Consider the following 112,892-nt stretch of genomic DNA (forward strand, 5'->3'; position numbering starts at 1 on the left):
GTGCGCTGCTCGCGCTGATCGCGTTCGGCGACACCGTGAAGCCCGGCGCGCGCGACGCGGTCGCGGCCCTGTCGGCACGGGGCGTCGCGAGCGTGCTCGTGACGGGCGACAACCGCGGCAGCGCCACGGCCGTCGCGGCGACGCTCGGGATCGGCGAAGTGCATGCGCAGGTGCTGCCCGACGACAAGGCACGCGTGGTGGCCGAACTGAAGCGGACGCACGGCGGAATCGTCGCGATGGTCGGCGACGGGATCAACGACGCGCCCGCGCTCGCCGCGGCCGATGTCGGCATCGCGATGGCCACCGGCACCGACGTCGCGATGCACACGGCCGGCATCACGCTGATGCGCGGCGACCCGGCGCTCGTCGCCGATGCGATCGACATCTCGAAGCGGACGTACCGGAAGATCCAGCAGAACCTGTTCTGGGCGTTCGTCTACAACCTGATCGGCGTGCCGCTCGCGGCGCTCGGCTGGTTGAATCCGGTGATCGCGGGGGCAGCGATGGCGTTTTCCAGCGTCAGCGTCGTGACGAATGCGTTGCTGCTGAGGAGATGGAAAGGGCGGGCGCGATGAGCCGGCGCGGCGCGAAAACGGGCGGGACTGCAACCCGCACGCTCGCCGCCGCGCGCAGGATTCAACGGCTTCGACGAATCCAGAAACAATACGCGCCGATCGCGACCAGCATTGCGCCATCGACAATACCCAGCAACGGGAGCGGATTCGTCCACTTGTCCATATTGGTCGTCCGCGCGTAGTAGGGTGGTCCGTCGCCGTATGCCTCTTCGAGATTGATCGCGTTGAACGCAAAAACGAGCAGGATCGAAATCAGCAGCGCCACACCAATCAAGATATGCAACGGGCGTTTTCGCATGTCAGTATTGAATCGTCAGTGGAACGTAGCACTCGGGCGCGTCCTTCGTCGCCGCCTCGATGTCTCGATGTCTCGATGTCTCGAACGACATTTTCCATTCCGGAATGAAGATTGATGCATCCGGCGGATCCCGCGTTCGTGCCGCCATGGATGAAGAATCCACCGCGACCGAACGCTCGGGTTCCGGGCATGACATGAATGGTCAGTCGGTGATCGCCCCATGCTGCGTATGAGTACGCCAAACTGTTGGCCCGCTCATCATAGGATCCACACTGGATTTCGGTTGCCATGCAGGTTGGGCGCCCCGCGTTCAAAAGACCAAATCGGGCTCGCGGGCCCGTCCAGAGCGCGCCACGGCCCACGCGTGTGCTTACGTCAAATCGTGTCGAAACGAAAACGTTGCGCCTGCGGTGTCGAATCTTCGTCGTTAGCCAGAGACGACCGGCTTGATCAGCGTCGTCGTGATCGGCGCGAAGCCGCACGCCCGATACAGCGCACGGGCAGCCGTGTTGTGATTGAACACCGACAGCCCGATCTCGGTGACGCCATGGCGGCGTGCCTCGGCCTCCAGCGCATCGAGCGCGCGTGTGGCCCAGCCCTGGCGGCGCCGTGACGGGACGATGTCGAGGTCGTAGATGAACAGCGTGCGGTTCGGCCCTTCGGGCACGATCGCGTACCAGAGATCGCCGACCGTGTCGCCGCTGGCAGCGTCGATCAGTTGGACGAGTGTCTGGCCGGAAGTGAGCAGGCCGTCGGGCAGCAGCGTATCGAAGCAGGCGCGGGCGCGGCTCGCCGCGTCGTCGGCCGCATTCTGCCCGGACGACACGAGATCGCGCGCGTAGCCGTCGATGGCGCGCGTGCGGTATGCGTGGAATTCACCGGCCGTCATCGGCCGCATCTGCAGCATGGCCCGGGTGTCGCGAGGGAAGTCGGACTTCCAGTGTAGCGGGACGGTCACACCGGCGCGCGATGCGACGGCGGAAAGCGGGCAGGCAGTTGCAGCGAGCGCTGCGCCGGATCAGCGAATCAGCGAATCAGCGAATCAGCGACGATACAGGACGATCGGCACGAGATTCGCACGACGCACGCGCTCGGCTTCGGCGCGACGCGCAGCGTACGAATATTCCGCGTCGAGCGGCAGGTGCGGGGAGACGAACAGGTCGTCGATCTTTTGCAGCAGGGCAAGAATGAAGCTCATGTGAGACTCCTGACAGATGGCTCTAGGGTTTTCCCTTAGATCGACTTCATTCTAAGGGTTTTCCCTGAACTCTGCCAGCGCGCCGCATCAGTTTGCCGCACCCGTGCAACCGCCAACGGTCGGTCTCCCGCGACGCGCCTTGCCAGGCCGGGGTTTGCAGGTAGGGTCGGACGATTTAGTGCGTTCGACGCACGCGCTTCGCGGCCGCCGCCTCGCGGTTCGCATTGCGTTGCAGCCGGTCGACCTGTGACAGCATCGCTTCGTGGTGTTCCGCGAGCGTCATCAGCGTTGCCTGCTGCGTCGACAGATCGGCAGCCAGCCGGTCGATCCGCTGTTGCCGGGCATCCAGTTCCTGCTTCAGGTGCGCAATCTGCCGTGTTTGCAGCACCAGCGCGGTGAGCCCCGCGAACACGACGATCGCCAGTGCCAGCAGCAGCCGGTTGACGCGACGCATCTCGCGATCGGCCGCCTGCTTCATGCCGGCCGTGTCGGCCTGCAGGGTGGCGAGCCGATCCGACAGCGGGCGCAGATGCGTGTCGGGATCGAAGGCTGGCCCGCTCGACGCGGCCGGTTGCGCGCGATCCGCCGACGGCTTCGTCACGAACGACGCCGCGGACGCCACCGGCTGCACGACCGGCGAGGCCGGCGCTGCGGCTGCTCGCGCAGCATCACGGGTACTCGCGGCAATCGCGGCAGCGACCGGCCCGGCCGGTTCGGCGGTCGCTTGCGGTTCGGCGGACGGCGGAGTGTGCTGCGCCGGAGGCACCTCCGCCCCGGCGCCGACAGCCGCTGCTTCCGGCACACTACGCACCGCTGGCGCTGCCGCTTCGCGCGTGCCGGCAGTCGCACGTCGCTTGCCGCCGGAGGATGCGCGACGCCCCTTCGTGGTCTCACCGGGCGCCCGCGCCGCGTCATCGCGTGTGACCGGCACGGCGGCACCTTCGGCCTCCCCGCCCGCTTTCACGAGACGATCGGCGATGGCCGCATCGACCGCACCACCCACCGCATCGGCATTCGCGGTCGAACGATCGGCGCTCGTCCCGGCCGCGCCGCCGGCTTCCGACACGCTGCCGGCCTTCATCTGGCCGCCGCCCGTTGCCGGCTCACCAGCTGCGCGCGCGCCGCCACCATCGGACAGCCGCGCCCCGCCGGGCTTCGTCGTGTCGGCAGCGGGCGCGGGCACGACATCGGCACCGACCGCATCGCCGTTTCCACGCGTCGAAGCAGGCTCCGTCGTCGTCGCGACGTCGGGAGCCGGATCGACCGCATCGGCAGCGGCGCCCGACGTGGCGAATCCATCCAGCGTCGCCTGCCGAGCGGCGTCCTCGCCGTCCACAACGGCGGCCACCGTCTCGGCGTCCGCCACCGCGTCATCACGCGAGACGGCCGGCGCACGCGCAGCCGGCTCGCGCACCGGATCGCCGAACAGGTCGAGCGTGTGTTCGTCCCGCGGCGCATCGCCGCCCGCGTTGCCGGACCGCGCGGTTGCCTTGGCGGCGGTGTCTGCCGCGGCCGCGACGGAACGCGGGCGCGAACGGGCCGATGAACGGTCGGAGCGGGAATGGGAACGGGAGCGAGGCACGGAAACGGATTCGGTCATGGAGTCGGATTGCAGGCCCGCGAGCGCGGAACCGAAGGTCGAACGGAATCAGTGACCGGCCATTGTCGCATGACCGATCGCCGATCCGGCCGATCGGATGCCGTCTATTCGTCGCCCGGCACGCCGCCGCCTTGCTCGAATCGCGTCACGCACGACAGCCCGCGCAGCTTGTCGCAGATCGCGCGGTATTCGAGATCCGACACGCGCCCGAGCGCGATGCGCACCTCATCGTGCTCGCCCGTGTCGTCGGCGCGCTGCACGATGAATTGCTTCACGCGCGCGCTGTCGGGGCCGAGCGCCGCGTGCAGCGAATCGAACGTCAGCGCGCCGCTCACCACCGTCAGCGCGAGCTGGCGCCGCTGCCGCACCGTGAAGTAGCGCCGCTCGAGCGGCTTGATGCCGGCCAGGATGATCAGGATGATGAGCGTCGCGGCAATCGCCGCGACGTACAGGCCACCGCCCACCGCGAGGCCGATCGCGGCGACCGACCACAGGCTCGCGGCCGTCGTCAGCCCGCGCACGATCTCGCCGCGCAGCAGGATCGAGCCCGCGCCGAGAAAACCGATCCCCGATACCACCTGCGCGGCGATCCGCGACGGATCGAGCACGACGTGGTCGCTGCTGCCCAGCACATCGGCGAAACCGAATGCCGATACGATCATGATGAGCGTCGAGCCGACACAGACCAGCATGTGCGTGCGCAGGCCGGCCGCCCAGGAAAGGCGCTCGCGCTCGATGCCGATGACGCTGCCGAGCGCAGCCGCGAGAACCAGCCGCATCACGAGTTCCAGGTTGCCGAGCATCCGATTTCTCTCCTTTTTTGGCGTCGGCCGCGCGGAATGTTTTATCCTTGGCCCCGGCCGCGCCGATCCTCCGGGCCGCGCCGACACGTTTCGATCCAAGCGCATAACCCCGTCATGTCCGTTTCCGACTCCGCTTCCGCCCAGGCCGCCCAGCTGCGCCGTCATTTCGCGCACGTCGTCTTGCCGATCTGGCAGGGTTCAGGGTTCGACCACACGCTGCGGCTACCGTTCGAGGCCGTCGACCCGGCCAGCCATGCACCGCTGCCCGTCACCCGTTATCGCGCCATGGCCTGCGCGCGGCAGCTGTTCGTGTTCGCGCAGGCCGGCAACATCGCGCACGCGGCCACGCTGTTCGATTCGCTGTGCGGCCGCTTCCGCGACCCGCGCCACGGCGGCTGGTTCTACAGCGTCGACGCGCAAGGCGCGCCGCTCGACACGACCAAGGACCTCTATACGCACGCGTTCGTCGTGTTCGCGTGTGCCGCGTGGCATGCGGCGTCGGGCGACGCCGCGGCACGCGCGGCCGCCGAGGACACCGCCGCGCTGATCCAGGACCGCTTCGCGCCGCAGCCGGGCGACGCGCTGCTCGACGCCGCGCGTCACGCCGATTTCTCGTCGTCGGGCAGCGGCGCGCTGCAAAACCCGCTGATGCACCTGACCGAAGCGTGGCTCGCGGCCGCCGATGCGTTCGGCGACGCGGCGTTCGACGATGCGCTCGCGCGCACCGCGCAGGCCGTCGAACGCACGTTCGTCGATACCGCGACCGGCTGCGTCGCCGAGCTGCCGCTCGGGGCGGCCGACAACCGCTTCGAGCCCGGCCATCAGTTCGAGTGGTTCTATCTGGTCGACGCGGCCGGCGCGCGCCTCGCGCAAACCGGGCTGCCCGGCGCACTCGCGCGCGCGTTCGCGTTCGCCGAGCAGCACGGGGTCGATCCGCAGACGGGCGCCGTGTGCGCGGCGGTCGACGCACGAGGCGCATGCCTCGACGGCACGCAGCGGATCTGGGCGCAGACCGAATACCTGCGCGCACTCGCGACGCACGGCGGCACGCCGGCGTCCGCGCCGCTCGCGCGGCAGATCGAGTGCTTCGCCGCGCGCTTCCTGCATCCGCGCGGCTGGTTCGAGTGCAAGACGGCCGACGGGCAGGTGTCGCGCGCCGACATGCCGTCGACGACGCCCTACCACCTCGCGACCGCTTACGCGGCGCTGCCCGCCGTTTCGTAACCGGCGTCGGCCGGCGACGGCGACCCGCGCTCGTGGCGAACCCCGCGAGCCGCGCGCGCGTCGCCCAGTTCGAACACCGACACCGCCTGCATCAGGTGCGCGGTCTGGTCGTTCAGCGACGCGGCCGCCGCCGCGACTTCCTCCACCAGTGCCGCGTTCTGCTGTGTCAGCTGGTCCATTTGCGTGACGGCCTGGTTGACCTGCTCGATGCCGACGGTCTGCTCGACCGACGCGGCCGTGATCTCCGACATCGTCTGCACGACCCGCGTGATCGACGCCGAAACCGTCCGCATCGCGTCGCCGGCCCGTTCGACGAGTTCCGAGCCGCCGTCGATCTGCGCGACCGACTCCTCGATCAGCGCCTTGATCTCCTTCGCCGATTGCGCGCTGCGCTGCGCGAGCGAGCGCACTTCGCCCGCGACCACCGCGAAGCCGCGGCCCTGCTCGCCGGCCCGCGCGGCTTCGACCGCCGCGTTCAGCGCGAGGATGTTGGTCTGGAAGGCGATGCCGTCGATCACCGAAATGATCTCCGCGATCCGCCCGGAGCTCTGGGCGATGCCGCGCATCCGGTCGATCACGCTGTCGACCACGCCGCCGCCGTGGCGCGTCGCGTCGAGCGCCGCGTCGGCCAGCGCGCTGGCCGCACGTGCGCTGTCGGTGTTCTGGCGCACCGTCGCGGTCAGTTCCTCCATGCTCGCGGCGGTTTCCTCGAGCGACGCAGCCTGCGTGCCCGTGCGCGCGGACAGGTCCGCGTTGCCGCCGGCGATCTCGCCCGCGCCGAGGTGGATCGCGTCGGACGCGTGACGCACGGTGCGCACGGTGTCCGCGATGCTCGCCTGCATCGCGGCGAGGCCGCGCAGCATCCGGTCGATCTCGAACACGCCACCCGCCCGCACGGCTTCGTCGAGCCGGCCCTGCGCGATCCGCTCGAAATGGCGGCCGGCTTCGTCCAGCGGCGCGACCACCGCGCGCCGCGCGGCCGCGTAAATGGCCGCGCTCGCCGCGAGCATCGCCACGAGCAGCACGATGCCGACCCACTTGAACCACTGCATCCCGCTGTCGATCGTGGCGAGCGCGTCGCGGCTCGACGCGCCGCCGTAGTCGGCGAAGCGGTGCAGTTCGGCGAGGTACGCGTCCTGGAAGCCTTGGGTCGGCTGGTCGAGGAACGCCTGGATGTTGTCGGCATCGAGGAACTGCACGAGTTCGCCCAGCGCGCCGCGCAGCGCGCGATAGCGCTCGGCGAGCGCGGCGACGCGCGCGCGGTTCGTCGCGTCGACGGCCTGTGCGGCCGTCAGCGCGGCGAACGCCTTGTCCGCTTCGCCGAGCGAAGCGCTGGCATGACGGATGATCTCGTCGGGCTTCGGGCCGCCGCGCACCATCCGCGTGCCGGCGCGCGACAGGTTCACGCGGGCGTCGAGCAGGCGCTCGGTCGCCTGGCTGGCCGCGTCGACCTGCGCGATCGCGACGTTCGACAGATCGTCGACGCCGCTGCGCGTCGACGCGAGCGCCCAGAAGCCGAGCGCCTCGATCGCGAACAGAAAGAGGCAAAACACGGTCAACACGCCGAGCAGACCCGACGCGAGCTTGATTTTTCCGAACATGGGGGAGATTCCTGGAGAGCCGACGATGGAGCAATGCCCCGGCATTAGCGGCATTTCTTCGTCGGACTTTAGGAACATCCGGCGAGAGGCGCCCGGCCAGTGCCCGCCATTCCCGTCGAATCGCCGGCAAACGAGGACAACGCGCGCGTTCGACGCAATCATCACGTCGCATCGCGCCGGCATCTGCGCGAAATGCGGACGAATTTCCTTGCTTATCCGCGGCCCCCTTCCTAGAGTTCAGCGCAAGCGGACACGCATTGGGGAAGTCGATGACGGACATCACGGACCACGCGCGCGGCGCATTGCGCGCGCAACCGTTCAGCATGCTGCTGGGCACGGAGCTGATGCATATCGGCGACAACGAAGTGTCGCTGTGCCTGCCCGTGCGGGAAGAACTGCGGCAGCAGCACGGCTTCGTGCACGGCGGCGTGATCGGCTATCTCGCCGACAACGCGCTGACGTTCGCCGGCGCGCTGGTGCTCGGCCCGCGCGTCATCACCGCCGAATACAAGATCAACTACCTGCGGCCGGCCGTGAACGGCACGCTCGTTGCGCGCGCGAAGGTCGTCTACGCGGGCCGGCACCAGGCGACCTGCCAGTGTCATGTGTTCGTCATCGACGGCGATCACGAACGGCTCGTCGCAATCGCGCAAGGCACGATCAACCGCGTCGGCGACGGCAAGATGCCGGATGCGCGGGAGGAAACGGCGTAAGGCAGATTCGTCGGCGAATCGTTCGGCTGTCTTATTGCTCGCCCTGAACCGAAAATTGAAATGGAATCTCGGGACGCGTAAATCGAAGCCGCACCTCGTTCAGGGCCGGAACAAAGCGCCGCTTTTCAAACGTGTAGTACGAAATTAATAGGCCGAGACGGGTCTCTTGTGCATCATCGAACAGATAGCTGTTCTTCGGAAATGCAAGCAATCCGGCCTTTGTTGCCAATACGGCCCGACAGGACGAAAGCAGACTCGGCAAATGAAGAAATGCCGCGCTTTTTCTAAACTCGAACGGGTTGGTCAGCAAGTAGATTTGGCGATGGCGGCCAGATTCACCAGACCCGCTGCTGTTTCCCTCCACACAGAGAGCCGACGGACGATGGTCCGCGGCTCCAGTAAAAAATATGCTCGCGCTTCCGGGGTAGATATCCACCGGATGTTCACCAGGGAAAGTCGTTGCGTTCGAAAAGCGATAGATCCTGCCGCCAATCGATATCTGGCGCTCCGCTACTGTGACGTGTACCGTCTTCCCGTCCAAGTCGATTTGAAAATCCTGGTATACGCCTCCATTGCCGCGATCGGAATATAGAAAGCTTGCGCGTTGCTGGACTGGACTGCCAAACAATGCACTCGATTGGGCCGCATAGAACTCGTCATAGCTGTCGTAGATCGTAGCGCCATGAGCGCTCCTTGCGAAGGCAACCAGGATTGCCACCAAGGTCATTGCGGGTTTCATCGGTATGCTTTTCCTCCGCTCGCCTTCAGATAGTCGGGATTGTGCTTCCAAAATACCGTATCCCCGTGCGCGGCTGTCGAAACCCACACCGAATCGTAACGCCCGCGCTCACCCCCATCGACGATCTTCCCGGTCCTTTTATTGCGGATTTTCCATCGAACGATGACCTCGCGCCGCTTCTCCGGCACGCCAAAAATGTTGTCCGATTGCGAACCCCATTTGAAGCCATCACGAACCTTGGGATGGTTTCCGTAATTGGTTTTGAAGTCCAGGCCGTCCCACCAAAATGCCCCATTCGAGGGGTCCAATCCTTCCGTAATGCTCGCACTGCCACCCTGATCGCCCTTCGCAAGGAAATAGCGGATCACGCGACGTCTCCTGGGCGTGCCGTAGTCGAACGCTTCACCAGCGTGAAGGTAAAGGCGGATACGAGACCCTCGCGCTCCGGGCTGTCCGTAATGATGTCGCCGTTATCGAGTTCGCTTCCGACAAAAGCCAGCGGCTCGAAGTCACGGTTATCCGCCAGGGCAAGACCGCTTACGATTCGCGCGGTCGAACCGTCCGCATAGTGGACCTGATTACCCACGATACCAGCCTTGCCAAGCCGGACACCGGTGTTCCAGGCACAGGTAGCGTTGCGCAGCACGCCACCTCGCGCAGTCGTTGCGCCTCGCACCGCGAGCCGGTGGCGCGGCGGCTCAGGCGAAGGCACATAAGCCGCATCGAACAAGCCTTCGACCGTCTCACCCGCCGGAACATGAATGCCCCATAACCGCTGAAGTGTTTCGACGATACGATCGCCATTGCTCAATCGGCTACCTACCAGTGCAAATGGCCTTTCTCGGCAAACCGCATAATTGCCCGCACCGTCGGTAATGACTGCCTCACTGCCATCCTCGTACGTGACGACATCGCCAACCCGGGCAACAGCAAGCCCAGCGACAGCAAGGCCGCTGCTAGCTTGGGTCACACGACCACCGCGCTCAGTGAGCGCTCCGATGGTGGCGAAAAGATAAGTCGGCGCGCTCTGCTCGTTCTTCATCTGGATCTCCTTTCTCGACGAATGGATAAGGATTGTTCGACGCAAAAATTTGCGTGATCGAGAAAGGAAAAACAATCAGACGAATTCGAAACTCCTACCGACAACGAGGATTATTTTTTTCTGTCTCAATACCTCGATGCGGTCGGCATTATCCGAGATATATCCGACTTGGGATGCGCTTAAGCTTCATCGCCCGTCAACGGCAGAAAACGTGGCGCCACGCGCGCCCGAACGTTGCCGCTCGCATCGGTACGATAGATCCCGCGCGCCGCATTGTGCGGATGCTCCAGCGCGTCGGCCACGCTCAGCACCGGCGCAAAGCATGCGTCCGTCCCTTCGAGCAGCGCGCGCCAGTGCGCGGACGGCTGCTGTGCGAACACCTCCGCGAAACGCACCTTCAGCGCCGGCCAGCGCGCGCGATCGTACTGCGACGCCGGATCGACATCGCTCAAACCGAGCCGCTCGACCAGCAACGCATAGAACGGCGGCTCGAGCGCGCCGATCGTCACGCATTCGCCGTCCTCGCAGCGATACACGTCGTAGAACGGCGCATCGTGGAAGAGGCTCGGCTGCGCGCCATCGAGCTGCCCGTTCGCGCGTGCCCACAACGCGAGCGAGCCGAGCATCGACACGATGTCGACGATCGCGCCGTCGACCACGCGCCCCGGGCCGCCGCCGCGCACGTCGAACAGCGCGCAGACGATCCCGAACGCGAGCCCGAGCGCGCCGCCCGCATCGCCGACGACGGTCGGCGGCACGCCGGGCCGGCCGTCGCGCGGTGCCGACAGCGACAGCAGCCCCGTCAGCGCGACGTAGTTCAGGTCGTGCCCGGCGGCCGTCGCGAGCGGTCCGTCCTGGCCCCAGCCCGTCATGCGTCCATACACGAGCTTCGGGTTGTGGCGCGCGCAATCGTCGGGCCCGAGGCCGAGGCGTTCCATCACGCCGGGACGCAGGCCCTCGATCAGCGCGTCGGCCTGCGCGATCAGCGCGAGCGCCGCGTCGCGGCCCGCCGGCGTCTTCAGATCGAGTTCGACGATCGTCTTGCCTTCGCGCAGCAGGTCGCCGTCGCGGCCCTGCAGCGCGTCCGGTGCGCTGGTGCGGCCGGCCGGACGCGCGATCAGCGTGATGCGCGCGCCCATCCCGGCGAGCATCCAGCCCGCGAGCGGGCCGGGGCCGAGGCCTTCGAATTCGACGATGTGGACGCCGGAAAGCGGCGCATCAAGCGACATGCGATTCTCCTGTCGATCCACGTTAGCGCTTTAGCGCTTACGTGGATCCCATGCTTCGCGGTCGATCCACGTTAGCGCTTTAGCGCTTACGTGGTCCCATGCTTCGCGGTCGATCCGCGTTAGCGCTTTAGTGCTCACGTGGGTCCCACGCTTTGGGATCGATCTGCGATGACTCACGCCAGCTCGGATCCGTGCATCACGACCGGAGTGCGCTTCCGCGCACCGGTACGGTCACCGATCCCACGCGTTGAATAGCGAATTGCCTTCGTCACGCATGCGCCAAACGAAAAAATCCCTGCGCAGCGGGCCCGCTTCGCAGGGATCGGTCCGGTTCAGCGCTGCAGGGTTGCACGCACGAACCGCGGCATGCTCAGAACGCATCCCCCGGCACCCGCACCCAGCCTTCCATCAGCACGCGCGCGCTGCGGCTCATGATCGCCTTCGTGACGGTCCATTCGCCGTTCTCGAGCTGCGCTTCCGCGCCGACGCGCAGCGTGCCCGACGGATGCCCGAAGCGCACCGCATTACGCTCACCGCCGCCCGCCGCAAGGTTGACGAGCGTGCCGGGGATCGCCGCGGCCGTGCCGATCGCGACCGCCGCCGTGCCCATCATCGCGTGGTGCAGCTTGCCCATCGACATCGCCCGCACCAGCAGGTCGACGTCGCCCGCATTCACGCGCTTGCCGCTCGACGCGACATAGTCGGCCGGCTTCGCGACGAACGCGACCTTCGGCGTGTGCTGCCGCGTCGCGATCTCGTCGAGCGTATCGATCAGGCCCATGCGCAGCGCGCCGTGCGCGCGGATCGTCTCGAACTTCTCGAGCGCCTTCGGGTTGCCGTTGATCGCGTCCTGCAGCTCGGTGCCCGTATAGCCGATCGCCTCTGCGTCGACGAAGATGGTCGGAATCCCCGCGTTGATCATCGTCGCCTTCAGCGTGCCGATGCCCGGCACGGCGAGGTCGTCGACGAGGTTGCCGGTCGGGAACATCGAGCCGCCCGCGCCCTCTTCGTCGGCGGCCGGGTCCATGAACTCGAGCTGCACTTCGGCGGCCGGGAACGTGACGCCGTCCAGCTCGAAGTCGCCCGTCTCCTGCACCGCGCCGTTCGTGACCGGCACGTGCGCGACGATCGTCTTGCCGATGTTCGCCTGCCAGATCCGCACTGTCGCGACGCCGTCGCGCGGCACGCGCGACGCATCGACGAGGCCGCCGCTGATCGCGAACGGGCCGACCGCCGCCGACAGGTTGCCGCAGTTGCCGGTCCAGTCGACGAACGCGCGGTCGATCGCGACCTGCCCGAACAGGTAGTCGACATCATGCCCCGGCCGCGTGCTCTTCGACACGATCACCGTCTTGCTGGTGGACGACGTCGCGCCGCCCATCCCGTCGATCTGCTTGCCGTACGGATCGGGGCTGCCGATCACGCGCAAGAGCAGCGCGTCGCGCGCGGCGCCCGGCGCCTGCGCGGCGTCCGGCAGGTCCTGCAGCCGGAAGAACACGCCCTTGCTGGTGCCGCCGCGCATGTAGGTCGCGGGAATCCTGATTTGAGGAATGTGAGCCATGTTTGCGTTGTCCCTGTATGACCCGGTCAAGCCGCCTGCGACGATTCGAGGAAGTCCTGCGCGAAACGCTGCAGCACGCCGCCCGCGTCGTAGATCGACACTTCCTCGGCCGTATCGAGCCGGCACGTCACCGGCACCTCGACGCGCTCGCCGTTCTTGCGGTGAATCACCAGCGTGAGATCGGCACGCGGCGTACGCTCGCCGATCACGTCGAAGGTCTCGGTGCCGTCGATGCCGAGCGTCGTGCGGTTCGTGCCCGGCTTGAACTCGAGCGGCAGCACGCCCATCCCGATCAGGTTCGTGCGGTGGATCCGCTCGAAGCCTTCGGCGACGATCGCCTCGACGCCCGCGAGCCGCACGCCCTTCGCGGCCCAGTCGCGCGACGAGCCCTGGCCGTAGTCGGCGCCCGCGATCACGATCAGCGGCTGCTTGCGATTCATGTACGTCTCGATCGCTTCCCACATCCGCATGACCTTGCCTTCCGGCTCGACGCGCGCGAGCGAGCCCTTCTTCACCGCGCCGTCGACGACCGCCATCTCGTTGATCAGCGTCGGGTTCGCGAAGGTCGCGCGCTGCGCGGTCAGGTGGTCTCCCCGGTGCGTCGCGTACGAGTTGAAGTCTTCTTCGGGCAGGCCCATCTTCGCGAGGTATTCGCCGGCCGCGCTGTTCGCGAGGATCGCGTTCGACGGCGACAGGTGATCGGTCGTGATATTGTCGCCGAGCACCGCGAGCGGGCGCATGCCCTTGAGCGTGCGCTCGCCGGCCAGCGCGCCTTCCCAGTACGGCGGGCGGCGGATGTACGTGCTCTGCGCGCGCCAGTCGTACAGCGGCGCCGCGCGCTCGCCCGCATCGGCCGCGCGCGCGAACATCGGTTCGTAGACCTTGCGGAACTGCTCGGGTTTCACGCTCGACGCGACGATCGCGTCGATTTCCTCGTCGGTCGGCCAGATGTCCTTCAGCGTGACGGGCTTGCCGTCCTGGTCGTGGCCCAGCACGTCCTTCTCGATGTCGAACCGGATCGTGCCGGCGATCGCATACGCGACGACGAGCGGCGGCGACGCGAGGAACGCCTGCTTCGCATACGGATGGATGCGGCCGTCGAAGTTGCGGTTGCCGGACAGCACGGCCGTCGCGTACAGGTCGCGATCGACGATCTCCTGCTGGATCTTCGGGTCGAGCGCGCCCGACATCCCGTTGCAGGTCGTGCACGCGAACGCGACGATGCCGAAGCCGAGCTTCTCGAGTTCGGGCAGCAGGTTCGCTTCTTCGAGGTACAGCTCGACCGCCTTCGAGCCCGGCGCGAGCGAGCTCTTCACCCACGGCTTGCGCGTGAGGCCCTTCGCGTTCGCGTTGCGGGCGAGCAAGGCCGCGGCGATCACGTTGCGCGGGTTGCTGGTGTTCGTGCAGCTCGTGATCGCGGCGATGATCACCGCGCCGTCGGGCATCTCGCCCGCCTTTTCTTCCCATTGGCCGGCGATCCCGCGCGCGGCGAGATCGGACGTCGGCAGCCGCTTGTGCGGGTTCGACGGGCCGGCCATGTTGCGCACGACGCTCGACAAGTCGAACGTCAGCGTGCGCTCGTATTGCGCGTTGGCGAGCGTATCGGCCCACAGGCCGGCTGCCTTCGCGTAGGTCTCGACCAGCTTCACCTGCTCGTCGCTGCGTCCGGTGAGGCGCAGGTAGTCGGTCGTCTGGCCGTCGATGAAGAACATCGCGGCCGTCGCGCCATATTCGGGCGCCATGTTCGAGATCGTCGCGCGGTCGCCGAGCGTGAGGCTCGCGGCGCCTTCGCCACGAAATTCCAGATACGCACCGACCACCTTTTCCTTGCGCAGAAACTCGGTCAGCGCGAGCACCACGTCGGTCGCGGTGATGCCGGGCTGGCGCTTGCCGGTCAGCTCGACGCCGACGATGTCGGGCAGGCGCATCCACGATGCGCGGCCGAGCATCACGTTCTCGGCCTCCAGCCCGCCCACGCCGATCGCGATCACGCCGAGCGCGTCGACGTGCGGCGTGTGGCTGTCGGTGCCGACGCAGGTGTCCGGGAACGCGACGCCGTCCTGCGCCTGGATCACCGGCGACATCTTCTCGAGGTTGATCTGGTGCATGATGCCGTTGCCCGGCGGGATCACGTCGACGTTCTCGAACGACCGCTTGGTCCATTCGATGAAGTGGAAGCGATCCTCGTTGCGGCGATCCTCGATCGCGCGGTTCTTCGCGAACGCGTCCGGATCGAAGCCGCCGCACTCGACGGCGAGCGAGTGGTCGACGATCAGCTGCACGGGCACGACCGGGTTCACCTTGGCCGGGTCGCCGCCGCGCTCGGCGATCGCGTCGCGCAGGCCCGCGAGGTCGACGAGCGCCGTCTGGCCGAGGATGTCGTGGCACACCACGCGCGCCGGGAACCACGGGAAGTCGCGTTCGCGCTTGCGCTCGATGATCTGCTTCAGCGAATCGGCGAGGATCGCCGGATCGCAGCGGCGCACGAGGTTTTCGGCGAGCACGCGCGACGTGTACGGCAGCGTGTCGTATGCGCCGGGAGCGATCGCTTCGACCGCGGCACGCGCGTCGAAGTAGTCCAGCGACGTGCCGGGCAGGGGTTTGCGGTTGGCGGTATTCATGATGTGGGGCGGAATTCGGGGTAAGACGTTGCGCGCGCGCCGGCGGCCCGCATCACGGGCGCCGGCGCGCGCGGCCGAAGATCAGCGCTTCTCGATCGGCACGAACTGCAGGTCTTCCGGACCCGTGTAGTTCGCGCTCGGGCGGATGATCTTGTTGTCGACGCGCTGCTCGATGATGTGCGCGCTCCAGCCGGACGTGCGCGAGATCACGAACAGCGGCGTGAACATCGCGGTCGGCACGCCCATCATGTGATACGACACCGCGCTGAACCAGTCGAGGTTCGGGAACATCTTCTTCGCGTCCCACATCACCGATTCCAGGCGCTCGGCGATGCTGTACAGCTTCAGGTCGCCCGCTTCCTTCGACAGCTTGTGCGCGACGCCCTTGATCACCTTGTTGCGCGGATCGGAGATCGTGTAGACCGGGTGGCCGAAACCGATCACGACTTCCTTGTTCTCGACGCGGCGGCGGATGTCGGCTTCGGCGTCGTCCGGCGAGCTGTAGCGGCTCTGGATTTCGTACGCGACTTCGTTCGCGCCACCGTGCTTCGGACCGCGCAGCGCGCCGATCGCGCCGGTGATCGCCGAGTAGATGTCCGAACCCGTGCCCGCGATCACGCGGCCGGTGAACGTCGACGCGTTGAACTCGTGCTCCGCGTACAGGATCAGCGACGTGTGCATCGCGTCGACCCACGACTTCGACGGCGTCTTGCCGTGCAGCAGGTGCAGGAAGTGGCCGCCGATCGAGTCGTCGTCGGTTTCCGTCTCGATGCGCTTGCCGTTGTGCGAGAAGTGATACCAGTAAAGCAGCATCGAGCCGAGCGACGCCATCAGGCGGTCGGCGATGTCGCGCGCGCCCGGCAGGTTGTGATCGTCCTTCTCCGGCAGCACGGTGCCGAGCACCGACACGCCGGTGCGCATCACGTCCATCGGATGAGCCGACGCCGGGATCTGCTCGAGCGCGGCCTTCAGCGCGCTCGGCAGGCCGCGCAGCGCGCGCAGCTTGGTCTTGTATGCGGCGAGTTCGGTCAGGTTCGGCAGCGTGCCGTGCACGAGCAGGTGCGCGATTTCCTCGAATTCGCACGATTCGGCGACGTCGAGAATGTCGTAGCCGCGATAGTGCAGGTCGTTGCCGGTCTTGCCGACCGTGCACAGCGCCGTGTTGCCGGCCGTCACGCCCGACAGCGCCACCGACTTCTTCGGCTTGAATGCGCCTGCGGCGGCCGGTGCTGCTGCGTCTTTCGTCTCGCTCATGTTTCCGTTCTCCAATGGGTATCTGGGGTGTCACGTCGGCCGGGCGCGGCGCTCGTGCGCGCGGCCCGGCTTCATGCAAAAGCGTTCCGGGAACCGTGTCCCGGCGCGCGGGCCGCGTTACTTCTTGCCCTGCGCGAACAGTTCGTCGAGCTTCTGCTCGTACGCGTGATAGCCGAGGAAGTCGTACAGCTCGGCGCGGGTCTGCATGGTCGGCACCGCCGCCTTCTGCGTGCCGTCGCGGCGCAGCGTCTCGTAGAAATTCAGCGCGGCCTTGTTCATCGCGCGATACGCGCCGCAGCAGTACAGCGCGATGTCGACGTTCGCCTCGCGCAGCTCGTCGAGTGTGAACAGCGGCGTCGAGCCGAACTCGGTCAGGTTCGCGAGGATCGGCACCTTCACCGCGGCCTTGAAGCGGCGATAGTCGTCGAGCGTCTTCATCGCTTCCGGGAAGATCATGTCCGCGCCGGCTTCCACGTAGGCGATCGCGCGCTCGATCGCGGCGTCGATCCCTTCTGCAGCGGCCGCGTCGGTGCGGGCCATGATCACGAACTGGTCGTCGGTGCGCGCGTCGACCGCGGCCTTCACGCGATCGACCATTTCGTCGGTCGGCACGACTTCCTTGCCCGGACGGTGGCCGCAACGCTTCTGGCCGACCTGGTCCTCGAGGTGCACGGCTGCGACACCGGCCTTGATGAACGAACGGACCGTGCGCGCGATGTTGAACGCGCCGCCCCAGCCCGTATCGATGTCGACGAGCAGCGGCAGGTCGGTCGCGTTGGTGATCCGGTTCGCGTCGATGAGCACGTCTTCCATCGTGCTGATGCCGAGATCGGGAATGCCGAGCGAATTCGCGGCGACGCCGCCGCCCGACAGGTACACGGCCTTGAAGCCGACGGCCTGCGCCATCTTGGCTGCGTACGCGGTGATCGCGCCGACCACCTGCAGCGGCTGCTCGGCCGCGACTGCCGCGCGGAATTTCGCGCCGGCGCTCTGAAGATGCGTGTTGCTCATGAACGGCCTCCTGAAGGAATGACCATGAACAGCAAGGACCGGGCCAGCTCGTGAATCGGGGCTAACCCACTGATTCTTAAGCAACCGGCACGGGCGAGGCAGCGCCCGATGATTTCATTTCAGCAATTTCATGTTTCAAAAATGAAATCGCGCGCGCATAATCGGTCGCCATGGACCTCTCCTCGACCAAGCCCGTCGGCCCGGCCGACCGCACGGTGCGTCCGCGCATCTGGGCGATGGGCATCAGCCGCCTGCGCGACCTGTTTCGCGAGATCGCCGGCGAATTCGACGAACGCGCCGACGTGCGCATCGTCACGCGGGCGTACGAAGACGCATTGAGCGCGATCGCGGAGGCCGGCACCGCGCGCCCCGACGTGATCGTCGCGGCCGGCTCGAACGGCGGCTTCCTGAAAACGCGGGCGCAGGTGCCGGTCGTGGTCGTGTCGCCGACCGGCTTCGACGTGATGCAGGCGCTCGCGCGCGCGCGGCGCGACGCGTCGCGGATCGCGCTCGTCAGCGCCGGCGAGACGCCGCCCGAAGTGCGCCGCTTCGTCGCCGCCTACGGCCTCGACGTGCAGTTTGCGTCATATCAGTCCGCGCAGGAAGCGGAAGCCTGCGTGCACGACCTGCACGACCGCGGCATCGAGACGATCGTCGGCCCCGGCCTCGTCACCGATCTCGCGGCGAGCGCCGGCATGGGCGCGGTGTTCCTGTATTCGCACGCGTCGGTGCGCAAGGCGGTCGAGACGGCGCTCGAGGTCGCGTACGCGACGCACGCCGAGGCGTTTCGCCGCCAGCGGCTCGACAACCTGCTGCAGCACCTGCGCGACGGCGTGGTCGCGCTCGACGCGCGCGGCCGCGTCGAAGCCATCAACGAGCGGCTCGCGTCGGCGCTCGGGGTCGAACCCGCGGCGGCCGTCGGCCGCGCGCTCGTCGACCTGCGTCCGGAACTGCGCACGCTGCGCGGCGAGGACGGCGACGCGCTCGCGACCGTGCGCGGCGTGCGCTACGTCGTGCATCGCGGGCCGCTCGTCGATCGCGGCGTCACGTCGGGCAGCGTGCTGACGTTCCAGGAATCGCGCGCGGTCGAACGGCTCGACCGCGCGCTGCGTTCGCAGCCGAACACGCAGCAGTTCGCGGCGCGCTACACGCTCGACGACGTGGTCGGCGCGTCCGCGCCGATGGCGCGCGTGCGCGATCTCGTGCGCCGCTACGCGAAATCCGATGCGACCGTGCTCGTGCTCGGCGAAAGCGGCACCGGCAAGGAAATGATCGCGCAGAGCCTGCACGCGCTGTCGGTGCGGCGCAGCTATCCGTTCGTCGCGATCAACTGCGGCGCGTTTCCGGAGGCGCTGCTCGAGAGCGAGCTGTTCGGTTACGAGGAAGGCGCGTTCACCGGCGCGCGGCGCGGTGGCAAGACCGGGCTGTTCGAGGCCGCGCACCGCGGCACGCTGTTTCTCGACGAGATCGGCGAGATGCCGCCGTCGCTGCAAAGCCGGCTGCTGCGCGTGCTGCAGGAGCGCGAGGTGATCCGTCTCGGCTCGACCGAGCCGATCCGCATCGACGTGCGCGTGATCGCCGCGACGCACCGGCCGCTGCTCGCGGCCGTCGAGGCCGGCACGTTCCGCGCGGACCTGTATTACCGGCTCAACATCCTGAACGTCGGCCTGCCGCCGCTGCGCGAGCGCGCCGCCGACATTCCGGCGCTCGCGGCCACGCTGCTCGTGCAGGCCGCGCGGCGCGAGCCGCGGCTGGCCGAACGCGTGCGCGAGGCCGACGATGCGATGCGCGTGCTCGGCGCGACGCAGGCGACGCTCGCGCGCTACCGCTGGCCCGGCAACGTGCGGGAACTGCAGAACGTGATCGAGCGGATCGCGGTGGAACTGGCCGAGGAGGTCGACGAGCACGATCCGGGCGCCGCGTGCGCGGCACTCGCGCCCGATGCGCTGCAGGCGATCGCACCCGAGCTGTTCGCGGCGCCGCCCGATGCGGCCGATGCCGACGCCACCGACGCGCAGACGCTCCACGCGCGCCGCCGTCGCGCAGAAGCCGACGAGATCCGCGCGGCGCTCGATGCGTGCGGCGGCGATCGCGATCGCGCGTGCGCGATGCTCGGCATCAGCAAGACGACGCTGTGGCGGAAGCTGTCGGCGAAATAGGTTCGGGCGGGATGGGCGCGATCGACGGGTGACGCACCGGGACGCGCGCCGCCGTCAATCGGCCTTGTGATAGTGGCGGTACGCCTTCGCGCGATTGCCGCAGGACGACATCGAGCACCAGCGGCGGCTGCCGTTCTTGCTGTCGTCGATGAACAGCCACTGGCATACGTCGTTCGCGCAGCGCTTGACCTTCGCGAGGCGCGCGCCGCCCAGCAGGTCGGTCGCCGACCACAGCACCGGGCTCAGCAGCCCCGCGAGCGTCGCGCCCGCTGCCCCGATCCGCCACGCGTAACCACCATCGATCCGCGCGAGCGCGACGCGCGGCGCCGCTTCCGCCAGAAAACCGCCCAGCAGCGCGAGATCGTCGGCTTGCGGCTCGCGCCGCTCGGCCTGCGCGTGAAAGAGCCGGTACAACGCCTCGCGCAGCGCGAGCGCGCGCGTCAGCATCGCCGGCGCGTCCTCCTTCTCGTTCTCTTGTGCTTGTGCGCGACACGCGTCGGCCAGGCCGGCCGGCACGCCAGCCTGCTCGCGGCACCACGTGAACAGGTCGTCCAGCGTGCCGAAGGTTTCGGTCGGCACGTCGGCGCCACGCCAGTACAGCGTGTTCGCGAAATCGATGCTCAGCGTTTCCGACGGCGCCGGAACCAGGCAGTCCGTCGTGACGGAAGGTTGCGTTTTGCTCATGACGCGATCGTATCTAACCACCATGCCGGTTGACAAGCATCCGGACGCTTCCTAATATAACCAGCATGGTGGTTAAAAACCGGTTTGCTGCTGTGATGTCCCCTCTTTAGTTCAAGGAGCCACAGATGATCGATCGTTTTTCGCACGACGTTGTCCACACCGGCCGCAGCCGCGCGTTCCACGACAGCATGCTCGGCGCGCTTCGTCACAAGCGGATGGCCTGGTGGTTGTAAACAGGTTTGCTGCACTGATGCCCCCCTTCAGTTCAAGGAGCCACAGATGATCGATCACCTTTCGTTCGGCGTTGCCCACATCGACCGCAGCCGCGCGTTCTACGACAGCACGCTCGGCGCGCTCGGCTACAAGCGGCTGTACAGCGACGACGGATCCCTCGGCTACGGCACCAGCGAACCGGTGCTGTGGTTGCAGCACGCGGCACGTCCGGTCGTCGCCGATCCCGATTCAGGGTTGCACCTGTCGTTTCGCGCGGCGTCGCCGGTGGAAGTCGATGCGTTCTACCGCGCCGCGCTGCAGCACGGCGGACAGGACAACGGCGGGCCGGGCAAACGCGAGCACTACGGCCCCGGCTATTACGCGGCGTTCGTCGTCGATCCCGACGGGTATCGCCTCGAAGCCCATTGCGAGCTGGGCAACGTCGTCTGATCCGCCGAGTCCCAACGCGGATGAACGACAAGGGCCCGGTTCCGCGTCATGCGGAGCCGGGCCCTTGTCTTTGTTGCACCGGGGTCGGCGTTCGACTCGCGTCGGTCGCCGCCGGCGATCCGGCGACGGGTCCGGCGGCGCTGGCGGATAGCCAGCCGGTTACGTCCGCCAGCCTCGCCCGCGCCGCGCGAGCGCTTACTGCGCGTTGCGCGTGCTCTGTAACTGCTCGCCGAGCCCCGCGATCCCGAGGCGCACCGTCTGACCGGCCTTCAGGAACACCGGCGACGGCTTGATGCCCATCCCGACGCCCGGCGGCGTACCGGTCGTGATCACGTCGCCCGGTTGCAGCGTCATGCAGGTCGACAGGTAGGCGATCAGTTGCGCGACGGTGAACACCATCGTGCGCGTGTTGCCGTTCTGATAGCGGTGGCCGTCGATCTCGAGCCACAGGTCGAGGCGCTGCGGATCGGGCACCTCGTCGCGCGTGACGAGCCACGGGCCGATCGGGCCGAACGTGTCGAAGCCCTTGCCCTTGTCCCACTGGCCGCCGCGCTCGATCTGCCACTCGCGCTCGGACACGTCGTTGACGACGCAGTAGCCGGCGACGTAATCCAGCGCGCGCGCTTCGTCGACGTCCTTGCACGTCGCGCCGATCACGACGCCCAGTTCGACTTCCCAGTCCGTCTTCACGGAGCCCTTCGGGATGTCGATGCCGTCGTTCGGGCCGCAGATCGAACTGGTCCACTTGCCGAACACCACGGGTTCCTTCGGCACCGGCATGCCGGCTTCGGCTGCGTGATCGGCATAGTTGAGACCAATGCCGATGAACTTGCCGACGCGCCCGACGCAGGCGCCGATGCGCGGCTCGCCGGAGACGAGCGGCAGCGTGGCCGGGTCGATCGCGCGCAGGCGCGCGAGACCGGCGTCGGACAGCGCGTCGCCGGCAAGATCCGGCACGTGCGCGGACAGGTCGCGAATCCGGCCGTCCGCGTCGAGAATACCGGGCTTTTCCTGGCCCGACGGGCCATAGCGAAGCAGTTTCATCGTGCTCAACCTCTGTTGTCGAATGTGACAGGATACCGGCCGACGCGGCCGCTGACGGCCACGCGCCGGACTGAATGCCGATCGTCGATGACGCGCGTCGGGCCCCGAATCCGGCAGGCCAATCGACACGCGAGGCTCGCGCAGGCGCAGCGATCGCGGCGCCGCACCGGGTGCGGCGCGCATCGAACGGGCGGCCGCCGGTCTGCGCATCGGCGACGACGGCCCGGCCTCCGCGCCATGTGCCGGCCGGTGCCGGTCGGCTTCACGCGCGGCCGCACCGTCGCTGGCCCGCCGCTCTTTGTACCATCGGCGGCCCGCCGTGAAATGGCGCGCGACGGATACCGACTATTGGTGCGCCTGCGGAGATTGCACAGCAGCATCGGGGCCGCCGAACCATCCGGCTTTACGCCCAATGCCGCGGTCCTTCGATACCGAAAGATGAATGTCGAATATTTCTTACGACCCTGTCATCGGGAACGGCACGTGATCCGTTCTTGCTGGACAACGATCGGCAAAAAGACGCCGCATTGCACACTGAACGTTTATTGTCAGGCTCGTCCGGACGGCAGTCACATCCGCATGCGGCTTCGCGAATCTGCGTGCAAACCGGCCAGCGTGCGTCGCCAACCGATTGGCCATTCCCGGACTTCCTACCATGACGCAAACGACCAATAACCCGCTCCCCGGCAGCGACGCACGGGCGTCGATGGGCGCAGCCGACCGCTATCGCGCACCCGCCCTCGACAAGGGGCTCGACATTCTCGAACTCCTGTCGGAACAAAAGGAAGGGCTCACCCGCACCGAAATCACGAAGGAGCTCGGCCGCAACGCGAGCGAGATCTACCGGATGCTCGAACGTCTCGTCGCGCGCCGCTACGTGATGCGCTCGAGCGGCGGCGACCGTTACACGCTCAGCCTGAAACTGTTCGCGCTCGCGCACCGCCATCCGCCGATGAACCGGCTGATCGCCGAGGCCTTGCCGCTGATGCAGCGCTTCGCCGATGCGGCCGAACAGTCGTGCCATCTGACCGTCTACGATCGCGGCAACCTGCTCGTGATCGCACAGGTGGACGGCCCCGGCCCGTGGGGCGTGTCGGTGCGGCTCGGCTCGCGCGTCGGGCTTGCCGATACGGCGTCGGGACGCGTGATGCTGTCGTTCCAGGGTACCGAGCAGCGCGCGCACATGCTGGTCGAGCATCGCAAGGTCAAGGGTGAAACGCCGATGAACGAGCAGGAACTCGCGCACGCGTGCCAGTCCATTCGCCAGTCCGGCTACGTGCGCCAGGACAGCCGCCAGGCATACGGCGTCACCGACCTGAGCGCGCCGATCCTCGGCCCGGCCGGCCATGCGATCGCGGTGCTGACCTGCCCATACATGCGCCGGATCGACGCGCACATGGCGCCGTCCGTGGAGGTGGTCGTCGCAAGGCTGCGCGATACGGCAGGCCAGTTGTCGATGTGCCGCGCGGAGACTTGCTGATTGTTGTCGAGCGGGCGACCGGGTTGAAATTGGTCGGGCGAGCGGGCGGGCGCGGCGGGCGGTCGTTCGGTCAGCGGGTCGGGCAGGCCGGTGCGACGCCGCCCACGCGGTATGCGATGTGCGCCGGTCGCGCAGGCGTTCGTACCGGCATTCCGCAGACCGTTTCCGGATGCGCGGACGCCGCGCTACGCTAGAATAGCGGCCCTCTCAAAAACTACGGCGGCCGGCTGTCGCGGCCGTCGTATCCGATGGATGTCATGGCCAAACTTCTGAACGATCAAGAATTCCAGCGTTTCTCCGAACTTCAGCAGAAGCAGGCGAGCTTCACGATCACGTCCGAGGAAGCGGACGAGCTGCGCGACATCGTCGCGCGCGCGCAGAAGAAGCGCGACGATCGCGCCGCAGCGATGCGGGCGATCGAGAACTACATCGAGCAGTTCGACATCACGCCCGACGAACTCTTTTCGCCCGAGCAGATCGGCGACGCCGCACGTACCTACGGCCTCATCACGGCCACCAAGAAGGAACGCACGCTGCCGCCGTCGATCACGTTCAACGGCAAGCCGTACCAATGGACCAAGACGCTTCCGGACGACGTGCGCGGCGCGCTGTTCGATGCATTCACGGCCGGCGAATCGGTCAAGCGCTTCATCGCGATGCCGAAGGACATCGCGCGTTGCGCGCTGACGATCGCCCGCCTCGAGCGCGAAACCGGCGGCATCTATGCCGACGCGCACCTCGAAGAACTCGCGATTTCGCGTGAGCAGGTGAACGACGCGGCATCGAAACTCGCTGCATAAACGCTGCCGCGGGCACGGTTCATGCGTGCCCGCACCGGTGCGGACGCCGGCAACAGCCGGCGCCGCGCCAGCCGGAGCACTGCGTTCGCAAGCTCCCGAAAAGTCTCACCGAAGCGTCCCGTAAACGCTCACCCAGACATCCCGGAAAAGCTCACCTGAAGCCCCCGGAGATGCTCACCAACCCCTTCCCGAACGTTCTCACCGACGCCTCCCGGAGATGCTCACCGGGCCCTCCCGGAAAGGCTCACCAGGGCTTCCCGCAAGGGCTCACCGGCAGATCCCCGGAAAGGCTCACCGAGCGCTCCCGTATCGGCTCACTCGACAGCTCCCGGAAAAGCTCACTCGTGGCTCCCGAAAAGTCTCACCTTTGCTCTGTTTCCGATCCTGCGCATGCGAAATGCCGGCGTTCATGCGCTCGACCATGACACCCCGGAACCGGTGATACGCGGAGGTCATCGGCACACGCAACGCGCCCGCCGCGGATGCCGTGACTCGACGCGTTCGCCGTTTCCCGCCGGTCACCGAGCGACTGTCGTACCGATCCGCGCAATCGAGCGAACCAGTCGAACGATCGGCATGCCGAACGTCGACGAATTCGCTCGGCAGTGCCTGTACACCATCGACATCATGCATGCCGTACCGACTCTGCACGATGCCGCCGGACGTGCGAGCATGCTCACCCACGCGATTACGGTTGCAGCTTCATCCTGAACCCCACCACGCCGGGTTCCTCCGTCGTCGACACGGCGAAGCCGCACGCCTTCGCCAGCGAGATCATCGCGGTGTTCTCGCGCAGCGCCTCGCCGATCATCCATCCGGTGCCGCGCGAGCGTGCATAGTCGATGATGCGGGTCATCATCAGCCGCCCGAGCCCCTTGCCCTTCTGATCGGGCCGCACGGCGATCGCGAACTCCGCCGTCTCGTTGTCGGGATCGGTAACCGCACGCGCCACCGCGAGCGTGTGCGACCGGCCCGACACGTCGGTGAACGACACGATGAAAGCCATCTCGCGGTCGTAGTCGATCTGCGTCATGCGCGCGACTTGCGAATGATCGAAGCTGCGCACCGCGCCGAAGAACCGCATCCGCAGATCGTCCGGCGTCATCGCGCCGAGCAGTTCGTTGTGTGCTTCCTCGTCTTCCGGACGGATCGGACGGATCGTCACGGTCTCGCCGCGCCATTCGAGCGTCTGCTCGAGATGGCGCGGATACGGCATGATCGCGAGCCGGCTGCGCCCGGCCGCCACCGTGATGCGCGGCGCGACCACGTATGCCCGATCGGACAGCACGCGCAGCGTGACCGACATCGCGACGACTTCGCGCACGTCGCAAACGACTTGCGACAGTGCCGTCAGCGCATCGAGCGTGGGTTCGACGGGCGTGCGGCGCGCATATGGCGAACGCTCCATCACCGCGCGGGCGAGCACCGTATTCAACGGCGGCAGCCCGTACACGACGAACGGCGCCGATACGCCATCCGCCGGCGGCACGGCATAACGGAACACCGGGCCGAAGTTCGAATCGTCGTACATGTCGACCGTGACGTCGACGATTCTGGCGCCGGCCGATTCGTCGGCCGATTCGTCGGCCGGTGAATCGGCCGGCTCGCCGTGCAGGCCGAAGTGGGAGAGCCAATGCAACGCCGCTTCGCCGGCCAGTTCATGCTCGCCGGCCTCGACCATCCGTCGCGCCTCGGCCTGCGCGGACGCAACGCATTCAGCCGGCTGCGGCGGCGTGCCCTCGGGCGTCTGCATCAGCAACTGCCGCCCGAGGTTGTAGTCGACGAGCCGTGCGTATGCGCGCGCAAGCCGCTGCGGCGTGGTGTGCACGGGAATGCCGTTCGCGTGCAGCGCGTCGCGCGTCGCCGCGTCGACCGCGCCGAAGAAACACGCGAGGATGCCGCGGTACGCGTACTGCCGCGACTCGATCAGCGTACGCGCGACCGCGTCGGCCGGCGCGCTGTGAGACGTCGAATGCACGACGAACAGCGTGCCCGTTTGCGGAAACGGCGCGAGCGCCTTGATGGCGGCGCCGAAATGTTCGGGACGCGCATCGTCGCCGAGCGTCAGCGGATTGCCGGGCGCGGCCAGATGCGGCAGCGCGGCCGCGACCGCCGACGTGGCCGCCGCGGGCCAGTCGGCCAGCACGTCGCGCACCTCCGCGACCGCATCGACCGCGAGTTTCGCGACGCCTGCGTCGCTCGTCACGAGCGTCGCCGCGCCACGCGCGGTGACGCGCCCGACGCCGAGCGTCTCGATCTCGTCGAGCAGATCGTCGAGCGCATCGACACGCACCAACCCCGCGCGCTGGAACGCCGCCGTGTAAAGCGCGTCGCCGGGATCGGCGCGCCCGGTGCGCAGCGCGAGCACCGGCTTGTTGCGCGCCGCTGCCCGCGCAGCCGACATGAACTTGCGCGCGGCGCACACGGTGTCGAGTTCCAGCAGGATCGCGCGCGTGCCGGGATCGCTGGCGAGGTAGTCGAGCACGTCGCCCGCGTCGACGTCGGCTTCACGGCCCAGCGCGACGACATGCGAAAAACCGAGGCCTCGCGCATCGGCCCAGCCGAGTACCGCGTTCGTCAGCGCGTTCGATTGCGACACCCACGCGACGCCGCCCGATCGTGCCGTATAGGCCGGCGCGCCGAAATGCGCATGCCGCGCGGGCGACAGCACGCCGAGACTGCCGGGCCCGACGATTCGGAGCACGAATGGCTTCGCGGCCTTGAGCGTGCGATCGAGCGCGGCGCGATCGGCGTCGGTGCGCGCCTCGCCGACGATCACCGCGACGCGCGTGCCGATCTCGCCGAGCTTGCGCACGATGCCGGCCCACGTGACAGGCGGCGTGCAGATCACGGCGACCGACGGCGGCGCTGGCAGCCGGTCGACGTCGGCCACGACCGAGTGCCCGTTCAGCTCGCGATGCTTCGGATTGACGGGCCACACGGGCCCCTCGAACGCACCGTCGAGCACGCGCGCCCACACCATCGCGCCGATACTGCCCGCGCGCGACGATGCACCGACGACCGCGACGGACCTGGGCTGGAACAAGGCATCGAGATGGCGGACGGTCACATCGGCTCCATACGGTAACGAAAGACGACCCGACCGGCACACGGGCACGGATGGCCGTGCACCGGTCGACGCGAACTCCAAGCATAGGCGAACCCGATGCGGCTGCCTATATGCCGAACGGCCGACTGTGCGACGCGCATCAATGCCCGCAACATGGGCCGGTCGCCGACGCCTTCGCACGACGGAATGGGCGAAGGCGACACGATGCGGTCATTCGGCCGTCACTTCAAAGGTGAGGATTTACAGGAACCATGGTGAGCAAGTTCGGGAATTGCACGGCGCAATGCGCCAATGCGCGAGAGGTGAAGGCAATCGGCGATACATCAGCACCGCGGCGATCGACAACACCAATGCACGCATGCCGCGTAATTGCAGGGTTGTTTACCGGAATTCGCGGCGATATCCGGTCGAATCGCGGTGAATTCGCAAAACGGGATCCGTCAATCGCGCGGCATTGGCGTTCAATTCGCGGTTTCAAGTCGTGCTGTCGCCACCCAAAAACAAAACGGTGCGACGGCCGCATGGCCGTTCGCACCGTCAGTCAGCGCACGAAAGGTGAGGATTTTCGGGAGTCAGTCCTTGATCAGGAAACGCGCGCGGTTCTTGCCGAGCCATGCCGGCGCACGCCCGCGGCCACTCCACGTTTCGCCCGTCTTCGGATTCAGGTACTTCGGCGGCAACGGACGCTTCGGTTTCGCGGCGGCAGCAGTGCCGATCGGCCGGAAACCGAGCTCTTCCGCGGTAATGTCGAACTCCTCGATTTTCGCCCGAATGGCGGCAATCGCATCGGCAATCGCCTTTTCGCGTTCCTTGTCGATCTTTTGCTGAAGTCTTTCGAGCTGCGCTGTCAGTTGCCTGTAGGTCGCCATATTGGATGGGACTCCGTGAGTGTTATTCATGAAAAATAGCCGACTCCAAGCGAATGGAAAAGCGCTTCACCCGATTATGGTCTCCTTATCCAGGCATATCAGGATCAATAGCCGCTTTTCCTCTTGCATGCGAAGAGAAGATTTCGCACGGCGTCATCGGTCGATTGCTGGAGGACGTCGTATTCCCCATTGCAGATGGCGCGGGCATTGTCCGTGCAATTGCTCCAGTCGCTGCCGGTGCACTGCACCTGCGTAGTCGGGCGCCCGTCAGAAGTGAACAGCGGCGCCCCACCGCCGCAGCCGCCGAGCCCCGCAACCAGGGCCAACAATCCGGCCCGACGCCAATGCGTTCGAGGCCACCGACAGACCGACGCAAGCATGTGATTCATTGTTCTTTCCGTCAACCGATTTTTGAATGCCGCGAGTATGCCACGCACCGTCGTCACACGTTCAGTCCCGCGCTCGGTCCGGCGTCCGGTCCGGGCGTCCTCGCGTCTTGTACGGCACGGCCCGGTGCGGATCGTCGGTGATGCGAACGAACACCTGCTCGACGTCGGGGAGCGCGCCGAGTTCGCGCGCCAGCGCCTCCCGATCGAATGCCGGATCGGCGCACCCTTCGACATAGATGAAGCGCCGCTGCACGGTGATCCACAGGCTCGTGCCCTGCAGACGATCGGTGCCCGCGAAATGCGCTTTCGCCGCCTCGGCGATCGGCGCGTCATACATATAGGAATTCGGTTTCGTGCAGCGGTGAGCGAGCCAGCAGGTGGTCCCGCGCTCGGCGCGGTAATGCGCGTCGTCCGTCATCTCGGCACGCGTCATCCACGGGCCGAGCGGCAGCGGGCATTCCGCGAAGCCCCGCGACAACGCGACGAACGGATCGTTGTACCAGTTGCGCCGCACCGCAGGCGAATCCTCGTCGGCCGCCTGAGCGAACGAGGACGTCGCCGCCAGTATGGCCAGCCATCCGGCCATGCCGATTCGCTTCATCGTTGTCTCCTGTCAGGCACATCACCGGTGCCGTTCGTCATGTCCGGGCGCATCGGCCACCGCTTGCTACCGCTCGATCCCGAGCGCCGCGAGTTTCTTGTAGAGCGTCGCCCGGCCAATGCCGATGCGGGCGGCCGCTTCCACGACCTTCCCGTCACAGGCCGCGAGCGCGTCGATCAGGAACTGGCGCTCCCACGCGGCCAATGCATCGGCATACGAAACGACCGGCACACCGGCGGCACCCGATGCGTCGCCCGCGTCTCGGCCGAGCGGCAACGGAACAGCCCGCATGCCCGCCGGCACGCTGTCCGGCGCCACGCGCACCGGCCCGAGGAACGGCGCGAGCGCACCCGCATCGATCACCGAGCGATCCGACAGCATCAGCGCGCGCTCGAGCGTGTTGCGCAACTCGCGCACATTGCCGGGCCACGGGTACGCGCACAGCATCCGCAGCGCATCGTCGGTCAGTTCGCAGTGCGCGGCACGGCCGTGCTGCGCGGCGAGTTCCTCGAGCGTCGCATAGACGAGCGCCGCGATGTCGGACGCGCGCTCGCGCAAGGGCGGCGCGTGAATCGTCAGCACGTTGAGCCGGTAATAGAGATCCGCGCGAAAGCGGCCGGCCTCGACCAGCGCGGGCAGGTCGGCCGACGTCGCGGCGATGATCCGCACGTCGGCGCGCACGATCCGGTTCGAGCCGACCGGTTCGAACTCCTTGTCCTGCAGCACGCGCAGCAGCTTGCCCTGCAGCGGCAACGGCATGTCGCCGATCTCGTCGAGAAACAGCGTGCCGCGATCGGCCAGTTCGAACTTGCCGACGCGTCCCTTGCGGTCGGCGCCGGTATACGCGCCCGGCGCCGCGCCGAAGAATTCGGTTTCGAGCAGCGTGTCGGGAATCGCCGCGACGTTGACAGTCACGAGCGGCTGGAGCGCGCGCGCCGACGCCGCGTGGATCGCATGCGCGAGCAGTTCCTTGCCGGTCCCCGTCTCGCCGAGCAGCAGCACCGGCGAATCGACCTGTGCCGCGCGCCGCGCCTGCCGCTTGGTTTCGAGGCTTGCGGCGCTCGTGCCGACGAAGCTCGCGAACGTGTATTTCGCGCGGCGCGCCTGCGCGAGCGAACGCTGTGTCGCGATCAGTTGCTGCTGAAGCTGCGCGTAACGGGAAAAGATCGGCGTGAGCGTCTTCAACTGGTCGAACAGCGCGAAGCCGATCGCGCCGACCGTCTCGCCCGCCTCGTTCTTCAACGGCAGGCGCGTGACGACGAGCGGCTCGCGGCCCGTCTCCATGATGTCGAGCAGGATCGGCTGTCCGGTCGACACGACCTCGCGCATCAGGCTGTTCGGAATCACCGCCTCGCAGTCGAGGCCGACTGCCTGCTGCGGATCGGCGAACCCGAAGCGCGCCGCATAACGCTCGTTCATCCACACGACGCGCGCGTCGCGATCGACGACCACCGTGCCCGCACTCGAATCCTCGAAGGTCCGAAACAGCGACTCGGCGGCGCGCAGCAGCACGTCGCCGTAATTGACGGGCAGGCGCGCCCAGTCGTTCATCATCGTGTCGTCGTCTCCGCATATGCTTGGCCGGATGTCTCCGGAACGGGACGCAGTATCTCATTTTGGAGACACGCCGGAATGCCTTGTCCGGGAAAGCCCTGCCCGATTCGATGGGCTGTCCCGACGGCCAAAGCGTCTCCGGATGGAGACGATTTATGTAGAATCTTCAGACATTGGCCGGCGCGGGCCCGCCGGCCTGCCCCGGACCCATGTCCGGCGGCGCAATGCGGCCGATGGCACGAAATCTGCAGGAACCTGGGCCGGTCCGCGGCGCGCTCCGCGATCGAACAACAACCAAAGCCATTCCAAGCTATTAGGAGACTCCCTTGTCTTTCGTGATCGTCCTCGCCGCGCTGGCGTTCCTGATGTTCGCCGCGTATCGCGGCTACAGCGTGATCCTGTTCGCGCCGATCGCCGCGCTCGGCGCAGTCCTGCTGATCGAACCCGCCGCCGTCGCACCGGTCTTCTCCGGCATCTTCATGGAGAAGATGGTCGGCTTCGTCAAACTGTATTTCCCGGTATTCATGCTCGGCGCCGTGTTCGGCAAGGTGATCGAACTGTCCGGGTTCTCCGAGTCGATCGTGCACGCCGCGATCCGCTACATCGGCCGCTCGCGCGCGAATGCGGTGATCGTCGCGGTGTGCGCGCTGCTCACCTATGGCGGCGTGTCGCTGTTCGTCGTGGTGTTCGCGGTGTACCCGTTCGCGGCCGAGCTCTATCGCCAGAGCAACATTCCGAAGCGGCTGATGCCCGGCGCGATCGCGCTCGGCGCGTTCTCGTTCACGATGGATTCGCTGCCCGGCACGCCGCAGATCCAGAACATCATCCCGACCACGTTCTTCAAGACGACCGCCTGGGCCGCACCCGCACTCGGCACGATCGGCTCGCTGTTCATCATCGTCGTCGGCCTCGCGTACCTGGAATGGCGCCGCCGTTCGGCGATGGCGAAGGGCGAAGGCTACGGCACGTCGCTCGTCAACGAGCCGGAGCGCGTCGAAGCGACGGCACTGCCGAATCCGGCGCTGGCGATCCTGCCGCTGCTCCTCGTCGGCGCGTCGAACTTCACGTTCACGAAGCTGATTCCGCAGTGGTACGGCGCTGCGTCGTACACGGTCGCGCCGGACGTGCTGCCCGGCGTGCACACGCCGGTCACGACGTCGATCAAGACCGTCGTCGCGATCTGGTCGGTCGAGGCCGCGCTGCTGCTCGGCATCGTGCTGGTCGTCCTGACCGCGTTCAAGCGCGTCAGCGACCGCTTCGCGGCCGGTTCGAAGGCCGCCGTCGGCGGTGCGCTGCTCGCCGCGATGAATACCGCGTCGGAATACGGTTTCGGTGGCGTGATCGCCGCGCTGCCGGGCTTCCTCGTCGTCAGCGACGCGCTGAAGAGCATTCCGAACCCGCTCGTGAACGCGGCCGTGTCGGTCAGCTCGCTCGCAGGCATCACCGGGTCGGCGTCGGGCGGCATGAGCATCGCGCTCGCCGCGATGTCGGACCTGTTCATCAAGGGCGCGCAGGCCGCCAACATTCCGATGGAGGTGCTGCACCGGGTCGTCGCGATGGCCAGCGGCGGCATGGACACGCTGCCGCACAACGGCGCCGTCATCACGCTGCTCGCGGTCACGGGCCTCACGCACCGCGAGTCGTATCGCGACATCTTCGCGGTCACCGTGATCAAGACGCTCGCGGTGTTCTTCGTGATCGCCGTGTACTACACGACGGGCCTCGTGTAAGCCGCCGCATCGGGCGGCGTTCCGAGCGCCGCCCAACCCTGCCGGCCGCATCGACGCGGCCGGCGCGCCTTCCTCCCTCCGCGTGTTCCCGGCTGTTCGACCGGCCGGCATTGCCGCAGCGGCACCACGGCGCGATGCTTGTCGCGACGCGCCGCACCTTCCCGATACCTCCGCTTGCAAACCAGCACGGATCGCCGGGATTCCCATCCGACACTTCGTCCCCGACCGACCGGAATCGCTCGACGCCACATTGCGGTGCAGACCGGACGGCCTGTCGCCCGTCACGTGCCGCCATCCGGGCCGTCCGCTCCACCGTTCATTGTTTCCGGCAGCAGAACACTGCGTTGGGAGCGATCGCATTTTTCCCGCGCGTGGTCGGGCCTACACTGCTTTCAACCGCCGCCGCTTCGTCAAACGAAGTCCGGCCGCCCAGCTGGAAACATGGAGGTCACGATCATGAAGCGCCTGATTCACGCAGTTGCCGTTGCCCTGGCTATATCCGCCCCGCTCGCCGCGCAAGCGCAGTCGAACCCGCCGCTCACGCGCGCGCAGGTCCGCGCCGAAGTGAAGGCGCTCAAGCAGGCCGGCTTCCAGCCGAGCGACTGGTTCTATCCGGCCAGCATCGTTTCCGCCGAAGCGAAGATCGCCCGCCAGCAAGGTGCCGGATATGACAACGACCGCGGTGCATCACCGGAGTCGGCCCGGTAATCGCCGCAACGACGCGGCCGCCCCGCCCGACCGCTCCGTCGCGAGCCGTCACGCCTTCACCGGCTCGATCAGTTTCGCGCATGGCGCTGCCTGCGGGTCGCCCGCCGGCAGCTTCGCGCACACTCCGTCGAACTGCTTCACGACCGACCTGACCGACGCATCGTGCGCGCCGCCGCCGCGCCAGCGATTCAGCTGCGTGACGACCTTGGTCAGCGCACGCAGGTTCGCCCCATAAAACGCATCCTTGGTCTTGCCGGCCTGCGCGAGCACGCTCGCGGCGATCGCTTCGATCCGTGCAGAATCGTCCGGCGCCAGCGCGACCGCATTCGCGAAATAGGTCGCGCCCCAGCGCAGCTTGGTCGCCGGTCCGCTCGCCGAGTCGTATGCCTTGCGGTACCAGTCGAGCGCCGCGGCCTTGTCGCCGCGCGCCTTCGCATTCGCGGCCAACCCCGACATGAAGTAGTACGGCGTCGCCGAACGCGGCAACTCGGCCTTCAGCAAGACGTCGGATTCGTCGTACAGCCCAGCGTCGGTCAGCGTGTCCGCCGCTTCGCTGACGAGCGCCTGCCGCTCGTACGCGTTCGCGGCGCCCTGCACCGATGCGGCAATCTGCTTGCGCGCGGTATCGACCAGCGCCGGCGCGGCGAGCGGCGCGCCGGCGTGCGCGTCGTTGCGCGCGAGCAGCACGCGGCCGTGCAGCGCCATCAGCCGGTCGATCGACGACAGCGTCGAATCGGTCGACAGGCGGGCGAGCGCCGTGTCGTACGCGTCGCGCAGCGTCGTGCGCTGCGCGGCGTCGCCGCCGAGGTATGCGACCACGCGCGCGGGCGCCGCGACCAGCACGTCCGAATCCGCCCGCGCCAGCGCCGGTTCGCGCAGCACCGCGCGCAGCGCGTCGGCGAGCGCCGCCTTGTCGAGCGCGCCGGCCTGTGCGGGATCGTCAGATGCCGCCACCACCGCCGACTTCAGCGCGAAGCGCGCGGCGTCCGCCTTCGCGCCGGCGGCACGCGCACGTTGCGACAGCGTCTGCAGCGTCAGCGCGACACGATCGGCCGGCACCGGCAGCGCGCCGTCGGTGTCCCAGGAATAGTCGGCCAGCAGATGCCATTCGGCCCGCGTCAGCGCCGCGCCGTTGTTCAGCGCGGTCGAGAGCGTCTGCCGCACCGGATGCGCGGCCGTCATCCCGAGCGACAGCGCCTGCATGTAGCGCTCGAGATCGGCCTCGCCCGGCAGCCGCGTCACTTCGGTGCCGTCCGGACGGAACAGGATCATCGTCGGATAGCCGTGCACCTTGAAGCGCTCGCCGAGCTTCTGCGCGCTTTCGGTATCGCCGTCGAGATACACGGGCACGAAGAACGACGAGCGAGCCTTGAATGCCTGCTGGCTGAAGATCGTCGACTTCACCTGGTTGCACGACGGGCACCATACGGCACCCCAGTACAGCAGCAGCGGCTTGCCGGTGCGCTTCGCGAGCGCGAACGCGGCATCGACGTCGCCCTGCTGCCAAGCGATGCCGGGCGGCAGATGCGCGCCGCCGCTCGACGGGCCCGATACGGGAGCGCCCTGCGGCGCGTTGGTGGCAAACGCCGCACCCGCGGCGGCGAACAGGCAGGCTGCAGTCAGGTTACGGAGGACGGTTTTCATCAAGGCGGGTTCCGTTGAAAGAGACGGTTGCGGATAGCGGCGTCGCGCGACGGCGGAACCGGTACGCTGCGATGGCCGGCCCTTGCGCACGAAACGGCGAAGCGAAAACACGACGAAGCGATGCAACAACGAAGGGCATCGACGGATGGCACGACGCATGCCGGCATCGGCCGTGGGCATCGCGTAGGGATCACGCAGGCATCGATGCGAAAGGCCCAGACCGGCCGCTGCATGCGCACACCGCGCAGCCGTACCAACCGCGACAACCACGGCGACCGGCAAATCATTTGACGATACGATTCTCGCCGCCGGTTGAAAACGAACGAATTCTCGAATGGATATGAAGCGTGACGTCGCCGACGTGCGCGCCTGGGCGGTCGACGCGACCACTCACTGCGCTGCATGCGGCGCTGCATTGACTGCCGTCGGTCGCTGCACGCGATCGGGTACACGGAGGCAGGCACGACAAGGCGCACGGCATGGCCAATACATGCACATGCCGCGGCCGATGCAACGACGCGCCGGCCCGCACGCGCTTCAGCACGCGTCCATCACTGCCGCCCCTTGATCCGCGCCATCTGAAACACCGATGCATACGCACCGTCGCGCAGCGCATAGTCCGGCGCCTCGCCTTCTATCCGGAAGCCGTGCTTTTCGTACAGTGCGATCGCCGCCGGATTGTCGATGAAACCGACAGCGACGCCAGCTTCTCCCGCCGCATGGCCGGCCGCGTCGAAACGGGCCGCCACTCGGTCAGCGACCCGGCGATGGGCCTCGCCGACCGCTTCTGACGGCACCCGCGCCTCCCGGCCGCGCACCGGCCGGGCGCCGGGCGCGGATCGGTCCGATCCGGCCAAAACGCCCGCCCGGCGCGGCTCAAACATCAGAAGGATGGCCGGTGCAGCCCTCATTCAGGGACCACGAAAATGCTCCGTGTTGTGGCCCATTCGCGTTAAACTTCGTCAAGCTGCATTCAACAACGACATCTTCGCCAACCTGGCACACACGATACGAGGATAGGTTCGATGCGCACTACCGGCTCATCCGGGGCAATGACCCTGCTCACCGAACATGACCCGGCCGACGGCCGCGAACTGCGCTCGCTCCGGCTCGAATCGACCGACGACGGCAAGAGCGTGCTGCTGATCGACATCGACGAGCGCAAGCCCGGCATTCACCGCGAGGTTCGCTACGAGATCACGCCGGCCGAGCTGATCGCGGCGATCCGCTCGCACGGCGCCGAACTGCCTGGCGAAAACCACGGCGCCGCCTCGCTCGTCCGCACCCCTACCCCTTCGTGATGTCGACCGGTGAGCCGCGCACAACGCACCGGCTCACCGATCCGCCCGCATCACCCTGCCGCCGTCAGGCGCTTTGCGTCATTCCCCGCCGTCCGCTTGAAAATGGCCGATAATCGGCCCATCTTCGTACCTTCCACACGCGCTTCCTTTTCGGCCAGCCGTCATGCTCCGTGACCTCGTCGCCCAATACGGGCCGCTTCTCGTCTTCGCCAACGTGCTCGCGGCGGCCATCGGCCTGCCCGTACCGGCGATGCCGACGCTCGTGCTGTTCGGCGCGATGGCCGCGATGAATCCGGCGATGATCGGCTCGCAGCTCCTGACGGTGCTGGCGCTGTCGGTGCTCGGCGCGCTGATCGGCGACACCGTGTGGTACGTCGCCGGGCGGCGCTACGGCGGCACGACGCTGAAGACGATCTGCCGGCTGTCGCTGTCGCGCGACACCTGCGTGAAGAAGACCGAACGATTCTTCGGCCGCTACGGCGTGCGCGTGCTCGCGGTCGCCCGCTTCATTCCCGGGCTGTCGCTCGTGTCGGTGCCGATGGCCGGCGCACTCGGCACGCGCTATCGCACGTTCGCCGGCTACGACGCGCTCGGCGCCGCGCTGTGGACGATCGTCGGCCTCCTCGCGGGGCTCGTGTTCTATCGGCAGATCGACTGGCTGTTCGCCGGCGCGAGCCGGCTCGGCCGCGCGGTACTGCTGGTGATCGTCGCACTGCTGGCCGTCTACGCGGCCGTGCGCTGGATGCGCCGCCGCGCGCTGATCCGCCAGCTCGCGACTGCGCGGATCGGCGTCGACGAGCTCGAAGAACTGCTGCGCGATGCGGCCGCGCCGGTGGTGCTCGACGTGCGTTCGCCCGAACACCGCAAGCTCGACCCGTTCACGATTCCCGGCGCGCAGTTCGCGGACGAACGGCACATCGAGGACATCGTCGCGCGCTATCCGTTCTCACAGAAGTTCGTCGTGTATTGCTCGTGCCCGAACGAAGTGACGGCCGCGCTGATGGCCAAGCGCCTGCTCGACGCAGGCTTCACCGATGCGCTGCCGCTGCGCGGCGGCCTCGACGCCTGGCGCGACACGGGCCGCCAGCTCACGTCGCTGGTGGAGGACATGCCCGCCGCGAACGATCCGGTGGCGGGGTTGCACAAGCCGGCCTGATCGAACGGGTCGCAGGCCGGCCGCGCGAGACGAAAACGACTGAAGGGGACGTTGCGTCCCCCCTTCGATCAGAACGCGTGCAGCGGCACGTTCACGACCAGGCGGTACTCCTTGTTGGTCGCGTCCGCGGTGTGCGTGGAACCGGTGTGCCACATCGCGATGAACGTGACCTTCGTGTCCTTCAGCTTGCCGCTCTGGAACGTGTACGACGGGATGAAGCCGAACTCGTGGTGACGGCCCTGCACCGGCGCGCCGTTGCTCCAGTAGATGCTCGACTTGCTCGGATCGTTCGCAGCCCCTGCGCTGCCGTCCGCGCCCCAGCCCGTCACGCCCCAGACCATCGCCTTGAAGCCCGGCAGGCCCGCTTCCTTGCCGTAGAACGTGTAACGCAGCTGCAGCGACTTTTCGTGCGGCGCGTTGTAGTCGACGTCCATCGAGTTGGTCAGGAAGATGCCGTTCGTTTCGTTCAGGTAGTCGAAGAACTGGTCGCCGAGCACCTGCTGATAACCGAGCAGCAGTTCGTGCGGGCCGTGCTGCGCAGCCACCGACAGGCTGTACGCGTTGTTGTTGATCTTGCCCTGCAGCGCGTCGCCCGTGTCGTGCGTCGAGTAAACGTTACCAAAGCCGGTCCACTTGATCGACTTCGTATCGCCGATGCTGTGCTTCACCGACGCGTAGTACTGGTGCCACACGTCGTCGGCCTGGTTGGCGTACAGCGCGACTTCGCCGTCCGGCGAATAGTCCCACGTGCCGCCGACGTAGGTCAGGCGATTGATGCGCGTGCCACCGTATTGCGTCGTGAGGTTGGTGAGCGTCGTGTGGCCGCGCGCATCGGTCTTCGTGAAGCTGCCGGCCTCGAGCATCACGTTCTTGAATTCGTTGCTGACGATCGTCGCGCCGAGGAACGTCGGCGGCAGCGCGCGGTTGTCGTGCTGTTCCATGAACGGGTTGTCGACGGCCTGCAGCCCGTACTTGACCACCGTGTTCGAGATGCGCGCCTTCACGTCGTAGATGCCCGGATAGGCCCATGCGAGCTGGTTCGAACCGCCGCCGCCCTTCGCGATGTGCACCATGCTGCCCGCGCCGGCACCGCCGTCGAGCTTCAGCGCCGCATACAACGACGCGTCGAAGCCGATGCCGATCAGGCCGGTCGTGTAGCCCGACTCGAAGTTCGCCATCGCGCCCTGGACCCACGCGTGACGGTGCGGGCCGCCCTTGTTGTCGAGCGTGTCCGCATAGTTGCGGAACAGGAAATTCAGGTGGCTGTCGGCAATGAAGCCGTTCGACTTCGACTGTGCCGAAGGCTCGTCGGGCGGCGTGACGGCCTGGGTCGCCTCGGCGTTGATAATGGCGTTCGGGGTCGTTGCCTGCGCAACCGACGTGCCTGCGCCGGCGGACGGCGCCGCCTGCGCGACCGTCAGCGGTGCGGGGGCCGCGTCGTCGGCGTACGCCACGCCGCTCAGCGATACGCCGGCAAGCGCCGGCAAGCCCCATGCAAGCAGCATCTTCGATGCCGTCCCGATCGTCTTTTGCTTGTTCATCGTCATTCTCGTCTTGTGTTGATGTCGTCCACGCCGGTTGCGATCCGCTTCCAGCCCCCCGGCGAGCCCGGTTAAGGACGCGCCTTTACCCGCGGCGCGAAGATCATTCGCGCCGCACCCTACCCCTGTTGACCTGCCTGGTTATGTTTGCTGCGTCACTTCACGCCGCCACGCCCGCCCGGATGCACGCGACACGCGCCGGCGAGCCCTGCCGCACTTCCGGCAACGGAACGTCCTGCGCGCACGCGTCGATCGCGACCGGGCAGCGCGTGCGGAACGCGCAGCCGGACGGCGGGTTGAGCGGCGACGGCATCTCGCCCGCCAGCAGCATCGGACGGCGAGCACGCTCGCGCGCCGGCTCCGGCGTCGGCGCCGCATCGAGCAGCGCCTTCGTGTACGGGTGCTGCGGCACGCCGTACACGTCATGCCGCGTGCCGAACTCCATCACGCGGCCGAGATACATCACGAGCACTCGCTGGCTGATGGCCTTCACCACCGCCAGGTCGTGCGCGACGAAAAGATAGGACAACGACAGTTCGCGTTGCAGGTCGCGCAGCAGGTTCACGATCTGCGCCTGGATCGATACGTCGAGTGCCGATACGGGCTCGTCGCAGATCACGAGCTTCGGCTCGCCGATCAGCGCGCGCGCGATGCCGACGCGCTGGCACTGTCCGCCGGAAAACTCGTGCGGATAGCGCAGCAGGTGATGCGCGTTCAGGCCGACACGTTCGAGCATCGTGACCACGCGGCGCCGCACTTCGGCGCGGCCGAGGCCCGCGTGGTGCGTGACGAGCGGCTCCGCGACGATTTGTTCGATCGTCATGCGCGGATCGAGCGACGCGAGCGGATCCTGGAAGATCATCTGCACTTCGCGGCGCATCGCGGTGCCGCGCAGGTGATCGGGCGCGACGGCTTCGCCGCGCCAGCGCACCGTGCCGGCCGTCATCGGCACGAGGCCGATCAGCGCGCGCGCAAGCGTCGACTTCCCGCAGCCCGACTCGCCGACGAGTCCGACCGTCTCGCCGCGCTTCACGTCGAACGACACGCCGTCGACCGCGCGCAGCGTGCCCTTCGGCGACCACGGATAGCCGCCGAGCGGCACGCGGAAATGCACCTTCAGATCGTCGACGGACAGCAGCGTATCGCTCGTCGTGCCCGTCGCGCCGGCATTGCGGCGTTCATCGACGCTCATCGCAGACCTCCCGTCAGATCGGCCAGCGGCCGGTGGCACGCGCGCACCGCGCCCGCCGCGCCATAGGTTTCGAGCGCGGGGCGTGCGGTACCGCAGCGCGCCTCCGCATACGTGCAGCGTTTCGCGAACGCGCAGCCGGCCGGCGCGGTGCCGGGCATCGGCGGATTGCCGGGAATCGCGACGAGCGGCGCGTCGTCGGCGTCGGTCAGGCGCGGCAGCGCGTTGAGCAGGCCGATCGTGTACGGATGCGACGGCGCCGCGAAGATCGAGTCGGCCGGCGCGTATTCGACGGTGCGGCCCGCATACATGACCATCACGTCGTCCGCGAGGCCCGCGACCACGCCCATGTCGTGCGTGATCAGCACGATCGCGGTGCCGCGCTCGCGGTTCAGCTCGCGCAGCAGGTCGATGATCTGCGCCTGCACGGTCACGTCGAGCGCGGTGGTCGGCTCGTCGGCGATCAGGATTTCCGGCTCGGACAGGAGCGCCATCGCGATCATCACGCGCTGGCGCATGCCGCCGGAAAACTCGTGCGGATACATGCGGATGCGGCGCGCGGCGTCGGGAATGCGCACCGACTCGAGCGCCTCGATCGCGCGCTTCGTCGCTTCCTTGCGCGACAGCTTGCGATGCAGCTGCAGCGTCTCGGTCATCTGCCGCTCGATCGTCAGGAACGGATTGAGCGACGTCATCGGATCCTGGAAGATCATCGCGATCCGGTCGCCGCGCACCGCGTTCAGCGCGCGCGTATCCATCTCGAGCAGGTTGTCGCCGCGATAGCGCGCGGCGCCCGTCGTCGCGCCGTTGCCGGCCAGCAGGCCGAGCAGCGCCATCACGGTCTGGCTCTTGCCCGAGCCCGATTCGCCGACGATGCCGAGCGTCTTGCCGGCTTCGAGCGAGAACGACACGCCGCTCACGGCGTCGATCGGCGGCGCGTCCTTGCGCGAGAAGCGCACGCCGAGGTTTTCTACTTCCAACAGAACAGCCATCTTCAGCGATCCTTCGGGTCGAGCGCGTCACGCAGGCCGTCGCCAACGAAGTTCACGCAGTAGAGCGTCACGCACAGCATGACGGCCGGTGCCAGCAGCAGCCACGGCATCGATTCCAGTTTCTGCGCGCCGTCCTGGATCAGCACGCCCCAGCTCGTCATCGGTTCCTGCACGCCGAGGCCGAGGAACGACAGCACCGATTCGGTCAGCACGATGTTCGGCACCGACACGGTCGCGTACACGACGACCACGCCGAGCAGGTTCGGCACGACGTGGCGCAGCACGATCGACGCCGGCGACACGCCGATCGCGCGCGCCGCGTCGACGAACTCGCGATTGCGCAGCGACAGCGTCTGGCCGCGCACGACGCGCGCCATGTCGATCCACGAGAACGCGCTGATGGTCAGCACGACCAGCATGAACGAGCGGCCGAACAGGGTCATCATCAGGATCGCGATCAGCAGGTACGGGATCGCGTACATCATGTCGACGACGCGCATCATCGCGGAGTCGACCCGCCCGCCCGCGAAGCCGGCGGTCGCGCCCCACGCCACGCCGAACAGGCCGGACACCAGCGTGCCGAGCAGGCCGACCTCGATCGACACGCGGCCGCCGATCAGCGTGCGCACGAGCAGGTCGCGGCCGAGCTCGTCGGTGCCGAACCAGTGCTGGTTCGCGAGCGTCGGTGCGAGGCTGATCGAGCCCCAGTCGCTCGCGGCGGGATCGGCCGCGAGCAGCCACGGACCGACGAAACATGCGAGCGTGATCAGCGCGAGCAGCACGAGGCTGAACACGGCCGCGCGGTTGTGAAGGAAGCGCGCGAACGCTAGCGCGAGCGGCGAGCGCGAACGCGGCGGCGAGTCGGTCTGCACAGGCAGACTGACGACGGGAGTAGTCGGAGTCATCGCAGTGCCTCGCTCAATAACGGATGCGCGGATCGAGCCATGCGTACGCGAGGTCGACCAGCAGGTTGAACAGCACGGCACAGACGGTCGTCAGCACGACGAGGCCGAGCACCAGCGTGTAGTCGCGGTTGATCGCGCCGTTCACGACGAGCTGCCCGAGCCCCGGCAGCGCGAACACCGATTCGGTGACGACGGCCGCCGTGATCGACGTGATGCAGACCGTGCCGAACAGCGACACGACCGGCATCAGCGCGGGCTTGAGCGCGTGGCGCAGCACGATCGTCGAGCCCGGCAGGCCCTTCGCGCGCGCGGTGCGGATGAAGTTGCTCGACAGCGTCTCGATCATCGAGCCGCGCATCACGCGCGCGAGCAGCGATACGTTGATGAAGGTCAGCAGCACGATCGGCAGCAGCCTGTACTGCCAGCCGCCGTCGCCCCAGCCGCCGGCCGGCAGCCAGCCGTTGCCGGCCGAGGTCTTCAGCAGGATCGCGAAGATCCACACCAGCACCGGGCCGAGCACGAACGGCGGCACGACGTTGCCGAAGTTGCCGATCAGCATCACGAAGCGGTCGATCACGCTGTCGCGGCGCACGGCCGCGACGGTGCCGAGCAGCACGCCGAACCCGATCGAGAGCGGGATCGAGATGCCGCCCACGCCGAGACTCACGGGCAGCGCCTTCTTCACGAGATCGTTCACCGACCAGTCGACGTAGCGGAACGACGGGCCGAGATCGCCGTGCAGCAGCGAACCGAGATACAGCAGGTACTGCTTCCACAGCGGCTCGTCGAGGTGGTACTTCGCGTTCAGGTTCGCGAGCGTCGCCGCGGACAGCTGCTTCTCCGTATCGAACGGACCGCCGGGCGTGAAGTGCAGCAGCAGGTAGCAGACGGTGATGACGGCGAGAATCGTCGGCACCGCCCACAACGTGCGTCTCAATGCGTAGGCCAGCATGATCGCTCCGCTCAGTGCTTGATCAGGTACATGTCCTGCGAAGCACGCATGTCGATCACGTTCTTCAGCGAGTAGCCGCCCACGTAGGGCTTCACGAGACGGTCGGCCGAGTACTGGAACAGCGGCACCATCGGCGTGTCGTTCATCGCCGCGTCGTGCGCCTGCGTGAGCAGCGTGGCGCGCGCCTTGTCGTCGAGCTTCTGGTTGCCTTCGTCGACGAGCGTGTCGGCCTGCTTGTTGCAGTAGCCGACGGTATTCTGCGAGCTGCCGCAGCGGATCAGGTCGAAGAAGGTCATCGCGTCGTTGTAGTCGGCGAACCAGCCGTCGCGCGCGATCTGCACCTTGCCGTCATGCCGCTCCTTCATCAGCACCTTGAACTCGACGTTCTCGAGCTTCGTGTCGATGCCGAGCTTCGTGCGCCATTCCGATGCGGTGAACAGCGCGACCTTCTTGTGCAGGTCGTTGGTGTTGTACGTGAGCGTGAACGACAGCGGCTTCGCATCGGAGAAGCCGGCCTGCTTCAGCAGGTCCTTCGCGGTCGCGACGCGCTTGGCCATCGGCCACGACGCCCATTCCGGCGTGAACGGGTGCACGCCCTTCGTGCCGTTCGGCATCAGGCCGTACATCGGCTTCTCGCCGGCCTGCGTGAGCTTCGACGTCAGCACGTCGCGATCGATCACCATCGACAGCGCCTGGCGCACGCGCTTGTCCTTCAGCGCCGCGTCGCTGTTGTTCAGGTAGTAGTAGTAGGTCGCGAGCTGCAGGCCCGGGCGCAGTTCGCCGCCGAACTGCTTGCTGACCTGCTGGAAGATGCCCGACGGGATCGAGTAGCTGTAGTCGATCTGGCCGGCCTGGTACATGCGCATCGCCGTTTCGTCGCTTTCGATCGGCAGGTACGTGACCTTGTTGATCACGACCTTCGGCGCGTTCCAGTACTTCGCGTCCTTCGAGATCACGATGCGGTTGTTCGGCTGCCAGTCGACGAGCTGGTACGCGCCGTTGCTGACGATGTTGCCGGGACGCGTCCATGCGTCGCCGAACTTCGCGACGGTGTCCTTGTTCACCGGCGCGAGCGGCACCATCGCGGTCAGTTCGGGGAAGAACGCGACCGGCACGTCGGTCGTCACTTCCAGCGTGTACGGGTCGACTGCGCGCACGCCGAGCGTCGTCGGCGCGGCCTTGCCGGCGATGATGTCCTTCGAGTTCTTCACGAACTCGACGAGGATCGTGTACTTCGAGCCCGTCTTCGGGTCGACGAGGCGCTGCCACGAGTAGACGAAATCGGCGGCCGTCACGGGCTGGCCGTTGCTCCACTTCGCATCGTGGCGCAGCTTGAAGATCCAGGTCTGCGGCGTCTTGCGCTCCCACGACTGCGCGACACCCGGCACGACCTGGCCGGCCGCGTCGATGCGGGCAAGCCCTTCGAACAGGTCGAGGCCGATCGTGTTGCCGGTCCACGATTCGATGTGCGCCGGGTCGAGCGACTCGACTTCGGCGGGCACCTGGCGCGTCAGGTCCTGTTGAGGAGCGAGCGTGACGTTCGACGGAACGGTAACGGCGTGGGCGACGGGCGTCGTCAGGGCGAGCGCGGCCAGCACGGCCGACATGGCATGCAAGGATTTCATCGTGGCAGTCTTGAGAAAGTTGTTCGGCGAGCGATGCGCGGCGGATGCCGCGGTTACGCGTGAGACGCTGACGGGTACAGCGATTGAGGAGGCCCGTGATTCTCGTATTGCATCTTAGTATTCCTTACGTTTCTTTCGACAGGCATTCCGTCTTGGAAACGAAGGAATACCTGTGCGTTAGAACAGCCGCGGCGTACCGACCCAGACCACCACCGACTCGACCTTCGCGGTGTTGACCCAGCTGTGCGGGACCGTCGACTGATAGTGCGAACTGTCACCGGCCTGCAGGACGAACGTCTTGCCTTCCAGCGTCAGCGACACTTCCCCTTCAATCACATACAGGAATTCCTCTCCTGCATGGGTCGTCACCTCCGACCGCTTCTGCCCCGGCGGCATCCGCACGAGGATCGCCTCGAGCTGACGCCCTTCGGTCACGTTGGTCAGCCTCGCGAACAGGTTCGCCGAATCGGCGAATCCGAAGAAGCGCAACTGATCGCCTCTGCAGACCGAGCGTTCCTCGCTCGGCGTATCCACGAAGTACTGCACCGTCACGCCGAGCGCTTGTGCGATACCGGCCAGCGACGTCAGTGACGGCGACGCGAGCCCGCGTTCGACTTGAGACAGAAACGGCTTCGAAATCCCCGCGGCGGTAGCGGTGTCGTCGAGCGTGCGCTTGAGTCGTTGGCGCAACGCGCGAATCTTGCTGCCGAGTGCGGCAGCGTCTGCCGCTCGCGAGTTTTCAGTGGGGGGAACCATAGCAGGCCGAAAAGTGGTCGTCAAAAAATGTTTGATGGAAAGTAACTAAGTTAATACGAGATAGCTTAATCTTCGGGTTCGCACACGTCTTCGGTGTTGAGCCCGGTGCACTAAACAGGGCACGAAGCGGGCGAAACGACGCGCTATCTTGCCAGACTCGCCGGCTTCACAGGCAAGCTGCAAGCGGCTCTCCGGGAATTTTCGGAGAACGGGCGCGAAGCTTACAAATAGATGATGAGACAAATTTTCCTGAAAGCTGCTGCCATATCGGGAGTTTCCCTGAGTGGCGCGGACCTGACGCACCGGACCGGCAAACGTTACCACTCGCGTGCCGGTCGGGGCCTCGCACCGCCTTATCGGGCGGAGTCCGACCCCGGCCCGGGCTAACCCGCCCGACTGCTCCATCGCCGACGCAAAGCCTACCCGGCCACCGTGCTCCGGCGCCAGTTCGACCCCAAGGCGACGCGCGATCCGCGCCGTCCGTTTCAAACGAGATTGATGATGCACGCACCTGTTTCACAGACCCGTTCGTTTACGACGGTCTTCCTCATCGAAATGTGGGAGCGCTTCGGCTACTACGGTATGGCCGCGCTCCTGGTCCTCTTCATGGTCGACCGGCTCGGTTTCACCGACAGCCATGCGAACCTGACCTGGGGCGCGTTCACCGCGCTCGTCTACGCGTCGCCGTCGATCGGCGGCTGGATCGGCGACAAGGTGCTCGGCGCACGTCGCACGATGATCATCGGCGCGGCCGTGCTGTGCGCCGGCTACCTGATGCTGGCGATCCCGAACGACGCGCTGGCGTACATGTACGCATCGCTCGGCGTGATCGTCGTCGGCAACGGCCTGTTCAAGGCCAACGCGGCGAACCTCGTGCGCCGCATCTACGAAGGCGACGATGCGCGCATCGACAGCGCGTTCACGATCTACTACATGGCGGTCAACATCGGCTCGACCGTGTCGATGCTCGCGACGCCGTGGATCAAGGATCACTGGGGCTGGCACACCGCGTTCGCGGTCTGCTGCGCCGGCATGCTGCTCGCGATCCTGAACTTCATGCTGATGCACCGCACGCTCGCGCACATCGGCTCGCAGCCCGACGACGAACCGATCCGCTGGAAGCGCCTCGGCGGCGTGGCGGCAGGCGGCGTTGCGCTCGCGCTGGTCACGCTGTACGTGCTGCAGCACAAGCAGCTCGCAGTCGCGAGCGTATGGACGGCGGCGTTCGCGATCCTCGCGATCTTCGCGTACATGATCGCGAAGTCGGAGCGTTCGGAACGCGCGGGCCTGATCGCGGCGCTCGTGCTGATCGGCCAGGTGATCCTGTTCTTCATCTTCTACGTGCAGATGTCGACGTCGCTCACGCTGTTCGCGCTGCGCAACGTCGATCCGCGCTTCATCCTGTTCGGCACGACGCTGTTCACGTGGAGCGCCGCGCAGTTCCAGGCGCTGAACCCGATCTGGATCATGATGCTGAGCCCGGTGCTCGTGTGGGTCTACAACGCGTTCTCGAAGAGCGGCCGTGACCTGCCGGTCGCCGCGAAGTATGCGTTCGGCTTCGGCGCGGTAGCCGCCGGCTACCTGGTGTTCACGATCAGCGGCCGCTACGCGGTGGACGGCCGCGTGTCGTCGTGGTTCATGGTGTGGGGCTACGGCCTCTACTCGCTCGGCGAACTGCTGGTGAGCGGCCTCGGCCTCGCGATGATCGCCCGCTACGTGCCGGCGCGCATGAGCGGCTTCATGATGGGCGCGTATTTCGTCGCGACGGGTGTGTCGCAGTATCTGGGCAGCGTCGTCGCGAACTTCGCGCAGATGCCGTCGCACGACCTGCCGGCCACCGAATCGCTGCCGCTGTACCTGTCGCTGTTCGAGAAGCTCGGCTGGCTCGCCGCGATCGGCATGCTGCTCGCCCTGCTGCTGCTGCCGATGATGAACCGCCTGTCGCGCCAGCATCAGCGCTGCGCGGAAGAGCGCCGCGAGGAAGAAGCGGTGCAGGCGCAGGCGATGGCCTCGGCGCAGTAAGTACTATCCCTCGGCGTGCGGCGTGCACGCCACATTCTCCCGCCAGCGCGGCCAGCACGTCCTACACTGGTTGCAACGGCGCATCCGCTCCGTCGTGATGCGCACTGGCGGGAGAAGATCATGAAAAACAAGACGACTCGGCTCTTGAGGATACTGTCGGACATCCGGCACGCGCAGCGCTGCACTACATTGCGCGCCGCCCGGGCCGCGGCCGAAGCCGATGCGGTGCTCGCGCAGCAGGACGATCCGAAGTCCGACGAACGCGACGACGCCGAATCCGACGACGCGACCGTCGTCCCCCGCTCCCGTATCGGCTCACCTCACTGAGCGCACAGCGCGGCACGTTGCGTGCCGCCTGCGCGTTTTCCCGCACCGTTCACGCGGCCGCGCCGCGCCGGCGTGCGAACCACGTTCCCGAACCGGCCACCGCCATCATCAGCCCGACCGCGCATGCGTCGGCCGCGAGGCCCACGCCGATATGCCGCAGCTCGGCGCCGTTCGCGACCGGATGCAGCAGCGAATCGATGACGAGCGAGATCGCCGCGCCCGCGACGAAGCAGATCAGGCCGCGCCGGCCGACCGCGACGACCGGCTGCACGGCCCGCGCAATGCGCGCGATCCAGCCGTAGCGCACGCAGTCGGCCATCAGCCAGGCAATCGCCGCGAAGCTCACGATGCGCGGCAGCGCGAGATCGCGCTTGAGAATACCTTCCGGCAACGGCAGCCCCGAGAACAGCTTGTAGCTCGCACAACCGAGCACGATCGCGCACGCGACGCCGGTCGCCGCGGCGCTCCAGCGCCCGAGCGCGACGTACCGGTAGAAAGGCTGGCAGCGGGCGAGCACGCCGGCGACGAACATCAGCTGCCACGCGAACGGGTTGAAGTTCCAGCGGAACGCATCGGTGTCCAGCAGCTCGGGGCCGAGCCAGCCCGCCGCGAGCCACGACGTCGCGCCGAACGCGACGAGGAGCCACGGATGGCGGCGCGCGAACGGCACGATCACCGGCGACGCGAGCGCGAACAGCACGTACATCGGCAGCACCGACGCGAGATACGGCTGGCGCTGGAACGTGAGCAGTTCGGCGAGCCCCGTGAGCGGCGACGCGAGCATCACACTGACGTCGTCGAGCGCGAGGTTCGGCGTGTCGATCCCGTAATGGTCGAGCACGGCGGACACGACGAGCATCAGCGTCGACGTCGCGAGAAACGCGCGGTAGATCTGCATCGCGCGGCGCACGAACCGCCGCTGCGCCGCGCGCGCGCCGTGCCGGTCGGCGATCGCGCCGTACGCGCTCGCGGTCGCGAAGCCGCCGAGGAACACGAACACCTCGGCTGCATCGCACAGCGCGAATGCATGGAGCGTCACGCGCGACAGCACGCTCGCGCCGATGTGATCGACGACGATCATCAGCAGCACGATGCCGCGGAAGAAATCGACTTCGATCAGGCGCGCGCTACGGGTCGGCGGCATCGGGACGGCAGGCGGCGTGTTCAACGACATGGCCGCACCTGCACGACGACGGTGCGGCATGCACCGAAGGAGGATTCGGAAGGGAGAAGGCGAACGCGATCGGCGGCGCTACGCGTATGCTCGTATCGCGCCAACCCGGCCGGCCCGGCACGAAAATGACCGTTCATGGAAAAGCCGCATACGAAGAGGAGGCGGTCAGATCAGTCTAGCGGCCGGTCGGGAGATACCCTAAGTAACAAAGTGCAACGGAATCTTCTGTTCGATTACAGGCGTGACATCGGCGATGCAACGCTGGCGAGGCCGCCAGCCAGACGTCAGCTGCACATCAGCGCGATGCCGGTTCGACGCCGGCATCGCGTGACGCGACGCAAGCAATGCGCACTGCGCGGCACGTTCGTTGCCGCCGTCGCACGGCCGGGCGGCGATGCTCAGCCGCGCGCGGGCAAGCGCCGCATCAGCATCGCGCTGTGCCACGCGGTCAATGCAACGGCCGCCCAGATCGGCCCGTACGTCGCGAGCTGCGCGACGCTCAGCGTCTCGCCGAGCAGCAGCAGCGACACCGCGACGAGCAGCACCGGTTCGACGTAGCCGAGGATCCCGAACAGCGCCATCGGCAGCATCCGGCTCGCCTTCAGGTAGCTCGCGAGCGCGAGCGTGCTGAGCACGCCGAGCCCCGGCAGCAGCACGGCCCACAGCCGCGGATGGCTGGCGACCGGCGTCGCGCTCGCCGACACCATCGCGAACGCGACCGGACACAGCAGCACGATCTCGAGCGCGAACGCGGCCAGCGAATCGGCGTTGATCCGGCGGCGCAGCACGAAATACGGCGGATAGCCGAGCGCGACGACGAGCGTCGGCCACGCGAACGCGCGCGTCGCCCATACCTCGTGCGCGACGCCGAGCGCCGCGCATGCGACCGCCGCCCATTGCAGCGGATCGAGCCGTTCGTGATAGTAGAAGCGGCCGACGAGCACCATCGTCAGCGGCAGCAGGAAATAGCCGAGCGACACTTCGAGCATGCGTCCGTGCAGCGGCGCCCACAGGAACAGCCACAGCTGCAGGCCGAGCAGCGCCGCGCTCGCGGGCAGCGCGACCAGCAGGCGCCAGTCGCGCACGCCGCGCCGCACGAGTTCGACGAGCGCCGGCCAGCGGCCGCGCAGCGCGATCAGGGCGAGCGCGCCCGGCGCGGTCCACAGGATGCGCCACGCGAAGATGTCGAGCCCCGTGAGCGGCGCGAGCAGTTTCGCGTAGGCGGACATCAGCGCGAACAGCGTCGACGCCATCACCGACAGCGCGATGCCGCGCCCGGCCTCCGGATACCCCGTCATGTTCTTTTAGCCTTGCGCGTTACTGCTGCTGGAAGCGCTCGAAGCGCTTTTCGACGTGGCGCTCCTCGAACGTCACCTCGGTCACGCGCGCGGACGGCGGCCCGTGGCGCAGCCACGCGAGCATCCGGTCGATCTGCGCGCCCGGGCCCTGGATCATCGCCTCGACGCTGCCGTCCTCGAGATTCGCGACCCAGCCGCGCAGCTTCAGCGCATGCGCCTCGCGCACCGTCGCGTGACGGAAACCGACGCCCTGCACGACGCCGCGCACCCGCACGTAGTAGGTCTCGATCCGTTCGTCCAGTTCATTGCGGCTCATCGCGTCGCCCTCCCGTCGTGCAATCCATTCAAGCCCGGCATTGTAGTCGCGTCGGCCGCTTCGCACACGGGCCCGGCGGGCCGGCTCGGCGCCGTCGCCAGTGCAGCCGCCCGCGCGAGCACGCAACTGCGGGTTTGCTGCCCGGCGATGCGTGCGTGCCGGAGGACGGCGCTCGCGTCGCCGGGCGCGCCGACCACGTACAATCTCGCCGACGCACAACCGCCGCGCCGCCCGCGCGCGGCCCTGAAGGAAACGCATGACTGATACTTCCCGCGATCTCGTTCTCGTCACCGGCGCGTCCGGTTTCGTCGGCTCGGCCGTCGCACGCATCGCGCAGCAGAAAGGCTATGCGGTGCGCGTGCTGGTGCGCCCGACCAGCCCGCGCACGAACGTCGCGGATCTCGACGCCGAGATCGTCACCGGCGACATGCGCGACGAGACGTCGATGCGCGCCGCGCTGCGCGGTGTGCGCTACCTGCTGCACGTGGCGGCCGACTACCGGCTGTGGGCGCCGGACCCGCACGAGATCGAGCGCGCGAACCTCGAAGGCGCAGTCGCGACGATGCGCGCGGCGCGCGCCGAAGGCGTCGAACGGATCGTCTACACGAGCAGCGTCGCGACGCTGAAGGTCACGAGCGCCGGCGATCCGTCCGACGAGAACCGGCCGCTGACCGCCGAGCAGGCGATCGGCGTGTACAAGCGCAGCAAGGTGCTGGCCGAGCGCGCGGTCGAGCGGATGATCGCCGACGAAGGGCTGCCGGCCGTGATCGTCAACCCGTCGACGCCGATCGGCCCGCGCGACGTAAAGCCGACGCCGACCGGCCGCATCATCGTCGAGGCCGCGCTCGGCAAGATTCCCGCGTTCGTCGATACCGGGCTGAACCTGGTGCACGTCGACGACGTCGCGCACGGCCACTTCCTCGCGCTCGAGCGCGGCCGGATCGGCGAGCGCTACATCCTCGGCGGCGAGAACCTGCCGCTGCAGCAGATGCTGGCCGACATCGCACAGATGACGGGCCGCAAGGCGCCGACGATCGCGCTGCCGCGCTGGCCGCTCTACCCGCTCGCCGTCGGTGCGGAGGCCGTCGCGAAGTTCACGAAGAAGGAGCCGTTCGTGACCGTCGACGGGCTGCGGATGTCGAAGAACAAGATGTATTTCACGTCCGCGAAGGCCGAGCGCGAGCTCGGCTACCGTGCGCGTCCGTACCGCGAAGGACTGCGCGATGCGCTCGACTGGTTCGGCTCGGCGGGCTACCTGAAGTAACACAAAGCGGCGTATTTCACGCCGCTTTGCGCACTTTGTTACACGTCGCTGACGGACCGGCACCGGCGCAGCGGTTAAAATCGCGGGTCTTACGCAGAGAAGACACGCATGAACCTGAACGAACAGATCGATTCGCTCAACGCGGGCGTCGATCAGCTCCTCCACGATCACCACGCCGCGCAGCAGGCGGCACGCAGCGCGGAAGCGTTCGCGCGCGCCGCCGCGGCGGAAGCCCAGGCCGCCGCCGCACGTCACGCCGCCGCGGAAGCCGAAGCACAGGCCGCCGCGCAGCGCCACACGGCCGCAGCCGCCGACGCCGATGCCGCGCAGCAGCGCCACGCCGACGCCACCGCCGCGGCCGAAGCCGCCGCCCAACGCCACACCGAAGCCGCCGCGCAGGCCGAGGCCGCCGTCCAGCGGCACGCCGAAGCGACCGCGCTGACCGAGGCGCTCGCGCAGCGCCACGCGGATGCCGAAGCCGCGTCGCAGCGTCATGCGGCCGCGATCGCCGAAGCCGAGGCCGCCGCGCAGCGTCATCACGCCGCCGCGACCGAAGCGGACGCGGCCGCGCAGCGTCATGCGGCGGCCGCCGCGGAAGCCGAAGCCGCCGCGAAGCGCCATGCGGAGGCGACCGCCGCAGCCGAGGCCGCGACGCAGCGCCACGCGGCCGCGATCGCCGAGGCCGAGGCACTCGCGCAGCGTCACACGCAGGCGATCGCCGAAGCGGAAGCGGCTGCGCAACGCCATGTCGAGGCAACCGCCGAAGCCGAAGCGATCACGCAGCGTCACGCCGAAGCGATCGCGCAAGCCGACGCGGCCGCGCAACGCCATGCGGAGGCGACCGCCGAGGCCGAGGCCGTCGCGCAGCGCCATACCGAAGCGATCGCGCAGGCCGAAGCGGCCGCCGAGCGTCACGCGAAGGCGATCGCCGACGCGGAAGCGCTGGTCGAAGCCGTCGTGAAGGACGCCGCGACGAACGCGGCAGCTTTGGCCATCGAGCCGGCCGTCGCGGCTGAGGCGGTCGAACCGGCCGTCGGGTCCGCCGTTGAGCCGATGACGAACGCCACCGCGCCGGCTGCCGCCGATGAAGTCGCCGCTGCGGCGGCCGACGCGATCACCGACGTCGTCGCGACCACCGTCGCCGACGCCGCGATCGAAGTCGCACCCGCGGCCGAAGCAGGCGCCGACGCCCCCGCGGACAAGGCGACGCTGCACGTCGCGCGCCCGTCGCAGAACGAACTGACGCTGACCGTCAACGGCCAGTCGATCACGTTGCACCCGGAACAACTGGGCCAGCTGATCGAGGAACTCGCGCATGCGCGCGCGTCGATGCAGCCGGAACCGCCGCCGGGCATCCCGGCCGGCTGGCGCTTCGTGACGACGAAGAACCCGATGATGGCCGTGCAGAAGCAGTCGAACGGCGATCGTCTGCTGGTCGCGCGCCACACCGGCTACGGCTGGGTGCCGTTCACGTTCTCGCCGGACGTCGTGATCCAGATGTACATGATGCTGACGCAGCGGTAAGCACGCGCGCAGCGGCGACCGGACGTCGGCCGGAAAGCAAACAGCCCGAATCGGCTCACGTCGATTCGGGCTGTCTGTTTTCAGCAATCCGGTGGTCCTGACGGCCGGCATCCGCCGGCCCGCTTCAGCGCTCCACCGGCGCCTGCACCCGCGCCTTCCACTGACCACCCTTGCCGCGCCAGTAGCGCCACGCGGACGCGAACGTCGCGCCGACGTAGAACAGCGCCACGAGCGGCAGCGCGGGCGCCCACAGCGGCGAGCGCCGGTAATAGCGCAGCATCGGCGCATACGCGGTGCACATCGACGCCCATGCCAGCCACGCCGGCCAGGCCCGCGCGCCGTATGCGAGCGCGGCCACAGGCGGCACGAGATAGATGATCGTCATCCCGAGCAGCGTGCCGGCGAGCAGCAGCGGCGAATAATGGAGCTGCGTGAACGCGGTGCGCGCGATCATGTTCCAGATGTCGCGCCAGCTGTCGTACGGACGCAGCGACACGCTGCGCTCGGCAAGGTCGAGCCGGATCGGATGCCGGCCGCTGCCGCGATGCTTGATCTGCGCGGCGAGGCTGCAGTCGTCGATCAGCGCGCCGCGGATCGATTCGATGCCGCCGGCCTCTTCCAGCGCGCTGCGCTTGACCAGCATGCAGCCGCCCGCGGCGCCGGCCGTCCGTTTGCGCGGATTGTTGATCCACGAGAACGGATAGAGCTTCGCGAAGAAGAACACGAACGCCGGGATCAGCGCCTTTTCCCAGAACGAATCGCAGCGCAGCCGCACCATCAGCGACACGAGATCGCGCTGTTCGGCCTGCGCGCGCGTGACGAGCTGGGCCACCGCGTCGGGCGGATGGCCGATGTCGGCATCCGTCAGCAGCAGATAGTCGGCCGGCAGCCCGAGCGTGCGCACCGCGGCGATGCCCTGCGACTGCGCCCACACCTTGCCCGACCAGCCGGCCGGCAGCGGCTTCGCGGCCAGCACGGTCAGGCGGTCGGCGCGGTTGATCGCGAGCGCCGCCGCGCGGGCCGCGGCGGCGGTGCCGTCGTCGCTGTGGTCGTCGACAATGATCAGATGAAAGTCGCCCGGATAATCCTGCTCGAGCAGCGACGTCGCCGCTTGCGCGATCACGTCGACCTCGTTGCGCGCCGGCACGACCGCGACGACCGCCGGCCAGCCGGCCTCGGCCGCGGCGCCGCGCGCTTCCGGCGGCAGGGCCCGCGCGGGTCGCGCGCGCCAGAAGCCGCCGCGCGCGACCAGCAGCACGATCCAGATCACCAGCGACAGGCCGGACACCAGGAAGGTAATCGCCAGCATCATCGGCACGCCTCCTGCCGGACGCCGGCGCCAGCAGCCCCGGATCGTTCGATCTCAATCGGGGTCGGAGTGAAAACACCCTTGACCGCACCAGCGGCAGGGCAATACGCGTAAGAATCGACGGTCATCGAATGGCCTTGAAATGAGCGCGACGCCGGGCAGCCGGACGGGCTGCCCGCGAAACCGCGCAGTTTACCGGGTTCCGCACGCACGAGCGCCGACGCGGCGCTGCGGCGGATGCAACACGGCCGATACAGCACCAGAGCAAGGACGGCCCGATAGGGTTAAAATGCGCGATTAATTCGGGGTTCCGGGGCCTGGCCTGGCCGGTTCGTTCCTGCCTTCATAACATCAAGCCGGGGCGAGCGAGCGGTGCCAGCTCTTCGAACCCGGCGTCTGTCGTCGGAGTTCGCTCACTTATGCGAGTCATCCTTGCCCAGCCCCGCGGCTTTTGTGCGGGGGTTGTCCGCGCGATCGAGATCGTCGATCGCGCGCTGCAACAGCACGGCGCGCCGGTCTATGTGCGTCATGAGATCGTGCATAACCGGCACGTCGTCGAAAACCTGCGTAATAAAGGGGCTCGATTCGTCGAGGAGCTCGACGAGGTGCCGCACGGCGCCGTGGCGATCTTCAGCGCGCACGGGGTCGCCCAGACGGTCGAACGCGACGCGGAAACGCGCGGGCTCGACGTGCTGGACGCCACCTGCCCGCTCGTCACGAAAGTGCACGTGCAGGGCCGCCAGTACGTCGCGGCGGGCCGCCGGCTGATCCTGATCGGCCATGCGGGCCATCCGGAAGTCGAGGGCACGATCGGCCAGATCCCGGCCGAGGTGATCCTCGTGCAGAGCGAGGCCGAAGTCGATACGCTGACGCTGCCGGTCGACACGCCGGTCGCGTACGTCACGCAGACGACGCTGTCGGTCGACGACACGCGCGGCATCATCGAAGCGCTGCAGCGCCGGTTTACCGACATCGTCGGCCCGGACACGCGCGACATCTGCTACGCGACGCAAAACCGCCAGGCCGCCGTGCGCGAGCTGAGCGGCCAGGTCGACGTGCTGCTGGTCGTCGGTGCGACGAACAGCTCGAACTCGAACCGCCTGCGCGAGATCGGCACCGAAAGCGGTGTACCGAGCTATCTCGTCGCCGACGGCTCGGAAGTGAAGGCCGAATGGTTCGCGGGCGTGCAGACGGTCGGCCTGACCGCCGGCGCGTCGGCACCCGAGGAAATGGTCGAGGATGTAATCGGCGCGCTGCGCGCGCTGGGGCCCGTCGATGTCACGACGATGGCGGGCCGTGAGGAAAAAGTCGAATTCAAGTTGCCGGCGAAGCTTACGCAAGCTGTCGCCCGCGAAGTTTAAGGAGGACATCTCTTGTCTATTCCGCTGCTCCAGCAAGTCCGCGTCGGCGCATACATCATGCGCCAACACCTGTCCGGCAACAAACGCTATCCGCTCGCGCTGATGCTCGAGCCGCTGTTCCGCTGCAACCTCGCCTGCAACGGCTGCGGCAAGATCGATTATCCGGACCCGATCCTGAACCAGCGCCTGTCCGTCGAGGAATGCCTGGAAGCCGTCGACGAGTGCGGCGCGCCCATCGTGTCGATCGCCGGCGGCGAGCCGCTGCTCCACAAGGAGATGCCGGAGATCGTCAAGGGCATCATGAAGCGCAAGAAGTTCGTGTACCTGTGCACGAACGCGCTCCTGATGGAAAAGAAGATGGACGACTACGAGCCGAATCCGTACTTCGTCTGGTCGGTCCACCTCGACGGCGACAAGGAAATGCACGACCATTCCGTGTCGCAGGAAGGCGTATACGACAAGGCGGTCGCGGCCATCAAGGAAGCGAAGCGCCGCGGCTTCCGCGTGAACATCAACTGCACGCTGTTCAACGATGCGATCCCCGAGCGCGTCGCGAAGTTCTTCGATACGCTGGGGCCGATCGGCGTCGACGGCATCACCGTGTCGCCGGGCTATGCGTACGAGCGCGCGCCGGATCAGCAGCACTTCCTGAACCGCGACAAGACGAAGAACCTGTTCCGCGAAATCCTGAAGCGCGGCGAAGGCGGCAAGCGCTGGTCGTTCAGCCAGTCGTCGCTGTTCCTCGACTTCCTGGCCGGCAACCAGACGTACAAGTGCACGCCGTGGGGCAACCCGGCGCGTACCGTGTTCGGCTGGCAGAAGCCGTGCTATCTGGTCGGCGAAGGTTACGTGAAGACCTTCAAGGAACTGATGGAAGACACGAACTGGGACAACTACGGCGTCGGCAACTACGAGAAGTGCGCGGACTGCATGGTCCACTGCGGCTTCGAAGCCACCGCCGTGATGGACACGATCGCGCATCCGCTGAAGGCGTTCGCCGTGAGCCGGAAGGGCATCAAGACCGAAGGCGCGTTCGCGCCGGACATCTCGATCGCGAAGCAGCGTCCGGCCGAGTACGTGTTCTCGCGCCACGTCGAGATCAAGCTCGAGGAAATCCAGCGCGCCGGCAAGGGCAAGCTGCAGAAGCCGGCCAAGCCGGCAACGGCGGCTTAAGCGCGTGTCGCCATGCGGAGGTTCGCGCCTCCGCATCGGCCGGCATCGAAGAAGCGCCACGGAGTTCGCTCCGTGGCGCTTTTGTTTTGTCGGGCTTGGGTTGTGTCGGCGTTCGTGCGGGGAGCGGCGCGCATCCGCGCACACATGAGCAGGCGAACGCCGCTCGCCTAGTGTCTCGACTCCGCGGCCGCGATCAATTGCCATGCCGTCGGGCCGGGGTCGAGCAGCGGGTCGGACGGCGGATCGAGATCGTGCCGATGCTCGTCGTCGGACGGCAGCGTCTGCCGCTTCGCAATGCCGATCTCGTCGCCGCATACGGTGCATCGATAGATGCCCGCGATCGTCACTTCGCTGCCCGGCGGCAGGTTCTCGCTGAATGCGCGGCCGCTTCCGCACGTGAAGTAGCCGCCGATCCTGTATAGCGCCATCGCTCCTCCTGATCGAAACGGATGCGTTCACGCCGACACGTACGATCATCGCCCACGCGACGATGGATCGTCATCGACCGAACCCGTCCGGTTCCCGTCATGACATTAGACGGCGAGCGTCGGCGCCGGGGAATGGGACAGGTATGAAACATCGCGCGGCGCCGGTCGCGTCGACGATGCTCAATGCAGAACGGCCGGTTCCCGCATCTTCGCCGCGGCTTGCGCGACGAGGGCCGGCTGGTCGGCCGACGCGAACGCACTGACGTGACGCCACAGCTCGGCGAGCCGGTGCCGCGTGAGCGTCGCGACGCACGCATCGTTCGCGGCGAGGATGCGCTCGAGCACCGCGCATTCGTCGTCGTGCAGCGTCCATGCGCCGCTTTCCGCCGCGCGCGCGACGCTCGCATCGAGCATGCGCTCCGCATCGACGCACAGGTCGATGCTCGCGTCCGCCGATACCGCGTCGTCGAGCGCGAGGAACACCAGGTAGACGCTCGTGCGCAACCGCATCAGCAACGTTTCGCTGCCGTGCTCGCCACGCAGCGCGACGAGCGCCATGTGGCATTTCAGCGAGATGTCGCGCACATGCGCGGGCGGCAACGGCAGCAGCCATTCGCGCGTCAGCGGCGGATGGCGACGGCTTTTCCGGACGGCCTTCATGATCCGCTCTCGCTGGCGGCAACGTCGTCCGCGTCGAAGCGCGGCAACCCGGTGCGGCACGCGACTGCGCCGGGGCGCGCGGCGCGATGGCCGTTCGCGCGGCGCCGCGCGGCGTACGGATCGTCACGCCGCCGCGTCGCGCACGCGCGCGGCAGCCGGCGGATCGTCGACGCGCGCCACGCGTCGGCGAGTCGGTTCGCGCATGCCATGCTCGTCTCCCGCATCAGAACGTGTTCTCGCCTTTCAGGTAGTACGCGGTCTTCACGAAGAACGCCTTTACCGGATGGCCGCTCTGCGCGGCGCTGGCCGCACGCGCTTCCATCGCGGCCTTCTCGTCGCGCGAGCGGTCGGGCACCGGGTTCCGTACGCGTTCGAGCGCACGCTGCATCGCGAGCGGATAGTTCTGGTTGCCGGCCGTCGTCGCGCGATAGCCGGCGCGCGTCATCTGCATCAGTTGCGCGTCGGTTTCGGCACGCGCCGCGGACCAGGTCAACGGCGCGACGTTCGACTGCCGCTCGGTGTCGACGGACTGCGCGAAGCTCGCGGCGGGCAGCGCGGCAAGCGCGCCGGACAGCACTGCAAGGGAAACAACGGATCGCATCATGGCCTCCAGATGGTTGCGTCCGCATCGATCTTCGACGTCGATGCGGTGAAACCATCGTATGTCGCGCGGCCGCGCGCTTGAATAGCCGATTCCGCAATTGATATTTTCGGCACTGACGGCCGGCGCGTGACGCGCGCGACTCGCCAATGCCGCCCGAGTGGAATTTCTTTATTTCATTCAACGACCTGATCGCGTTTTTGCAGACGATTCGATGCAGTGCGCGAATCGCTTTTGCCATTTTCGAAATGACGTATTGCCGAAGCGATTTCGCTCGGAGCCCGCGCCGGCCGGGCTTGCGGCACGATGCCGCGCATGCCGGCCCGCGCGGGAAATACCTCAACGAACCCGCCGGTTTCTTTGACGCGCAACCATTCTTCACGCCGATTTATCGCTTCGCGACAAGACGTGTCCGACAAGGACGCGCGATAATTGCCCATCGCGCCGCAAGTGACGGCGCTCATGCCTTCCCTATTCCTCTCACGAGTCCCGTCATGGCTGATATCGATTCCACCGCGATCAACAGTTGGCACGCACACGTCTACTTCGACGCCGCCAGCCGCGACGCGGCCTGGGCGTTTCGCCTCGTCGTCGAAGAGCGGTTCGGCGCGATCATCGAGCTCGGCCGCTTTCACGAACGCCTCGTCGGCCCGCATCCGGCCTGGTCGTACCAGATCGCATTCGACGCCACGCGGTTCGACACCATCGTGCCGTGGCTCGTGCTGAATCACGGCGCGCTCGACATCTTCCTGCATCCGAATACCAACGACGAACTGCGCGACCATCGCGACAGCGCGGTGTGGATCGGCAAGTCGCATGAACTGAATCTCGGCGCGCTGGGGGGCTGACGCGAACGGCGGAACGCGGTTGCGGTTGCGGTTGCGGTTGCGGTTGCGGTTGCGCTCGGCGCACGCACCATCCACGTTTCGGCCTGCGGTGAAACGTCCGACAGCGTTGCATCAATACAGTGGTGCCGTTATCCACGCTTGCCGGAACGCACCATGACCCACGCCGACACCGATGCGCACCGCATCCATCGAGACTGGCACGCCGCCGTCGTCGCACGCGACCTCGATGCGCTGATGTCGCTGTACGCGGACGACGCGATCCTCGAAACGCCGCTGATCGTCGCCACGCTGCCCGATCACGGCTCGGGCGTGCTGCACGGCAAGCCCGCGATCGGCGCGTTCTTCGCGGCAGGGCTGCGCAATCCGGGCAACCGGCTCGGACGCTGGTACCGCACGGGCCTGTTCTTTTCGAACGGCAAGCAACTCACCTGGGAATATCCGCGCGAAACGCCGGACGGCGATCAGGTCGATCTCGTCGAGGTGATGGATCTGCGCGACGGGCTGATCGCGCATCATCGCGTCTACTGGGGGTGGGTCGGGTTCAACACGCTGCGCAACGTCGCGCCAGCGGCCGGTCGCACCTGACGCCGACGACCACGAAGAACGCACGGCGCGCCTGCTCCGGCTGACACGGCCGCAGCCGCATGCGGCTGCGCCTTCGTCTGCGTCCCGCGTCGCTCACGCCACATACATCGCGACACTGACGAACTGGCACAGGCTGCCGGCCAGCACGAAAAGGTGCCAGATACCGTGCCCGTGGCGGATGCGTTCGTCGTTGATGAAGAAGTAGATCCCGGCGCTGTAGATGACGCCGCCGGCCACGAGCCATGCGGTACCCACCGGCGGCAACGCATGGATCAGCGGGCGGATCGCGACGAGCGCGAGCCAGCCCATCAGCACGTACAGGATCATCGACACGATGCGCGTGCGCCGTCCGAGCGTGAGCTCCTGCACGATCCCGAACGCGGCGAGCCCCCAGCTCACGCCGAACAGCGACCAGCCCCACGGGCCGCGCAGCGTGACGAGCGTGAACGGCGTGTAGCTGCCCGCGATCAGCAGATAGATCGCCGAATGGTCACACTTCTGCAGGATCGCCTTGAGCCGCGGGTTGCGCACGCTGTGATACGCGGTCGAGATCCCGTACAACAGGATCAGCATCGCGCCGTACACGCTGAAGCTCACGATCTTGTAAGGATCGCGGTCGAGCGCACCCATCGTCACCAGCGCGACCAGCCCTGCCACCGACAATACCGCGCCGACGAGATGGGAAATGCTGTTGAAACGCTCACCGACATGCACGACGGGTTCTCCTGCGCGGATTCATCGGAAAAAAGTAGAGCCCTATGATACCGGCGGCCGGATCAAGCCGCGCTGAAGCGGGCCAACCGCCGCAACCACGACAGGCAGCAAACATGCCCGCCCCGGCCCGCCAAATAAAAAGCGCCGCGAATGCCTTCGCGGCGCTTCCTGGTCCGTCACCGGACTGCCCTTGGTGGTGCCCTTACCGGCCGGCTTTGCCGGCCCGCTTCAGCAACACTTCCCTGCCCCCGACCCGTACCGCGCATTCTGACGCTCGCGGAAGAATTCCTCATACGTCATCGGCTCGCGGTCCGGATGGGTGTCGCGCATGTGCGCGACGTAGGTGTCGTAGTCGGGCAGGCCGACCATCAGCCGCAACGCCTGCCCGAGGTAACGCCCCGCGCTGCGCAGGTCGCTGCCCAGATCGCTGAACATCGCGGCCTCCCTTTAACGTCCGCTGCCAAGCGCCTGCGCGGCCGGCATCGCTTCGTACGGCGTCTCGCGCACGGTCGGCTTCGACTCGCGGCGCGCGCGCAGCACGGCGAGCAGCCCGTACCCCGCGATCGCCACGACGACGAAGATGAACAGGCCGGCCAGCGCCGCATCGATGTAGTCGTTGAAGATGATCCGCTGCATCTGCGCGATCGACTTCGCCGGCGCGAGCACCTTGCCTTCGTCCACCGCGGCCTGCAGCTTCGCCGCGTGCGCGAGGAAGCTGACCTTCGGGTTCGCATCGAAGATCTTCTGCCAGCCGGCCGTCAGCGTGCAGATCAACAGCCATGCGGTCGGCACGATCGTCACCCACGCGTAGCGCTCGCGCTTCATCTTGAACAGCACGACGGTGCCGAGCACCAGCGCGATCGCGGCGAGCATCTGGTTCGAGATGCCGAACAGCGGCCACAGCGTGTTGATGCCGCCGAGCGGATCGACCACGCCCTGGTACAGGAAGTAGCCCCACGCGGCCACGCACAGCGCGGTGGCGACCAGGTTCGCGGGCAGCGACTCGGTGCGCTTGAGCGCCGGGTGGAACGTGCCGAGCAGGTCCTGCAGCATGAAGCGGCCCGCGCGCGTGCCGGCGTCGACCGCCGTCAGGATGAACAGCGCCTCGAACAGGATCGCGAAGTGATACCAGAACGCCATCATCGCTTCGCCGCCGATCACCTGGTGCAGGATGTGCGCCATGCCGACGGCCAGCGTCGGCGCGCCGCCCGCACGCGCGATGATCGTCGTTTCGCCGACGGCCTTCGCGGTCTGCGTCAGCATGTCGGGCGTCAGCACGAAGCCCCATTGCGTGACCGTGTTCGCGACGGCTTCCGGCGTGGAGCCGAGCACGGCGGCCGGCGCGTTCATCGCGAAGTAGATGCCCGGCTCGATCACGCACGCGGCGACCAGCGCCATGATCGCGACGAACGATTCCATCAGCATCGCGCCGTAACCGATGAAGCGTGCGTTGGTTTCGTTGTCGATCAGCTTCGGCGTCGTGCCCGACGAGATCAGCGCGTGGAAGCCCGACACCGCGCCGCACGCGATCGTGATGAACAGGAACGGGAACAGGTTGCCCGACCATACCGGGCCCGTGCCGTCGACGAACTTCGTCAACGCGGGCATCTTCAGTTCCGGCGCGACGACCAGGATGCCGATCGCAAGGCCGAGGATCGTGCCGATCTTCAGGAACGTCGACAGGTAGTCGCGCGGCGCGAGCAGCAGCCACACCGGCAGCACCGATGCGACGAAACCGTAGCCGATCAGGATCCACGTGAGCTGCGTGCCGCTGAACGTGAACCAGGCGGCGAGCGCCGGCGAATCGTGCACGGTCTGGCCGAACGCGATCGACGCCATCAGCAGCACGAAGCCGATGATCGACACTTCGCCGATGCGGCCCGGACGGATGTAGCGCGTGTAGACGCCCATGAACAGGGCGATCGGAATCGTCGCGGCGACGGTGAACGTGCCCCACGGCGAATTCGTCAGCGCCTTCACGACGATCAGCGCGAGCACCGCGAGGATGATCACCATGATCAGGAACGCGCCGAACAGCGCGATCACGCCGGGCACCGTGCCGAGCTCCATCTTGACGAGGTCGCCAAGCGAGCGGCCGTCGCGGCGCGTCGAGATGAACAGCACGATGAAGTCCTGCACCGCGCCGGCGAACACGACGCCGGCCAGGATCCACAGCATGCCGGGCGTGTAGCCCATCTGCGCGGCGAGCACGGGGCCGACGAGCGGCCCGGCGCCGGCGATCGCGGCGAAGTGATGGCCGAACAGCACGTACTTGTTGGTCGGTACGTAGTCGAGGCCGTCGTTGTGCCGGACGGCCGGCGTCATCCGCAGCCCGTCGAGCTGCATGACCTTGCTGGCGATGAAACGGCTGTAGAAGCGATATGCGATCAGATATACGCAGACTGCGGCGATCACGATCCACAGCGCGCTGACGCGTTCGCCGTGCGCGAGTGCGATCGTCCCGAACGCGAATGCGCCGAGCAGCGCGACGGCGATCCATAGCAGGGTACTGGAAGCCCGATTCATGGCGTCTCCTGGTCTCCAATGTGGTTTTGAGTGGATCCGGCCAGGCGCCGAACCCGCGTGACGTCGATGCGTCGTGCCGCGTCTCGTGGATGCCGCGGCGATGGGCCGTAGTATTCCGCGCGACAGGGGCAGCTTACAAGCGCACAACTACGTATGCGGGGCTACGTAGAATTACGTAGACCGAGCGCGGGCGCGCACTGCGCCCGTAATGGATCGGCGCGCGACGCGACGTGGCGCGGCCCGGCGCGCGGCCGGCCGGGCATGGCAGGTCGCGCGCCGGGCCGCGTGGATCAGTGCTTGTCGTCGGCCTTCTTCGGCTTCGGCGGCGACGGCACCTTCGCGTACTGGAATGCCGGCGTGGCCTTCAGCGCGTCCTTCGTCGCGCCCGGCAGGTAGATGTTGCCGTTGCGCACGTCGAGCGACGCGATCGGCACCGCGACGTCATGCGCGGCCACGCCGAGGAAGCCGCCCGCCGACACGATCGCCGCCGACACCGAGCCGTCCGGCGCGACGATCAGGTCGCGCACCGTGCCGACTTTCTGGTTCGCGTCGTTGTACACGGCCTTGCCGAGCACGCTCTTCTTCACGCTCCAGCCTTCGAGCAGCGCCTGCGATTGCTCGACGGTCACGCTGAGCGGCTGCGCGCCGGCGATCTGCGCGTGCGCGCTGACGCTCGATGCGAGGACGGTTGCCGCGATGAGGGTCTTGTAGAACTTCATGTATTGCACTCCGGTTCGGTTGTTGTTGATTCCGGGAGCGAAGCGACGCGGGCGCAACGGCTGATCGGTGAGCGCCCCGCGCTTCGTCGGTCGCGTGGCGGCCAGCCGCGCCGCCACTGCGTGTGTGCATGACGGACCGGCGTGGCCGGACCGCAGCGTGCAACACGGCTTCATGGTAGCGGCATTCGCCGGATCGTGCGTTCGGAGTGCGACGTGACAGGCGGGGCGACACGGATGAAGATCAATGTCCGTGCGGACAGGATGTGCGCGCCGCGGCATGTCGATCGGGAGAACGTCGGAGACGGGCATCCGGTCGTCACCGGCGCACGGACCGTGCGGCGGACGTCCCCGGCCCCGCCACGCAGTCACACCGCCTCACGCGTTGCGCGAATACACCCTGCGATGCCGCACCGCCTCCGCCAGCACGTCGAGCACCGGCTCCGTCTGCGTCCAGCTCAGGCACGCATCGGTGATCGACACGCCGTACTGCAGCGGCACGCCCGGCTTCAGATCCTGGCGCCCGGCCTCGAGATGGCTCTCGACCATCACGCCGACGATCCGGTGCTCGCCCTGCGACAGCTGCCGCGCGAGATCCTGCGCGACCTCGATCTGCCGCTCGTGCGACTTGTTGGAATTCGCATGCGAGCAATCGACCATCACCTGCTCGCGCAACCCGCTCTTGCGCAGCACCGCGCAGCTCGCCTCGACGTGTTCGGCGTCGTAGTTCGGCCCGTTCTTGCCGCCGCGCAGGATCACGTGCGCGTCGTCGTTGCCGCGCGTCTCGAAGATCGCGGCCATGCCCATCTTCGTCATCCCCATGAACGCATGGCTCGCGCGCGCGGCGACGATCGCGTCGGATGCGACCTGCACGCCGCCGTCGGTGCCGTTCTTGAAACCGATCGGACAGCTCAGCCCCGATGCCAGCTGACGATGGCTCTGGCTCTCGGTCGTGCGCGCCCCGATCGCGCCCCACGCGATCAGGTCCGCGATGTACTGCGGGCTCAGCAGGTCGAGGAATTCGGTCGACGCAGGCAGGCCGAGCGCGTTGATGTCGAGCAGCAGTTGCCGCGCCGCGCGCAGCCCTTCGTTGATGCGGAAGCTGCCGTCGAGGCGCGGATCGTTGATGTAGCCCTTCCAGCCGACCGTCGTGCGCGGCTTCTCGAAGTACACGCGCATCGTGATCAGCAGGTCGTCCTTCAGCGCATCGGCGGCGGCCTTCAGGCGGCGGGCGTACTCGAGCGCCTGGTCGTGATCGTGGATCGAGCACGGGCCGACGACGAGCAGCAGCCGGTCGTCGCGGCCGTGCAGGATGTCGCCGATCGCGCGGCGCGTGTCCTCGACGAGCGTCTGCGTGGCGGCCGGCACCGGCAGTTCGTCCTGCAGCAGCGCCGGCGAGATCAGCGGACGCACGGCGCCGATGCGGACGTCGTCGATACGCGTGGTGTCCTGCGTCGCGTCGGCACTGCCTACCTCGCGATCATGGGAAGGATTGTCGAGGTTCTGCATGGTGATTCTCCGGGGGACGTCTGGAATGAGGTGCAGGCTCGATTATGGCACTCGCGCAAGGCGGCAGCGAGGCGCGGCGGGGGCATGCGATCTGCGTCAAGAGGCCGGGCGAAAGAACGGCGATCCGCAACGGATCGCCCGGGCATTCGGCGCGTTGCGCCGATGCCGCGCGTTTCGGGCGCGCGCCTGCCGACGTTTCCGGGCCTGTCGACAGGGCTTCATGGAACGGGCTTCATGCAAGCGCCGCCGGTCGCCAGCCGCAACGCGACCCGGGGCGCCGGCCGTTCGGCCGAGTGGTCGCGTGTGGCCGACGTACCGTACGATCATCGCTGTCCGCTGCCGATGACGCCTCGCCTTCTGCGCAGGCGGCACGACGCACCACCTGTCTGTGATTGATCGTACGCAACATGACCCGACACGCCACGATGACCGTATCCGAACTGCTCAGCGCCATCCGCCAGCCCTACGCCGACCTGCTCGCACAAGCGGCAGCGCAACCGGCGGCCGTCGTCGAACCGGCCTACCGGAAAGCCGACGGCACGCTGGCCACCGAAGGCCCGCTCGCACTGCCGTGCCGCGCCGACATCGTTCACACCGAAGGCGAATCGGCCGGCCAGCCGGCAATGGTCGACTCGACCACGCAACTGGACTTCGAACCGTTCGCGTTCGAACTCGAAACGGCGGCGGTGTCGATCCGGCCGTTCGTGTGGGACTGGGCGACGATCGAAGCCGACGGCATCGGCGAGGCCGCGGCCACCGACGCGTTCAGGACATGGTTCTTCGCGTGGTTCGACGCCGACGACGTAGGCGAGCCGGCCGAGGACGGCCTGCACGGCATCGTTCACTATCTGTCGGAACCGGCGGGCACGGAGCAAGGATGGCGCGTCAATGCGGACCTGGGCTCGGCGCCGGGCGCGGCCGTCGAGGATCTGCTGTTCCGGCTCGTCGACGCAGGTGCCACGCGAATCAGCATCGGCTGAATCGCTTCTCCATCCACGACTCAAATGCGCGCCGGTGTCGAGTTGGCTCGGGCGGGCAATCAGCCGGCGTCGCCCGGGGTATCGACGTCGATCCCGAGTTCGGTCGCCATCCGCTGCACGAGTGCGTTCAGCCGCGCCACTTCATCCGCAAGCCGCTTCTGCTCGGCCTTGAGCGCCTCGAACTCCGACGGCGGAACGGAATCCGCGCCGCCGCCCGCGTCCGCACCGGCGTAGTCGGCGACGTTCACCTCGCCGCACATCAGGTGCATCCAGCGGTTCTCGCGCGCACCGGGCGCGCGCGGCAGCCGGACGACGAGCGGCTGCGCACGCGCCGCGAGTTCGTCGAGGAACGCCTCGACCGACGAGATGTCCGCGAAGCCGTGCAGGCGTGCGCTGTTCAGGCGCAGTTCGGCGGCCGTCTGCGGGCCGCGCAGCAGCAGGATCGTCAGCAGCGCGATCGCCTGGCTCGGAATCCCGAGCACGCGGTTCACATTGTGCTCGAAACGCGGCACGCGGCTGCTGCTGCCCTCCATCACGAGGCTCAGGTGCTTGAGCCCGTCGAGCGCGGTCGTGACTTCGTCCTCGCTGACGTTCATCACCGGCGAGCGCGCGGTTTTCTGGTTGCAGCCCGCGGTCAGCGCATTCAGCGACAACGGATAGGTGTCCGGCACCGTGTGCTGCTTCTCGACGAGCACCCCGAGAATGCGGGCCTCGAGGGGCGTGAGTTCGCGCAGGGCGCGTGGCGTGGGCATGTCCGGCGTGGTGTTCATGGATGGCGTCGCAGCGTGCAGCGGGTGAAGGGAAACGGTCGCGGCCCGTCCGGCGTCGCGAACGGGCGAGCCATATGATAGCTCGCGACGTGAGGCCCGGCGCCACTCGCCGCCGCGGCGCGCGCACTTGCCGCGGCCGGTTTTCGTCCAACGGTTCGGCCGTGCGGCGGCGCACGGCGACGCCTGCGTTCGGCCGCACGAACGCATGCTCCGCGCTCACGCGCGGCGTCGTCCCGCGTTTGCGCGTCGCGCAGGCCGGCGCTACGATATGCGTACACCCGGACGCGCGGCGCTCGGCCGGATTCGTCCGCCAGGTCAATACCGCGCATCGCCCGTCCCGCACGCCGTGCCGCCCCGCCTGCGCGCCGCGCCTGTCAACACGCTTCAACCGTTCACTCGTTCACTCGTTCACCGCCATGATCGCCTCCTCTCTCGCGCCGCACGTGCGCGCCATCGTCACCGGACACACGCGCGGCCTCGGCGCGGCGCTTGCCGAACAATTGCTGCAGGAAGGCATCGCCGTGCTCGGCGTATCGCGCAGCGGTCATCCGTCGCTCGCCGCGCAGGCCGGCGACCGTTTCGCCGAAATCGAACTCGACCTGTCGGACACGTCGGCCGTCGCAACCTGGCTCGCCGGCGACACGCTGCGCCGCTTCGTCGACGGCGCGTCGATCGTGCTGCTCTTCAACAACGCGGGCATCGTCGATCCGATCGGGCCGCTCGACGCACAGGATCCGGCGCTCGTCGCGCGCGCGGTCGGCCTGAACGTCGCGGCGCCGCTGATGCTGTCGGCCGCGCTCGTGCAGGCGGCAGCGGCGCCGACCGAATGCCGGATCCTGCACGTGTCGAGCGGCGCCGCGCGCAACGCGTACGCGGGCTGGAGCGTCTACTGCGCGACCAAGGCCGCGCTCGATCATCACGCGCGCGCCGTCGCGCTCGATGCGAACCGCGCGCTGCGAATCTGCAGCGTCGCGCCGGGCGTCGTCGATACGGGCATGCAGGCGACGATCCGCTCGACCAGCGAAGCGAACTTCCCGATGCGCGAGAAATTCGACGAACTGAAGTCGAGCGGCGCGCTATCGACACCCGAGGCTGCCGCGCGGCAGCTGATCGGCTATGCGCTGAGCGATGCGTTCGGATCCGTGCCGACGGCCGACGTTCGCGAACTGCCCGCGCCCTGATCCGGGATAGAATTTCGCGATTGCCCTTCCCCAAGGATCCCCGATGGTCACGAAGACCACCGCACCGTTCCAGCAGATCAAGACACTCGTTCGCCAGAACGTCGATGCGGGCGACTGGCGCCCGGGGGACCGCATTCCGTCCGAACTCGATCTCGCCGCGCAATTCGGCGTCGCGCGCATGACGGTCAACCGCGCGCTGCGCGAGCTGACCGAGGAAGGCGTGCTGAAGCGCATCGCGGGCGTCGGCACCTTCGTCGCCGAGGTGAAGCCGCAGTCGAACCTGCTGATGATCGCGCACATCCGCGACGAGATCCGCGCGCGCGGCCACGAGTACCGCTGCCGCGTGCTCAGCCAGTCGCGCGAGCCCGCGTCGTTCGACGTCGCGGCCGCGTTCGGGCTGGCGGTCAACACGCCGGTGTTTCACGTGGTGTGCGTGCACGAGGAAAACGGCCGCCCGATCCAGCTCGAGGATCGCTACGTGAACCCGGCCGCCGCGCCCGAATTCATCGATCAGGATTTCCAGGCCGAGCCACCGTCCGAATACCTGTTCAACAACGTGTCGCACTACGAACTGGAGATCGAGCACGTGGTCGACGCGTCGCTGCCGTCCGGTGAACAGGCGCGGCTGCTCGACATGCGCGCCGACGAGCCGTGCCTCACGCTCACGCGCCGCACCTGGACGAACGGGCTGCCCGTCACGTTCGTGCACTTCCTGCATCCGGGCAACCGCTACCGGCTCGGCTCGCGCTTCAAGCCGGGCGCCGGACGTCACCAGACCTGAACCTTCCTCAGCGCGGGTAAGAGACCACGCGCGGCGCGCGCATGGCGTCGCTGAAGGTCGCTTGCCGTCGCTTGCCGTCGCTTGCCGTCGCTTGCCGTCGCTCGATGTCGCTCGATGTCGCTCGATGTCGCTCGATGTCGCTCGATGTCGCGCGACGTAGTCGATCCGCGCCGCTCAGATCGCCCCGACCTGCCCCGCGCCGCGCGACCACACGACCGGAAACAGCGCATGCTCGAGCGGCGCGCCGTCGGGCAGTTCGTCGGCCAGTCCCGGGAAATCGGGCGACGTCTTCCAGCGGCGCGGCGCATGACGGATATCGTCGCCGACGAAGCGGATCGAGAACGCGCGCCGGCGGTTCTGCGTCCCGCCCGACGCATGCAGCGTCAGCATCCGGAAGCACACCATGTCGCCCGGCTCGAGCGCCCAGTGACGGATCGGGAACGCCGCGCGGTCGGCTTCGATGTCGGGCAGGTCGGCGAGGCTGCCTTCCGGGAACCACTTCGCCTCCTTGTCCATGAACGTGCGCGGCATCAGCCATGGCCCCTGGTGCGAACCCGCGACGAATTCGAGCGTCGATTCGAGCGGCACCGGATCGACCGGAATCCACATGCTGACGTTGTCGTCGCCTTCGATGTTGTAGTACGGCTGGTCCTGGTGCCACGGCGTGCGCTGCCGCGTGCCAGGCTCCTTCACGAGCAGGTGGTCGTGATGCAGCCGCACCGTCTGCGTGCCCATCAGCGCCGCGGCCACCGACGGCGCGGGCGACCGCACGATGAAGTCGCGATACGCGTCGTTGTGCTGCCAGTTGCAGAAGTCCTCGAAGAACCAGCCCGGATCGTCGGGCCGGCTCGCGACCTTCGCGCGCGCGCTCGGCTGCGCGAGGTTCGCGTCGATGCCGGCACGCAGCGCGGCCACTTCGTCGGGCGAGAAGATGCCCTTGATGCATACCGCGCCTTCGTCGCGGAAGGCGGCGATCAGTTCGGGCGTCACGGCTTTCGCGACGCGTTCCTGGATACTCGTCATGGGTTGCCTGTCGATTGATTGAGCCACGGGGTCATGGAATTGCAGGGTCACGGGTTCACGGCGCGGAAGTCAGCTGCTGCTTGGCGCCGTAGATGTCGAAGTCGAAATATTTCGCGGCGATCTTCTGGTACGTGCCGTTCGCGCGGATCGCGACGATCGCGTCGTTCAGCCGCTTCTTCATCTCGGCGTCGCCTTTGCGCACGCCCATCGCGACGCCGTAGCCGGTGATGCGCACGTCGGTCACGTCGGGCCCCGCGAATGCATAACCCTTGCCGCGCGGCGTCTTCAGGAACGAATAGCCGGCTTGCGTCTTGTCCTGAAAGGTCGCGTCGAGGCGGCCGTTCACGAGATCCTGATACACCTGGTCCTGGTTCTGGTACGACACGATCGTCACGCCCTTGGTCGCCCATTCGGCCTTCGCGTAGGCCTCCTGCGTCGTGCCCTGGTCGATCCCGACGCGCTTGCCCGCAAGCGACGCCGCGGTCGGCAGCAGCTTCGAGCCGGCCGGTGCGACGAGCGCGCCCGGCGACGCATACAGCTTGTTCGAAAAGTCGATCTGCTTGAGCCGCTCGTCGGTGGCCGTCATCGCGGACATGATCACGTCGAACTTGCGCGCGCGCAGCGCCGGAATCATCCCGTCGAAACCCTGCTCGACCCACACGCATTTCGCGCGCAGCTGCTCGCAGATCGCATTGCGCAGGTCGATGTCGAAGCCGGCGAGCGAGCCGTCGGGCTGCTTCGCCTCGAACGGCGGATAAGTGGGATCGATGCCCCAGCGGATCGTCGCCGTGTCCTGCGCGAACGAGACGAGCGGCGCGAACGCCAGCGCGGAAGCGAGAAGCCTTGCAGTGCGGTTCATGGTGTGTCCTTTTGGTCTCGACGTGGCGGGGGAAGGCGCCGGGCGTCCGTTGGGGAGCGTCGTGCCGGCTGGCCCGGCGCGGTACGCGAAAGACGGGGACTTCGATGAAGCTGCGATGCAGTCTAGACCGCTTGATTTTCGAGCGCAAGCGGAAGGAATGGATGTGGGGCGGATTGAGGGAGTCGGGGAAATTAAATCGGGGCAAGGAGCGGGATAGATGAGCAAAAAATGGACATTTACACGATTTTCTCCATATTTTGAGCGTTTACCCGGGGTGATGCTTGACTGCCACAGAACGAGTTTTCACGGATTTCCGTCGAGCGAGTATGTCTATACAGCGCGACCGATCGCCGTCTCTCGCAACATTTTCTTCGCTTGAATAGACCATCCATCCTATACCGCACCCGCGTCCATGCGTGACAATGCATACCATCGAGATGTAAGATATAACTTACATTTTCGTGCGGTGAACCTGCGTCGGGAGGTGAACATGCAACTCTATGAAATCGGTCAGGCCGTTGCCAAACGGCGGGCGGAACTCGATCTCACACAGGCCCAGCTTGCAAAACTCGCCGGATTGTCTCGTCTCACGGTGAACCAGCTCGAAACCGGCAAGGTCAAGGATCTTGGAATCAACAAGCTCATCCCGTTGCTCAGCGTGCTCGGCATCGAACTCCTGGCGCAGCCGCGATCGGCCCAAAGCGGCCTCTACAAGGCCGTCGTGAGCTCGAACGTCAGCTATAAGGGTGAATTGACCGAGCGACTGCTGGCGGACGCGCTGACCACGGGACAAATTCCGGCAGGGTACGAATCGCAGATCTCCGTCATCCTCGACGAGGTACCGTTGCCGGTGGTGGTGAAGGCCGCCGAAGAAGCGGCCGCACGCTCCGGCACGCCGCTTCGCGCCATCTGGAAAAACCTGGCCGCATGGTCGAAGGACCTTCATCTGTACCGGGAGGTATGGGCATGACTGCACCGGCCGAATTGCCCGACGGCCCGTGGCAGGGGCTTTTCCGCAAAACGCTGACGCTAATCGACGAGATACGCCAGTACGGCACGGCACATCCGTTCTGGACATTTGGCGGCGGCACCGTCCCATGCTGCGTCACGGACATCGTGTCAGCAAGGACATCGATATCTTCGTACCCGACCCGCAGTACCTCGGGTACGTGAACCCACGCATCAGCGACGCCGCATCCGACATCACGACCGAGTACGAGGAACACGCCGGTTTCGTGAAACTGGTGTTGCCCGACGGTGAAATCGACTTCGTGGTCTCCCGAAACCTGATGTCTCCCGGTTACGACAAATGGATGCTGATGGACCACATCGTCAAGGTCGAGACTTCAGCGGAAATCGTGGCCAAGAAAATGTGGCATCGCGGAGATCGTCCCACCGCGCGAGACCTGTTCGATCTCTGCCTGGTCATCGAGCGGGAGCCGGAGAGCCTGATGGAGGCAAGCGCATTTCTCGTTCGCCATCGAGATACCTTCCTGCATCTGCTCGACGAACGTCGCACGTTCGTTCAGTCTCGCTTCAACGATATCTCGACACTCGGTTACACGCCGTCGTTCGACTACTGCGTGAATCTGGCCGGCGAGTTCCTCCGCCAGCTTCCCGACACCGGCACCGCGCGCAAATCGCATCCCCGCTGACGCCACTGCCCTTTCGCTGCCCCCGAAATCCGCTCGATCTTCGTATACCTCGGCTGCGCGCATGCCACAGCGGTGTCTCGCCGTTCGAATCGGCCAGGTTCACGTCCGCCTTCGCATCCACCAGCAACTGCACGATCCGCACATGGCGCTCGCCGCCGTCGCCGAGCGCAATCGCTTCCAGCAGCGCGGCCGCGCCGAGCCGGTTCACGTGATCGACCTTCACGCCCGTGTCGATCAACGTGCGCACCGTGTCGCCGTGGCCACGCTCGGCCGCCCCTCGAGCGCGCCACCGTCGGCGGCGGCACTCGTGAGCTTCATCAACACAAACGCGCCGACGATCGCCATCCGTTTGAAAAACCCCCGGTGCCTCCTTGCAAGTCCGCCCGCACAGCCGCGCCGGGTCCGGCGAAACCGCGATTGCCCGCGGTCTCGGGCCATGTTAAAAGTCGTCGCACGCATTTGAAAATGAAATGCTCGAATCCGCAAAAGTGCAGAAATGAATAGACCTTTGTTCGACCTCGACCTGTTGCGCGCGCTCGTGATGGTCGCCGACTGCGGCAGCTTCACGACCGCGTCCGCGCGCCTGCATTCGACGCAGTCGACGGTCAGCCAGAAGGTGCGGCGGCTGGAGGAGATCGCCGGGCATCGCCTGCTCGACCGCGGCACGCGCGACGTGCGGCCGACCGACGCCGGCGTGACGGTGCTCAGCTACGCGCGGCGCATGATCGCGCTGAACGACGAGATGCTGGAAGCGCTGTCGGGCGCGACCGTCGCACTGACGATCCGGCTCGGCGTGCCCGACGACTTCGCGGCGGGCCGCACGACCCACGCGCTCGCCGCGTTCAAGCGCGATCATCCGCAGGTGAAGCTCGAGGTGACGTGCGGGCTGAGCCGCGACATCTGCGCGGCCTACGATCGCGGCGAGCTCGATCTCGTGCTGATCAAGCAGCGGCGCGACAGCCGCGAGGCGGTGGTGCGCTGGCCGGAGAAACTGCGCTGGATCGACAGCGCGCAGCATCCGACGATCGACCTCGACCCGGTGCCGATCGTCGTGTTCCCGCCGCGCGGGCTTTATCGCGACGACATGATCAAGGCGATCGAGGAACGCGGCCGCCGCTGGCGGATCAGTTTCACGACGTCGAGCCTGAGCGGGATCCAGGCAGCCGTCGCGGACGGGCTCGGCATCAGCGTGCTGCCCGCGCGCGTGGTGACCGACGACCACGTCGTACTGACCGACGCGCACGGCGGCTTCGCGCCGATCGAGCACATGGACATCGCGATCCTGCATCGGCCGACCGCCGATCCGATGGTCAGCGAACTGACGAAGGCGCTCGCGGCGATGCTGGAGCACGAGCAGGAATGAGCGCAGCGATGCGGGCGGGCATCGACCGGGCGGCGGCGGATGTCGAGAAAACCGACCGTCAGAACATCGTGTTCCCGTTCGCCGCCTGCTCCGGCACCGGCTGGTTCACGTCCCAGTGTTCGACGATCTTGCCGTGTTCGAGCCGGAAGATGTCCACGATCGCGCTGCCGCGCGTGCCGGGTTCGCGCACCGCGTGCACGTGCAGGATCACGTAGTCGCCGTCGACGAACGAGCGCTTGATCTCGCTGTGCGACTGCGGATACTTGTCGCGCAGGAACGCGACGAACTTGCGGAAACCGTCGCGGCCGTCGGCCGCGTTCGGGTTGTGCTGCACGTACCGGTCGCCGACGTACGCGAGGGCGGCATCCGCATCCTTCTCGTTCAGGCCTTTCTCGTAGAACGCGAGCACCGTGCGGCGATTCGCCTCCTGCTGCGCGCCGTCCGCGCCCGCCGCCATCGCCTGCGCGGCCGCCGTCGCGAACGTCGCCGCGGCGATCCATCCTGCGGCCCGTGCGGCCATCGTGCGTGTGCGTCGCATCGTCGTCTCCCGGAAGATCAGGCTGAAGGAAGCCCGATCATAACCGGCACGATGCGGCGCCCGGTTCAGACCAGCGCGCCGTCGCGCGCGACGATCTTCCCCGACGACACGACGAGCCGCCGCGTCGGCCGCGCGACGACGGCCTCGGCGAACGTCAGCGCATCGACCAGCACGACGTCCGCGCGCTTGCCTGCTTCCAGGCCATAGTCGGCGAAGCCGCAACCGCGTGCCGCGCCGTGCGTCACGCAGTCGAGCGCGACTTCGAGCGCGTCGTCGCGGCGGAAATCGTTGCGCATGCCGATCAGCATCGCGCGTTCGAGCATGTCGGGCGAGCCGTACGGCGTCCACGTGTCGCGCACGCCGTCGTTGCCGCCGATCACGGTCACGCCGGCCGCGCGGCACGCAACGACCGACGGCACCGGCACCGCGGCCGGCGCGGTCGTGACGATCGCGACGCCGAGTTCGGCCATCCGCGCGAGCAGCGCGTCGCGCTCGCGCTCGGCGATGTCGCCGAGGCAGAAGCCGTGGCTGATCGTGACCTTGCCCTGCATGCCGAGCGCAGCCGTGCGCTGCAGGATCAGATCGAGCGAATACGCGCCCATCGATCCGCGTTCGTGCAGATGCAGGTCGAGGCCGCGGCCATGACGCTCGGCGATCCCGAACAGCACGTCGACCGCCTCGACCGGATCGCCTTCGATCGCGCACGGGTCGAGGCCGCCGAGCAGGTCGGCGCCCGCGCCGAGCGCGTCGGACAGCAGCGCGGCCGTGCCGGGCCGCTTGAGCACGCCCGACTGCGGAAACGCGACGATCTGGATCTCCACCTGGCCGCGCAGCGTCTCGCGCGTCGCGAGCACGCCGTGCAGATGGCGCAACCCGGCTTCGGTGTCGACGTCGACGTGCGTGCGGATGCGCGTCGTGCCGGCCGCGAGGAACGCGCGCGACAGCGCGAGCGACGCGGCGCCCGCGTCATGGCCGCTCGTCGCGCGGTAATTGCGCTCGTTCTCGATGCGGTCGACGAGACGCGGCCCCACCGCGTTGCGATACCACGGCATCCCCCAGTGGGTCTTGTCGAGATGCGTGTGGCCTTCGACGAGGCCGGGCAGCGCGAGCGCGCCCGCGCCGTCCTCGATCGCGCAGCCGGCGGGCGCGTCGAGCGACGGGCCGACGCGCGCGATGCGCTCGCCGTCGATCAGGATGTCGAGCGCTTCGTCGGCGTGCGTGCGGACGTTGCGGATCAGCAGGTTCGTCATGTCGGTTCCGGTGTGGTCGGTCAATCGTTCAGTCAGTTTGAAGCCGTCGCGATGCACGCACCGCGACGGCGGTCGGGTCGTCAGCGCGTGAAACGCAGCGCCGGCGCGAACGGCGCGCCGGTGTCGCTTTCGCCGCGCCGGAACACCCAGCGTTCGGCCGGCACGCCGGCGACGGCGGCCGCCGCATTCGGCGCGCGCACCGCGACGAAGCTCGCGTCGCAGCCGACCGCGATGCCGTAGTGCGCGAGGCCGAGCGCGCGCGCGCCGGCGTGCGTCGCCATGTCGAGCGCGATGCCGAGCGCTTCGTCGGTATGGAAGCCCGAGCGGTAGCCGACCATCATCGCGCGCTGCAGCATGTCGCCGTTGCCGTACGGCCACCACGCGTCGCGAATGTTGTCGTTGCCGGCGAACACGTGGACGCCCGCGTCGCGCAGCTGCTGAACCGGCGGGAATGCGCAGTCGCCCGGCGCGTTGGTCAGGATCGACACGCCGGCGTCGGCGAGTGCCGCGGCCGCACGCTCGACGTCGCCATGTTCGACCTGGCCGAGCGCATACGCGTGGCTCACGTTCACGCGGCCGCCGAGGCCGGCTGCGCGCGTGCGCGCCGCGATCCGCAGCAGTTGCGCGATGCCGGTCTCGCCCGGTTCGTGCAGGTGGATGTCGATCTTCGCGCCGCGCTTCTCGGCGATGCCGAACACGATGTCGAGCTGGCCGTCCGCGTCGCCGTCGAGCGTCGTCGGGTCGATCCCGCCGACCACGTCCGCGCCTTCGCGCACGGCCGCATCGAGGAGCGCGGCAGTGCCCGGGCACGTCGCCACGCCGGCCTGCGGAAACGCGACCAGTTCGATGTCGACGATTCCGCGCCACTGTTCGCGCGCGGCCATCACGGCGTGCAGGTTCGACATGCCGGTCGTCGCGTCCACGTCGACGTGGCTGCGCATCGCGATCGTGCCGAACGCGGCGGCCTGCGCGATCAGCGCATTCGCGCGCTCGACGATCGGCGGCGCGGCCGCGAGCTGGCGCTTCTCGACCACGAGCCGCTCGCGCAGCGAGTCGACCGATTGGTGCGGCACCCAGCGGTCGCCGACGAAACTCTTGTCGAGATGGATGTGGCCGTCGACGAAGCCGGGCAGCACAACGCGGCCGCCGAGGTCGATCGTTTCGGCGCCGGGTGCGGCAGTGCAATCGGTGCCGATCGCGACGAAGCGGCCGTCATGGACGACGAGGTTGACGGGCCGGCCGCCGGCATCGACGGCGTTGGTGAAGAAGCGATCGGTCATGAGTCGGAATGAGTGGGGCGGCCGCTGCGCGACGCCGACGCGGACAGGGGAAGGCACCGCAGCCGGCACGGCGCGACCGTTGGCAGGGATGTGCGGTCACGATATCGGACGGGGCGGCCAGTGGCCAATTAAATGTCGCGATGCCGCGCATTCGATTTCGCGATATGCGGGCGAGCTGCCCGTCGGGCGTGGCGCGAAGATGGGGTGTGATCACCGGGCGGGCGCCCGCGGGTGCCGATCGTCGCACAATCGGCGCCCTCACGCGGCTGCCGGACGGCGAACCGCATCGTCGAATCTCGGCCGCGCCGCACCGCGATTTGCGCGGCAACAGACTTTACACGTTGTTACCCGGCCGCACCGGACGCGCATCCGCCCTTTCCTTATACTCACGCCGAGTTCGCCACCCGTCCCGGAATTCGTCGGCGAACACGTTGCCGATGCAGGAAACATCATGATGCGCATGCCTTCCACGAAGACCGTTCTGTTCGCCACGCTCGTCGCCGTGGCGGCGCTTCCGCTGACCGCCTGTGTCGCGCCGGGCTACTACGGCGCGCAACCGGGCTATCCGCAGCAACAGTACGCGACGCCCGGCTACGCGCAACCCGCGTATTCGCAACCGGGTTACGTGCAGCCGCAGCAGCCGGCCTATCCGAACCAGGCGCCGCAGTACGACCAGTACGGCAACCCGCAGCCTTACGGCGGCCAGTACGGCAACGGCTACGGCACGCAATACGGCACCGTCGCGAACATCCAGCCAGTCAACGGCTCAGTCGGCACGTCGGGCGTCGCCGGCACCGTCGTCGGTGCGCTGGTCGGCGGCCTGGTGGGCAACCAGTTCGGCCGCGGCCACGGCCGCGATGCGGCCACCGTGATCGGCGCGCTCGGCGGCGCCGTCGCCGGCAACCAGATCGGCCAGCAGATGGGCGCGGCCCAACCGCCGAGCAGCTACCGGATCGACGTGCGGGTGAGCGACGGCTCGACGCGCTCGTTCGACGTGCAGTCGCCGGGCGACCTGCGCCCGGGCGATCGCGTGCAGATCAACGGCAATCAGCTGTCGCGGTATTGAGGCGGATCGCATGCGCCTGAGCTGATCGGGCGCATCACACGTATCGCGGACACCTCACGTCGCGGAGGCGGTATCGAGGCGGATCGCATGCGCCTGAGCTGATCGGGCGCATCACATATATCGCGGCCCCCTCACGTCGCGGACGTATTTCGCGTGTCCGGCGGCGCTTCGTCGCAATGGCCGGCACGCGCTTCACTTCATCCCTCTTCCACGAGTCGGCGCGGCATGCCTGTCGCGCACGGCACTGCGTCGTCACGTTCCTCACGTCGCGCGCCACATGCACGCGTTCGCGTCCAACGCAACGGCAGGTGCGTTCGCATCCGGCTCGTTTCCACGCGCATGCGTTCGGCGCCCCGAGCACGATTGCCTGCGGACTTCGCGAACGCGCAGCGATGCTCCACGCGTCATCCCGACCATCACTCGCGCCTCGGTAGCGCGCTTCACGCCTGTCGATGCGGCGTGCCGATCGCACCGGCAAATGCGTGTGTTTTCGATTAGCATCGGTCGATGCCTTGCCGCGCACGGCGCCGCAGATTCCGACCTTCCGGCACACCAACGACAACACCGACCGATGATCACGATCCGCCTGCTCGACGCCGCCGACGCGGCGCAATTCCAGTCCGTCCGCCTGCGCGCGGTCGACTCGTCGCCGACTTCGTTCCTGCCGACCCGCGACGAGGAAGCCGGCGTCCCGGTCGACGAATTCGCGACGCGCATCACGCCCACCCACGAGCGCGCCGTGTTCGGCGCATTCGACGATGCATCGCTCGTCGGCATCACGGGCGTGCGCCGCGACGCGCGCGCCAAGGTCGCGCACAAGGCGACGATCTGGGGCGTGTTCGTCGACCCCGCGTATCGTGGCCGCGGCATTGCGCAATCGCTGCTCGACGGCGCGACCGCGCATGCGGCGCATGCGTGGAAGTGCAGGCAACTGATCCTGTGCGTGAACGAGATCAACGGCACCGCGGAACGCTTGTATGTGTCTCAAGGGTTCGTCCGGTTCGGCACGGAACCGCGTTCGCTGTTCGTCGACGGCCGCTTCTACGATGAACATCACATGGTCAAGACGCTGGCATGACGCGTCGCGTTCGCGCGCATCGGCCGGCCGCACGCGAACGCCCCTCCACCCCGTTGCGCCACCGCTTGCCGGTGCTCGTCGCGTTGCTGCCTGCCTGGCGATCGTCACGTTCGTCAGCGTCATCGCGCTCACGTTGAATGCATGGATCGCCCCCGGCGATGTGACCATCGGCATGCCCGATACACCGGCGTGCCGAAGTCGTAGTTGCCGATCGTCACGCGGGAAATCGGCTGCACGGCGGGCAGCGGCGGCGTGCCGTTGTAGTCGAACGCAACCGGCCCCTGCACGACGATCGCCTGGAAACACGACGCAGTCACGCCGCTCAACGTCACGTCCGAGATCGCCACGTTCCGCGCGACCGGCGGCCGCGTGTGTACCGCATCGTTCGCGGGCTGATCGTCGCGGTCGAACGCGCCCCATTCATATGTCGTCGTACCATATTGTGCAGCCTAGACGCGATCGAGGCTGGGGATGAATTGGTTGTTTACTCCGTTTATATTGGTTTAATGCCGTAAATGTGAGTACACACTCACTTCCAATTTCGCGCCCCTAGAGATAGGTTGTCGTATGTTTATGCGCAAAAACTTCGACTGAAAAACCCCGCCCGATACGTCCGACGGGGCCACGGCCTTACTCGCCGACTGCGGAAACCCGCTCCACCGCCGGCTCGCGACCAGCCGACGCGGCCGGTTCGAACACCAGCACGACACTGGCCGGATTACGGCCGACAGTCGGCTGCCCGGTTGCGTGCACGTCCTGCACGTGCGCGCTGATCTTCACGTCATGCGTTTCGTCGTAGCCGTCGAAACCGTCGTGTCCGCGCTTCGCCAGCCTGACCGGCCGGCCGGCGCCAGGCACCGTGCCCCGGTCGCCCGCGTTGTCCGTCAGACCGACCTTCACATCGGCCAGGCCGTCAACGCCGCTCGGCGATCCGGACGGCCGCAACAGTACGACGTTGATATCGGGATTCGTCGCGCGCACGCGAATCGGCAACGTTGCGCCGACGGTCTGCTGCGCGCCGCCCGTCGCGTTCAGTTCGACCACATCGCCCAACGCCGAGTTGTCCGGCCTCGAAACGAACAGACTGTCGCCGATGTTCGCGGTCAGCGTGATCTTCTTGACGACCGCCTGCGGCGATGTCGGCCCGGCGTACGTCAGGCCGGCCAATGCGCAGCAAGCGGCGAGCGCGGCGAGTTGATGGTGGATCTTCATTGTGAGGTCCCGCTTTCAGGATGGTTGAAACCCGGTTGCCGAAATAGCCGGCCCGTTTCGAGCGCCCGATCACCATCGCATGAAAAATCGGCATTCCGTTATCCCGAAATTGGCCTGCAATGCGAGGTGGAATTCGCTTCGCTCAGCCGTATGCGTGTGCGATCGAAGCACCCGCCAGCCATTGCGATCGTGCGTCGGATACGCTGCACAGCCAGCAACGATGGCATCCGGCAGATCGCATGCGCCACGGCTTATCACCACGATAGGTCGCGAAACCTCATACCAGAATCCATGAAAACCTTCATGTTTCTGCCGGGTTTCGATTTACCTGTGCAATCTCGAAATCAAACAGGAATTCGCCGCGAACATGCCGTACTCACTTGCGCATCGGTGTCGGTAATTCTGCGTCTGTTCAGCCCCCGCCCGCCGCGCTATCGTTGCTCCACCTTCACAGCCCAGGAGTTGCCTTTGCCTTCCCGCCACGGAGTCGACCTCATCCGCGCCCGCGCGCTGTTCGATCGCGAGCGCCGTGCATTCACCGAAGCCATGCCGATCTCCCGCGCGTTGTCCGCGGAAGCGTCCGAGCATTTGCTGTTCGGCGTGCCGCTGCACTGGATGCAGGACTGGTCGACCCCGTTCTCGCTGGTCGTGAAGGAGGCGCGCGGCGCGACCTTCACCGACGTCGACGGTCATCGTTACGCGGACTTCTGTCTCGGCGACACGGGCGCGATGTTCGGCCATGCACCCGAGCCGGTCGCACGCGCGCTCGCCGAACAGGCGACGCGCGGCTACACGACGATGCTGCCGAGCGAGGACGCCGCCTGGGTGTCGCGCGAACTCGCGCGCCGCTTCAGGCTGCCGGTCTGGCAGTTCGCGCTGAGCGCGAGCGACGCGAATCGCTTCGTGCTGCGCTGGGCGCGCGCGGCCACCGGCCGCAACACGATCGTCGTGTTCAACGGCTGCTATCACGGCACGGTCGACGACGTGTTCGTCGATCTCGTCGACGGCCGCCCGGTGCAGCGCGACAGCCTGCTCGGGCAGTCCTACGACCTGCTCGCGAACACGCGCGTGGTCGAGTTCAACGATCTGGCCGCGCTCGAGGCGGCGCTGAAGGATGGCGACGTCGCATGCGTGCTCGCCGAGCCGGCGATGACGAACATCGGGATGGTGCTGCCCGAGCCGGGCTTCTGGGAGGCGGCGCGCGAACTCACGCGCCGCTACGGCACGCTGCTCGTGATCGACGAAACCCACACGATCAGCAGCGGCCCGGGTGGCTACGCGGCCGCACACGGTCTCGAACCGGACGCGCTGGTGGTCGGCAAGCCGATCGCGGGCGGCGTGCCGTGCGCGGTGTACGGATTCAGCGCCGAATTCGCGGAACGCGCGAAACAGGCGAAGCTGAGCGCACCGCCCGGCCATTCCGGGATCGGCACGACGCTCACCGCGAACATGCTCGCGATGCATGCGATGCGCGCGACGCTCGCCGACGTCGCGACCGATGCCGCGTATGCGCATATGTTCGAACTGGCCACGCGGCTAGCGACCGGGCTCGAACAGGCGATCGCGAAGCATCGGCTGCCGTGGTGCGTGACGCGCATCGGCGCACGCACCGAGTTCCAGTTCACGCCGGTGCCGCCACGCAACGGCACGATCGCCGGCGAGCAGCTCGACAGCGAACTCGAGCACATCGTGCATCTGTATCTGCTGAACCGCGGGGTGCTGATCACGCCGTTCCACAACATGATGCTCGTGTGTCCGCAGACGACGGCCGACGATGTCGACACGCTCGTCGCGCAGTTCGACGCGTGCCTGGGTGAACTGGTGTGATGTGGGACACGCGGTGTGTCCGGCCCGCCTGCATCGGGCCGACCGGACACATGCCCGACGCTACTTCGGCAGATCCGTCGAATCGACCTGCGCGCCGGGCACGCCCACGGAGCACGCACTCACTTCCCGCTCCACACGCAGCGCCGCACACGTATCGACGCGCCTACTTCGGCAGATCCGTCGGATCGAGCTGCGTGCCGGGCACGCCCGCGGTGCGCGCACTCACTTCGAGTTCGTCGCGCAGCGCCGCAAGCGTATCGCCGGCGCCGCCGCCCTGCCCCGACGCCGCACCGCCATCGAGCGCCGGCAGGATGTAGCCGTTCACCATCCGCCGGAACAGCTTCACGTTCTCCGCGTCGCGCAGGCCGCCGCCCACCGGCAGCACGCCCGTCATCACGATCACCGTATTGCGCTTCGGCAACACCGTGATGAATTGCCCCTTGAAGCCCATCGCGTCGAATTCCGGCTCGCTGTCGACGATGTTGTTGATCCACCAGTAGTAGCCGAAGTGCGGCGACACGCGCGGCGCCGTCATCTGCGCGATCCACGCCCGCGGCACCACCTGCCGCCCCTGCCAGTGCCCGCCGTCGAGCACGAGCATGCCGATCTTCGCCATGTCGACGGCGCGCAGCCGCAGCCCCCAGCCGGCCGACACGAGCCCGGTGCGATCCGCGCGCTCCCATGCCGCGCGCTTCATGTCGAGCGGGCCGAACAGGTGCGTGCGCGCATAGCGCTCGACGGGCTCGCCGGCCGCCGCGCTCAACATCGCCGACGCGAGGATCGGGTTCACGTCGGTGTACTCGAACGCGGTGCCCGGCGCGACCTTCGGCGCGGCCGACGCGGCGAGCTTCAGCCGGTCCGGCGCGGTGTAGTAGATCGGATCGTCCTTCGGGCTGAAGTCGTAATGCAGGCCGCTCGACATCGACAGCACGTGCTTCAATTCGATGCCGCGCTTGTCCGCGAGCGCGCCGCCGAGCTCGGGGCGCCACGCGGCAAGCCGCGCGGCCACCGGCTCGTCGAGCTGCACGGCGCCCTGCTCGACCAGGATGCCCGCGACGAGCGACGTCACGGCCTTCGTCACCGAGTACAGCTCGTAGGTCGAGTCGCGCGACGCGTTCGCGCCGTAGCGCTCGAAGATCAGCTTGCCGTCCTTCACGACGAGCAGGCTGTACACGTCGAGCTTCTGCTCGCGGATCCAGCGCGACAGCGCGACGAGCCTGCGCGAATCGACGCCGACGTCTTCGGGTGCGGCCGCCGCGATGCCGGTTTCATGCAGCGGCAACGCGTCGGCCGCGTGCGCCACGGACAGCATCGGTGCCGATGCCGAGGCCAGCGCCCCGCCGCCGATCAGCAACGCGGCAACCCGTGCGAGCAGCCGGCGCATGAACGGCGCAGCGGGCCGCCGTGCATCGGAACGCCACACGGACGAATGGTCACTGAAATTTGCAATCCTCATCAAATCTCCGGTGCATCGTTGAACGCGGTGGCGGTACCGGGCACCCCCTTCGTCTGCCGGCTGCGCTCGAGTTCGTCGCGCAGCGCCTGCGTGGCTGCCGCGCTTTCGACCGGCGGCCGCGCGGGCGTGAGCGCCGGCAGGATGTAGTCGCCGACCATCCGCCGATAGAGGTTCAGGTAGGTCGCGTCGCGCAACCCGCCGTCGGTCGGCAGCAGGCTCGTCATCACGACGACCGCGCGCTGCGCGGGCAGCACCGTGATGAACTGCCCCTTGAAGCCCATCGCGCCGAATTCCGGCGTGCCGCGCTCGACGACATGGCCGATCCAGCAGTAGTAGCCGTAGTCGGCCGCGGCCGGCGATGGCCTCGTCATCTGCCGGACCCAGCCGGCCGGCACGACCTGCTTGCCGTTCCAGCGGCCATTGTCGAGCAGCAGCATGCCGATCTTCGCCATGTCGACGGCGCGCAGCCGCAGGCCCCAGCCACCCGCCACCGCGCCGGTGCCGTCGGCGCCGCTCCAGCGGTAGTGCGCGAAGCCGAGCGGCTCGAACAGCCGCTCGCGCGCGAAGTCGTCCTCGCGCTCGCCCGCGGCGATCGACACGGCCGTACCGACCAGCACCGGGTTCACGTCGATGTAGTCGAAATGCGTGCCGGGCGGCTGCGCGGCACGGCTCGTCACGGCAACCTGCAGCCGGTCGGGCGCGTCGTAGTACAGCGGATCGGTGCCTTCGCGCGTCGTGTAGCGCAACCCGCTCGACATCGACATCAGGTGCCGCAGCTCGATATCCTGCTTGTCCGCGAGTTCGCCCGCGAGATCGGGCCGCGCGGCCGCGATCAGCGGCGCGACCTTCGTCGACGGGCCGAGCTTGCCCTCGCCGTCGAGAATGCCGGCGAGCAGCGCGGTGATCGTCTTCGTCACCGAATACAGCTCGTAGTTGTTGTCGCGCGTGAGGCCGTCGCCGTAGCGCTCGAACACGATCTTGCCGTCCTTCACGACGACCAGGCTGCGCACGTCCATCCGGTCGCGGCGCAGCCATTCGGACAGCCGCACGAGCGGCGCCGAATCGACGCCGGCCGCTTCGGGCACGACGCTCGGCGGGTCCTGCGGCGCGCCGCCGGCAGCCAGCGCCGGGCCGCCGCCGCATGACCCGGCGACGATCGCCGCGGCCGCGAGGCCGCGCATTGCGAGGGAAACGCTCATCGTAGCTCCTGTTGAAACGGCGCCCGCCGCGTCGCGCGGGCGCTCACATCGCAATCGCATCGCGCGACATCAGTCGAGGCACGGCTTGCCGGCCGGCAGGAACTGCCCGCGCCCCGGCTCCGCCGCGAGCAGCCGGCCGTCCTCGACGAGCAGCTCGCCGCGCGACAGGCAATGACGCGGCCAGCCCGTCACCTCGATCCCTTCATAAGGCGTGTAGTCGACCGCATGATGCAGCGACGCATTCGCGATCCGCACGCGCTTGTCCGGATCCCACACGACGATATCCGCGTCGGCGCCGACCGCGATCGTCCCCTTGCGCGGATACAGCCCGTACAGCTTCGCGGGGCGCAGCGACGTCAGCTCGACGAACTGGTGCAGCGACAGGCGCCCGTTGCGCACGCCGTCGAACAGCAGCGGCAGGCGCGTCTCCAGCCCCGGAATGCCGTTCGGGATATGGTCGAACGAGACGGCCTGCCCGCCCGGATGCTTGCCGCACGGATCGTCGTAGTTGAACGGCGCGTGATCGGACGAGAATACCGAGAACACGCCCTGCTTCAGCGCCTTCCACACCGCCTGCTGGTTCGCCGGATCGCGCGGCGGCGGGCTGCATACGCATTTCGCGCCTTCGTAGCCGTCGTGACCGTGATGACCGAGATCGGCGGCCGTCAGATACAGGTACTGCGGGCAGGTTTCGGCGAGAATTGGCAGCCCGCGCGACTGCCCCCAGCGAATCTGCTCGATCGCCTCGGCGCCCGATACATGCACGATCAGGATCGGCACGTCGACGAGTTCCGCGAACGCGATCGCGCGATGCGTCGCCTCGCGCTCGACCACGGCCGGCCGCGCGTGCGCATGAAAATGCGGCGCGACGTGGCCGTCGCCGAGCAGCCGCTCGGTCAGCCAGCCGATGCAGTCCGAATTCTCCGCATGCACCATCACGAGCGCGCCGTGCTCGCGCGCGACCGACAGCACGTCGAGCATCTGCCGGTCGTTCAGCTTCAGGTCGTCGTAGGTCATGTACACCTTGAACGACGTGTAGCCGTTCGCGATCAGCCGCGGCAGCTCGTCGGCCAGCACGTGCGGCGTCGGATCGGCGACGATCAGGTGAAAACCGTAGTCGATCAGCGCGCGCCCTTCCGCGCGCCGGTGATAGTCGTCGACGGCCGCCTGCAGCGACTGCCCCTTCGCCTGCGCGGCGAACGGCACGACGGTGGTCGTGCCGCCGCACAGCGCGGAGCGCGTGCCGGACAGGAAATCGTCGGCCATCTTCAGCCCGTCGGGCATCGGCTGGTCGAGGTGGCAGTGCGCATCGACGCCGCCCGGCATCACGAGCATGCCGCTCGCATCGAGCTCGCGCGGCGCGCGCGGCAGCCCGTGGCCGAGCATGGCCACGCGCCCCGCGCGGATGCCGATGTCGCACGAGAACCGGTCCGCCGCCGTCACGACGTCCGCGTGACGGATCACGAAATCGAGATCGTTCGACATGACGCGCGCCTCAGATCACGTCGCTGAAGAGACGCCCCCAGCCCTTCACCTGCCGCGTGTCGTAGTCGGCGAGCTGCAGCGACTTCCACACGACGGTCGAGATCGTGTCGTAGATCGGAATGCCCGTCTCTTCCTCAAGCGCCGGCACCAGGTGCGCGGCGTTCAGGTTCGTGCAGAAGATCGAGATCGCGCGCGGGCCGGCCTTCGCCACTTCGCGCACCATCCCGCCGATCTGGTCGCCCGTCACTTCGGAGAACGAGAAATTGACCTTCAGGTTCAGATGGCGCTCGGCGATGCAGTTCAGCCCCGAGCGGCGATAGTTGTCGACGATCTTCGTCTGCACGTCGTCGAGATACGGCGTGACGAGGCCGAACTCGTGCGCGTTCGTCTTCTTCAGGATCTCGTTGAGCGCGAGCACCGAGGTCGTGGCGGGGATCCCGGTCGCTTCGGTGATGCGCTGGCACAGCCGCTCGTCGGCCTCGAAGCCGAGCCAGCCGGACGACGTGCCGTTCCATGCGATCACGTCGACCTTCGCGTCCGCGAGCAGCATCGCGGCCTGGATGATCTTGTCGTCGTCGAACTGGCCGAGCGCCTGGCCCGTCAGCGAGATTTCGGTGACGGGAAAGCGCGCGAAGTGCGCGGACACGCCCGGCAGGCCGGCGACCATCGCGCTCGTCAGCGGTTCGAGCGACGTGTTGGACGAAGGGGTGAGCATGCCGAGCAGGGTACGTTTCTTCATGATGGGTTTTCTCTCTACCAATGAATGCAGTCGATGCAGTGAAAGGGGTCGGTCAGACGGGGAGCTTGTTTTCGTAGTCGATCGCGCTGGAGCACACGAACAGGCCGACGCCGGCCGCCGCGAACACCATCAGCGCAAGGAAGTAGGAACCGGTGAACTGCACGATCGCGCCGACGAGGATCGGCACGGTGATGCCGCCGATGTTGCCGCCGAGGTTCATGAGGCCGCCGAGGAAGCCGATCTTGTTGCGTGTGCCGAGCGACGACGGGATGCACCAGTACAGCCCGCACCAGCGCAGGAAGAACAGCGTCGTCGACAGCAGCGCGACGCACACGACCGGGCTCTTCACGTAGGCGACGGAAAAGATCGACACGGTCGCGATCACCGCGGCGATGCCGAACAGCGTGCGCATCACGACGTTCGGACGCCCGCCCGCGGCTTTCCACTTGTCGGCGATCCAGCCGCCGAGCAGCTCGCCGACGAAGCCGCAGAAAAAGATGATGAAGGTCGACCCGCCCATCTGCTTGATGTCGAAGCCGTGCACCTTGTGCAGGTAGTTCGGCATCCACGTGAGCAGCCCGTAGAACACGCTGTTGAAGCACATCCAGCCGAAGAACATGCACCACACCGAGCGGTATTTGAAGAAGTCGCGCGAGCGCCCCGATGCACCGGCCGGCTCGGCCGCGAGGTCGCTCGCGTGCGACGCCTCGATGTAGTCGGCCTCGAGATCGTTGACGCCCGGATGCTCGCGCGGCGTGTTGCGGATGTAGTACCACGCGAGGAAACCGGCCAGCACGGTGCCGACGCCGGCCACCGCGAACGCGAGCCGCCACGAGCCGAGCAGCGCGATCAGGCCGGCGATCAGCACCGCGCCCAAGGCCGCGCCGAGCGGCGCGCCGCCGTCGAGCAGCGTGGCGCCGCGGCCGCGCTCGGTCTGCGTCATCCAGATCGCGTTGAGCTTGCCGCCGGCCGGATAGATCGGCGCTTCGGATGCGCCGAGGCCGAGGCGCGTGAGCAGCAGCGACGGCGCGTTCGTGCACAGCGCGGCGATCGCCTGGAAGAAGCCCCAGAACACGGTCGCCGTCGCGATCACGATGCGCGGCTTGAACCGGTCGGCCAGCATCCCGCCCGGGATCTGCATCACCGCATAGGTCCAGAAGAACGAGCTGAGGATCAGGCCCTCCATCGCCGGCCCGATCTTGAACTCCTGCGAGATGTAAGGCATGGCGACGGACAGCGACGCGCGATCGACGTAGTTGATCGCGATGAGGCTCAGCATGACGACGAATATCTTCCAGCGGACGGCGGACTTGCCGACCGTCAGGGCGGCGACACCGGAGGTTGAAGACATGGACGGACTCCAGGGATGAACGAGGATGGTCAGGACGTCGCGCAACGTTGAGCCGAGTATAGGATTAGAAATTTATAATTACCGTTAGCGTAAACGCTTGGTTTCATTGAATTTGTTTTATCACTATCGTGGTGCAGGGTAAGCCCCGATATCGTGATAAGCTTGCGCCATCATGAGCCAGACACCCCGCAATCCCCTGCTTCTGCGCACGCGCGGCATGGCCGCGGAGATCGCCGCGCGCCTGCGCGTGATGATCGACGAGGGCGAACTGCCGCCCGGCGCGCGGATCGACGAAAAGGAACTGAGCCTCGCGTTCGACGTGTCGAAGACGCCGCTGCGCGAAGCGCTGAAGGTGCTCGTCGCGGAAGGCGCCGTCACGCATCGCCAGTACATCGGCTATCGCGTCGCGTCGATCGACATCGACGATCTCGTGTCGACGTTCGAGCTGCTGCACGGGCTCGAGGCAATGGCGGGCGAATTGCTGCGCAAGCGGATCGGCACGTCGACGCTCGCCTCGCTGCAGGCGAAGCACCGGCGGATGGTCGAGTGTCACGAGGCCGGCAAGCGGGTCGAGTATTTCCGGCTGAACCAGCAGATTCATCAGATGATCATCGACGCGGCCGGCAACCCGGTGCTGTCGGGCATTTATGCGTCGCTGATGTCGAAGGTGCACCGCGCGCGCGGCGCCGCGAACGCGGACACGCTGCGCTGGGCCGAATCGCTGCACGAGCACGAAGCGATCATGGCTGCGCTCGCCGATCCCGACCACGCACGGCTGCCGCAGGTGCTGCGCAGCCATTCGGAGAACACCGCGCGCGAAGTGCTGGCGATCCTCGATCGCACCGGCACGGCCGACGTGTCGGCCAAGCGGGCGGCCGAAGCGTAACGGCCTGCCGGCGAACCGAACGCGTAGCGGGGCCCTGCGAACAGACCGCCGACGGCCTGCTACGCCGCCTTCAACGCCCGTCGCGCCACCTCCGCGAAATACCGCGCGCCGACCGGCAGAATCTCGTCGTTGAAATCGTACGCCGCGTTGTGCAGCGGCACCCCGCCGCGCTCGGCCGCTTCGCCGTTGCCGATGAACACGAAGTTGCCCGGCACCGCCTGCAGGAACGCGCCGAAGTCCTCCGAGATCATCATCGGCTGCACGTCGGCGTTCACCGCGTCGGCGCCCGCGACGTGCGCCGCGGCCTCGACGGCCGTGTCGACCCATTCCGGGGAATTCACCGTCGGCGCGAACTCGTGCGTGTATTCGAACGTGCAGGTCGCACCGTGCGCGCGGCAGATCCCTTCGCTGATCTCGCGCATCCGCGTTTCGAGCAGCGTTTGCACGTCGCGCGCATAGCTGCGCGTGTCGCCCTTGATCGTCACCGTCGACGGCAGCACGTTGCGCAGCCCGTCGGTGATGAACTCGGTGCACGAGATCACCGCCTGCAGGCCCGGATCGAGATTGCGCGACACGATCGTCTGCAGCGCGAGCACGATCTGCGAGCCGATCACGATCGGATCGATGCCCATGTGCGGGCGCGCCGCATGCGTGCCGCGCCCGTCGATCCGGATCACGAAGTTGTCCTCGCTCGCCATGATGCCGCCCGCGCGCGTCGCGAACGTGCCGGCGCGCATGCCCGGCATGTTGTGCGCGCCGAAGATCGCGTCGACCGGGAAGCGCTCGAACAGCCCGTCGGCCATCATCGCCTTCGCGCCGCGGCCATGTTCCTCGGCCGGCTGGAAGATGAAGCGCACGGTGCCGTCGAAGTCCTTGCGCTCGGCCAGCAGTTGCGCGGCGCCGAGCACCATCGACATGTGGCCGTCGTGCCCGCACGCGTGCATCTTGCCCGGCGTGCGCGACGCATGTTCGCGGCCCGGCGCGTGCTCGGCGATGTTCAGCGCGTCCATGTCCGCGCGGATGCCGATCGCGCGCGTGCCGGTGCCGGCCGTCAGGTTCGCGACCAGCCCCGTGCCGCCGATCCCGCGCTGCACGTCGAGCCCGAGCGTCGTCAGGATCCGCGCGACGTAGTCCGACGTGTTCACTTCCTCGAAACCCGTCTCCGGGTGCTGGTGCAGATGCCGGCGCCAGGTTTTCAGCCGGCCCTGCAGCGTGCTTCCTGCCGTTGCGTCCAGTGCGTCCATCGTGCTTGCCTCGTCGGTCGTCAGGTCGTTCGGGGCGCTCAGGCTTCCGCGGCCGCGCGGGTCCGCGTCAGCCAGTCGCGCTGGCGCGCCAGCACCGCGTCGGCCGTCTCGCCGACACACCGCCGGTAGACGCTCGGCGCGGTCGCGCCTTCCGTGTTGATCGCCAGCACACGCGCGTTCGCATCGAGCCCCGCCTGCCGCGCCAGCGCCGGATCGCGCATCAGCACGGTCAGCCCCGCGATGCCCGCCGCGCCCGACTCGCCGGACACGAACGGCACGTCGCGTTCGCTGCCGGCGGCCAGCGCGCGCATCGCCTGCACCGCGTCGTCGTCGTCGATCAGCATGAAGTGATCGATGCCCGGCTCGAGAAAGTCCCATGCGAGCGGCGACGCCTCGCCGCACGCGAGCCCCGCCATCACCGAGTCGACGCTGCCGGTCGCCTTCGTCGCGCGCCCGGCGAGCGCGCTCTGGTACAGGCAATCGGCCTGGCGCGGCTCGACGACGATGAAATGCGGCCGCCGTGCGCCGGCATGCTCCCACAGATAGCTCGCGACACCGGCCGCAAGGCCGCCGACGCCGCCCTGCAGGAACACGTGCGTGAACGGCCGGTTATCGCCGCTGCCATCGCCGTCGCCGAGGTTGCCCTCTCCCGCCGCCTGCGCGAGCGCCTCGGCCGCGATCACGCCGTAGCCCTGCATCACGTCGCGCGGAATCGCCTCGTAGCCGTCGTACGACGTATCGGACACCACGTGCCAGCCGTTCGCGTCCGCGAGCTGCGCGGCGTGCACGACCGATTCGTCGTAGTTGCCGGCGATCCGCACGATCCGTGCGCCATGCGCGGCGATCGCATGCTCGCGCTCCGCGTCGACGTGCGCGTGCAGCACGATCACGCAGCGGCAGCCGATCGCGCGCGCGGCGGCGGCCAGCGCGCGGCCGTGATTGCCGTCGGTTGCGCTGATCACCGTCAGGTCGGCCAGCGACGCCGCGTAGCGGCCCGTGACGAGCCCCTGCGGATCGAGCGCCTCGTTGCGCCGCAACCGCTTCACGAGCCGCATCAGCGCGATCGGCGCGCCGAGCGCCTTGAAGCTGCCGAGCGGCGAACGGCACGCTTCGTCCTTCACGCTGACGCTCGCGACGCCGAGCCGCGCGGCCAGATCGGGCAGCGCGCGCAACGGCGTGCGAGCCGCGCCGACGAGCGGCCAGTGCGCGAGCCACGCGCCGCTCTCGTCGGCCGCGGCGATGTTCATGATGCGGCGCAGCGTGTCGGGATAGTCGGTGCGCGACGCGCGGGGATTGGCGATCAGCATGGCTGGAAGGGCTCCGGAAATGGGCCGCGCGGGCGGCCCGGCGGTGAATGCGGTGCGGGCGCATACGGGTTGCGCACGCCGTCGGTCCGAAAAATAATATTGCGCATCCCGGTCAATAAAATCGCCAAATCGGCGCTCCGGACGCAAAAATTTCTCATTCTTTCGAGGCTGCCGCACCATCATGCCCACTCCACTCGATGCGTTCGATCGCAAGCTGCTGATGGAAGTCCAGCGCGACGCGAACACGCCGCAGACCGAACTCGGCGCCCGCGTGAACCTGTCGACCGCCGCCGTGAACCGCCGCCTGCGGCGGCTCGCGGAAGACGGCGTGATCGTGCGCTACACGGCGGTCGTCGCGCCGGAGAAGGTCGATCATCCGCTGACGATCGTCGTGAACGTCGAGGTCGAGCGCGAGCAGATCGACCAGCTCGACGCGATGAAGCGGACCTTCGAGCGCTGCCCGCAGATCCAGCAGTGCTACTACGTGACCGGGGAATGGGATTTCGTGCTGATCCTCGCCGTGCGCAACATGGATCAGTACAACGCGCTCACGCGCGAGCTGTTCTTCGCGAACAACAACGTGAAGCGCTTCAAGACGCTCGTGAGCATGAGCCGCGTGAAGGTCGGGCTCGAGGTGCCGATGGATCCCGGCGAGTGACGCTCGAACGTCAGCGCCTGTCGGCAGCCAATGAACCGAAAAACGTCGCGACCTTCGCCTTGCTCGTCGTCTGCAATCGCGACATCAGCCCGTGATCGACCTGCCGCAACCCGTAAGTCTCGCCGATGTCGCGCTGCATCCGGCACCACAGATGGCTCGCGATCTCCGCGTCGACCATCGCGCGGTGGGCACGGCCCGTCTGCGGCAAGCGCAGCATGGTCGCGAGGTTCGACAGCCGGTGACTTTGCGCGTGCGGGTAGAGGCGCCGCGCGACGAGCATCGTGCATGCGAACGCATGCTCGGCCGCCATCCCGAGCATCGCGAGTTCGGCCTGCCAGAACCGCTTGTCGAAGCCGGCGTTGTGCGCGACGACGGGATGGCTGCCGACGAACGCGGCGGCTTCCTTCATGACCTTCGCCACCGGCGGCGCCGACGCGATCATGTCGTTCGTGATCCCCGTGAGCGCGACGACGTCGGACGGAATGCGGCGGCCGGCGTTCATGAGGCTCTGGTAGCGGTCGACGATCTGGCCGTCGCGCAGCAGGATCACGGCGATCTCGGTCGCCCTGTCGCCCATGTTCGGAGAAAGCCCGGTTGTTTCGAAGTCGAGTACCGCTACGGTTTGCATGGTCGAATCGGAGGAAGGATAGCTGGCGGCGCACGTCGGCCGGGACGTGTCTCGCCGACGCGAAAGCGCCACAGTGTATCCCCGGATGCCGCGTCGGGCGGCAAACTCGATCGTCATGCGCGGCGCACCGCCGTTTCCATCCGGACGGACCGGCACGCTCGCGCCATCCGCCGCCGAACGGCGGCGAATGTACCGAAGCTTCCGCGCGTCGGTACATCCCCCTTCCCTACATCATCGACAACTGAAGCTCGCCGCCGAATTCACGTCGCCCGAGCCGTTGTAGCGCGCGACCTGCGGATACGGGCACAACGGCCGCGTGCGTCCCGCGCCCCACGACGTCGGCACGTCCGCGTTCGGCACCGCGTTCGTCGTGTCGCGCGCCGTGGCGACGATCGCCGCGGGCGCCTGCCCCTGCTCGACCCACGCGACGAGCGGCGTCAGCATGTCGAACTGGTCGGCCGCTGGCCCGCCCGAGCAGTGGTTCATGCCCGGCACCGGATAGAAGCGCGCGAAGCCCGACGCGTCGCCGCCGTTCGCCTGCGCGAGCCGCCCGTACCAGTCGCTCGTGTCGTTGAACGAGAACACCGGGTCACCGGTGCCGTGATAGACGAGCAGCTTCGCGCCGCGCGATTTCAGCGCGGACAGGTTGGTCTCGTCAGGCGGCGTCATGAACGACCACGACGATTGCGTGTACACGCCGTTCGTCGCGAAGATCGCCGGCGCGTCGTTGTCCATGTCGAAGCCGAGCGCGAAGCCGGTGAGATTCGCGAGCGTCGCGGCGGTTTTCGGCGGCGTCATGAACGTGAATGCCATCGCGGCCGGGTCGAGCGTGACCGAATTCGACTGCTTCCACGCGGCCCAGCCGCCGCTGGCCATGCCCGGATCGTACGGAAAGCTCGCATAGAGCGCCGTGCCCGCGCTGTTGCGCGCGCCCGCGAACACGTTCTCGAGCGCGCTCTTCTGCGCGGTCGTGAGGCACGCGCCGGTGCGCGTGCCGTTCGCGCAGGTCGGGATGTCCGTCTCGACGCTGAAATGCGCCTGGCACGCGGCGACGTCCTGCACCATCCCGTCGGCCACGCCATCGAGCGCATCGCACTTGTCGAGAATCTTCGCGCCGACGAACCGGCGCTCCGCATCGGTGAAGCCGCTGCGGATGTCGGGCAGCCCGTTCGAGCCCGTCGCCGATGCGATCTTCGCGAACTGCTGCGCGCCGTACATCTCGCCGATCGCCGCCTTCGGCAGATGGAAGCCCGGATCGCCCGCGATGATCCCGTCGTAGTCGCCCGCGTTGCGCACGGCCGTGACCATCGCGTGCCGGCCGCCGTTCGAGCAGCCACCGAAATAGCTGCGGTCGGGCGTCTTCCCGTATGCGAGCCGGATCACCTGCTTCGCCATCGGCGTGAGCGCGTCGACCGCGCCGTAGCCGTAATCGATGCGCGCCTGCGGATCGAGGCCGAACAGCGGGTTCTGCGCGGCGCTGTGCCCGGAATCCGAGCTGATCACCGCAAAGCCCTGGTTCAGCGCGTCGGTCAGCGGGCCGCCGCCGCCGATTTCGCCGGTCGCGGTCACGACGTTGCCGTCGAGCCCGCCGTTCGCCTGGTAGAAGAAGCGGCCGTTCCACGCTTTCGGCAAGCGCATCTCGAAGCCGATCGCATAGGTCTTGCCGTCCACCGCGCTCACGCGCTCGTTCATCTTCCCGTCGATCACGCAGTGCTCGGCGATCGGCTTGCCGGCCACCGTCAGCGCGCCGGCGGGCGCGGTCGTCACCGACGTGAACGACGTGTTCGCATACGCGAGCTTCGCGGCGAGCGCGTCGCACGTCTGCGCCATCGCGGCCGGCGTCGCGGCGCTCAGGTGCGTCGGCGTGGCGCTGACCGAATCGTCGCCGCCGCAGCCGGCGAGCATGGCCGCCGCGGACAGCGGCGCAATACAGAGGAATGCAGATTTCCTGTTCAAGATAGCTCCCGTTCGTCTGGCTGCCGGATCAGAACATGTGCCGCACGCCGACCATCGCGCCGAGCTGCCCCATCCCTGCGCCGGGCGTCGTGCCGGGCCCGCCGCCGCTGACCGCGTAGCGTGCATGCGCGCTGTTCCACAGATACGACGACTGTGCGTAGACGGCCGTGCGCTTGCTCAGCAGATAGGTCGCGCGCAGCGTGGCCATCGTCGCGCGCGTGTCGTGCGCGCTGTTGACGATCCGGTAGCCTTCGCCGTCGACGACGAAATCGGGCTTCACCGCATACGACGCGCCAAGGAAGAACAGGTCCGAATGCGCGCCCGGCGCGGCCGGCGAACCGGTCGACACGCGCCGCCCGATCCAGCCCGCGCCGATCCGCGCGCCCGCCGCCTGCGCATACGCGCTCACGTGCGTGCGCGCGTCCTTGCCGCCGCTGCTGGTAAAGGCGACCGGCGCGACGCCGTCGAAGAAGTTCGCGGCCGCGCCGGTGCCGCCGCGCTGCTCCTCGTACGACGCCGCCGCACCGAAATACGCGCTGTCGTACTTGAGCATCACCGACCAGTTGCGGCACTGGACGGCATCGCCCGGCACCTGCCCCGCGCAGGTGCCCTGCCCCGGCGAGTTGCCGGTGCCCGCGCCGTCGCGGCCGAACGAATACGCGGCGCCGAGCGTCACGCCGCGATAGGTGCCGACGTAGGTCACCGCGTTGTCGGCGCGGCCGTTAGGCACGTATGCGTCGAACGAGCCGAGCCCGTAGATGTCGGGGCCGATGATGTCCGCGCCCTGCAGCGCGAGATAGGTCATCGTGTACTGGCGGCCGAACGCGAGCGTGCCGAAGCCGCTCTTCAGCCCGACGAACGCCTGCCGCCCGAACAGCCGGCCGCCCTGGCCGAGATCGCCGCCGCGCACGTTGAAGCCGCTTTCGAGCGTGAATACCGCCTGGTAGCCGCCGCCGAGATCCTCGGTGCCGCGCAGGCCCCAGCGCGACGGCAGCTCGCCCGTCACGCCCGGCATGCGCACGACGTGGTCGCCGGCCGCGTTCGCGTGCGACACGAACTCGACTCCCGTATCGATGATCCCGTACAGCGTCACGCTCGACTGCGCGTGCGCGCCGGTCGCGGCGAGCGCGCATGCGCCGGCCGCCAGCAAGGCTTTGGTGTGCTTCATGGTGTTCGTCTCCAGACCTGTGTCGTAATCGCGCTCTACCGGCGCTCGTGGTTGAAATGGGAAGAAATCAGTCGTGCGCCTGCGGGCGCCGGATCAGCACCAGCGCAGCGACGGCGGCGACGAGCGTGACGGGAATGCTCGCGCCGATCACGACCGACGCGCTGCGGCCCATTGCGAGCAGTTCGGCGGCGGCGAGCGGCCCGACCACCGAGCCGAGGCGGCCGACGGCAACGGCGGAGCCGACGCCGGTGCCGCGCATCGCGGTCGGGTAATAGATCGCGGCCAGCGCATACAGCACCGACTGGCCGCCGACGACGAACATCCCGGCCGCGAACGCGGCGGCGGACAGCCACAGGAGTCCAGGTGCGATCGCCAGCGCGGCAAGCGACAGCACGATCCCCGCGTACATGCCACCGACCACGCGCGATGGACGCAAGCGGTCCATCGACATGCCGATGCCGAGCACGCCGAGGCCGCTGCCGATGTTGAAGAAGATCTGCACGATACCGGCCTGGCTGCGAGCGAGCCCCTTCGCGGCCATCAGCGACGGCAGCCAGTTCAGCAGGAAATACAGCACGATCAGCGTGCAGAAGTAGCTGAGCCACAACGCCAGTGTCGTGCCGGTGCGCGAGCCGCCGAACAGCGTCTGTCCGACGCTGGGGCGCGCCGCGCCCGATGCGCTGACGTCGAGGAACGCACGCGATTCGGGCAGCAGTGCGAGCAGCAGCGGCGCGAGCAGCAGCGGGCCGACACCCCCGACATAGAAAATGTGCCGCCATTCGGTGTCGCCCGCGAGCAGCACGCCGATCAGCGACGCGATCACGCCGCCGAACGGAATCCCGCAGTACATCACGGCCACCGCGCTGCTGCGCGAGCGTGCGTCGACCGCTTCCGACGACAATGCAATGAGGTTCGGCATCGCGCCGCCAAGGCCGAGGCCGGTCAGCGCACGAACGGCGACCAGCATCGCGAAGCTCGACACCTGCGCGGTCGCGATCGACAGCAGCCCGAACAGGCAGACCGACGCGATCAGCACGTGCTTGCGGCCAACCCGGTCGGCCAGCCAGCCGCCGAGCATCGCGCCCGGCAGCAGGCCGAACGTGCCCGCGCTGAACGCGAGCCCCATCTGTGAAACCGAGAGCCCGAATTCGTGGGCCATGCGCGGTGCCGCGACGCCGACCGACTGCAGGTCGAGCCCCTCGAGCAATGCGATCGCGAAACACAGGCCGAGCGTCGTCGCGACGGCCGGCCTTGCGGCAACGGAAGTGTCCATGTCGTCTCCTAACCGTGACTCGCGCGGCATACGCGGAACGCATGCGCGGTGTCCTTGCTTTATCGTGATCGGGTCTCGTCAATTTATCAGGTAACCTGATTAAGAACCCGAAAGAAAATCCCGTCGAGGGACGGGATGATTTAATAACAGGTAACCTGATATTTCAAGTGTCGCGAGCGCGGTGTTAACCCGCAACCCGTTCGCAACCCGGGCCACGCTGCGGCGTGGCCCGGCGCGGCCGGCGGAACCGGAACGAAAGACGCGGCGGCGTGCTCAGTCGCGCAGGTTGCGCACGAACAGTTCGAGCGTGCGGTGAACCTGCGCGACGTCGTCGGCGCTCACGTCGTCGCCGAGCATCCGGCGTTCGAGCGGCCGCAGCACCTGCTCGCATTCGCGCAGGATTGCCGAGCCCTCGTCGGTCAGACGCAGCAGGATCACGCGGCCATGGCTGGGATCGGCCTCGCGCGTCACGAAGCCGCGGGCGGCCATCGCAACCATCACTTCGTTCGCGGATTGCGGCGTGATGAACGAGCGCACCGCGAGTTGCGCATTGGACAGCGCGCCGCGCGCCTCGAGCACCGACAGCGCCGTGTACTGCGCGAGCGTCACACCGAGCGGCGCGAGCGCATCGCTCATCTGGCGGCGCAGCAGCCGGTCGAGATTGCCGATCAGGTAGGTAAGCCGCTGCTGCGAACGCATGCGCGGCCTGGCTTCGCTGGCGCGGGCCGTGCGTTTCGTGCCGGCCGGTTTGACGGGTGTCGAGCTCATGAACGTGTCGGAAGGAGGATCGCGGGCCATCTTACCTCACGCGGTCCGTATATCGGCCCGCACGGCGGCTCGTGCCGGCCGCGAGCCGCCCCGGGCCGTCCACGCCCGGCTCGGACGAACCTTATGCCGCGGCAGCCGGCAACGCCGCGCGGCAGCCCGCGTCCACCAGCGCGAGCCGGTGTGCGAATGCCGCGAGCGGATAGTCGAAGAAGTAGGTGCCGACCGCGCGCTTGCCCGCACGGAACGAATCGTCTCCCGGCGCATCGCCGACGATGCGCAGCGTGCGCGCCCACGCGAACGCGAGCAGCAGCCAGCCGACCAGCGCGAGATAGTCGTCCGCGACCCGGTAGGGCAGATCCGGATCGTGCTCGCTCGCGCGGATCACGCCGGCCGTCACGCGCTCGAGCTCCGCGCACAGCGTGGCGACGCGCGCCCCGGCGTCCCTCGCCCGCTCGTCCGCCGCCTGGACGCTCTGCGCGGCTTCCGCGCGAATCAACTCGAGCAGCGCATGCAGCGCCTCGCCGCGATCCCCCAGCACCTTGCGCACCAGCAGATCGATCGCCTGGATCTCGTTGGTCCCTTCGTACAGCATCGACACGCGGCAATCGCGCACCGTCTGTTCGATCCCGTATTCGTGAACGTAGCCGTAGCCGCCGAATACCTGCAGCGCGTTCGACGCGGCCGCGAAGCCGTTCGCGGTGAAGAACGCCTTGGCAATCGGAGTGAGCAACGATGCCAGCCGCGACGCCGCGAGCCGTGCCGGCGGCTGCGGATCGTGCGCGGCGACGTCGAGCCAGTGCGCGATCCAGTAGCCGATCGCGCGCTCGCCTTCGACGATCGCCTGCGCATCGAGCAGGATGCGGCGGATCGCGGCATGTTGCGCGATCGGCGCCGCCCTGCCCTGCACGCGTTCGCGCGCATAGGCCGACGCGGCCTGCCACGCGCTCTGCGCATGCCCGACACCCTGCATGGCGACCTGCAGGCGCGCCGCGTTCATCATCACGAACATCGATGCGAGCCCGCGATGCGGCTCGCCGACGAGCCAGCCCGCGGCCGCGTCGAAACGCATCGTGCAGGTCGGGCTTGCCTTCAGCCCCATCTTCTTCTCGATGCCGTCGCACCAGACGCCGTTGCGCACACGGCCGCCCGGCGCGTCGAGCCACTTCGGCACGACGAACAGCGACAGCCCCTTCGTTCCCGCCGGCGCATCGGGCAGCCGCGCGAGCACGAGGTGCACGATATTGTCGGTCAGGTCGTGCTCGCCGCCGGTGATGAACAGCTTGCTGCCGCTGATTCGGTAGCCGTCGGCGGCCGGGTCCGGCACTGCCTGCGTGCGCAGCAGGCCGAGATCGCTGCCCGCCTGTGGCTCGGTGATGCACATCGTCGTCAGCCACTCGCCGCTCGCGATCTTCGGCAGCACGTCGCGCTTCAGGCGCTCGCCGCCGTGCGCGCGCAGGCACGCCACCGCGCCGTGCGTGAGCCCCGGCGACATCAGCCACGCGTGGTTCGCCCCCGCGAGCATCTCCTGCAGCGCGACGTCGAGCAGATGCGGCAGCCCCTGGCCGCCGCAATCGGCGTCGAGCGCCAGCGTCGGCCAGCCGGCGTCGACGTAGTCGCGGTACGCGTCGCGAAAGCCCGCCGGCATCGTCACTCCGGCACCGTCGAACCGGCAGCCCTCGAGATCGCCGGTCGAATCGAGCGGCGCGATGCGTTCGACCACGAAGCGGGCGGCTTCGTCGAGCACTTGCCCGGCAGTCGACAGGTCGAGCTCCGCCCAGTCGGGCACGCGGCGCCACAGCGCCGGCGCATCGAGCCATTCGCCGATCACGAACAGCATGTCGCGCAATGGCGCGCAATACGCGTTGCTCATCGCGCGCACCTCATGCCCGGCGCGCCGTGCCGGCGACGATCACGCCCGTGTCGGCCGCGCCCGGTTCGTACATCGCGTCGACCACTGCCGCACGGTGCATGAGCACCGCGCGCTGGTTGATCGAGCCCTTGTCGGTGACTTCGCCGAGATCGAGCGAAGGCGGCGTATCGAGCACGCACAGCCGCGTGACGAACGTCGCGCTGCCGGTCGCATCGCGGTTCAGGCGCTCGAGCAGGTCCGCGAAGAACGCCCGCACCGCGGGCGCCTCCAGGACGGTGCGCACGTCGGCATCCGGTGCCACGCCGGCCAGGCGACGGCAATCGTCGACGCGCGGGAAGATCATCACGCCGACGTCGTCGCGGTTCATCCCCGTGACGACCGCGTCCTGCACGTACGGCGCGCCGTTCGATACGATCCGCGCGCGCATGGGCCCGACGCTCACGAAGGTGCCGGACGATAGCTTGAAATCCTCCGCGATGCGCCCGTCGAACATCAAGCCGATCTCCGGCCGCGCGGGATCGACGAAACGCACTGCATCGCCGCTGCGGTAGTAGCCCTCCTCGTCGAATACCTCGCGCGCGTCGTCGCCGCTCGCGCGCCAATAACCGGCCATCACGTTCGGCCCGCGAAAGCGCGCCTCGAGCTTGCCGTCGACCGGCACCAGCTTCGCGTCGCAGCCGGGCGCGGGCAGGCCGATGTAGCCGGCCCCCGACACCGGCCCGGTGGTGAACATGCACGATGGCGCGGCCTCGGTCATCCCGAGGCCCGCCATGATCCGGATGCGCTCGCCGCAGTGCGCGAGCGTCACGCGCTCGAGCCGGTCCCACGCGGCCTGCGACAGTCCGGCGCCCGCGAAGAAATACATCCTCACGCGCGAGAAGAAGGTTTCGCGCAGCGCGGCATCCGTTTCGAGCGCCGCGGTCAGCTCTTCCCAGCCCTTCGGCACGTTGAAATACACGGTGGGCGCGATCTCGCGCAGGTTGCGCAGCGTCTCGCCGAACTTGCCGGCGACCGGCTTGCCGTCGTCGATGTACAGCGTGCCGCCGTTGTACAGCGCGATGCCGACGTTATGGCTGCCGCCGAACGTGTGATTCCACGGCAGCCAGTCGACCAGCACCGGCGGCTCCAGACCGAACTGCGGAAACGTCTCGAGCAGCATCTGCTGGTTGCTGCACAGCATCCGGTGCGTGGTCGGCACCGCCTTGGGCAGCCGTGTCGATCCCGACGTGAACAGGAATTTCGCAATCGTGTCGCCGGTGATCGCATCGTGCGCGGCATCGACGCTGCCCGGTGTCGTGTCGAGCAGCGACGAGAAACGCGTGACGCCGTCCATCCCGTCGGGTGCCGACACGACCACGCGCTCGACATCAGGCGGCACCGACGCGTCGAGCGCGGCACGAAACGCCGCGCCGTCCGACGCGAAGACCAGCCCCGGCGTGAGCAGGGCGAGCGCGTGGCGCAGCTTGCCGTAATCGCTCGACACGAGCGAATACGCGGGCGACAGCGGCGCATGCGGAATGCCGGCCCACATCGCGCCGAACGCGAGCTGCAGATGTTCGAGGTCGTTGCCCGACAGGATCGCGACGGGCCGCTCGGCCGACAGCCCGCGATCGAGCAGCGCCTGGCCGATCGCGCGGGCGCGCTCGAGCATCTGCGCATACGTGATGCCGATCCACGTACCGTCGGGCCCGCGCCGCGCGACCAGCCAGCGGTCCGGATGCGCGCGCGCGCCGCTCGCGAGCCGGTCGGTCAGCCGGTGCGGGTACGCGCCGAGCGGGGTCGTCGCGCGCAAGGTCCAGCAGCCGTCACGTTGCACGATCTCCGGCGGCGCCGTGCCGATCGCCACGGGGCGATAGCCGGCGGGAACGCGCTGTGCGGCAGCCGCGTCGCGCAGTTGGGTCGGATCCGCATCCAAGTTCTGTCTCCGGTCGGTTCCGCCCCGCGCGCGTGCGCGCGCCGGGCGGAGACTTCATTGTGTCGTTGTCTTAACTGGGGCGCCGCGGCGCCCGGGACTGCTCAGATCGGGTAGTGACGCGGCGTGGTCTGGACCGTGATCCAGCGCAGGTCGGTAAACTCGGCGATCGACGCCTTGCTGCCGAACCGGCCGTAGCCGCTTGCCTTCACGCCGCCGAACGGCATCTGCGCCTCGTCGTGCACCGTCGGCCCGTTGATGTGGCAGATGCCCGATTCGATCTGCTTCGCGACCTGCATCGCGCGCGCGATATCGCGGCTGAACACCGCCGCCGACAGCCCGTACTCGCTGTCGTTCGCGGCCGCGAGCGCGGCGGCGTCGCCGTCGACGCGCTGCACGGTCACCACCGGCCCGAACGATTCGTCCGCATACAGCTGCATGTCGCGCGTGACACCGTCGACGATCGTCGGCTGCATCACCGCGCCGCTGACTTCACAGCCGAGCGGCAGCGCGGCGCCGTGCTCGCGCGCGTCGTCCACCATCGCCGCGATCCGCTGCGCGGCGGCCGCGCTTTCGAGCGTGCCCAGCACGGCACCCGGCGCGGCCGGGTTGCCGGCCTTCAGCGTGCGTGCCTTCGCGACGAGCCGTTCGACGAACGCATCGGCGACCTTGCGATCGACGATCACGCGCTCGGTCGACATGCAGATTTGCCCCTGGTTGAAGAACGCGCCGAATGCGACTGCCTCGACCGCCGCGTCGAGATCGGCGTCGTCGAGCACGAGCACCGGCGCCTTGCCGCCGAGTTCAAGCAGCGCCGGCTTCAGGTGCTGCGCGGCGAGCGTCGCGACGATGCGGCCGACGCGTGTCGAACCGGTGAAGTTCACGCGGCGCACCGCCGGGTTCGCGATCAGCCGCTCGACGATCGCCGGCGCATTCTGCGGCGCATGCGTGATCACGTTGACCACGCCGTCGCCGAGCCCTGCGTCGTGCAGCACGCTGCCGATCAGCCGGTGCACGCCCGGGCAACCCTCGGACGCCTTCAGCACCACCGTGTTGCCGCATGCGAGCGGCATCGCGAGCGCACGGGTCGCGAGAATCACCGGCGCATTCCACGGCGCGATCCCGAGCACGACACCGCACGGCTGGCGCACGGCCATCGCGAGGCTGCCGGGCACGTCCGACGGGATCACCGCGCCGTCGATCTGCGTGGTCATCGCGGCCGCCTCGCGCAGCATGTTCGCCGCGAGCATCACGTTGAAGCCGTACCAGTTCGCCATCGCACCGGTTTCCGCGCGGCCGGTTTCGATGAATTCGCCCGCGCGCGCGTCCATCCGGTCGGCCGCCGCGAGCAGCCGCCGACGGCGCTCGGTCGGCGCGAGCGCGGCCCACGCGGGGAATGCGCGCGCCGCTGCCGCGACCGCTGCGTCCGCGTCGGCAAGCGTCGCCGCGGCGGCGCGCGACGCCACCTGTCCCGTCGCCGGATCGATCCGGTCGAAGGTCCCGCCGTCCGACGCGCCGCGCGACACGCCGTCGATCAACAAACTCACTTCGTGCATTTCCGTGTCTCCACTCGGATCCGGTTGCGTGCGGCGGCGCGCGTCAGCGCTTGTACGCCTGCAGGCCCGGCTTGATGCTCTTGTCGTCGAGGAACTGCTTGAGGCCCTGCTCGCGCCCGCCTTCCGGATCGCGGTAGTTCGCCTGGTCGAGCTTCGCGTACAGGTAGTCCTCGTTCTGCTCCCAGGTCAGTTCGCGGCAACGCTTGAAGCCGTGCTTCGCGTTACGGATCACGACCGGGTTCTTGTCGAGCAGCTTCGCGGCCAGCGCGCGCACCTCGTCGCGCAGCTGCGCGCGCGGCACGCTCTTGTTGACGAGCCCCATCTGCGCGGCCTGCGGGCCGGTGAAGGTGTCGCCGGTCATGATGTAGTAGAGCGCCTGGCGATGTCCCACGGTGTCGGCCATCGCCTTGCTGACGAGGTTGCCCGGCGGGATGCCCCAGTTGATTTCCGACAGGCCGAACACAGCTTCGTCGGCCGCGATCGCGAGGTCGCACGCGACGAGCGGCGAGAAGCCGCCGCCGAAGCACCAGCCGTTGACCATCGCGATCGTCGGCTTCGCATACATGCGCAGCAATTGCCACTGCCAGCGGCTCGCGTCGCGGCGAATCTTTTCCTGCAGGATTTCCGGGCCCGCGTCGACTTCGCGGAAATACTCCTTCAGGTCCATCCCGGCCGTCCAGGCGTCGCCCTCGCCGGTCAGCACGAGCACCTGCGCCTCGGCATCGAGTTCGATCGCCTCCAGCACGTCGATCATCTCCGCGTTCAGCGTCGGGCTCATCGCGTTGCGCTTGTCCGGACGGTTCAGCGTCACCCATGCGATCCCGCCCTCGACCTCGACCTTCACCGTTTTCCAGCGCCCTTCGTAACCCATTTTCGTTCTCCAATGACGATGCCGCCCTGTGCGACTCGCGACCAATTTACTATCAGGTAACCTGATATGTAAAGTAGAATGGAAGCGGCTCCGGACAAACCCCTAAACGGGCCCGGACAGCCGATTTCGCGCCGTGCCGGCCGACGAATCACGACATGAGGAGACACGCTTGGATATCGACAACCTGATCGCCATCGACACGCACGTGCACGCCGAAGTGTCGTGCTGCCAGCCGCCGGACCTGTTCGCGAAGGCATTCGACGACGCGGCCGACAAGTACTTCGGCACCGTGCTGAAGCAGGGCCGTCGGCCGACCATTCCGGAGACGATCGCGTATTACCGCGAGCGCCGGATCGGCTTCGTGATGTTCACCGTCGACTGCGAGACGAACATCGGCCGGCGGCGCATTCCGAACGAGGAAATCGCGCAATTCGCGCAGGACAACGCCGACGTGATGATCGCGTTCGCGAGCATCGACCCGCACAAGGGCCGCTTCGGCGCGCGCGAGGCGCGCCGCCTGATCGACGAGCATGGCGTGAAGGGCTTCAAGTTCCACCCGACGATGCAGGGATGCTTCCCGAACGACAGGCTCGCATATCCGATCTACGAGGTGATCGCGGAATACGGGTTGCCGGCCGTATTCCACAGCGGGCATTCGGGGATGGGATCGGGGATGCGCGGCGGCGGCGGGCTGCGTCTGAAGTATTCCGAACCGATTCACCTCGACGACGTCGCGGCCGACTTCCCGGACATGAAGATCGTGATCGCGCACCCTTCATGGCCGTGGCAGGAGCAGGCGCTGTCGATCGCGCTGCACAAGCCGAACGTCTACATCGACCTGTCGGGATGGTCGCCGAAGTACTTCTCGCCGGAGCTGGTGAAATACGCGAGCACGCTGCTCAGGCACAAGGTGCTGTTCGCGTCCGATTTTCCGCTGATCCGGCCGGACCGCTGGCTCGAGGATTTTCAGGGTGCCGGGTTCCGGCCCGACGTGCATTCGCTGATTCTGAAAGACAACGCAGTCGCGTTGCTGGGGCTGCAGGCCGCGCAGCAGTCGTGACCCGTCCGGCCGTGACGGCGCCGGCAGCGCGCGGCGGCGCGACCGACCGCGCTGCCGCCCGCACCGGCGCGCTCAGTTCGCGGGCTTGCCCGCGAATCGCGCGGTCGGCAACCCCGCGTAGCGCGTCCGGGCGACGAACACGCCGCCGGCATCGGCATCGCTCGCCAGCGCGTCGTCGCTCAACCCGACACGCGCGCTCGTCACGTACAAGCGGCCTTCACCGTCGATTGCGACGCAGCTGGGCTGCGCGGTCGGCACGGCCACGCGATCCGTCTCGACGCCATCGGGCCCATAACGCACCACCCGCCGGCCGCCCCACTGCGCGTTCCACAGCCCGCCGTCGCGATCCATCGTCGAGCCGTCCGGGTCGCCGTCTGCATCGGTCAGTCGCGCGAACGGCCGCACGTTGGCCACGTCGCCGCCCGCGCGGTAATCGCAGACGAGAATCTCGCGCACCATCGAATCGCAGAAATGCATCTTCGCGCCGTCCGGCGAGAACGCGATGCTGTTCGCGATCGCGGCCGCCGGCAATGCAAGCCGTTCGAGCGTGAGGTCCGGATTGAGCCGGTAGAAGCCGCCGACCGCGCGCGGCGGATCGCCGCCTTCGTCCTTCATCCCGAACACGAACGCGCCGAACGGATCGCAGCGGCCGTCGTTCAGCCGCGTCGGCAGGTCGGATTCGACGTCGACGATCCGCGTGAATTCGCCGCTGCGCAGATCGAAGAACGCGAGATGCGTCGCAAGCCCGACCAGCAGCACGTCGGGATCATGCGTGAGCGCGAAGCACGCGAGCCGTTCGGGCATCGGCCACTGTGCGAGGTCCGAGCCGTCCGCGCGGCAGCGCCACAGCCGCGCGCCTTCGATGTCCGTCCAGTACAGCGCGTGCGTCGCGTCGCACCACGTCGCGCCTTCGCCGAGCGTGTTGCGGCTGTCGACCAGCAGCGCCGCCGCCGTGCCCGGATGAGTCTGTTGCATGCCGTCTCCCGATGTCTTTCGCATTCGCAGGCGGCCGCGCGTTCGTCAGGGTCAGATCTTCATCGCGCGCCGCTGGTTGCGACGATACTGGTCGAACAGCACCGCGAGCAACAGAATTCCGCCGCGTATCAGATATTGGTAAAAGGTCGGCACGTTCAGGAGGCTCATCGCGTCCTGCACGGAGCCCATGATCAGCACGCCGACCAGCACGCCGGAGATCGTCGCGACGCCGCCCGTCAGCGACACGCCGCCGAGCACGCACGCGGAGATCACGCCGAGTTCGAGACCGACCGACGTCTTCGGGTCGCCGAGGCTCATCCGCGACGCGAGCATCACGCCGGCGAAGCCGGTCACGAGGCCCTGCAGCACGAACACCGCGATCTTGATGCGCATCACCGGCAGCCCCGCGAGCAGCGCGGCCTCGCCGTTGCCGCCGACCGCCAGCACGTTCTTGCCGAACACGGTCTTGCGCAACAGGAAGCCGAACACGACGAAGCCGACGATGTTGCTCCAGATCGGATACGAGATGCCGAGGAACGAGCCGCCGCCGAGATCGAAGAAGCGCTCCTCGGAGATCATCACCGCGTCGCCGTTCGACGTGATGAACGCGAGCCCGCGCACGACTTCCATCATCGCGAGCGTGACGATCAGAGAGTTGATCCGCCAGCGCGCGATCAGCACGCCGTTCACGAGCCCGACCGCACCGCCCGCGAGCACGCCGGCGGCGATGCCGAGCACGACGCTGTGCGTCGCGGTGATCAGCGTCGACGCGACGACGCCCGAGAACGCGACGATCGACGCGACCGACAGGTCGACTTCGCCGAGCGCGAGCACGAACATCATCGTCACCGCGATCGAGCCGATCAGCGTGACCGACAGGAGCAGGCCCTGGATGTTGCGCGGCGTGAGGAAGTCCGGCACGGTCAGCGACAGCGTCGCGAACAGCACGAGAAACACCATCACGATGCCGGAGCGGTTGATCAGTTGCCACACGCCGCCGCGCGCCCGCGCGGGCGCGGCTGCGGCATCGGGGGACGGGGAAGTGCGTTGGGGTTGCATTGCCTGGCTCATAACGTTTGCTTTCCGGTTGACTGCAGGCCGCTAGCGCGGCAGCGCGAGCTTGATCAGCGCGTCGGGTGTCGCCTGCGCCTTCGCGACCTCGCCCGCGATCCGTCCTTCCTTCATCACGATGACGCGGTCCGCCACGCCGATCACCTCGGCCAGATCGCTCGACACGATGATCACCGTGCGGCCCGCTTCCGCGAGTTCGTAGAACAGGTTGTAGATTTCCGCGCGCGCGCCGACGTCGATGCCGCGCGTCGGCTCGTCCATCAGGAACACGTCGATGCGCTCGGCCAGCCAGCGCGCGAGCACGACCTTCTGCTGGTTGCCGCCCGACAGCGCGCCGATCGGCGTCTCGCCGTCGCGGGTCTTGATCGCGAGCCGCTCGATGTATTGCTGCGCCAGCTCGCGTTCGCGCCGCGCGTCGAGCAGCACGCGCGCCGGGCTGAAATGTCGGCGCGCGCTGATGTTCAGGTTGTCGGCCACCGACGCGATCGCGACGATGCCTTCCTGCTTGCGGTCCTCGGGGCACAGCGCGATGCCGGCGCGCACCGCGTGCCGCGGGCTCGCGAACGCCACGCGCTTGCCGCCCAGCTCGACATGCCCGCCCGTGGGCCGTGCCGCGCCGTACAGCAGCTTCATCAGCTCCGAGCGGCCCGCGCCGACGAGCCCGAAGAAGCCGACGATCTCGCCGCGCCGCGCGGCGAACGACACCGGCTCGGACAGGCCGGGCCCGACGAGCCCCTTCGCCTCGATCAGCACGTCGCCGGCCGTGCGCGGCCGGTAGCCGTACACGTCCTCGATCGAGCGACCGACCATGCAGCCGATCAGCCGGTCGCGATCAAGGTCGGCGACCGATTCGAACGTCTCGATCCGGCGGCCGTCGCGGAACACCGTCACGCGATCGCACAGCGCGTCGACTTCCTCCATCCGGTGCGTGACGTAGATGATCGCGCGGCCCTCGGCGCGCAGCGAACGGATGATGCGGAACAGCTGCGTCGTCTCGCGCGCGGACAGCGAACTCGTCGGCTCGTCGAACGCGATCACGCGTGCGTCGCGCATCAGCGCCTTGCCGATCTCGATCATCTGGCGCTGGCCGATCGACAAATACTTCACCGGGATGTCCGGGTCGATGTGCTCGCCGAGCCGCTCCAGCGCATCGAGCGCGCGCACGGCAAGCGCGCGCTCGTCGACCACGCCGAGCCGGCTCGGCAGCTGGCCGAGCATCAGGTTCTCGGCGACCGTCAGCTCGGGTACCAGATGCAGCTCCTGGTAGATGATCGCGATGCCGGCCTCGAGCGCGGCGCGCGTCGACGCGAAGCGCTGCACCGCGCCGTTCAGCGTCAGCGTGCCGGCCTGCGGCTGATTTACGCCGGACAGCACCTTCAGCAGCGTCGACTTGCCCGCGCCGTTCTCGCCCATCAGCCCGTGCACCTCGCCGGCGCGCACCGACAGCGACACGCCGTCGAGCGCGCGCACGCCCGGGAACGTCACCGTAATGCCGTCGAGCGCGAGCAGCGCGCCGCCGGCCGGCGGCGGCGCGGTGCCGGGCGTGGCCACGTCGTCGTGGCGCGAACTGGCCGTCATCATCTGCATCGTCATCGCGTCGTCGCCCCGCACGTTCAGATGCCGAGCTCGGCGCGCACGGCCTGCCAGTTCGCGCGCGTCATCAGCTTGCCGCTCGTCTGCGTGTCGGCCGGCGGCGTCTTGCCGTTGCGGATCCAGTCGACGAGGTTCTGCGTGCTGTCCTTGCCGTGATTCGTCGAGCTGACCGCGATCGTTCCGTAGAAGCCGGTCGGCTCCTTCTTCTGGAACTCGGCGAACGCCTCGCCCGCGCCATTGATGCCGACGCCGATCACGTCCGCGGCCGGGATGTGCAGCTGTTCGGTCGCGCGTACCGCGCCGAGCACGGTTTCCTCGTTCAGCGCGTAGACCACCCACTTCTTGATGTTCGGATGGCGCGCGAGCACGGGCGCCGCCGCGCTGAAGCCGCCTTCGTCGTCGGTCGTCTTCTGCGGCGCGTCGAAGATGTTTTCCTTGCGGAAGCCGTTCGCGAGCAGCGCCTGCGTCGCGCCGTCGGTGCGCAGCTTCGCGGTCGGCAGCTCGTAGTTGGTGACGCGCAGCGCGCCGACTTCCTCCGGCTTCCAGCCGCGCCGCTTCATCTCGTCGGCGATCGCCTGGCCGACCTGGTTGCCGATCTTGGTCGCCGACATCCCGAGGTGCGGCACGTTCGGCAGCGGCTTGCCGGTCGAGTCGACGAGCTGGTCGTCGACCGTCACGAACTTCATGTTGTAGCGCTTCGCGCGCGACGCGATCGCCGGCCCGAGGCGCACGTCGGGTGCGCAGATCACGAAGCCCTGCGCGCCTTGCGAGCCGAGATTGTCGATCGCGGCGAGCACCTTCTCGCCGTCCGGCGTGCCGATCTTCACGACCGAGAAGTTCTCCTTCTGGCCGAGCGCGGACGCCGCGTTCTGCTCGTTGATGAACCATGCCTGCTCGGGCATCTTCACCAGGAAGCCGATCTTCAGCGGCGCGTCGGCGTGCGCGGCGCCCTGCATCCCGAGCGGCGCGAGGCAAAGCGCGGCCAGCAGCGCGCGCAGCGTGTGGCGGCGGATCGTGTGGGTCGTGCGGTTCATGCGGTGTCTCCTTGTCTGTTGGCTTGGGTCTTCAACTTGCGTCGTGCGCGTTTCGTCGTGCGCGGTCGCGCTCGCGGCGGCACGGTGTCAGCGGCCGAACGCGTCGGTCCCGACGCGCCGGCCGAACAGGAATGCGTCGGCGACGAGCCGCAACGGCCGCACGTCGACGTCGCTTTCGCCGCGCGCGATCAGCGCGCGGAACTGCGCATACAGCGCGGGGTACTCGCGCTGCGGCCCGATCTCGACCGGCTCGCCCGCAATCGACAATTGCGCGCCGCCGCGGCTGATCGCGAGCACGCCGTCCGACGTGTCGACCGCGATCTCCCATTGCTCGACGGGGCCGTGCCGCCAGTCGAATTCCGCGCGCACGGGCACGCCGTGCGTATCGGCGCACTCGAGGTCGGCCGCGATCGGCATCTGCGCGTCGCTCGGCACGTAGAGCGTCGCCTCGCGCAGCACGAGCTCGCGCGGCAGGATCCGCGTGACGATCGACAGCGCGTTGATGCCGGGATCGAACACGCCGAGGCCGCCGGGCTCCCAGATCCACTGCTGGCCCGGATGCCAGCGCCGCACGTCCTCCTTCCAGCGCACCTGCACCGCGCGGATCGTGCGCGTCGCGAGCCACGCGCGCGCCGGTTCCACCGCGCTCGCGCAGCGCGAATGCCAGGTCGCGAACAGCGTGAGGCCGCGTTCGCGCGCGAGCGCGTCCAGCGCGGCCACTTCGCCGAGCGTCGCGCCCGGCGGCTTCTCGAGCATCACGTGCTTGCCGGCCTCGAGCGCGGCACGTGCCTGCGCGTAGCGCACCTGCGGCGGCGCGCACAGCGACACGGCGTCGAGCTCGGGCTCGGCGGCCAGCAGCGCGCCCAGGTCCTGGTAGTTGCGCACGCCGTCGACTTCCGCATGACGGCTCGCGCACGCGGTCAGCACGAAACCCGGTTCGGCGGCGATCGCCGGCAAATGCTGGTCGCGCGCGATCTTGCCGATCCCGATCACGCCCAGTGAAATCACGTCGCTCATCTGCGTTTCTCCTTCGCCACTTGCTCAGTGCGCCCAGCGCAGCACGAGCGGATCGAGCCGGCGCGCGATCGCGAGCAGCTCCGCGCGCGTGTCCGGGTGCAGTTCCGGCATCGGGTGCCGTGGCCGCTCGCACGCGATCACACCGCCGGCGCGCATCAGCGCCTTCGCGGTGAGGATCCCGGACTGGCGGTTCTCGTGATTGATCAGCGGCAGCCACGTCTGATAGCGCGCGAACGCCTCGTCGTGCCGCCCTTCGCGGAATGCTTCGAGGATCGGCCGGATGCCGTCCGGAAAGCCGCCGCCGGTCATCGCACCGGTCGCGCCGGCATGCAGGTCGGCGAGCAGCGTGATCGCCTCCTCGCCGTCCCACGGCCCTTCGATCGCGTCGCCGCCGAGCCGGATCAGCTCGCGCAGCTTGTTCGCCGCACCCGGCGTCTCGATCTTGAAGTACGCGACCTGCTCGATCTCGCGCGCCATGCGCGCGAGGAACGGCGCGGACAGCGCGGTGCCGCTCGCGGGCGCATCCTGGATCATGATCGGGATGTCGATCGCGTCCGACACGCGCGCGAAGAACTCGAAGATCTGCGCTTCGGGCACGCGGAACGTCGCGCCGTGATACGGCGGCATCGCCATCACCATCGCCGCGCCGAGTTGCTGCGCGCGCAGGCTGCGCGCCGCGCACACCTGCGTGCCGTAGTGCGACGTCGTGACGATCACCGGCACGCGGCCGGCGACGTGTTCGAGGATCGTGCGCGTGAGCACGTCGCGTTCGTCGTCGGTGACCGCGAACTGCTCGGAGAAGTTCGCGAGGATGCACAGCCCGTCCGAGCCCGCGTCGATCATGAAGTCGACCGCGCGCTTCTGGCTTGCGAGGTCGAGCTCGCCGGTCTCGGAAAACGTCGTCGGGACGACGGGGAAGATGCCGCGATAGCGCGGCGTGCTGCTCGATGTCATGGTTCGGTCCTGCGTCGGTCGAAGCGGCGTTCAGCCGGAAAACACGGGGTTCAGGATTCGCCGGCGAATGTGCCCGCGGCCGGCTCGGGCGCGCGCAGCGCGGCGCGCACCACGAACGTCATCAGCACCGCGAACAGCAACGTCGCCGCGAGGAAGTACAGGCCGGCCGCGAGGCTGCCGGTCGACGCCTTGATCAGGCCGATGCCGTACGGCCCCAGGTAGCCGCCGAGATTCGCGAGCGAATTGATCGCGGCGATGCCGACCGCCGCGCTCGTGCCGGCGAGGAATTCGCCGGGCAGCGCCCATACGACGGCCTGGATCGAATACAGCGAGAACGCGGTCAGGCAGATGAACAGGAACTG

Annotated in this window: 106 protein-coding genes and 2 pseudogenes (2 of these 108 cut by a window edge); 32 read left to right on the top strand and 76 right to left on the bottom strand. The window is 67.8% G+C overall.

The window, feature by feature from the left end; all coding sequences use genetic code 11:
- A protein-coding gene (locus DID98_RS06145; protein WP_124570440.1) for a heavy metal translocating P-type ATPase crosses the window boundary here: on the top strand, positions 1–575 show its 3' portion. 2,284 nt of this gene lie to the left of the window's left edge; only the last 575 of its 2,859 coding nucleotides appear in the window; the start codon falls outside the window, past its left edge; it ends in the stop codon at positions 573–575.
- 61 nt (positions 576–636) lie between these two features.
- Here the strand turns inward: DID98_RS06145 and DID98_RS06150 are convergent, their stop codons facing one another.
- The 5 genes from DID98_RS06150 to DID98_RS06170 all read right to left on the bottom strand — a co-directional run bounded on the left by DID98_RS06150 (position 637) and on the right by DID98_RS06170 (position 4,474).
- Positions 637–873, bottom strand: coding sequence for a hypothetical protein (locus tag DID98_RS06150; RefSeq protein WP_124520069.1), 237 nt, complete (start codon positions 871–873; stop codon positions 637–639).
- Between the two features lie 427 nt (positions 874–1,300).
- On the bottom strand, positions 1,301–1,780 hold the full coding sequence (locus DID98_RS06160; RefSeq protein WP_124486078.1) for an N-acetyltransferase: 480 nt from the start codon (positions 1,778–1,780) through the stop codon (positions 1,301–1,303).
- A 135-nt stretch (positions 1,781–1,915) separates the two neighbouring features.
- Positions 1,916–2,071, bottom strand: coding sequence for a hypothetical protein (locus DID98_RS35745; protein WP_167359264.1), 156 nt, complete (start codon positions 2,069–2,071; stop codon positions 1,916–1,918).
- Between the two features lie 175 nt (positions 2,072–2,246).
- A complete protein-coding gene (locus DID98_RS06165; protein WP_124520071.1) occupies positions 2,247–3,671 on the bottom strand; it encodes a flagellar hook-length control protein FliK in 1,425 nt (474 codons plus the stop codon).
- 104 nt (positions 3,672–3,775) lie between these two features.
- On the bottom strand, positions 3,776–4,474 hold the full coding sequence (locus DID98_RS06170; RefSeq protein ID WP_124486076.1) for an MgtC/SapB family protein: 699 nt from the start codon (positions 4,472–4,474) through the stop codon (positions 3,776–3,778).
- Between the two features lie 114 nt (positions 4,475–4,588).
- Here DID98_RS06170 and DID98_RS06175 point away from each other — a divergent pair, with 114 nt between their 5' ends.
- Positions 4,589–5,698, top strand: a complete 1,110-nt coding sequence (locus DID98_RS06175) for an AGE family epimerase/isomerase (RefSeq protein WP_124520073.1) — start codon at positions 4,589–4,591, stop codon at positions 5,696–5,698.
- Here the strand turns inward: DID98_RS06175 and DID98_RS06180 are convergent.
- Positions 5,671–7,299 (bottom strand): methyl-accepting chemotaxis protein, encoded by a 1,629-nt coding sequence (locus tag DID98_RS06180; protein WP_124520075.1) that lies wholly within the window; start codon positions 7,297–7,299, stop codon positions 5,671–5,673. The genes DID98_RS06175 and DID98_RS06180 overlap by 28 nt on opposite strands.
- A 269-nt stretch (positions 7,300–7,568) precedes the next feature.
- On the opposite strand from DID98_RS06180, the gene DID98_RS06185 reads away from it, so the two are divergent.
- A complete protein-coding gene (locus DID98_RS06185; protein ID WP_044845017.1) occupies positions 7,569–8,012 on the top strand; it encodes a PaaI family thioesterase in 444 nt (147 codons plus the stop codon).
- A gap of 31 nt (positions 8,013–8,043) precedes the next feature.
- On the opposite strand, the gene DID98_RS06190 is transcribed toward DID98_RS06185, so the two are convergent.
- The 8 genes from DID98_RS06190 to prpB form a co-directional block, all read right to left on the bottom strand.
- Positions 8,044–8,751 carry a hypothetical protein gene (locus tag DID98_RS06190; protein ID WP_124520077.1) on the bottom strand — a complete coding sequence of 236 codons (708 nt, stop codon included), beginning with the start codon at positions 8,749–8,751 and terminating at the stop codon, positions 8,044–8,046.
- Positions 8,748–9,119 carry a hypothetical protein gene (locus tag DID98_RS06195; RefSeq protein WP_260426215.1) on the bottom strand — a complete coding sequence of 124 codons (372 nt, stop codon included), beginning with the start codon at positions 9,117–9,119 and terminating at the stop codon, positions 8,748–8,750. The genes DID98_RS06190 and DID98_RS06195 overlap by 4 nt, the downstream gene beginning before the upstream one ends.
- The gene (locus tag DID98_RS06200) at positions 9,116–9,793 is read right to left on the bottom strand and encodes a PAAR domain-containing protein (protein ID WP_124520079.1); all 678 of its coding nucleotides are present in this window, start codon (positions 9,791–9,793) and stop codon (positions 9,116–9,118) included. The genes DID98_RS06195 and DID98_RS06200 overlap by 4 nt, the downstream gene beginning before the upstream one ends.
- 179 nt (positions 9,794–9,972) lie before the next feature.
- A complete protein-coding gene (locus tag DID98_RS06205) occupies positions 9,973–11,022 on the bottom strand; it encodes a CaiB/BaiF CoA-transferase family protein (protein ID WP_124520081.1) in 1,050 nt (349 codons plus the stop codon).
- Between the two features lie 370 nt (positions 11,023–11,392).
- Positions 11,393–12,583 carry a 2-methylaconitate cis-trans isomerase PrpF gene (gene prpF, locus DID98_RS06210; RefSeq protein WP_124520083.1) on the bottom strand — a complete coding sequence of 397 codons (1,191 nt, stop codon included), beginning with the start codon at positions 12,581–12,583 and terminating at the stop codon, positions 11,393–11,395.
- A gap of 26 nt (positions 12,584–12,609) precedes the next feature.
- A complete protein-coding gene (acnD, locus tag DID98_RS06215; RefSeq protein ID WP_124520085.1) occupies positions 12,610–15,204 on the bottom strand; it encodes a Fe/S-dependent 2-methylisocitrate dehydratase AcnD in 2,595 nt (864 codons plus the stop codon).
- A gap of 81 nt (positions 15,205–15,285) precedes the next feature.
- Positions 15,286–16,458 carry a 2-methylcitrate synthase gene (gene prpC / locus DID98_RS06220; RefSeq protein WP_044845011.1) on the bottom strand — a complete coding sequence of 391 codons (1,173 nt, stop codon included), beginning with the start codon at positions 16,456–16,458 and terminating at the stop codon, positions 15,286–15,288.
- Positions 16,459–16,575: 117 nt separating this feature from the next.
- Entirely contained in the window at positions 16,576–17,469 is an 894-nt protein-coding gene (gene prpB / locus DID98_RS06225; RefSeq protein WP_044845010.1) for a methylisocitrate lyase, read from the bottom strand.
- Between the two features lie 170 nt (positions 17,470–17,639).
- Between prpB and prpR the strand changes: the two genes are divergently transcribed.
- The gene (gene prpR / locus DID98_RS06230; RefSeq protein WP_124520087.1) at positions 17,640–19,628 is read left to right on the top strand and encodes a propionate catabolism operon regulatory protein PrpR; all 1,989 of its coding nucleotides are present in this window, start codon (positions 17,640–17,642) and stop codon (positions 19,626–19,628) included.
- A gap of 54 nt (positions 19,629–19,682) precedes the next feature.
- Here the strand turns inward: prpR and DID98_RS06235 are convergent, their stop codons facing one another.
- Entirely contained in the window at positions 19,683–20,336 is a 654-nt protein-coding gene (locus DID98_RS06235) for an ABATE domain-containing protein (protein WP_124520089.1), read from the bottom strand.
- A gap of 255 nt (positions 20,337–20,591) precedes the next feature.
- Here DID98_RS06235 and DID98_RS06240 point away from each other — a divergent pair, with 255 nt between their 5' ends.
- The gene (locus DID98_RS06240) at positions 20,592–20,975 is read left to right on the top strand and encodes a VOC family protein (protein ID WP_044845007.1); all 384 of its coding nucleotides are present in this window, start codon (positions 20,592–20,594) and stop codon (positions 20,973–20,975) included.
- A 195-nt stretch (positions 20,976–21,170) separates the two neighbouring features.
- Here the strand turns inward: DID98_RS06240 and DID98_RS06245 are convergent, their stop codons facing one another.
- Complete coding sequence (locus tag DID98_RS06245; RefSeq protein WP_044845006.1) at positions 21,171–22,019, bottom strand: ureidoglycolate lyase; 849 nt, start codon at positions 22,017–22,019, stop codon at positions 21,171–21,173.
- A 655-nt stretch (positions 22,020–22,674) separates the two neighbouring features.
- Here DID98_RS06245 and DID98_RS06255 point away from each other — a divergent pair.
- Positions 22,675–23,499 carry an IclR family transcriptional regulator gene (locus tag DID98_RS06255; RefSeq protein WP_185500306.1) on the top strand — a complete coding sequence of 275 codons (825 nt, stop codon included), beginning with the start codon at positions 22,675–22,677 and terminating at the stop codon, positions 23,497–23,499.
- Between the two features lie 248 nt (positions 23,500–23,747).
- Positions 23,748–24,299 carry a hypothetical protein gene (locus tag DID98_RS06260; RefSeq protein WP_044845005.1) on the top strand — a complete coding sequence of 184 codons (552 nt, stop codon included), beginning with the start codon at positions 23,748–23,750 and terminating at the stop codon, positions 24,297–24,299.
- A gap of 688 nt (positions 24,300–24,987) precedes the next feature.
- Here the strand turns inward: DID98_RS06260 and DID98_RS06265 are convergent.
- The 5 genes from DID98_RS06265 to DID98_RS06285 form a co-directional block, all read right to left on the bottom strand.
- Complete coding sequence (locus tag DID98_RS06265) at positions 24,988–27,369, bottom strand: GNAT family N-acetyltransferase (protein ID WP_124486054.1); 2,382 nt, start codon at positions 27,367–27,369, stop codon at positions 24,988–24,990.
- 572 nt (positions 27,370–27,941) lie between these two features.
- On the bottom strand, positions 27,942–28,238 hold the full coding sequence (locus DID98_RS06270; RefSeq protein ID WP_044845003.1) for an H-NS family nucleoid-associated regulatory protein: 297 nt from the start codon (positions 28,236–28,238) through the stop codon (positions 27,942–27,944).
- A 104-nt stretch (positions 28,239–28,342) separates the two neighbouring features.
- Positions 28,343–28,627, bottom strand: a complete 285-nt coding sequence (locus DID98_RS36165; protein ID WP_235879175.1) for a hypothetical protein — start codon at positions 28,625–28,627, stop codon at positions 28,343–28,345.
- A gap of 61 nt (positions 28,628–28,688) precedes the next feature.
- Positions 28,689–29,228, bottom strand: a complete 540-nt coding sequence (locus DID98_RS06280) for a BON domain-containing protein (RefSeq protein WP_124520091.1) — start codon at positions 29,226–29,228, stop codon at positions 28,689–28,691.
- Between the two features lie 66 nt (positions 29,229–29,294).
- Complete coding sequence (locus DID98_RS06285) at positions 29,295–30,782, bottom strand: sigma-54-dependent Fis family transcriptional regulator (protein WP_124520093.1); 1,488 nt, start codon at positions 30,780–30,782, stop codon at positions 29,295–29,297.
- A gap of 326 nt (positions 30,783–31,108) precedes the next feature.
- On the opposite strand from DID98_RS06285, the gene DID98_RS06290 reads away from it, so the two are divergent.
- Positions 31,109–32,512: a GntP family permease gene (locus tag DID98_RS06290; RefSeq protein ID WP_044845000.1), complete on the top strand. Its 1,404-nt coding sequence runs from the start codon at positions 31,109–31,111 to the stop codon at positions 32,510–32,512.
- A 456-nt stretch (positions 32,513–32,968) separates the two neighbouring features.
- Positions 32,969–33,220: a DUF4148 domain-containing protein gene (locus DID98_RS06295; protein ID WP_124520095.1), complete on the top strand. Its 252-nt coding sequence runs from the start codon at positions 32,969–32,971 to the stop codon at positions 33,218–33,220.
- 48 nt (positions 33,221–33,268) lie between these two features.
- On the opposite strand, the gene DID98_RS06300 is transcribed toward DID98_RS06295, so the two are convergent.
- Together DID98_RS06300 and DID98_RS06305 are read right to left on the bottom strand one after the other, a co-directional pair.
- A complete protein-coding gene (locus DID98_RS06300) occupies positions 33,269–34,864 on the bottom strand; it encodes a thioredoxin family protein (protein WP_124520097.1) in 1,596 nt (531 codons plus the stop codon).
- A 551-nt stretch (positions 34,865–35,415) separates the two neighbouring features.
- A pseudogene (locus DID98_RS06305) lies at positions 35,416–35,553 on the bottom strand (GNAT family N-acetyltransferase); the annotation flags it as partial.
- A gap of 336 nt (positions 35,554–35,889) precedes the next feature.
- Here DID98_RS06305 and DID98_RS06310 point away from each other — a divergent pair.
- Positions 35,890–36,165: a hypothetical protein gene (locus tag DID98_RS06310; RefSeq protein WP_044844996.1), complete on the top strand. Its 276-nt coding sequence runs from the start codon at positions 35,890–35,892 to the stop codon at positions 36,163–36,165.
- A 163-nt stretch (positions 36,166–36,328) separates the two neighbouring features.
- Complete coding sequence (locus tag DID98_RS06320) at positions 36,329–37,321, top strand: DedA family protein/thiosulfate sulfurtransferase GlpE (protein ID WP_044844995.1); 993 nt, start codon at positions 36,329–36,331, stop codon at positions 37,319–37,321.
- 68 nt (positions 37,322–37,389) lie between these two features.
- Here the strand turns inward: DID98_RS06320 and DID98_RS06325 are convergent, their stop codons facing one another.
- The 7 genes from DID98_RS06325 to DID98_RS06355 all read right to left on the bottom strand — a co-directional run bounded on the left by DID98_RS06325 (position 37,390) and on the right by DID98_RS06355 (position 45,281).
- Complete coding sequence (locus tag DID98_RS06325; protein WP_044845036.1) at positions 37,390–38,862, bottom strand: OprD family porin; 1,473 nt, start codon at positions 38,860–38,862, stop codon at positions 37,390–37,392.
- Between the two features lie 160 nt (positions 38,863–39,022).
- Entirely contained in the window at positions 39,023–40,054 is a 1,032-nt protein-coding gene (locus DID98_RS06330; protein WP_044844994.1) for an ABC transporter ATP-binding protein, read from the bottom strand.
- Positions 40,051–41,043, bottom strand: a complete 993-nt coding sequence (locus DID98_RS06335; RefSeq protein WP_124520099.1) for an ABC transporter ATP-binding protein — start codon at positions 41,041–41,043, stop codon at positions 40,051–40,053. The genes DID98_RS06330 and DID98_RS06335 overlap by 4 nt, the downstream gene beginning before the upstream one ends.
- A gap of 2 nt (positions 41,044–41,045) precedes the next feature.
- Positions 41,046–41,948 (bottom strand): ABC transporter permease, encoded by a 903-nt coding sequence (locus DID98_RS06340; RefSeq protein ID WP_044844992.1) that lies wholly within the window; start codon positions 41,946–41,948, stop codon positions 41,046–41,048.
- Between the two features lie 13 nt (positions 41,949–41,961).
- Positions 41,962–42,900 carry an ABC transporter permease subunit gene (locus DID98_RS06345; RefSeq protein ID WP_124486048.1) on the bottom strand — a complete coding sequence of 313 codons (939 nt, stop codon included), beginning with the start codon at positions 42,898–42,900 and terminating at the stop codon, positions 41,962–41,964.
- Positions 42,901–42,911: 11 nt separating this feature from the next.
- Positions 42,912–44,525 carry a peptide ABC transporter substrate-binding protein gene (locus DID98_RS06350; RefSeq protein WP_124486047.1) on the bottom strand — a complete coding sequence of 538 codons (1,614 nt, stop codon included), beginning with the start codon at positions 44,523–44,525 and terminating at the stop codon, positions 42,912–42,914.
- 177 nt (positions 44,526–44,702) lie between these two features.
- Positions 44,703–45,281: a cupin domain-containing protein gene (locus DID98_RS06355; RefSeq protein ID WP_044844989.1), complete on the bottom strand. Its 579-nt coding sequence runs from the start codon at positions 45,279–45,281 to the stop codon at positions 44,703–44,705.
- Positions 45,282–45,779: 498 nt separating this feature from the next.
- Here DID98_RS06355 and DID98_RS06365 point away from each other — a divergent pair, with 498 nt between their 5' ends.
- Together DID98_RS06365 and DID98_RS06370 are read left to right on the top strand one after the other, a co-directional pair.
- Positions 45,780–47,303, top strand: coding sequence for a peptide MFS transporter (locus DID98_RS06365; protein ID WP_044844988.1), 1,524 nt, complete (start codon positions 45,780–45,782; stop codon positions 47,301–47,303).
- A 120-nt stretch (positions 47,304–47,423) separates the two neighbouring features.
- The gene (locus DID98_RS06370; protein WP_044844987.1) at positions 47,424–47,630 is read left to right on the top strand and encodes a hypothetical protein; all 207 of its coding nucleotides are present in this window, start codon (positions 47,424–47,426) and stop codon (positions 47,628–47,630) included.
- Between the two features lie 49 nt (positions 47,631–47,679).
- Here DID98_RS06370 and DID98_RS06375 read toward each other — a convergent pair whose 3' ends face one another.
- The 3 genes from DID98_RS06375 to DID98_RS06385 all read right to left on the bottom strand — a co-directional run bounded on the left by DID98_RS06375 (position 47,680) and on the right by DID98_RS06385 (position 50,418).
- Positions 47,680–48,804: an OpgC domain-containing protein gene (locus DID98_RS06375; RefSeq protein ID WP_124486046.1), complete on the bottom strand. Its 1,125-nt coding sequence runs from the start codon at positions 48,802–48,804 to the stop codon at positions 47,680–47,682.
- A gap of 398 nt (positions 48,805–49,202) precedes the next feature.
- Positions 49,203–50,102 (bottom strand): EamA family transporter RarD, encoded by a 900-nt coding sequence (gene rarD / locus DID98_RS06380; RefSeq protein ID WP_124520101.1) that lies wholly within the window; start codon positions 50,100–50,102, stop codon positions 49,203–49,205.
- Between the two features lie 19 nt (positions 50,103–50,121).
- Positions 50,122–50,418, bottom strand: a complete 297-nt coding sequence (locus DID98_RS06385; RefSeq protein WP_124486044.1) for an acylphosphatase — start codon at positions 50,416–50,418, stop codon at positions 50,122–50,124.
- Between the two features lie 256 nt (positions 50,419–50,674).
- On the opposite strand from DID98_RS06385, the gene hpnA reads away from it, so the two are divergent.
- Together hpnA and DID98_RS06395 are read left to right on the top strand one after the other, a co-directional pair.
- Positions 50,675–51,682: a hopanoid-associated sugar epimerase gene (gene hpnA / locus DID98_RS06390; RefSeq protein ID WP_044844982.1), complete on the top strand. Its 1,008-nt coding sequence runs from the start codon at positions 50,675–50,677 to the stop codon at positions 51,680–51,682.
- A 108-nt stretch (positions 51,683–51,790) separates the two neighbouring features.
- Complete coding sequence (locus DID98_RS06395) at positions 51,791–53,206, top strand: phage tail protein (protein WP_124520103.1); 1,416 nt, start codon at positions 51,791–51,793, stop codon at positions 53,204–53,206.
- Between the two features lie 124 nt (positions 53,207–53,330).
- Here the strand turns inward: DID98_RS06395 and DID98_RS06400 are convergent, their stop codons facing one another.
- Positions 53,331–54,518: a glycosyltransferase gene (locus DID98_RS06400; protein WP_124520105.1), complete on the bottom strand. Its 1,188-nt coding sequence runs from the start codon at positions 54,516–54,518 to the stop codon at positions 53,331–53,333.
- Positions 54,519–54,934: 416 nt separating this feature from the next.
- Here DID98_RS06400 and ispH point away from each other — a divergent pair, with 416 nt between their 5' ends.
- Both ispH and hpnH read left to right on the top strand, forming a co-directional pair.
- Complete coding sequence (ispH, locus tag DID98_RS06410) at positions 54,935–55,876, top strand: 4-hydroxy-3-methylbut-2-enyl diphosphate reductase (protein ID WP_044844980.1); 942 nt, start codon at positions 54,935–54,937, stop codon at positions 55,874–55,876.
- 12 nt (positions 55,877–55,888) lie between these two features.
- Positions 55,889–57,049 (top strand): adenosyl-hopene transferase HpnH, encoded by a 1,161-nt coding sequence (hpnH, locus tag DID98_RS06415; RefSeq protein WP_124520106.1) that lies wholly within the window; start codon positions 55,889–55,891, stop codon positions 57,047–57,049.
- Between the two features lie 167 nt (positions 57,050–57,216).
- On the opposite strand, the gene DID98_RS06420 is transcribed toward hpnH, so the two are convergent.
- The 5 genes from DID98_RS06420 to DID98_RS06440 form a co-directional block, all read right to left on the bottom strand.
- Entirely contained in the window at positions 57,217–57,477 is a 261-nt protein-coding gene (locus DID98_RS06420) for a hypothetical protein (protein ID WP_124486042.1), read from the bottom strand.
- A 180-nt stretch (positions 57,478–57,657) separates the two neighbouring features.
- Complete coding sequence (locus tag DID98_RS06425; protein WP_124520107.1) at positions 57,658–58,137, bottom strand: hypothetical protein; 480 nt, start codon at positions 58,135–58,137, stop codon at positions 57,658–57,660.
- Positions 58,134–58,346 carry a hypothetical protein gene (locus tag DID98_RS06430; protein ID WP_124486040.1) on the bottom strand — a complete coding sequence of 71 codons (213 nt, stop codon included), beginning with the start codon at positions 58,344–58,346 and terminating at the stop codon, positions 58,134–58,136. Before DID98_RS06430 ends, DID98_RS06425 begins: the two co-directional genes overlap by 4 nt.
- A 14-nt stretch (positions 58,347–58,360) precedes the next feature.
- On the bottom strand, positions 58,361–58,738 hold the full coding sequence (locus tag DID98_RS06435; protein WP_124486039.1) for a hypothetical protein: 378 nt from the start codon (positions 58,736–58,738) through the stop codon (positions 58,361–58,363).
- A 176-nt stretch (positions 58,739–58,914) separates the two neighbouring features.
- Positions 58,915–59,202 (bottom strand): hypothetical protein, encoded by a 288-nt coding sequence (locus tag DID98_RS06440; RefSeq protein WP_124486038.1) that lies wholly within the window; start codon positions 59,200–59,202, stop codon positions 58,915–58,917.
- Between the two features lie 30 nt (positions 59,203–59,232).
- Here DID98_RS06440 and DID98_RS06445 point away from each other — a divergent pair, with 30 nt between their 5' ends.
- Entirely contained in the window at positions 59,233–59,586 is a 354-nt protein-coding gene (locus DID98_RS06445) for a DOPA 4,5-dioxygenase family protein (RefSeq protein ID WP_044844975.1), read from the top strand.
- Positions 59,587–59,739: 153 nt separating this feature from the next.
- Complete coding sequence (locus tag DID98_RS06450; protein ID WP_124486037.1) at positions 59,740–60,171, top strand: nuclear transport factor 2 family protein; 432 nt, start codon at positions 59,740–59,742, stop codon at positions 60,169–60,171.
- 93 nt (positions 60,172–60,264) lie between these two features.
- Here DID98_RS06450 and trhA read toward each other — a convergent pair whose 3' ends face one another.
- The 5 genes from trhA to DID98_RS06480 form a co-directional block, all read right to left on the bottom strand.
- Positions 60,265–60,885 (bottom strand): PAQR family membrane homeostasis protein TrhA, encoded by a 621-nt coding sequence (gene trhA / locus DID98_RS06455; RefSeq protein ID WP_044844973.1) that lies wholly within the window; start codon positions 60,883–60,885, stop codon positions 60,265–60,267.
- A gap of 228 nt (positions 60,886–61,113) precedes the next feature.
- Entirely contained in the window at positions 61,114–61,320 is a 207-nt protein-coding gene (locus DID98_RS06460) for a YbdD/YjiX family protein (protein WP_006766647.1), read from the bottom strand.
- A gap of 12 nt (positions 61,321–61,332) precedes the next feature.
- A complete protein-coding gene (locus tag DID98_RS06465; protein ID WP_124520108.1) occupies positions 61,333–63,411 on the bottom strand; it encodes a carbon starvation CstA family protein in 2,079 nt (692 codons plus the stop codon).
- A 290-nt stretch (positions 63,412–63,701) separates the two neighbouring features.
- Positions 63,702–64,130: a PRC-barrel domain-containing protein gene (locus tag DID98_RS06470; protein ID WP_124520109.1), complete on the bottom strand. Its 429-nt coding sequence runs from the start codon at positions 64,128–64,130 to the stop codon at positions 63,702–63,704.
- 375 nt (positions 64,131–64,505) lie between these two features.
- Positions 64,506–65,636, bottom strand: coding sequence for a 3-deoxy-7-phosphoheptulonate synthase (locus DID98_RS06480; protein WP_014900794.1), 1,131 nt, complete (start codon positions 65,634–65,636; stop codon positions 64,506–64,508).
- Between the two features lie 425 nt (positions 65,637–66,061).
- Between DID98_RS06480 and DID98_RS06485 the strand changes: the two genes are divergently transcribed.
- Positions 66,062–66,616: a hypothetical protein gene (locus DID98_RS06485; RefSeq protein ID WP_124520110.1), complete on the top strand. Its 555-nt coding sequence runs from the start codon at positions 66,062–66,064 to the stop codon at positions 66,614–66,616.
- A gap of 59 nt (positions 66,617–66,675) precedes the next feature.
- Here the strand turns inward: DID98_RS06485 and DID98_RS06490 are convergent, their stop codons facing one another.
- Positions 66,676–67,386: a YceH family protein gene (locus DID98_RS06490; protein ID WP_044844969.1), complete on the bottom strand. Its 711-nt coding sequence runs from the start codon at positions 67,384–67,386 to the stop codon at positions 66,676–66,678.
- Positions 67,387–67,802: 416 nt separating this feature from the next.
- On the opposite strand from DID98_RS06490, the gene DID98_RS06495 reads away from it, so the two are divergent.
- Both DID98_RS06495 and hutC read left to right on the top strand, forming a co-directional pair.
- Positions 67,803–68,567, top strand: coding sequence for an SDR family oxidoreductase (locus DID98_RS06495; protein ID WP_124520112.1), 765 nt, complete (start codon positions 67,803–67,805; stop codon positions 68,565–68,567).
- A gap of 43 nt (positions 68,568–68,610) precedes the next feature.
- Positions 68,611–69,348, top strand: a complete 738-nt coding sequence (gene hutC / locus DID98_RS06500; RefSeq protein ID WP_044844967.1) for a histidine utilization repressor — start codon at positions 68,611–68,613, stop codon at positions 69,346–69,348.
- A 174-nt stretch (positions 69,349–69,522) separates the two neighbouring features.
- Here the strand turns inward: hutC and DID98_RS06505 are convergent, their stop codons facing one another.
- Positions 69,523–70,371 (bottom strand): phytanoyl-CoA dioxygenase family protein, encoded by an 849-nt coding sequence (locus tag DID98_RS06505; RefSeq protein WP_044844966.1) that lies wholly within the window; start codon positions 70,369–70,371, stop codon positions 69,523–69,525.
- A gap of 55 nt (positions 70,372–70,426) precedes the next feature.
- Entirely contained in the window at positions 70,427–71,230 is an 804-nt protein-coding gene (locus DID98_RS06510; protein WP_124486032.1) for an ABC transporter substrate-binding protein, read from the bottom strand.
- 490 nt (positions 71,231–71,720) lie between these two features.
- Between DID98_RS06510 and DID98_RS06515 the strand changes: the two genes are divergently transcribed.
- Positions 71,721–72,200, top strand: coding sequence for a helix-turn-helix domain-containing protein (locus DID98_RS06515; RefSeq protein ID WP_124486031.1), 480 nt, complete (start codon positions 71,721–71,723; stop codon positions 72,198–72,200).
- 127 nt (positions 72,201–72,327) lie between these two features.
- Positions 72,328–72,885 carry a nucleotidyl transferase AbiEii/AbiGii toxin family protein gene (locus tag DID98_RS06520; RefSeq protein WP_260426214.1) on the top strand — a complete coding sequence of 186 codons (558 nt, stop codon included), beginning with the start codon at positions 72,328–72,330 and terminating at the stop codon, positions 72,883–72,885.
- Here the strand turns inward: DID98_RS06520 and DID98_RS36615 are convergent.
- Entirely contained in the window at positions 72,767–73,132 is a 366-nt protein-coding gene (locus tag DID98_RS36615) for a hypothetical protein (RefSeq protein ID WP_409362334.1), read from the bottom strand. The two genes, DID98_RS06520 and DID98_RS36615, sit on opposite strands and share 119 nt — an antisense overlap.
- Here DID98_RS36615 and DID98_RS36525 point away from each other — a divergent pair.
- Both DID98_RS36525 and DID98_RS06530 read left to right on the top strand, forming a co-directional pair.
- Positions 73,028–73,348, top strand: a complete 321-nt coding sequence (locus DID98_RS36525; RefSeq protein WP_185500305.1) for a hypothetical protein — start codon at positions 73,028–73,030, stop codon at positions 73,346–73,348. The genes DID98_RS36615 and DID98_RS36525 overlap by 105 nt on opposite strands.
- A gap of 33 nt (positions 73,349–73,381) precedes the next feature.
- Positions 73,382–74,248 (top strand): LysR family transcriptional regulator, encoded by an 867-nt coding sequence (locus DID98_RS06530; RefSeq protein ID WP_124486029.1) that lies wholly within the window; start codon positions 73,382–73,384, stop codon positions 74,246–74,248.
- A 58-nt stretch (positions 74,249–74,306) separates the two neighbouring features.
- On the opposite strand, the gene DID98_RS06535 is transcribed toward DID98_RS06530, so the two are convergent.
- The 3 genes from DID98_RS06535 to DID98_RS06545 all read right to left on the bottom strand — a co-directional run bounded on the left by DID98_RS06535 (position 74,307) and on the right by DID98_RS06545 (position 77,316).
- Positions 74,307–74,786, bottom strand: coding sequence for a nuclear transport factor 2 family protein (locus DID98_RS06535; protein WP_124486028.1), 480 nt, complete (start codon positions 74,784–74,786; stop codon positions 74,307–74,309).
- Between the two features lie 65 nt (positions 74,787–74,851).
- The gene (locus tag DID98_RS06540) at positions 74,852–76,036 is read right to left on the bottom strand and encodes an amidohydrolase family protein (protein WP_124520114.1); all 1,185 of its coding nucleotides are present in this window, start codon (positions 76,034–76,036) and stop codon (positions 74,852–74,854) included.
- A gap of 80 nt (positions 76,037–76,116) precedes the next feature.
- The gene (locus tag DID98_RS06545) at positions 76,117–77,316 is read right to left on the bottom strand and encodes an amidohydrolase family protein (protein ID WP_124520116.1); all 1,200 of its coding nucleotides are present in this window, start codon (positions 77,314–77,316) and stop codon (positions 76,117–76,119) included.
- A gap of 451 nt (positions 77,317–77,767) precedes the next feature.
- Between DID98_RS06545 and DID98_RS06555 the strand changes: the two genes are divergently transcribed.
- Positions 77,768–78,382, top strand: coding sequence for a glycine zipper 2TM domain-containing protein (locus tag DID98_RS06555; protein WP_124520120.1), 615 nt, complete (start codon positions 77,768–77,770; stop codon positions 78,380–78,382).
- Between the two features lie 571 nt (positions 78,383–78,953).
- The gene (locus DID98_RS06560; protein ID WP_124486024.1) at positions 78,954–79,460 is read left to right on the top strand and encodes a GNAT family N-acetyltransferase; all 507 of its coding nucleotides are present in this window, start codon (positions 78,954–78,956) and stop codon (positions 79,458–79,460) included.
- 90 nt (positions 79,461–79,550) lie between these two features.
- Here DID98_RS06560 and DID98_RS36175 read toward each other — a convergent pair.
- Together DID98_RS36175 and DID98_RS06570 are read right to left on the bottom strand one after the other, a co-directional pair.
- Positions 79,551–79,909 (bottom strand): annotated as a pseudogene (locus DID98_RS36175) (endopolygalacturonase); the annotation flags it as partial.
- 181 nt (positions 79,910–80,090) lie between these two features.
- Positions 80,091–80,672 carry a hypothetical protein gene (locus DID98_RS06570; protein ID WP_124520122.1) on the bottom strand — a complete coding sequence of 194 codons (582 nt, stop codon included), beginning with the start codon at positions 80,670–80,672 and terminating at the stop codon, positions 80,091–80,093.
- Positions 80,673–81,140: 468 nt separating this feature from the next.
- Here DID98_RS06570 and DID98_RS06575 point away from each other — a divergent pair, with 468 nt between their 5' ends.
- Entirely contained in the window at positions 81,141–82,499 is a 1,359-nt protein-coding gene (locus DID98_RS06575) for an aspartate aminotransferase family protein (protein ID WP_124520124.1), read from the top strand.
- Between the two features lie 163 nt (positions 82,500–82,662).
- Here the strand turns inward: DID98_RS06575 and DID98_RS06580 are convergent, their stop codons facing one another.
- The 5 genes from DID98_RS06580 to DID98_RS06600 all read right to left on the bottom strand — a co-directional run bounded on the left by DID98_RS06580 (position 82,663) and on the right by DID98_RS06600 (position 88,729).
- Positions 82,663–83,955 (bottom strand): serine hydrolase, encoded by a 1,293-nt coding sequence (locus DID98_RS06580; protein ID WP_185500304.1) that lies wholly within the window; start codon positions 83,953–83,955, stop codon positions 82,663–82,665.
- The gene (locus tag DID98_RS06585; protein WP_124520126.1) at positions 83,955–85,154 is read right to left on the bottom strand and encodes a serine hydrolase; all 1,200 of its coding nucleotides are present in this window, start codon (positions 85,152–85,154) and stop codon (positions 83,955–83,957) included. Before DID98_RS06585 ends, DID98_RS06580 begins: the two co-directional genes overlap by 1 nt.
- Before the next feature lie 69 nt (positions 85,155–85,223).
- Positions 85,224–86,639 carry a dihydropyrimidinase gene (gene hydA, locus DID98_RS06590; protein WP_124486019.1) on the bottom strand — a complete coding sequence of 472 codons (1,416 nt, stop codon included), beginning with the start codon at positions 86,637–86,639 and terminating at the stop codon, positions 85,224–85,226.
- Between the two features lie 10 nt (positions 86,640–86,649).
- Entirely contained in the window at positions 86,650–87,378 is a 729-nt protein-coding gene (locus DID98_RS06595; protein WP_124486018.1) for an aspartate/glutamate racemase family protein, read from the bottom strand.
- A gap of 52 nt (positions 87,379–87,430) precedes the next feature.
- A complete protein-coding gene (locus DID98_RS06600) occupies positions 87,431–88,729 on the bottom strand; it encodes an MFS transporter (protein WP_124486017.1) in 1,299 nt (432 codons plus the stop codon).
- 172 nt (positions 88,730–88,901) lie between these two features.
- Between DID98_RS06600 and DID98_RS06605 the strand changes: the two genes are divergently transcribed.
- Positions 88,902–89,615 (top strand): GntR family transcriptional regulator, encoded by a 714-nt coding sequence (locus DID98_RS06605; RefSeq protein WP_124486016.1) that lies wholly within the window; start codon positions 88,902–88,904, stop codon positions 89,613–89,615.
- A gap of 59 nt (positions 89,616–89,674) precedes the next feature.
- Here DID98_RS06605 and DID98_RS06610 read toward each other — a convergent pair whose 3' ends face one another.
- Positions 89,675–90,859, bottom strand: a complete 1,185-nt coding sequence (locus DID98_RS06610) for a M20 aminoacylase family protein (protein WP_124520128.1) — start codon at positions 90,857–90,859, stop codon at positions 89,675–89,677.
- Between the two features lie 38 nt (positions 90,860–90,897).
- Entirely contained in the window at positions 90,898–92,166 is a 1,269-nt protein-coding gene (locus DID98_RS06615) for a diaminopropionate ammonia-lyase (RefSeq protein WP_124520130.1), read from the bottom strand.
- A 181-nt stretch (positions 92,167–92,347) separates the two neighbouring features.
- On the opposite strand from DID98_RS06615, the gene DID98_RS06620 reads away from it, so the two are divergent.
- On the top strand, positions 92,348–92,824 hold the full coding sequence (locus DID98_RS06620) for an Lrp/AsnC family transcriptional regulator (protein ID WP_124520132.1): 477 nt from the start codon (positions 92,348–92,350) through the stop codon (positions 92,822–92,824).
- 10 nt (positions 92,825–92,834) lie between these two features.
- On the opposite strand, the gene DID98_RS06625 is transcribed toward DID98_RS06620, so the two are convergent.
- From DID98_RS06625 to DID98_RS06665, 9 genes are all read right to left on the bottom strand, one after another.
- On the bottom strand, positions 92,835–93,452 hold the full coding sequence (locus DID98_RS06625) for a PolC-type DNA polymerase III (protein WP_124520134.1): 618 nt from the start codon (positions 93,450–93,452) through the stop codon (positions 92,835–92,837).
- Between the two features lie 231 nt (positions 93,453–93,683).
- Positions 93,684–95,408, bottom strand: a complete 1,725-nt coding sequence (locus tag DID98_RS06630; RefSeq protein ID WP_124520136.1) for a tannase/feruloyl esterase family alpha/beta hydrolase — start codon at positions 95,406–95,408, stop codon at positions 93,684–93,686.
- A 28-nt stretch (positions 95,409–95,436) separates the two neighbouring features.
- Complete coding sequence (locus tag DID98_RS06635; RefSeq protein WP_124520138.1) at positions 95,437–96,576, bottom strand: porin; 1,140 nt, start codon at positions 96,574–96,576, stop codon at positions 95,437–95,439.
- A 67-nt stretch (positions 96,577–96,643) separates the two neighbouring features.
- Positions 96,644–97,849, bottom strand: coding sequence for a 3-(3-hydroxy-phenyl)propionate transporter MhpT (mhpT, locus tag DID98_RS06640; RefSeq protein WP_124486009.1), 1,206 nt, complete (start codon positions 97,847–97,849; stop codon positions 96,644–96,646).
- Between the two features lie 273 nt (positions 97,850–98,122).
- Complete coding sequence (locus tag DID98_RS06645; protein WP_027790251.1) at positions 98,123–98,617, bottom strand: MarR family winged helix-turn-helix transcriptional regulator; 495 nt, start codon at positions 98,615–98,617, stop codon at positions 98,123–98,125.
- Positions 98,618–98,738: 121 nt separating this feature from the next.
- Positions 98,739–100,487, bottom strand: a complete 1,749-nt coding sequence (locus DID98_RS06650; RefSeq protein WP_124520140.1) for an acyl-CoA dehydrogenase — start codon at positions 100,485–100,487, stop codon at positions 98,739–98,741.
- Positions 100,488–100,497: 10 nt separating this feature from the next.
- On the bottom strand, positions 100,498–102,402 hold the full coding sequence (locus DID98_RS06655) for a feruloyl-CoA synthase (RefSeq protein ID WP_124520142.1): 1,905 nt from the start codon (positions 102,400–102,402) through the stop codon (positions 100,498–100,500).
- 101 nt (positions 102,403–102,503) lie between these two features.
- Positions 102,504–103,955, bottom strand: a complete 1,452-nt coding sequence (locus tag DID98_RS06660; protein WP_124520144.1) for an aldehyde dehydrogenase — start codon at positions 103,953–103,955, stop codon at positions 102,504–102,506.
- A gap of 43 nt (positions 103,956–103,998) precedes the next feature.
- Entirely contained in the window at positions 103,999–104,826 is an 828-nt protein-coding gene (locus DID98_RS06665; RefSeq protein ID WP_021163522.1) for a p-hydroxycinnamoyl CoA hydratase/lyase, read from the bottom strand.
- A gap of 169 nt (positions 104,827–104,995) precedes the next feature.
- Here DID98_RS06665 and DID98_RS06670 point away from each other — a divergent pair, with 169 nt between their 5' ends.
- A complete protein-coding gene (locus DID98_RS06670; RefSeq protein WP_124486005.1) occupies positions 104,996–105,886 on the top strand; it encodes an amidohydrolase family protein in 891 nt (296 codons plus the stop codon).
- Positions 105,887–105,958: 72 nt separating this feature from the next.
- Here DID98_RS06670 and DID98_RS06675 read toward each other — a convergent pair whose 3' ends face one another.
- The 7 genes from DID98_RS06675 to DID98_RS06705 form a co-directional block, all read right to left on the bottom strand.
- The gene (locus tag DID98_RS06675) at positions 105,959–106,861 is read right to left on the bottom strand and encodes an SMP-30/gluconolactonase/LRE family protein (protein ID WP_124486004.1); all 903 of its coding nucleotides are present in this window, start codon (positions 106,859–106,861) and stop codon (positions 105,959–105,961) included.
- A 51-nt stretch (positions 106,862–106,912) separates the two neighbouring features.
- Entirely contained in the window at positions 106,913–107,932 is a 1,020-nt protein-coding gene (gene araH / locus DID98_RS06680) for an L-arabinose ABC transporter permease AraH (RefSeq protein WP_044847378.1), read from the bottom strand.
- A 30-nt stretch (positions 107,933–107,962) separates the two neighbouring features.
- A complete protein-coding gene (araG, locus tag DID98_RS06685; RefSeq protein ID WP_124520203.1) occupies positions 107,963–109,525 on the bottom strand; it encodes an L-arabinose ABC transporter ATP-binding protein AraG in 1,563 nt (520 codons plus the stop codon).
- 20 nt (positions 109,526–109,545) lie between these two features.
- Positions 109,546–110,559 (bottom strand): arabinose ABC transporter substrate-binding protein, encoded by a 1,014-nt coding sequence (locus DID98_RS06690; RefSeq protein ID WP_124486002.1) that lies wholly within the window; start codon positions 110,557–110,559, stop codon positions 109,546–109,548.
- An 87-nt stretch (positions 110,560–110,646) separates the two neighbouring features.
- Positions 110,647–111,576, bottom strand: a complete 930-nt coding sequence (locus DID98_RS06695) for a Gfo/Idh/MocA family protein (RefSeq protein ID WP_124520146.1) — start codon at positions 111,574–111,576, stop codon at positions 110,647–110,649.
- Positions 111,577–111,600: 24 nt separating this feature from the next.
- Entirely contained in the window at positions 111,601–112,530 is a 930-nt protein-coding gene (locus DID98_RS06700) for a dihydrodipicolinate synthase family protein (protein WP_124486001.1), read from the bottom strand.
- A 50-nt stretch (positions 112,531–112,580) separates the two neighbouring features.
- Positions 112,581–112,892: the final stretch of an MFS transporter gene (locus DID98_RS06705; RefSeq protein WP_124520148.1), read on the bottom strand. The gene runs 1,047 nt beyond the window's last position; only the last 312 of its 1,359 coding nucleotides appear in the window; its start codon lies off the right edge, out of view; its stop codon occupies positions 112,581–112,583.

The organism is Burkholderia sp. Bp8984 (assembly GCF_003853755.1).
Taxonomy (GTDB): Bacteria; Pseudomonadota; Gammaproteobacteria; order Burkholderiales; family Burkholderiaceae; genus Burkholderia.

What these genes read in the sequence shown, in the direction of transcription:
- DID98_RS06545 (WP_124520116.1), bottom strand. Translation starts at nt 77,316, where the DNA reads ATGACCGATCGCTTCTTCACCAACGCCGTCGATGCCGGCGGCCGGCCC.
- DID98_RS06245 (WP_044845006.1), bottom strand. Translation starts at nt 22,019, where the DNA reads ATGAAACTGCTTCGCTATGGCCCGTCGGGCCAGGAAAAGCCCGGTATT.
- DID98_RS06605 (WP_124486016.1), top strand. Translation starts at nt 88,902, where the DNA reads ATGAGCCAGACACCCCGCAATCCCCTGCTTCTGCGCACGCGCGGCATG.
- DID98_RS06675 (WP_124486004.1), bottom strand. Translation starts at nt 106,861, where the DNA reads ATGCAACAGACTCATCCGGGCACGGCGGCGGCGCTGCTGGTCGACAGC.
- DID98_RS06175 (WP_124520073.1), top strand. Translation starts at nt 4,589, where the DNA reads ATGTCCGTTTCCGACTCCGCTTCCGCCCAGGCCGCCCAGCTGCGCCGT.
- DID98_RS06555 (WP_124520120.1), top strand. Translation starts at nt 77,768, where the DNA reads ATGATGCGCATGCCTTCCACGAAGACCGTTCTGTTCGCCACGCTCGTC.
- DID98_RS06370 (WP_044844987.1), top strand. Translation starts at nt 47,424, where the DNA reads ATGAAAAACAAGACGACTCGGCTCTTGAGGATACTGTCGGACATCCGG.
- DID98_RS06310 (WP_044844996.1), top strand. Translation starts at nt 35,890, where the DNA reads ATGCGCACTACCGGCTCATCCGGGGCAATGACCCTGCTCACCGAACAT.
- DID98_RS06340 (WP_044844992.1), bottom strand. Translation starts at nt 41,948, where the DNA reads ATGACTCCGACTACTCCCGTCGTCAGTCTGCCTGTGCAGACCGACTCG.
- DID98_RS06280 (WP_124520091.1), bottom strand. Translation starts at nt 29,228, where the DNA reads ATGAAGCGAATCGGCATGGCCGGATGGCTGGCCATACTGGCGGCGACG.
- DID98_RS06395 (WP_124520103.1), top strand. Translation starts at nt 51,791, where the DNA reads ATGAACCTGAACGAACAGATCGATTCGCTCAACGCGGGCGTCGATCAG.
- DID98_RS06350 (WP_124486047.1), bottom strand. Translation starts at nt 44,525, where the DNA reads ATGAAATCCTTGCATGCCATGTCGGCCGTGCTGGCCGCGCTCGCCCTG.
- DID98_RS06205 (WP_124520081.1), bottom strand. Translation starts at nt 11,022, where the DNA reads ATGTCGCTTGATGCGCCGCTTTCCGGCGTCCACATCGTCGAATTCGAA.
- DID98_RS06505 (WP_044844966.1), bottom strand. Translation starts at nt 70,371, where the DNA reads ATGACGAGTATCCAGGAACGCGTCGCGAAAGCCGTGACGCCCGAACTG.
- DID98_RS06470 (WP_124520109.1), bottom strand. Translation starts at nt 64,130, where the DNA reads ATGAAGTTCTACAAGACCCTCATCGCGGCAACCGTCCTCGCATCGAGC.
- DID98_RS06465 (WP_124520108.1), bottom strand. Translation starts at nt 63,411, where the DNA reads ATGAATCGGGCTTCCAGTACCCTGCTATGGATCGCCGTCGCGCTGCTC.
- DID98_RS06485 (WP_124520110.1), top strand. Translation starts at nt 66,062, where the DNA reads ATGACCGTATCCGAACTGCTCAGCGCCATCCGCCAGCCCTACGCCGAC.
- DID98_RS06180 (WP_124520075.1), bottom strand. Translation starts at nt 7,299, where the DNA reads ATGTTCGGAAAAATCAAGCTCGCGTCGGGTCTGCTCGGCGTGTTGACC.
- DID98_RS06255 (WP_185500306.1), top strand. Translation starts at nt 22,675, where the DNA reads ATGACGCAAACGACCAATAACCCGCTCCCCGGCAGCGACGCACGGGCG.
- DID98_RS06480 (WP_014900794.1), bottom strand. Translation starts at nt 65,636, where the DNA reads ATGCAGAACCTCGACAATCCTTCCCATGATCGCGAGGTAGGCAGTGCC.
- DID98_RS06495 (WP_124520112.1), top strand. Translation starts at nt 67,803, where the DNA reads ATGATCGCCTCCTCTCTCGCGCCGCACGTGCGCGCCATCGTCACCGGA.
- DID98_RS06345 (WP_124486048.1), bottom strand. Translation starts at nt 42,900, where the DNA reads ATGCTGGCCTACGCATTGAGACGCACGTTGTGGGCGGTGCCGACGATT.
- rarD (WP_124520101.1), bottom strand. Translation starts at nt 50,102, where the DNA reads ATGACGGGGTATCCGGAGGCCGGGCGCGGCATCGCGCTGTCGGTGATG.
- prpB (WP_044845010.1), bottom strand. Translation starts at nt 17,469, where the DNA reads ATGAGCAACACGCATCTTCAGAGCGCCGGCGCGAAATTCCGCGCGGCA.
- DID98_RS06580 (WP_185500304.1), bottom strand. Translation starts at nt 83,955, where the DNA reads ATGAGGATTGCAAATTTCAGTGACCATTCGTCCGTGTGGCGTTCCGAT.
- DID98_RS06160 (WP_124486078.1), bottom strand. Translation starts at nt 1,780, where the DNA reads ATGCTGCAGATGCGGCCGATGACGGCCGGTGAATTCCACGCATACCGC.
- DID98_RS06170 (WP_124486076.1), bottom strand. Translation starts at nt 4,474, where the DNA reads ATGCTCGGCAACCTGGAACTCGTGATGCGGCTGGTTCTCGCGGCTGCG.
- DID98_RS06450 (WP_124486037.1), top strand. Translation starts at nt 59,740, where the DNA reads ATGACCCACGCCGACACCGATGCGCACCGCATCCATCGAGACTGGCAC.
- DID98_RS06295 (WP_124520095.1), top strand. Translation starts at nt 32,969, where the DNA reads ATGAAGCGCCTGATTCACGCAGTTGCCGTTGCCCTGGCTATATCCGCC.
- DID98_RS06400 (WP_124520105.1), bottom strand. Translation starts at nt 54,518, where the DNA reads ATGATGCTGGCGATTACCTTCCTGGTGTCCGGCCTGTCGCTGGTGATC.
- DID98_RS06690 (WP_124486002.1), bottom strand. Translation starts at nt 110,559, where the DNA reads ATGAACCGCACGACCCACACGATCCGCCGCCACACGCTGCGCGCGCTG.
- DID98_RS06355 (WP_044844989.1), bottom strand. Translation starts at nt 45,281, where the DNA reads ATGGTTCCCCCCACTGAAAACTCGCGAGCGGCAGACGCTGCCGCACTC.
- DID98_RS06625 (WP_124520134.1), bottom strand. Translation starts at nt 93,452, where the DNA reads ATGCAAACCGTAGCGGTACTCGACTTCGAAACAACCGGGCTTTCTCCG.
- DID98_RS06235 (WP_124520089.1), bottom strand. Translation starts at nt 20,336, where the DNA reads ATGGTGGTTAGATACGATCGCGTCATGAGCAAAACGCAACCTTCCGTC.
- prpR (WP_124520087.1), top strand. Translation starts at nt 17,640, where the DNA reads ATGGACCTCTCCTCGACCAAGCCCGTCGGCCCGGCCGACCGCACGGTG.
- DID98_RS06540 (WP_124520114.1), bottom strand. Translation starts at nt 76,036, where the DNA reads ATGACGAACCTGCTGATCCGCAACGTCCGCACGCACGCCGACGAAGCG.
- DID98_RS06490 (WP_044844969.1), bottom strand. Translation starts at nt 67,386, where the DNA reads ATGAACACCACGCCGGACATGCCCACGCCACGCGCCCTGCGCGAACTC.
- DID98_RS06615 (WP_124520130.1), bottom strand. Translation starts at nt 92,166, where the DNA reads ATGCTGATCGCCAATCCCCGCGCGTCGCGCACCGACTATCCCGACACG.
- DID98_RS06285 (WP_124520093.1), bottom strand. Translation starts at nt 30,782, where the DNA reads ATGATGAACGACTGGGCGCGCCTGCCCGTCAATTACGGCGACGTGCTG.
- DID98_RS06515 (WP_124486031.1), top strand. Translation starts at nt 71,721, where the DNA reads ATGCAACTCTATGAAATCGGTCAGGCCGTTGCCAAACGGCGGGCGGAA.
- DID98_RS06660 (WP_124520144.1), bottom strand. Translation starts at nt 103,955, where the DNA reads ATGCACGAAGTGAGTTTGTTGATCGACGGCGTGTCGCGCGGCGCGTCG.
- DID98_RS06240 (WP_044845007.1), top strand. Translation starts at nt 20,592, where the DNA reads ATGATCGATCACCTTTCGTTCGGCGTTGCCCACATCGACCGCAGCCGC.
- DID98_RS06420 (WP_124486042.1), bottom strand. Translation starts at nt 57,477, where the DNA reads ATGGCGCTATACAGGATCGGCGGCTACTTCACGTGCGGAAGCGGCCGC.
- DID98_RS06600 (WP_124486017.1), bottom strand. Translation starts at nt 88,729, where the DNA reads ATGTCTTCAACCTCCGGTGTCGCCGCCCTGACGGTCGGCAAGTCCGCC.
- DID98_RS06150 (WP_124520069.1), bottom strand. Translation starts at nt 873, where the DNA reads ATGCGAAAACGCCCGTTGCATATCTTGATTGGTGTGGCGCTGCTGATT.
- DID98_RS06260 (WP_044845005.1), top strand. Translation starts at nt 23,748, where the DNA reads ATGGATGTCATGGCCAAACTTCTGAACGATCAAGAATTCCAGCGTTTC.
- DID98_RS06585 (WP_124520126.1), bottom strand. Translation starts at nt 85,154, where the DNA reads ATGAGCGTTTCCCTCGCAATGCGCGGCCTCGCGGCCGCGGCGATCGTC.
- DID98_RS06595 (WP_124486018.1), bottom strand. Translation starts at nt 87,378, where the DNA reads ATGAAGAAACGTACCCTGCTCGGCATGCTCACCCCTTCGTCCAACACG.
- araH (WP_044847378.1), bottom strand. Translation starts at nt 107,932, where the DNA reads ATGAGCCAGGCAATGCAACCCCAACGCACTTCCCCGTCCCCCGATGCC.
- DID98_RS06445 (WP_044844975.1), top strand. Translation starts at nt 59,233, where the DNA reads ATGGCTGATATCGATTCCACCGCGATCAACAGTTGGCACGCACACGTC.
- prpC (WP_044845011.1), bottom strand. Translation starts at nt 16,458, where the DNA reads ATGAGCGAGACGAAAGACGCAGCAGCACCGGCCGCCGCAGGCGCATTC.
- DID98_RS06440 (WP_124486038.1), bottom strand. Translation starts at nt 59,202, where the DNA reads ATGAGCGCCGTCACTTGCGGCGCGATGGGCAATTATCGCGCGTCCTTG.
- DID98_RS06330 (WP_044844994.1), bottom strand. Translation starts at nt 40,054, where the DNA reads ATGAGCGTCGATGAACGCCGCAATGCCGGCGCGACGGGCACGACGAGC.
- DID98_RS06610 (WP_124520128.1), bottom strand. Translation starts at nt 90,859, where the DNA reads ATGGACGCACTGGACGCAACGGCAGGAAGCACGCTGCAGGGCCGGCTG.
- DID98_RS06365 (WP_044844988.1), top strand. Translation starts at nt 45,780, where the DNA reads ATGATGCACGCACCTGTTTCACAGACCCGTTCGTTTACGACGGTCTTC.
- DID98_RS06570 (WP_124520122.1), bottom strand. Translation starts at nt 80,672, where the DNA reads ATGAAGATCCACCATCAACTCGCCGCGCTCGCCGCTTGCTGCGCATTG.
- DID98_RS06430 (WP_124486040.1), bottom strand. Translation starts at nt 58,346, where the DNA reads ATGGCATGCGCGAACCGACTCGCCGACGCGTGGCGCGCGTCGACGATC.
- DID98_RS06375 (WP_124486046.1), bottom strand. Translation starts at nt 48,804, where the DNA reads ATGTCGTTGAACACGCCGCCTGCCGTCCCGATGCCGCCGACCCGTAGC.
- DID98_RS06520 (WP_260426214.1), top strand. Translation starts at nt 72,328, where the DNA reads ATGCTGCGTCACGGACATCGTGTCAGCAAGGACATCGATATCTTCGTA.
- DID98_RS06620 (WP_124520132.1), top strand. Translation starts at nt 92,348, where the DNA reads ATGCCCACTCCACTCGATGCGTTCGATCGCAAGCTGCTGATGGAAGTC.
- acnD (WP_124520085.1), bottom strand. Translation starts at nt 15,204, where the DNA reads ATGAATACCGCCAACCGCAAACCCCTGCCCGGCACGTCGCTGGACTAC.
- DID98_RS06425 (WP_124520107.1), bottom strand. Translation starts at nt 58,137, where the DNA reads ATGAAGGCCGTCCGGAAAAGCCGTCGCCATCCGCCGCTGACGCGCGAA.
- DID98_RS06190 (WP_124520077.1), bottom strand. Translation starts at nt 8,751, where the DNA reads ATGAAACCCGCAATGACCTTGGTGGCAATCCTGGTTGCCTTCGCAAGG.
- DID98_RS06560 (WP_124486024.1), top strand. Translation starts at nt 78,954, where the DNA reads ATGATCACGATCCGCCTGCTCGACGCCGCCGACGCGGCGCAATTCCAG.
- DID98_RS06185 (WP_044845017.1), top strand. Translation starts at nt 7,569, where the DNA reads ATGACGGACATCACGGACCACGCGCGCGGCGCATTGCGCGCGCAACCG.
- DID98_RS06645 (WP_027790251.1), bottom strand. Translation starts at nt 98,617, where the DNA reads ATGAGCTCGACACCCGTCAAACCGGCCGGCACGAAACGCACGGCCCGC.
- DID98_RS06325 (WP_044845036.1), bottom strand. Translation starts at nt 38,862, where the DNA reads ATGAACAAGCAAAAGACGATCGGGACGGCATCGAAGATGCTGCTTGCA.
- DID98_RS06385 (WP_124486044.1), bottom strand. Translation starts at nt 50,418, where the DNA reads ATGAGCCGCAATGAACTGGACGAACGGATCGAGACCTACTACGTGCGG.
- DID98_RS06665 (WP_021163522.1), bottom strand. Translation starts at nt 104,826, where the DNA reads ATGGGTTACGAAGGGCGCTGGAAAACGGTGAAGGTCGAGGTCGAGGGC.
- DID98_RS06270 (WP_044845003.1), bottom strand. Translation starts at nt 28,238, where the DNA reads ATGGCGACCTACAGGCAACTGACAGCGCAGCTCGAAAGACTTCAGCAA.
- DID98_RS06335 (WP_124520099.1), bottom strand. Translation starts at nt 41,043, where the DNA reads ATGGCTGTTCTGTTGGAAGTAGAAAACCTCGGCGTGCGCTTCTCGCGC.
- prpF (WP_124520083.1), bottom strand. Translation starts at nt 12,583, where the DNA reads ATGGCTCACATTCCTCAAATCAGGATTCCCGCGACCTACATGCGCGGC.
- DID98_RS35745 (WP_167359264.1), bottom strand. Translation starts at nt 2,071, where the DNA reads ATGAGCTTCATTCTTGCCCTGCTGCAAAAGATCGACGACCTGTTCGTC.
- DID98_RS06695 (WP_124520146.1), bottom strand. Translation starts at nt 111,576, where the DNA reads ATGAGCGACGTGATTTCACTGGGCGTGATCGGGATCGGCAAGATCGCG.
- hydA (WP_124486019.1), bottom strand. Translation starts at nt 86,639, where the DNA reads ATGTCGAACGATCTCGATTTCGTGATCCGTCACGCGGACGTCGTGACG.
- hutC (WP_044844967.1), top strand. Translation starts at nt 68,611, where the DNA reads ATGGTCACGAAGACCACCGCACCGTTCCAGCAGATCAAGACACTCGTT.
- ispH (WP_044844980.1), top strand. Translation starts at nt 54,935, where the DNA reads ATGCGAGTCATCCTTGCCCAGCCCCGCGGCTTTTGTGCGGGGGTTGTC.
- DID98_RS36525 (WP_185500305.1), top strand. Translation starts at nt 73,028, where the DNA reads ATGGCGCTCGCCGCCGTCGCCGAGCGCAATCGCTTCCAGCAGCGCGGC.
- DID98_RS06300 (WP_124520097.1), bottom strand. Translation starts at nt 34,864, where the DNA reads ATGAAAACCGTCCTCCGTAACCTGACTGCAGCCTGCCTGTTCGCCGCC.
- hpnA (WP_044844982.1), top strand. Translation starts at nt 50,675, where the DNA reads ATGACTGATACTTCCCGCGATCTCGTTCTCGTCACCGGCGCGTCCGGT.
- DID98_RS06700 (WP_124486001.1), bottom strand. Translation starts at nt 112,530, where the DNA reads ATGACATCGAGCAGCACGCCGCGCTATCGCGGCATCTTCCCCGTCGTC.
- DID98_RS06510 (WP_124486032.1), bottom strand. Translation starts at nt 71,230, where the DNA reads ATGAACCGCACTGCAAGGCTTCTCGCTTCCGCGCTGGCGTTCGCGCCG.
- araG (WP_124520203.1), bottom strand. Translation starts at nt 109,525, where the DNA reads ATGACGATGCAGATGATGACGGCCAGTTCGCGCCACGACGACGTGGCC.
- DID98_RS06460 (WP_006766647.1), bottom strand. Translation starts at nt 61,320, where the DNA reads ATGTTCAGCGATCTGGGCAGCGACCTGCGCAGCGCGGGGCGTTACCTC.
- DID98_RS06165 (WP_124520071.1), bottom strand. Translation starts at nt 3,671, where the DNA reads ATGACCGAATCCGTTTCCGTGCCTCGCTCCCGTTCCCATTCCCGCTCC.
- DID98_RS06200 (WP_124520079.1), bottom strand. Translation starts at nt 9,793, where the DNA reads ATGAAGAACGAGCAGAGCGCGCCGACTTATCTTTTCGCCACCATCGGA.
- DID98_RS06530 (WP_124486029.1), top strand. Translation starts at nt 73,382, where the DNA reads ATGAATAGACCTTTGTTCGACCTCGACCTGTTGCGCGCGCTCGTGATG.
- DID98_RS36165 (WP_235879175.1), bottom strand. Translation starts at nt 28,627, where the DNA reads ATGAATCACATGCTTGCGTCGGTCTGTCGGTGGCCTCGAACGCATTGG.
- DID98_RS06435 (WP_124486039.1), bottom strand. Translation starts at nt 58,738, where the DNA reads ATGCGATCCGTTGTTTCCCTTGCAGTGCTGTCCGGCGCGCTTGCCGCG.
- DID98_RS06650 (WP_124520140.1), bottom strand. Translation starts at nt 100,487, where the DNA reads ATGAGCAACGCGTATTGCGCGCCATTGCGCGACATGCTGTTCGTGATC.
- mhpT (WP_124486009.1), bottom strand. Translation starts at nt 97,849, where the DNA reads ATGGACACTTCCGTTGCCGCAAGGCCGGCCGTCGCGACGACGCTCGGC.
- DID98_RS06535 (WP_124486028.1), bottom strand. Translation starts at nt 74,786, where the DNA reads ATGCGACGCACACGCACGATGGCCGCACGGGCCGCAGGATGGATCGCC.
- DID98_RS06320 (WP_044844995.1), top strand. Translation starts at nt 36,329, where the DNA reads ATGCTCCGTGACCTCGTCGCCCAATACGGGCCGCTTCTCGTCTTCGCC.
- DID98_RS06635 (WP_124520138.1), bottom strand. Translation starts at nt 96,576, where the DNA reads ATGAAGCACACCAAAGCCTTGCTGGCGGCCGGCGCATGCGCGCTCGCC.